The following is a 115,343-nucleotide window of genomic DNA, read 5'->3' on the forward strand; positions in this document are numbered from 1 at the left end:
GAGCGATTGCCATAACCGTTCTATTTTATTTAGCCACGGTGAATAGACCGGTAAAAACAACAGGGTAAATTTGGGATGTCGTGCCAGCCACTCCTTTACCTTCTGACTTTTATGAATACCGTAGTTATCTAAGATTAATGTGAGAGTTTCCGCATGGGGATATTGATGATTCAGTTCATCTAACATTTTGATAAATAAATCAGAGTTCTTTTTTATTCCTTTAACATAGGTGACTTGCCCTGTCTGGGCATTGAGGCAGCCCGCAAGGTAATGTTTTTCATTTTTTCCCGGGGTGATAACTCGTTTTTGTTGTCCTTTGAAACACCAGTCTGCGCCGATTTTCGGGTTGAAATCAATATCCACCTCATCTTCATAGAAAACGGGATGTTTTTCCGAAATATTCGCTTTGGCTTCTGCGATCTTTGCCATTTTCTCCTCATGTTCAGGATCAGGTTGTTTTACCGTAGGTGCCGCTCTGCGCCAGACAATCCCCACCTGAGCAAAGTAACGATAGAGGACACTTTGTGTCAGAGAAAGGTTGAGTCATTCATTAAGAGTATGAGTCATAAGCTCAAGGCTCCAACGAGAGCGAAGATAGCCGAACTCTTGGGGAGATTGTTGTAATAAGAAAAGCAACAGGCTATAGAGAGGGGTGAGATCCCAGACAACAGGTCGGCCAGCCGGTAAACTGTTGAGTCCTTCGAGTCCATATAATGTAAACCACTCAACCCAACGATTGATGGAAGAGCGTGCGGCATGAAGGGTTTTGGCGACATAAGTCACCGTCAATCCCTCATTGAGCATCAATAACGCCGTCAATCGACGGGAATAGTTCTTATCGCGGGTTTTATGGATAAGTTTTCTCATTTTCTGGCATTCATTTTGAGGTATGGGTGCTATGATAGGCATCACTCAGTCCGTGTTGAGGTTTGGGATTTTTGGCAATTGATCAGATCGCAAAAATCGGACTGAGTTCCCTTCAGTGATCTATTATTTTGAAAATTTATTTAACTCTTTTGTTTTTGGTAGTAGACGATTTATAGAAGCCTCAATGGTCGAACCCATTGAGGCTTCGCCATTTATGATAATAAAAATAAATAGAATTGGACCCGATTTACCTATTAAGTTTAGCTATTCCTCTATTGAATTAATAGTGAAAACGGTTAGATTGTAAAACCTTTAATATATTCTAAAATGGTTCAGGGAAAGTGATGGTCGATACCGATAAAAATGATAATAGAAAGAAAAGTCAAAAACAATCCAGTCATTTTATTCCTTACAAAACGACATATGATTTACGTTTAAATAAAAGAGAACTCAAATTAATCAACATATTGATGCAGGTCCAGGGCTATGAATATGGCTTTTTTACGGTGTTAGGAGTCCGCCCTTTATCACAACGGGGTAACCATAAAAACAGTGCCATCTATGTCGTGCGGTGCCGATGTGGTAAATACGCTGTCAGGACACTTAAGGCGATCAAAAATCCGGCTAATGTTACTGACATGTGTGAGCATTGTCTTCACCTGTACAACCTGAGGCGCAGAAAAATCTTTCACACTGAAGGAAAAGATGTCGATTTGTCAGAATTAACCGGCATTAAATATAAAAAACCTTTAGAAATTAAAGAATAAAGGAATAGTATTGCTCTTCAGTGTTAGATCCCAGGAGTGCGTGAAAGCGGCTGGTTAGATATCATAGCACTGACATTAGCCCCGCCTGAGACACACGCTACCATCTGAATGTGATTACCAGTGATATGATCGACCCATTAGATAGCGAAATAAAACGCCTATAGCCTGTAAGGGAGAGTATCACAATGCGGTACATCTGCGCACTTTTGGAAGCCGGTGTCGTCGGACAACAACCCACCGTCCGGCGATGAAGGTTACCCGGTGTTATTCACAACCGGCTTACCACGCAATACGGACAGAGCATTCTTTGCCTCGTTCTGAAAAACATTAACCTGCGTTTTGAACACTGACGATAAACATTCTGAATTCTGTACGGAAATTGTGCAATAGGATCAATGAATGTCAATGATTTCAGCGTCCACCGTTGTGCGGCGTCACTTGTGTAAAAGCAGAGCGATTACTAAGTGATGCTGCAAGCGTACAACATCCAAAACCACGTAATACAGGTTTTCCCCGTATCTTCCACTTTCTGACCAATACGGTAGTACCCTAGTCGGAGGGTTTAAAGATCGCAATCCACCTTAACGTCTTGAGTGAAAAACAATCATGTTGACGTTTTATATTCAGAAGAAGGAGAACAATCGACTCGGTATTGATCGGCGACGTCAGTGAAAATTGGCGTTGGAGGTAGTCTGACAACGGTCAGAACGGCGTAAACTGCGAACAGCTCAGAGAGCTGGGGTGCCTCGCAAGAACTCAACAATTTCCCCGCCCCGATGCACAGATATCAATCGAGCCGCAGGAAGCGCAAATCAAACATGCAACTTTCTCGTTATCTGGGACTGCTCTGGGGCTGCGAACGGAAGAAGCGGTTCAGGCGGCAAAGTCATTAAAAACGTGGGAAAAAGCCTTATTGCGTGGGGATAAAAGAGTGAGGGTGGTGTTTGGTACAAAAGGGGGACGTCCCCGTGACACGACGGTGGTTGATCGGGATAAAGTGATCCAGGCAGTCAGGGCGGCAATAAAGTATGCCAATAAAAATCAGGGGCGTTTGATTGATAAGCCGAATTTGCATTCAGCCATTGATCGTTACCGGAATATTGTCAGGGAAGCGGGGTTAACCGGAAAGTCTTCGCCACACAGTTTGCGTTATGCTTATGCTGTTGAGGCCATAAATTATCATTTGTCGAAAGGATTCAGTCGAAAAGAAGCGGAAGCGATGGTTTCAATGGATTTAGGGCATGGGGATGGACGCGGGCATTATGTTGCCCGTGTGTATAATAGACAGGGTGGCCATGATTAATCTGTTTTTGGATTTAGCTTGAATAAGAAAAGTATTCTGTTTAGCATAGATTGGCTTATTTGTTGTTTTTGAACAACTGTCAATGTTCTTGCAGTTTGAGAGGAACGCTTTCGGGTGACTGCTCTTAATGTCAGGGGGTCTGAGACTGACGCTTTCGAGTGACCTGTAATGCCACTGTAGCCTGCAAAGTGGCGCCTTTGGGCGGTACACCCGTTTATCCTTTGAAAACGGGTATCACTCATCAGTGATGAAGGTGCAATTTTACTGACCCAGTGGAGGCGTTTAGTTTCCCGATGGGTGACAATCTTCCTCAGTCATCAGGAGGATTGCTAATAGGAAATGTAAAATGCGGCTTTGAGACTCACGAGTCTGCCCGTACAAGCGAACCACGTATAGGAAACCTGTTTGACCCCTGTTGACAGCAGTGATGATAATGACTGCGGTGACTGGCGTCATGAGATTTTCTACCTGCCGGATAAGCGGTTAATACCGTGATACCCATTCTGACTACCACCCTGACGGGGAAGACTTTTCCCTGATACAGGGAGAGTGTTCCTCGTTTTTTTCATTCGAGGAAATATTATGCAAACTTTATCGTTATCAACGGAAATATCGGTGAAATCTGTCCGGTTTGAAGAACTGTTTTCGACACAAAGCTGGTTTGAGGCGTTGTTAAAGAAAATGTTTTTTCGCCGGGCCATTCGGTTATGTCCCGGGTATCAGGGCGATTTCTGGGAGGGCCGTGTTTTGTCAAATGGCATTTTTTATGCCGTTCCGACGTTTCAACAACAATACCGTGTGTTTGTTGAGGATAATGGTTTTGAGGGGATCATGTCAGCGGAGGCTTTTGGCATCACGGTGACGCTATTCTCTCTGTATGAACTGGCAGATTTCAGTGAGCAGGACGACGATATTAAAGCCTTTCATGCTTTGTATGGTTATGCTCGTGGGCATTCAGAAGCTGAAAAAATACTCGCGGCTATTGATTAAATATTATCTGCTTATTCGAACTGAATTTTTATTTAACCCAAGTGAGGCGTGTTTCCCGGGTTGGCGATAACAGGGCCAGTTCCCGTATCTTAAAGGCGTCCTGATAAGGATTGACCTGACGGATTTATTCACTTTGTATGATGTTCTTGACGGACATCTTTTTTCACTTCCCGGGGCTTGTCCCCGTCAAGGGCGGGTTTCCGGTAACAGGAGCTGTTAATGCCTGCTTTTCATTCACCTTCTGATCCGACAATCCTGCCGGCTTCAGAGACATTAACCCCGAAACAACGCTCACTTATCCGCGATTTGATCCGTGATGAGCGTGACTACCGAGATCGTGAAGCACTCCTTAAACTTTTGGGCATGATAACGCTGTTCAAAATTGCGGGGATCCTGACGTTAGGTGTGCTGTTGCTGGTTTTCCAGTTGTTATGGGGATAAAGGAGACGAACGATGTTAATGATCTTTGTGACAGTACTTTGGAGCGTTATTCGTTGGATTTCGCTGTCATTTTACCATGTTATGTCCCGGCTATTACGTCGAAGACAGGTGAGACTACCGGCAGCTCATACGCGAAGACACACGGTGTATGCCGGTAAATGGCAACTTTCTGATGACGCGAAGTCGTGCGGGAGACCGGTGGTGGTCAGAGATAGACACCGCTACAAACCGGGTGTGGAGTTGCTGTATTTCGGTGAGGAGAGTTCGGAGCCGTTTTATGGCGAGCGGTACCTTATCGACGAAACGGAAGCGGTGGATTCGGCGCAGCAGATGCTCACGCGTCTGTTGAGACAGCGTAGTTTGTCAAAGGTTTATGATGAGGCTGCATAATGGTCAATGAGACGTTGACTGCCGTTACCCGGTCGGTGATGCCGGCTGTGGCGATTGAAGAGCCAGTCTGGCTGCGAATGGTAAGTTATCCGTCTGCGCCGGAATATGAAACCGAACGGTTTCATCAACTGATTTACCAGGCGTTCAAAGCCTGGTCGGCAGCAAAGCCGGGAACGTGTGAGGTGACGTTTGGTTTTTTCTGTTTGCCGCATGACGGCGACATGAAGGCCCCCTTATGGCAAGCGCTGCGGTTTAAACATGAATCTGATCGGTTGCTGATTGCGTTGGACGCCTAATTTATTGACCACCCTGACGGGGAAACCCGTGAGGGTTAACTCCGTCAGTCATTTTTTTACAACAGGAGTTAACCCTATGAGTACAATGACGACGAAAGAACACATTCGGGAACCGTCCCAGTCCCTGTCAGTGCAGGCGCTGGCTGAACCGGAAATATTCAGAAAAACCCGTAGCCGGTTTAATCAGTGGCTGCAGGCGCAATTCGACAATCACTATCACACGCTGAGAAATCACGGTTATCGCTGTTTTCTTGCTCGTCATCATCCGACCGAGCTTGAGCGTTACGATGAGGCATGTGAAGCCTTACGGCGTGAGGAATTTCACCGGTTCAGTGAGTTGCAGACGCTGGGGCTGTTCCTGTATCAACAGGTTCAGCTAAAGGAGAAAAAACTCAGGCAGCGTCGTCGCTGGCTGTTGACCGGGATAGCATTAACGTCGCTGGTGACAGGCGTGTGTTTGATGCTTCACGCTTACGAGGTTGACTTGTCAGCAGTTTATCACTGGCTGACCGCGTTACCGGCCAAAATAGCGCATTATTTCATGCGCTAATTATTTATCCCCCGGGGAGAGACGACTCCCTGTGGAAGGGGCTCTTCCTTAATTTTAGACAGGAAAAATGATGACCCTTTCTTACCTACCGGATGATATCTGCCGGTTAATAACCCGACGTCTTACAGACAGCCTGGAAAGTGGATGGGCGCCCTGGCAAGCGGCCAGTGAGTACGGTTTGCCGCAGCATGCGCTGACCGGACAACCGTTTAGCGGTATCAATGTGCTGTTGCTCTGGCAAACTATGTTGCAGCGGCAGTTGATATCTAACCGCTGGTTAACCGGTGATGAGTTAAGAGCATTAGGCGGATGGGTGGTCAACGGTGAAAAACCGACAACCATCGTCCGTTACCGGCCTTCAATGTCGCTGATACGTGTCATTAATTTGGAACAATGTGAAGGACTGCCGACAGAACTTCAACCCGGTTTTCCTTTACCTCCGCGTCCGGCTCCCGGTTTTACCGCTGTTCAGCAACTGGTGACGGCCAGTGGGATCCCGGTGGTTCATCGGTCGGGCATCGTGCCCGTTTACCGACCATTTCATGACCGTATTGAGCTGCCTGTCCGGCGGGACTACGTTGAAGATTCACAATACTGGCATGACTTGTTGCATCAACTGGTTTATGCCACTGGCCATCCGTCCCGGTTAAACCGCTTTGGCCTGACAACCCAAAGTGAGTTAGATGAAGCTCGGGAACAATGGGTGACAGCATTGGGCGCGGCGTTTGTGGCGGCATTAACCGGTGTCCGGGGTAACCCGGTCTATCCTGATAATACAGTACCCTGGGAACACGCTTTGGGTTCAGATCCGTGGTGGTTATTTCAGGTGGCTAATGATGCCCGCCGTGCTATGGATTATTTGCAAGACCGCAGACAGCAGTTACCGACCCAGGTGGAATTGTGGCAGCAGATGGCTGCCGTGTTGCTCAGTGAGCACTATGGTCTGCCGCTGAATGACACCATGCTGGAATATGATGAGGTGGTTCAGCGCCATATTGATCAGGGTATTACGCCGCTGATGGCTGTCAGTGCTTTAGCCCGAATATATCACTGGGAACGGCATGACCAGCCAGAAGGCAGGTTGTTCCCGGAAGAGTTGGGGCAGGCCAGCGAGGCACTGGCGTTATTCTCCAGCCAGCCATCGTGTCTGAACTATGCTCGGATCCCGGTGGCAGAACCCGCGGATACTGGCGAGCCGGACAGATCATCACACGCTGAGGAGTTGTTGTTACCGCCGGTGGCGTCTGACCGTGGCTATGCGGATGAAGATAATGATCCGCCTGACGATAACGTTGTGGCGCTGCCATTAGCGGCAACTTACCGGGAACCGAATCCACATAAACAGGCTTTTATCAGACTGTTTAACCAGATTGCACCCCATGAAAACCGCTGGCAGGTGTTCTGTGATTTTGTGCATATGGCCGCCTGTTCATTGTATAACGCGCTGTTGCAAAATGAGGAATTTGAAGCTGACTATATGCAGCGGGTTAAACGTTATTCCCGTGAAGATGCATTCCGGCTGAGTCGTTTGCTGAGTGAAGTTATTATGGGTCTGGAGTATGAGGTCGGTGATTTTCTGGGGTCTATTTTCATGGCGCTGGAATTAGGTCATGACCAGGCCGGTCAGTATTTTACGCCGTTTCCTGTCAGCCATATGATGGCCAGAATGCAGTTCACTGAAGGCTTGACGAAGTTGGGATCCGGAGAGCATGAATATATCACGGTGTCTGACCCGGCTTGTGGCGCCGGCGGGATGATTATTGCGATGCATCAGACTCTGCTGGAAGCGGGGTTTAATCCTCAGCAGCAGATGTTGGCGTTTTGTGTCGATATCGACCCGGTTGCCGCGATGATGACATATATCCAACTGTCGTTGCTGGGTGTTCCGGCCGTGGTCACGGTAGGCAATTCACTCACTCATGTCATGTCTCAGCAAATGGTGACGCCAATGTACCATTTAGGCTTCTGGCAGTTTAAACGCCAGCGTCAGAAAGTTGAAGACGAAATAGTGATACGTAAGGCTGGCTGACATCACATCTTTAATTCAAAGTCACCATTGGGTGGCATCACATTAACCCGATAGGGGATATCCCCTACAGGGGGAACCCCGTCAATCACGAGATTTCCCTTATGTCTTTATTACGTTTTTATATCCGTCATCAATTCGCAGAGCGAATGGGGCTGGAGCTGGATGACGACGCTATTTTCTATCTGTTTCATGAGAGCCAGGGAGATTACGTCAATACCCATATAAAGTTTACCAAAGAGTTACTTTTGCCCATCATGACTCATCTTTTGGACAGTTTGTCTGAGGATCCGGCAAACCGGGCCAGATGCAGAAATAGTGAGCGTATCCTGACGTTATGGATACGGGGAATGGATGCGATATCTCATGTTTATCAGGATCCGATGCTGATGCCTTATACCCATCCGGAAAGCAGTGGTCGTGTGGATACCCTTATCAGACCCAACACAGCCGTTTTGCTGAATATGTCGGCGGAGGAGTTTCTCCGTCTGACGGCACAGGATAACTTGCCGGAGGAGGAACAAATCACGCTGGAACAGTTCAGTAAAACGCAACAGTACTGGACACGTTTTATGGACTATTTGGATAAGCAGTTGACAGAAACGTGTCTGTATTGTTTTGAACGTTTGGGTCAATTTCTGCGTTACTTACAGGTTGAACCCCGTTTAATACGGCGTTTTTCCTCCGCTATCGGTTACATCGATGTATTAATGGGGCCACAGGATTTGCACAATATTGATGCAGAGGAATTTGAGTCAGGGTATCTCGAAGACTATATCGATGCGGTCTCCGATGGATTTATGACGCCCGTCTAGTTTCGGGTTGATGTGGTATACAAAAATGATCGTGTGATAGAGAGTTTTCGATCAGATGTAGACATTGAAGATGTTAACAACCCAACAGTCAGAGATTATCGGGATGTGGTGGATGAGGCAATCACCTGGGTAGATGAGCAGTTTGTGCTGAAAACCCACCCGGAGAGTACCATTACCCCCATACGAAAGTTAGCAGCTTGATTGAAAGTTAATCCTAGCTGCGGGTACGCCGGTGGTTATTTTTCACCCTGACGGGCGTTATTTCCCGTCAGGGGATAACGCCCGTTTTTATTTCGGAGCGTTACTGATGAAAAAGATTAAGACCAAAACAGCCCCAAAAACTGTCCGTAAGAACAAAGTCGCCCGTCGTCATGGCTGGCGTTTCCGGCCTGATTTGTAACGGGTGATGACGGGCAGGATTATCGCGGCGCTTGGAAAAAGAAGGCGCCCTGATGGACAGGCCACAAAATTATGGAGACCGGCTGTCCGGCTATAAATAATTTGGACGGGGCTGTCCGAAAGTCAGATAGCCTTTTTTCACATTGCTGAACTTATCACTTGCCTGTGGGGGCATTACCTCCACAGGTAAGCCCTCTTTCAGGTAAAAAAAGAGGATTTTTTACTATGCCGAAGGGGTACGCTAATCGTTTGCATATCACGGGTCAACCTGACCAACTGGTTGCTCTGCAACAATGGGGATTGGGAGACGTCATTCCCTATTACGGGCAGGCTATCCATCAAAGTATTAAGCTGTTTGTCGCGGGCTGTGCCGGTCTCCTGCAACCCACTGAAACGACAGATTACCCACTTTATCCGGCGCTGGTAGCGACAGAAACAGGGGTAGACTCACCGGAAAACCGGGCGTTTGAGCACTGGCTGACCTTGTTAAAAGAGAATGTGGCGCTTGATGAAGTCACCAGCCAACAGATTGACAGGCTATACCAACAAAGTGGTCTGGCCGCGCGAAAATGGGAGACGTTGCTCCCGGCAGAGCGGGAAACCATCAGGGCTTTGTTTAACCAAAAATCCTGTGACTGGTTCGGTCTGTTGACCTGGAACGCAGAACGTGATGCTGAAATGCTGTGGTCTCATCTTGATGACCGGCTGACAGAAACGGTTCCTTGTGACTTGTTTCTGCTGATACCGACCCATCTTGCGAGTGAAATCAATGGATTTTGCGGTGGGTTGTTAAGGGATCACGAGACGACTCATGAGTTGTATATCCGATTGTACGGTATGACACGGCCGCGAGGTTATGACATAGCCTGGAAGCACAATGACGATGGCAGTCTGACCGGGAATTTTGATACAGCGCCCTGGGAGCCATGGTATGCAAAAATCATAGCACCTTTGTCCGGACAATATCACTGCCATATCACCCACTATTATGAGGATGTTTGTGACTTTTGTGGTTACGACAAATATCGGAATGGGCAGTGGGAAGAAGGTCGCATCGATGAGCTGGAATTTGGTGAGGAAGACGGTATCCGTAAAGTAATAGGGCCGGCCTACATTCTCGGCAATATTTCACATGACGGGTGTTAGTGCGCTGACAATGTTATCCCGCAGGGAAATTCCCTGGGGTGAATTGACATAAAAAAACAGGTTCAGGTTTGCCTGAGCATCTGATAACGCTACTGCCGGCGGATATAACGCCGGCGATTTACCCATTGGGGGAATATTTCCTCTGAAGGGGCGTATTCCCCCTTTTCTCAGGAACACGTTTTGTCTGTATTGATTAATCACAAAAAAGCGTTTATGGCTTTATTGAATGAGACAGCTTGTTATCATCATCGCTACCGGGTATTTGGTGATTTTGTGCAGTGTGCGGCAATCAGTTTGCATAATGCTGTTTGCCCGGACAGTGAGCTGGAGCAACAGTATTTGCAAATCATAAAACATTATGAACCGGAAGATGTGACCCGGCTGTCTCAACTGCTTGTGCATGTCATGAGGGGATTGGAACACGAACCCCACGATTTTCTTGGTGGCATTTTCATGGAGATGAATCTGGGTAGCAAGCACCTGAAGCAATTCTTCACACCCTGGCATATTAGCCGGGTGATGGCAAACATGCAGTTGAGTGACATGCGACAATTTTTAGAGAAACACCCCTTTTTCACCTTGTACGAGCCTGCCTGTGGCGCGGGTTGTATGGTTATTGCGGTGGCGGAAGAATTGAAAACCTCAGGCTATATCCCTGCCCGGCATATGTGGGTATCCTGCGTTGATATGGACGTCGTAGCCGCTTCCATGGCGTATATCCAGCTTTCTCTGTTGGGGATACCCGGGGAGGTGGTGGTAGGTAATGCGCTGACAAATGAACGTCATCGGGTCATGTATACCCCGGTACACTGGCTGGAAAACTGGCCTTGTCGTCTCAGGAAAAATCGTAAGCAGCATGAAGTTCAAACGGTTTGAGACACTGGATTAAGCAAATTCCGGCTCTTGGGCCGGAGTTTTATCCAACAGGACGGAGATGAGAAATAAATCGATTGAGGCTGTTTTGTTCATCTCTGACACGTTTTGGTCTGAATCGATAGTGCTTCCCAGATGCACTGGACACATTCTATTTCCCTTAATCCTTTCTTGCATGAGCCGCCATGTGCCTTTTGTACTTATCATGACTGATTCAACGAAATAACCGGATACACGCTTCGTTTACCCGTGACGGAATTGGGAACGTTTGAATCATTGCGTGCGGTTTTCATCGATTAATTTTTATTCCCGGAAAAGAGTTTTGCCTTGTCCCTGTTAGAGGATGTATTAGGGTTTTGGGAAAAAAGAGGAGATTAATCGTGTTGAAAAAAATTAAAATCCTGCTGGCGGGAACATCCGCAGGAAAAAAGTTACTTCCACAACCCACCGCCATCCCAGAAACGGTCAAAGCAGGCTACTTTTTGCCGTCTGAGTCCAGGCTCTTGCTGGATATTTCCCGGCGACGGCAGTGTTTACAGTGTCTGTGGGACAACAGTGCATTACCTAAAACACACTATCAGGCATTGTGGCTGGCCCCGTTACATGAGTGTGTTGCATTGATGCAACAACTTCCGGCGGCACCGCAGGGGCCTTATGCCCACCTGGGTGGCTTGATAGATGTGACTTTGCAATGTACTGCATTTGCGGTACGTCTGGCGAAAGGGCAGATGTTACCGCCGGGTGTAGCCCCTGAGACGCAGGCAGAACAAAGTGTGATATGGAGCACGGTGGTGTTTTACGCTGCGTTATTTCATTTTTTACCTGTTTTGGCCCAGTTTGACGGAGAACTGGATGAAGGCCAACCCTGGTACCCGGGATTGGTTGTGCCGCAGGGGCCGTATCGTTTCCGGTTCAAAACTCCTCCAGTGGAGACGAGGGTTGCCTGTCATTTCGGGGTGTTACTCGCCGGACGATTGCTGCCGGCTAAGGCGTTGACCTGGCTGGCGTCCATACCTGATGCCTTCTCTTCGCTATTTTGTATTCTCTCCCTCTCCGGTGAGATGAAGGAAGATGACGCAATAAATCAGATAATTACAGCAGCTTTGAATAAAGCAGGTGCGCCGGCAATATTCTCTGTCTCGGCGGCATCGCCGCAAATGATTGTTTCAGGAAACCTCGATGTTTCTGCTACGCCTTTATCAACAACAATGGACAGTGTTCTGCCTTCTCAGAGACGGCAGGAAGATAACCCGATGACTGAAATTGTTTCATCAGCCGTGAGGCCGGTTGATGAGATCTCTTCTGCCGTCATGACAGTCGCGCCGGAGAAGGGGATGCCGCCGGATGGGAGCACGCAACAGCTATTGTCGTTAATGGGGATAAATGTCGCGGGCACAGTGACAGAACAGGTTGTGGCCAGTGAAGCAGAAATCATACCGCCATACACGCCGGTGCCTTCACAACACGCGGTTCAGACAACATTGCAGCATGAAAATGTTATTGAGACATCCTGTATTGGAGAGCAATTCTGGGACTGGCTGTCCGCTGGGTTAAGGCATGGAGTGATGACCATTAATACGCCGCAAGCCCGGATACATCTGGTCAGTGGTTTTGTGTTTGTGAGTGCGCCGGCCATTTTCTTCCAGTTTCTCGGTGAGAAGAAACAGGCAGATGGCAAAGAGGTTAGCGAAAAATGGAAACGGGTACAAACCGCATTTGAGCGGCTGGGACGACATCGAGTCAGTGGTGGAAAGTGTTTTTGTTGCTGTCATCTTTATGATTCAGCTGATCGGACTGGTTCCTATCAACGTATTCATGGCTACTTAATCAAAAACACGTTGCTTTATCGTGACCGTTCTGTACCGGAAGATAGCCCTTTTATCATGATTTCATGAGAAAGCATCTTTAATAACAATATGTTATTTTTTGCGCCCCGCAATGGGTTTTTAAATTGATGAAGTGAGGAAGTAGAGATGGACAGTATGACCTGGGATAACCTGCTGGATGAGTATTTTTTTGCCAAAATATTGCGGCCGGATACGGAGTCAAGTTATCGCAAGGTGGTGAATACCTTCCAGGTGTTTGCAGGTGTGGACAATCGGCCTGCTCAAGTGACCCGACAGCAGGTCCTGGCATGGCGCAGATATGTGTTGCATCAGCGCGGACTGAAAGGTGTGACCTGGAACAGTAAGATTACGCATATGCAGGCGGTGTTTAATTTGGCGATAGAAGAAAAGATACTGGCCCAAACGGAAAACCCATTTAATGGTGTAAAGGTCAATGCGAACAAAAATAAAAAGAAAACATTGACCAAAAAACAACTGACAGCCTTGTATCTCACGATGGGGCAATTTGAAGAGCGGGAGCGACGGACAGGGGATAACCATCGTGCCCGCTGTGCATTATATCCGACCTGGTATTGGCTGACGGTACTGGATACGTTGCGTTATACCGGGATGTGGTAAAATCAGTTATTACATATCCGGCTTGGAGATATTGATCTGAAAGAACGTCGGATTATTCTTTGCTCCGAGGGGAGTAAGAACCATTATGAACACCAGGTGCCGGTGGTGAAATGGTTGTATCCGCGACTGGAAATTTTGCTGGAACGTGCTCAGGCCGCTGGGGCAAAACTGAATGATCCCCTGTTTTGTGTGGACTATTTTACCGCCAAAACAGACAGGGGAAACGAAACCGACCCGTTACAGACGATAAAATCATTCTTTCGGCGCTTGTCAAAGGAGTGTGGATTTGATGTGGGTCCACACCGTTTCCGGCATACATTGGCAACTGAACTGATGAAAGCGCCTGATCGTAATTTGCAAATGGTACGCGGATTATTGGGGCATCGCAGTATTACTACTACGATGGAATATATTGATATCAATCTGGATACTGCCGGGCGTACGCTGGAGCGTGAATTAATGCTGTATATCGATGCTGAGTCAGAGAGAGGCGAAATGTTAATCGGATAAAGCAGAATATGTCTGCTATTGATTGAACTTGTCTTAATCTATTACAAATTCCCTGTCGCAGGATAGGGAATTTTTTTGAACTGATACCATCACCCATAATTAACTTTCTTCTGATCAATGAGGAAAGTTGAGTAACCAACATACAACATCGTGTTAATTAATTCATTGATTTTAGTTTGGATGGCTTGACAGTTGCAATAGAACTTGTAAATATTGCGCTCGAGCGAAAAAAGGACACCTGATCTCTCAGATATCCTGAATCTAGAACCTTTATACTTTATATCGAAGCGACGCAAGATTAAGTCAACTGTAACGATGCACTTATGTCCCAGTATCGAACGCCCGTTAAGTTTTTATCTCCCAACAAGCGCATTTTGAATTGGTGCCCGGAGGCGGAATCGAACCACCGACACGAGGATTTTCAATCCTCTGCTCTACCGACTGAGCTATCCGGGCAACGGGGCGCATTAAACCGTATTCGGTAGAGCTCGTCAATAGATTTCTTTGGGAATAGTGATTTATGCTTTGAAATTATTCGATTAGCCAGAAATATAGGCAAAATAATAACGGAGAGTAGAAAAATTGCTCCCCGTTATTTTCTTAATATTTTAATGTCTTAATGATGATAGACTTTCTGGGCAGTATTGACTTTCATCAGGTAACGACGTGATTCTGCCGATGGATGTTTGGTCGTCAGGGTTTCATAAACATCACCCGGCACCATTTTATTTATAATTTGAGCCGCTTTTTTCTTATCGCTGGAAAATATCCGTAATACACTACCTGCGCCACCGTTGTAAGCCGTTATTACCGCGTAACGACGAGATGTTGCATTAGTGATGTCACCCAGATAACTGTTTTGTAATATCGATAAATATGCTGTGCCGGCATCGATATTATTTTCTGGATCAAATAGATAACTACGGCTTGGTTGCCCTGATTTACCTTTCATCTTAAAGACATCACGGCCAGCAGTGTGTTGTACAACTTGCATCAGCCCAAGTGCATCAGAACGGCTGACTGCATAGGGATTGAAGCTGGATTCTATTTGCATAATTGCCAAAATTAGGGATTCATCTATGCCATATTTAATGGAAGCTTGACGAATCAGTGGCAGATATTTATGAGCACGTTTGTCCAAATGGTTTGGAACCAGTTGTATAGTGACAGACCAAATGACATGTAAACCAGATTGGCGTTTTTGTAATTTGTTGGCAATCAGATAATCTGCAAAGTGTGTTGCTCGCCATTCCCAACGAATCGGTTGGCCGTTGTTGTCCATAACTTGTCCGTAAAGAAAGGGTTCTTTACTGATCTGAATATCGTTAGTATCAGAATAGAGATCAACGGAACCTGGATCGTCACCCATTAATAAGGTCGTGATAATGGCCTTGCGTAGATAGGTCGTAGGGTCAATTGGGGAAATTGTCTCAATCGTGATCGTTCCAGCTTCAAAATTGATATGGCTGCGAGTTTGGTATTGATCGGTATACTTTACGTAATCTTTTGGGCCTGCAATTAATACTTCATGCAACCCCCAAATGTTCTCAATGTTATGAGCAAACTGGCCCATCAAAATATCAAAACCATTGGTATCTTTTATATATTCTTCACGGTATTCACGATTTTTGTTGCTGGTACAGGAAACAAGAATTGGGGCAATAACAAACAGTGCTAACAGTTTTTTCATCTTACATTGCCATCTGGTATTGAATACAACATCAGAGCCGCTGGCTCTGATGAAAGCTAAATATTATTTTTCTGGTGGGGTATATCCATCAATTTGAATATCATGACCTTCGAACAGGAATTTAGCCATTTCCTGTTCAAGCAATTTACGATCTTCCGGATTCATGGTGTTGAGTTTTTTCTCATTGATCAGCATGGTTTGTTTGCTCATCCATTGTCCCCATGCTTCTTTGGAAATTTCATTGAAAATGCGTTTGCCCAATTCGCCCGGATAAAGCTGAAAATCCAGTCCTTCGGCTTCACGTTGTAAGAAAGTACAAAAAACAGTTCTGCTCATAATAAATCCTCAAAATAGTGGGTATGAGATTAGCTTAGTTGCTGTAATAGATATTCAACTGGTGCTGCCAGCCCAACAGTCGCGGGTTGCTGTAAGTTATACCAAAGTCCTTTATTTTCATCCATGCAGGTAGTAAAGGATAAAATATTTATTTTTATCGGCACAATATCTAGATGAAAATGGCTAAATGTGTGGCGGAATGCGGTGAGTTGTTCATATTTACTGTGAGAAATACCTGATTGCTCTAACCAGCCATTTAGCAAATCCATGCTCTCAAACTGAGGAAACGCAAACAAACCACCCCAGATCCCCGTTGGTGGGCGTTGTTCCAGCCAGACAGCATCATTATTCTGCATCAGCAGGAAATAAGCTGTTTTCTCAGGAATACTCTGTTTAGGTTTTTTACCTGGATATTTGGTCCAGCTATGGTTAGCGTAAGCGATACATCCTTGATTTAATGGGCAGATTTCACATTTCGGCTTGCTGCGAGTGCAAACCATTGCGCCTAAGTCCATCATCGCCTGATTAAAATATTCCACCTCTTGCGCCGGCGTTACATTGGTGCTGATTTGCCAAAGGTTGCTTTCAACCTCTTTTTTACCTGGCCAACCTTCCACGGCATAACAGCGGGCTAATACTCGTTTAACGTTGCCATCAAGAATTGGGAAATGTTTACCTTGAGAAAGTGAAAGGATTGCCCCCGCTGTTGAACGACCAACGCCAGGTAAGGCGACAACATCTTCAAAAGTTGTTGGGAATTGACCTTGGTGCAACTCCACAACCTGTTGTGCTGCTTTATGTAAATTACGAGCGCGAGCGTAGTAACCAAGGCCGGTCCACAAATGTAGGACTTCATCAAGGGGGGCTGCGGCAAGTGAAGTCACATCGGGAAAACGTGAAATAAAGCGCTGAAAATAGGGAATGACCGTCGCAACCTGAGTTTGTTGCAACATCACTTCTGAAAGCCAGACGTGATAAGAGGTCTTTTCCAATTGCCAGGGCAGGGTTTTACGACCGTAACGATGGTACCAATCCAGTACCACTGTGGAGAATTGCTTTGCTTCCATCATTGGGATAATTATCTTTAGGGAAAATCAGTGTTTCGTGAATAGGATTGCAACATAGTGTAACCTTGCTGTAAACCGGAACTTTGTTTTCGCAGCGCTACGCAATTTCGTATTAAATTTCGTATTAAAATTGTACTTGTCACGATCGGACTTGCTAAAATCGCCCATCTTTGGATAATGCGCTCTCTTTAGGTGGTTTGCTGGTAAAGCAGCCATGAACGGCTGAATAAATGCCTTTAAAACTGACAGAAATACCATGATAAATAACGTAATTTCGCCGGAATTTGATGAAAATGGCAGGGCGTTGCGCCGTGTTAGGAGTTTTGTTCGTCGTCAGGGCCGGTTAACTAATCGTCAGCAACAAGCACTTGATAATCTCTGGCCAAAAATAGGTGTTGAATATCAGGCAGAAAAGCTGGAGCTGGCAGCACTTTTTGGGCGAGAAGCCCCTGTGGTGCTGGAAATTGGCTTTGGTATGGGGACATCCCTTGTCACAATGGCAAGCCAGAATCCAGAAAAAGATTTTCTTGGGATTGAAGTTCATGCACCTGGCGTCGGCGCTTGTCTGGCTTCCGCAGAAGATGAAAATATCGGTAACTTGCGGGTGATGTGCCATGACGCGATTGAAGTGCTGGAAAACATGATCCCGGATAATAGTTTGGAAATGGTACAGCTTTTCTTTCCGGATCCGTGGCATAAAGCACGTCATAATAAACGCAGGATTGTACAGCCACCATTTGCTGAATTGATAAGAAGCAAGTTGAAAGTGGGTGGCGTATTCCATATGGCGACTGATTGGCAGCCATATGCTGAGCATATGTTGGAAGTGATGAATGGCGTAGATAATTACCTTAATTTGTCTGAGAATGGTGATTATGTACCGCGTCCATCTTCACGCCCGATAACGAAATTTGAATTGCGCGGTCAGCGGTTGGGGCATGGCGTGTGGGACATAATGTTTAAGAGGATTAAGTAATGGCTAAAAACCGCAGTCGTCGTTTGCGTAAGAAGATGCATATTGATGAATTTAAGGAATTAGGTTTTTCTGTTAAGTGGAGTTTCCCGTCTAATACACCTGTAGATGTTATCGATAGCACTGTTGATGCATTTATTGATGAGCTGATTGAATCTAATGGCTTAGCATTGGATGCCAGCGGTTATCTGCATTGGGAAGGTTTAATCTGTTTGCAAAAAATTGGTATGTGTACAGAAGAGCATCGCCAATTGGTTGAAAAGTGGTTGAAGGATCGCGGTATGGAAGATGTCATGACTTCCGAATTGTTTGATGTTTGGTGGGATTGATTAATCTATACCCTATGGATTTCAAGATGGATAGCGACGGCAAGGGAGCGAATCCCCGGGAGCATAGAGAACTATGTGACCGGGGTGAGTGAGTACAGCCAACAAAGAGGCAACTTGAAAGATAACGGGTATATCGCTATAAAATAGCTTGCATGAATTACAACAGGGGTCTCTGGTGATTAATGAGTGCCCCTGTCTGGAGTAAAATCAGTGAGTACAACGTTCTCTAATACGTTATTGTCGGATATTTTGCGACAAGTTCGTCCCCTGATTGGCCAAGGGAAAGTGGCAAATTATATTCCTGCATTGGCGGAAGTTCCTGCTGATAACCTGGCAATAGCCATCTGTACCATCGATGGGCAGATATTCCGTGCCGGAGATGCTGAGAAGCGTTTTTCGATTCAATCTATTTCTAAGGTATTAAGCCTGACTCTAGCCATGACGCGTTATCAGGAACAAGAGATCTGGCAACGGGTCGGGCAGGAACCCTCAGGTCAGCCATTTAACTCGTTAGTTCAATTGGAACTGGAAAAAGGCAAACCCCGTAACCCTTTTATTAACGCGGGTGCATTAATTGTCTGTGACATGTTGCAGTCGCGATTGAGTGCGCCTAAACAGCGTATGCTGGAAGTGGTGCGCAAACTTGCTGGTTGCCCTGATATTTGTTACGACAGCAAAGTTTCCCGTTCTGAAATGGAACATTCTCACCGCAATGCGGCGATTGCCTATCTGATGAAATCCTTCGGTAATTTCGATAATGATGTGCTCGCGGTACTGCAAACTTATTTTCATTATTGCGCTTTGAAAATGAACTGTATTGAGCTTGCTAAGTGTTTTATTTATTTGGCGAATCAGGGGAGTACGATAGGTGCTGAACAGCAAATCCTTAGTCCTCGTCAGGCCCGGCAGATTAATGCACTGATGATGACCTGTGGTATGTATGATGGTTCCGGCGAGTTTGCATTCAGGATTGGTATGCCAGGAAAATCGGGCGTTGGTGGTGGGATCGTATGTGTCGTGCCGGGAGAGTTTACTGTTGCTGTCTGGTCACCGGAATTGGATCGATCGGGGAACTCTTTGGCGGGTTGTGCTGCCCTAGAATTGTTAGCCGATCGTGTTGGGCGATCCGTTTTTTAACTCTCAATCCATTTTTTAATTCTCAGGTGATTTTCTTAGGAGAAAACATGTTACGCAAAATTATCACTGTTGCATCTTTGCTATTTGTTGCTCAGGCTCAGGCAGGTTATGAATGCCAGGTAAATCCACAGAATGACATTATTATTACTTCTCGATCAGTTCAGGTTGTGGGGGCAAGTAGCAATCTCCAGATTTCACCGGATGGTTCAGTAACTCGCGATGGTAAGAACTTAAGTTTAAATACTGAACAGCGTCAGAAAGCACAACGTTATCAGCAGGCTTTGCGGCAGGATTTGCCTTGGATTAAGCAAGAAACCGGAAAACATCTGATAACGGCTCGTAAGTCCTTGGATAAAGTGGTAGTGGATACTATCGGCAAGGATAGCAATGTGCGTAATCGGTTGTCTGAGCTTGAGTCAGGGCTTAACCAGCAAATAGACCGAATTATTGAAACTCGCTCTGATGGTATGGCATTCCACCATCAAGCAATTAAGCAGGTTGAAAAAGATAGCCGTAGCTTAATCGAGCAAAGTCTTGGTGGGGTGTTACAGGACAGTATTAATGAGATTGGCAATAAACAATTTAGCCTAAATGGTGATAACAATCAGGCATTACAATCGTTGCTTGGTAGTTTGGGTGGATTGCAGAATAATTTGAAAGCTGAATGGCGGACTCAGGAAGAAGATTTCCAGCGTTTTGGCAAAGAGGTTTGCGGTAAGGTCAGTGGCCTTGAGCAACAAAGAATTGAGTTACTGAATTCTATTAAATAATTGCTAATAATCACAAATAAGAATCAATTTGAAATTGATTCTTATTTAGATTGACATATTTTTTTCGCTACCTAGAATGCAAATGTTTACTAAATATCCTTTCTTGGAGTGCGATATATGAAAAAGATAATCCCTGTCGTTCTGGTATCGTTATTTGCTGTTGCAAGCCATTCCGCATTTAGTCAGGAATCTTCTGTAGTTACACCAAATATAGTTACCCCAAATGTAGTTACAGCTCAGACTAATGATAAGATCACAGTTAAGCACCTTTCCGGTGAAACTGAAGTCAAAAAAAAATCCTCAGAAAGTCGTTTCATTTGATTTCGGTATTTATGATTCATTAGTTAAATTAGGTTTATCAGATAGGGTTGTTGCATTACCTACTGGTAATACGCCTGAATATCTCCGTAATAGCTTACCTAAAGGGGTAGAAAATGCGGGGGGTATGAAAGAGCCAAATCTGGAAAAATTGGCGCAAATTAAACCTGATTTGATCGTTATTAGCGGGCGTCAAACTTCTTCCTATGAAAAGTTGTCAAAAATAGCACCGACAATTAATCTGGGAACTGATAGCAAAAATTATCTGGCTTCAGTTGAAAGTAACATAACGTTATTAGGTGAATTGTTTAATAAACAGAGTGAAGTAAAAGATCAGCTTGTTGAGCTGGAAAAAACCATTGCTAAAGCTCAGGATAAAGCTAAGTCTTCTGGCGCAAAAGTTTTAGTATTGCTGCATAACGCAGGTAAATTAGTGCTGAACAACCAGAGCGTAGTGTATGACGTGGTTAAGGCACAGAAAGCAGAATTATCTATTCCTGCTGGTGAAGATAAAAACAAATTCGTTGTAGTGACTTCTGATATGATTGCTAAAGCCAATCCTGATGTGATTCTCATTATTGACCGTAGTGAAGCAATTGGCGCAGGTAAGCTGAACAAAGAAAAATTTGAAGATGATAAAATAAAATCTACTTCGGCGTATAAGAATGGCAAAATCACTTACCTGAAATCTGATTTGTGGTATTTATCGGGTGGTGGTTTGGAAAGCTTAACTGCACAAGTTAATGCTGTAGCTGATGCCCTTTAATCAGGTTATGCGCCATTTTGAATTTGAATAGTGACAATGGATTGTTTTAGATTTGGTCTGACAGTTATCGGTTATTTTATGCTGGTGACTGTCAGGTTTTTGGTCTAAATCTTGCCCGACTGGGGCAATATTCTATGAGTAGTTGGCTTATTATTCGTATTTTCAGTATTAATAATTTAAAAGATAGACAAATCTTTTCTATTCAAAACAATGTCTTATCTATTCATAAAATAAAAATTTAATCTGTTATAATAATGGTGTGAAAACTAATGTTGTTATTAAGAAATAATAAATGTATTTCTGTTATATATAATTGGACAGAGAAATTATTTGTAGATATTAATGGTGATTATTATATTGAATTTACAAGGTGAAAACATTATTTGTTTTATATTTTAGCGTCTGATTTATTCGAGTTTATAATATGAAGGATGATATTTATATTGAAAGGAACTTATAATAAATAATAAGTTCCTTGATAATTAAATGAGATTACAGATAAAGGTTTTATGAACAAGTATTAACCGCGTCTACAGAGTCAAATACCAATCTGGCTATAGCAGGACCAGCCAGTGCTATTTCTACAATAAATGCAGCTCCATCTGTAGCAAACCATATAGTTAATTGTGCTATTGCAGTTATTCCAGTAATAACCCAGTCGTACCAATGCATTGACTCCTTTAAGCAATTAGTTATTCCAGAAATACCTATATCATCCTTAACTTTAGCAATTAATGACCAGGTATTCTTTGATTTATCAGTAATAGAATTCGAATTCTTAAGGTCATGAACTATAGTCAATAACTCATGTATAGCCTCATGACCTAATTTTTTCAATAATATCTGTGTGGCTGATTCTCTTTCGGGTTCATGTATGCCCATGAATTTAAATGCAAGTTTAAAAGCACCTGCGACAACTGTACCAATTGCAAGAGTACATGGAGATACACCTGCGTACTCTATTAATTTTGATCTTCCATCAGTGTCAGTTGGAGCTGAATTATTAAAATGCAATCTCTTGTAAGCATCATTTACAACCATGTCAAAACTAATATTTTCTTTTTGATGATCCGAAAGTTGATCATAAAAATCTTTATAATACGGCGTCAGTGCTGTAGCGAGGTCTTCTTTGGATAAAGTATATAACATTTCTTTATTTTCAATATTCATTTTTCACCCCAATCAAAGTGAAATTAAAAATGATTTTTTAAATGTTCGTGCTTATCAATAGAAATACAGCCAAGCACAAATTAAATATAGTCGTATTTGAGATGATTTAAGTGATATTATTGTGGCATAATTCACATATATTAAAATTAATCTTGTGTAAAATATGGTTTTATTAAATTTTAATTAATATTCTTATTGATGGTCGATATTAACTATTATCTACATGGATAAATATATTTTTAGGGTAGGTGGATTAATAAATTTTTATATTATTATTTTTATATTATATTTGTTGATTTATTTTTCTATATATCGAGTTTTTATCATTGAAAATTAAATTGTGGATTATTATTTCAATATTAATGCCTTGGTTAAGTTATAAATTAGATATTATTTAAATTTGGGAGGCAATTACTCCTCTGAAAGGAACAGAAATCCAACATGGGGCAATCAGTCGCCACCGTCTAATGGAGTCCCCACCGAAGTTCAGTGGGGGAAATGTATTATGAATAGAAACGAAACCAATGGCGGTATCAATTTTATGCAAAGATAATCTTTACGGAGCTGAATTTTCCAAAGGCAATTTCTGTACTAGAGAAATAGTTCCAATAATGAATTTAGGAACAGTTTCCCTTTCTGCGTAATTTGCCAATGTATTGCTGTTTCAGAGAGATAACCCGCGGCTAAGGCTTGTTCAATTTGAGGACGGATTGAGGTCTCAGATAACCCAGTGAAATCACTGAAATCTTGTTTTGACATCATTTCCAGTAAACGGAATCGGTTCATAAAAAATTCAAATGGCCGATCTTCATTTTCTACTTGATGTTGTTTATCCAGATAGCGTCCTTGCATATATCCACGGGGATGTTTGGTTTTCACTGTGCGCAGAATACGGCCATCTTCAAATGTGATTTTTCCATGAGCGCCACAGCCAATGCCAAGGTAATCTCCAAAGCGCCAGTAGTTGAGATTATGCTGGCATTGATAGCCTGGTTTAGCATAAGCAGAAGTTTCATATTGCTGATAACCTGCTGCTGTCAGCAATTGATGACCTTGTGAAAAGATATCCCATAAAGCGTCATCGTCGGGCAGAATAGGAGGGCGAGAGCCAAAGCTGGTATTAGGTTCAATAGTCAACTGATACCATGAAAGATGCGGTGGTGATAATGCGATTGCTTGACGTAAATCATCCAGCGCTTCATCAAGGCTTTGGTCCGGTAAACCATGCATCAAATCCAGATTAAAACTGCGTAGCCCCAGACTGGCGGCTAAACATGCCGCCCGTTTGGCTTCATCCGGCCCGTGAATACGGCCAAGGCGTGCCAGTTTATTCGGGCTGAAACTCTGCACGCCAATGGATATTCGGTTAATACCCGCTTGCTGATAACCACTAAAACGGTCAGCTTCCACAGTACCCGGATTGGCTTCCATAGTAATTTCAGCTTGCGGCGATACCGGTAGGAGAGCACGGACACCATCCAGCAATTGTTGCATTGCCTGTGAGCTAAGCAGGCTGGGGGTTCCACCACCAATAAATATAGTGGTAATTTCCCGTCCGTTGACCATTGGCAGATCCGTTTTCAGATCTGCTAATAAATGGTCAACATATTCCTGATGCGGAACATCACCTTTCAATGCATGAGAGTTGAAATCACAGTAAGGACACTTTTGTACACACCAGGGAATATGGATATAAAGACTGAGTGGTGGAAGCTTAAGCATTGCTGAGTGTATCCAACATCATCTTTAGTGCCTGACCACGGTGCGAAACGGCATTTTTTTGATCACCCGTTAATTCAGCGGCAGTACAGCCTAATTCCGGTATGTAGAAGATGGGATCATAACCAAACCCCCCATTACCGGCAGGTTGACGTGCGATAACTCCCGGCCAGCGGCCATGAAATACCAGCGGTGTTGGATCTTCGGCATGGCGCATATAAACCAGCACACAGTTAAACTGAGCTTGACGTTGATCATCAGGAACATCTTTCATCGTATCTAGCAGTTTTTCTAGATTTTGCTGATCGGTGCTGTTTTCACCTGCATAGCGGGCTGAATAGATACCTGGAGCACCGCCAAGGATGTCTACGGATAGACCAGAGTCATCCGCAATCGCCGGTAAGCCGGTAATTTGCGCGGCATGACGGGCTTTAAGAAGGGCATTTTCAATAAATGTCAGCCCGGTCTCTTCGGCTGAATCTACGCCTAATTCAGTTTGAGCAACAATATCCAGTCCAAAATCAGCCAGTAATTGTGCCAGTTCACGAACTTTTCCGGGGTTGCCGGTTGCCAGAACGACTTTTTGCATTATTTTGAATCCAATTTAATTCTTATTTACTGTATTAACCATGAGAGAACATCAGCACGAAGATAGTTCAGGGCGTAGAGGATCAAAATGACGATCATTGCTGAAAAATCAAGGCCGCCCATCGTTGGGATAATACGGCGGATAGGCGCCATCAACGGTTCTGTCAGTTGCATCAAAACATAGTCAATCGGATTGCGCCCCTGACTTATCCAGCTTAGTAAAGCACGCGCTAGCACTAACCAAAATACCAGTTTACCTGCTGCTGTCAGCAATTCGATTAACCCGACAGGAAGGAAAAGTGTGTGGAAAGCAAGCGAACCGGTATTGAACCAAAGTTGCATGATAAATTTAAATAATACCAGAACATAAGCGACAACAATGGAGGCAGTATCAAGCGAACCAATAGCCGGTATGACCCGGCGTAATGGCCGAACGATCGGTTGAGTTATTTTCACAATAAATTGGGCAAATGGGTTATAAAAATCACAACGAACCCATTGCATCCATACACGAAGTAATAAAACAGCGATGTATAAATCCAGAACTGTGGATAGAATAAAGTGTAAAAATTGCATTTAGCAGCCTTGATAAAATTAAAATTGTTTTTCCATTTCCTGCGCCCGGCGAATAGCCGCCTGCATAGCGTTGGATACAGTTTCCGGCAATTTGCCTTCATAAAATATACGTAATGCTTCCGCAGTAGTACCGCCTTTAGATGTTACCTGTTCACGCAGGGTTGCAAAAGGGAGATCTACATTTGATGCGGCCAGTGCCGCAGAACCTATTGCCGTTTGCAAAACAATTTCACGGGCTGTCTGGCTATCAAAACCTAAACGTTCTGCTTCCTGTTGCATTGACTCCATAAATAGGAAGAAATAAGCGGGCGCACTGCCTGCTACGGCGATAATGTCATTGATGCCGTTTTCATCTTTTACCCAGTAAGTTTTACCGACACTGTTCATTAATGCTTGAGTGAAATTACGGTCAGACTGGCTGACTTGTTCAGATGCGAATAATCCACTCAACCCTTGACCAATTAACGCCGGTGTGTTTGGCATGATACGGACAATATTGAGTTTGTCTTGTAATAAAGCATCAAAGCGTGCAACGGAAATACCTGAGGCGATAGATAGAACCAGCTTATTACTGAAATCTACCTTTTCTTGCAGAGTCTGACAAACATCTGCCATCATTTGCGGTTTTACCGCCAGAACAACAACGTCGGCTTCCTGTGCGTAGTGAATATTGTCACTACCGCTATTAACGCCATACTCTTTTGCTAGTGCATCACGGTGAGTATTACTTGGTGCGCAGACATTAATCAGCTCAGCAGGATACCCTCCTTTTACTAATCCGGCTATGATGGCGTGAGCCATATTACCTGCACCAATAAAGGTAATTTTACGTTTTTCCATTAAATACCTCGTAGCGTTGAAATGGTTAATTGTGATACTGACGTGCACCGAAAATTGCTGTTCCAATTCGTACTAATGTGGAACCACAATTAATCGCAGCAGCCATATCATCAGTCATCCCCATTGAGAGGGTATCTATTTGAGAATATTTAGTTTTCAGGTTAAGGAAGGCTTGCTCCATTCTCCTGAAAACCACCAATTGACGTTCATAGTCAGGTTCCGGCGCTGGGATTGCCATTAAACCCCGAAGCCTTACGTTTGGTAGTTTGTTCACTTCGGCAGCCAGAGTAGGTAGCTCATCAAGTTGAATACCTGATTTGCTCTGTTCATCACTGATATTTATTTGCATAAGAATATTCAGCGGTTCCATTCCCTTCGGACGTTGCTCGTTCAGGCGTTGTGCTATTTTTAAGCGGTCAATGGTATGGCACCAGTTAAAATTTTCTGCCACCAAACGGCTTTTATTAGACTGTAACGGACCGATAAAGTGCCATATCAAATCATTACGATTTGCAAAATAAGCAATTTTTTCTACACCTTCCTGCACATAATTTTCACCAAAATGGCGTTGCCCGGCAGCGATTGCTTTTTCGATATCTTCCACAGGTTTGGTTTTACTGACTGCAAGCAAGGTAATTTCTTCTGGAACGCGTTCGCATTTTTGTGCGGCAATGGCTATGTGGGTCCTGACATCTTGTAAATTTTGTTCAATATTGTTCATGGTGACTCAGGAGATTAAAAAATGAATATGGATAAGCTAGTAGCCCTTAGTGTAAAGCATAATGCTTCAGATCTGCATCTTTGTGTTGGACAAGTTCCCGTATTACGTATAGATGGAGTGCTTTGCCCGCAAACTCAACTGCCATCTGTAAATAATCTATTGTTGGAAGAGTGGAGTAGACAATTTTTATCAGAAAATCAGCGACAACAGCTATTAACTGGTGGACATGTGGATTTCGCGCTGGAGGTAGAAAATGGCCAACGATTGAGAGGCAATATCTTTCGTCAGCACTCCGGGTTGTCAGCCGTTTTGCGTTTAATTCACGCTCAGTGTTCAACTCTGGAACAGCTAAAAGCACCTGAAATTATCCGTGAAATGGCTTTGCGGGAAGAGAGTGGGTTGATTCTGGTGACTGGCGCAACAGGCAGCGGGAAGTCGACAACGTTAACTGCCATTGTGGATATGCTGAACAGCCACAGTTGTCAGCACATTATTACATTGGAAGATCCCGTTGAATTTATCCACCACAGCCGCAATTGTCTGATACAACAGCGACAAATTGGATTGGACTCGCCCAGTTATCAGGCAGCGCTAAAAGGGGCTCTCCGGCAAGATCCTGATGTATTGTTGTTGGGGGAGTTGCGGGATAAGGAGACAATACGCTTGGCGTTAACTGCGGCAGAGACTGGGCATCTGGTATTGTCGACTTTGCATACCAGAGGTGCTGTACAAGCAATTGACCGATTGGTAGATATTTTCTCTGCCGAAGAAAAAGGGTGGGTGCGTAGTCAGCTAGCAGGCAGTTTGAAAGCGGTGATAGCCCAGCAATTAGTTTCTGCTCAGGGAGGAGGGCGAGTCGCTATATATGAAATATTGGTAGTTAATCAGGCTGTGAGCCATTTGATACGAGAAGGAAAAAATCATCAAATAACAACGCTTATGCAGACGGGCGCTGCCAGTGGGATGCAAACCTACGAGCAAGGCTGGCAGCAGCGTAAATTGCAGGGATTACTGGCAGAGCAAACGGAGAGGAAGATTAAAGAAAATGCTATCAGTTAATCGCGAATCGCGGTTATACGATTGCTGTTAGTTGATCGCTATTAATAGCGTTTAGTAGTGCTGTTCAAACCAGCTCTCCAGAATAATAACAGCGGAAGTAGCGTCTACTTTTCCTTTATTTAAGGCTTTATAACCACCTCGATCAAACAGATGAGCGCGGGCTTCAACAGTTGTCAGGCGTTCATCTTGGAGTTGAACTTGTACTCCAAACCGGCCATGCAGCCGGTTTGCAAATTTACGTGCTTGCGCTGTGACTAATTGCTCAGTGCCATCCATATTAAGGGGAAGACCAACGATAACTAAATCGGGTTGCCACTCTTGAAGTAATTTTTCGATTTGTTGCCAATTGGGGATACCATCTGTGGCTTTAAACGAGGTTAATGCTCTAGCGGTACCCGTGATTTCTTGCCCGATGGCTGCGCCGATGCTGCGGGTGCCAAAATCGAAAGCCATTATTGTACGGTTACTCATCTACGCATGCCCTGCTTGTGGCGCAATATTGTAGATATTGATACCGAGTAAAGATGCAGCTTCACGCCAGCGGTCCGCAATGGGGGAGTTGAAAATAATATGTGGATCAGCGTTTGCTGTTAGCCAGCTATTCTCCATTATCTCTTTTTCAAGTTGGCCTTTTTCCCAACTGGCATACCCCAATGTGACCAATATCTGTTTTGGTTGGCGTGGTGTACCCAGGGTTTCAAGGACATCTTTGGATGTGGTGATCATTGTGTCATCGGAAATTTTGATACTTGAACTGAAACCTGGTCTTGGTGTGTGCAATATAAAACCATGATCTTCAGCCAGTGGGCCACCAGTCATGACAGGTTTGTTTAGACTGATGCTTTCATCCCGATCTTCTGGTGATATTTTCAGCTTTTGTAAAACTTTCCGAACGGAGATTTGCTCAATAGGTTTATTTATCACCAATCCCATAGCCCCATTTTCATTGTGTTCACAAATGTAAACAACTGAGCGTTTGAAATAGGGATCAGATAATGAGGGCATGGCGATAAGAAAATGGTGCTGTAGATTCATTTTGTTTCTAGTAATTAACCTTGCTATGTAAGGATTATTTAGCCCACAGTATGTGGGCTAAAAGTATAAATGACAAACCCTGACAGGCAAATTCGCAAAAAGAATTTTTTATTTCTCTAACCGTTCTTCAATCGCATTCATTAACATGCCGATGATTGAAATATCAGGGAAAGCGGCTTCTATCTCGCGTGCACAGGTCGGACTGGTGACATTAATTTCAGTCAGTTTGTCACCAATGATGTCCAGGCCAACAAAAATCAACCCCTTTTTTTGTAAAGTCGGAGCAACAGCTCTGGCGATAGCCCAGTCACTTTCTGAAAGCGGGCGAGCTTCACCACGGCCGCCCGCAGCAAGATTACCACGGGTTTCACCTTGGGCAGGGATACGAGCCAGACAATAAGGAACGGGTTCGCCGTCGACAATTAATACCCGTTTATCGCCTTCTTTGATGGCCGGTAAGAAATTTTGCGCCATGCAGAAACGATTGCCATGTTCCGTCAGGGTTTCAATGATAACCCCAACGTTTGGATCATCTTTTTTCAGGCGGAATATCGATGCACCGCCCATACCATCTAGTGGTTTAAAGATGACATCACCATGTTTCTGGTGGAATTCTCGCAACTGAACGGCATTGCGAGTCACTAATGTATCTGGTGTTAAATCAGGGAACCAAGCTGTGAACAGTTTTTCGTTACAATCGCGCAGGCTTTGTGGTTTATTGACAATGAGAGTGCCTTTCTCTTCCGCACGTTCCAAAATATAAGTGGCGTAAATGTATTCAGTATCAAATGGTGGATCTTTACGCATCAGGATGACATCCAATGTTTCCAGTGCCAGATCTTGTTCTCTATCGAACTGATGCCATTGCTGTGGGTTGTTTTCTACCTGCAATAGGCGGGTACGTGCGCGGGCTTCCCCTTGGTGTAGATAGAGATCACTCATCTCCATATAATGGAGCTCCCAGCCGCGGCGTTGCGCTTCCAATAGCATGGCAAAACTGGTGTCTTTCTTGATGTTGATGGATGAAATGGGGTCCATCACTATGCCGAGTTTGATCATTCTTTCTCCTTAACCCAAATCGCCGAAACGCACTTGTAATGCGGTAATTGCGGTGAGCGCTGTCGTTTCTGTTCTCAGCACTCGTGGTCCTAATAGGATATCAGTAAATTGGTAATTAGCTGTCATAGCAATTTCATCTATCGATAATCCACCTTCCGGGCCGATCAGTAAACGTACTTTTTCTACGGGTAAAGGCAGAGTATTGATGCTTTGGCTGGCTCGTGGATGTAGATTCAATTTCAAACTGCCATCATCTTCCGCACACCAGTGTTCGAGTTGCATCACTGGGCGAATTTCAGGTATACGGTTGCGACAGCATTGCTCACAGGCAGCAATAGCAATCTTCTGCCACTGTTGCAATTTTTTAGCCAGCCGTTCTCCATCCAGCTTTAAGCCACAGCGTTCAGAAATTAAAGGCGTAATAACATTGACCCCTAACTCTACAGATTTTTGAATGGTGAATTCCATTTTCTCACCGCGGGATATGACTTGGCCTAGATGGAGATTAAGTGGCGATTCATTATCGGCAAGTTCGCTATTGCTGATATGTACTTTGACAGATTTTTTGCTAGCTTCGGTGATCTGAGCGTTGAAGATCTGATTGCTGCCATCAAATAGTTGTAACGGTTGACCATTGCTCATTCTGAGTACCCGCCCGACATGGTTAGCCGCCTCATCACTCAGATAAATTTCAGTATTCGATGAGAGTAATTCCGGGTGATAGATGCGGGGTATGCGCATGTTTTTTTCCTTCCTGCGGGGTATAGATATACATAAGACAATAAATAATGGAGGGTATGATAAGGGAGGCTTAATCAAATTATCAAGCTATCTCGATACGGATTGTTATCTCTGAATAAATGTTGCGAGTCTGCTCGCATATTTATATTTAATTTGACTATTTTATATTTATTTTATTGTTTTAAAACGTCATTGTTTATTACTATATTTTTATGTCGAAAACATAATTGATATTTGTTTTTTTATTTAATTAAAATATTCATAATGGAATAATGTTGGAGGTGATCTGTTTAATGGATTTTAACATTAAAATCGTTATTTTGGCTATTTTTGTTGGGATAGTGGCAGGAATAAGTTTGAATAAAATGATATCGGTATTTCCTAAAATTATTTATGGATATGAAAAAATAGATTTCGGTTATTTTCAGGTTGAATTAGTAACACTGTTTATAACTGCTTTTTTTTATGATTTGTTTTCCATTGAATTTACATTTATATGCAGTTTTGATATTTATTTGGATGCTAATTATACTTTCTTTTATTGATGTAAAAATTAATTTATTGCCAGATATAATAAATTATCCACTTTTATGGTTAGGATTATTATTGAATTTGAATCAAACTTTCGTGCCTATTGAACAAGCTGTAGTTGGTGCTATTGCGGGTTATTTGATTTTATGGTCACTCCATTGGTTATTCAAAATAATTTGTCATAAAGAAGGGTTAGGATATGGTGATTTTAAGTTAATGGCAGCGGTTAGTGCTTGGTTGGGGATTGGTGCAATTCCTTTATTAATGTTTTTATCCTCACTGTTTGGTCTTATTGGGTACTTTTGGATGTGGAGAATACGAGAAAATTACCAAGAATCTGTTGCTTTTGGCCCCTATATAGCCATTTCTGCGCTCATCATGATCTATATGCACTTATTGGGAATGGATGGGTTATTGTGAATGGCGCCCGATAGTTGAAAATGTATGGGCGCCAGTAGTTAAAATTGTGGTATTAAAACGGTGGTATTAAAACTGATAGTGAATCAGCGCATCTTGCCAACGTTTGGGTTGTCCCAAGTATTTATCAAGAGAAATAATAGATAGCTCGTTTCTGTTATTTTCTAAAATAAACGTAGGGAAGCCTGAGCCGCCAACGGCTGCCAACAGTTCACGGCTTTTCCTAATATGTTGGAGACTTTCTGACTCATTATTCAGTGTCAGCTCTTGCTGAAACAGTTCTGAATCAAGCTGTAACTCATTTGCTAAATTCAATAATGTTTCAGTTTCGCTGATTTTTAATCCACGAACATAGTGCGCTTTTTGTACTGCCAGTAACATTTCAACACCTTTACCAGCCAACTCTTCTGCTGCAAGAATGGCTGATATTGGTGGTAATGAATCCATAATCAGTGATTTATCATTTAACAGTGTGGCATATTGCTCACTGAAAATTTGCCCGGTAAGGCTTGCGATCCGTTTATCCTGACTAAGGACATAATCACGCCATGTGCTGTCTATTTGGCGTCTGTTATCCCCTGTCAGCATTCCGCCGCCATGCAATTCAATTTTCACATTTGCGACCTCTTTTGCTGCTTGTATCAGAGAGGAAACGCCATAACACCAGCCACATAGTGGATCGTAGATATAATGCAGAGTCATTCCGGGCATATTACTTATTCCTGAAAAAGAGTTAATTTACTTATTGGGGCCACTTCATTTCGCCTTTCAGCACTTTGGCACTTAACTCGAGACTGGATTTGTCTGCAAGTTTTGGATAGTGCTTTTCCATTGCGGCTATTAGCGCTTTTGAATCTTTCGCTTTTGCCAGCTCTTTCTCAAAAATAGTCAGGTACTTTTGCGTGAAATGAACGGATTCCAACGTCATTGGCGTGTTACCAATGAAATGTCCTGGAACCACAATAGTTGGTTTCAGCTCTTTTATACGATCTAATGTCTGCATCCAGTTTTTACGGGACTCTTTAGTCTGTGTATCTGCTATCCAGACATGAATGTTGCCTGAAACGGTGACACCGCCTACTACCGCTTTTAATTTTGGTATCCAAACAAAAGTACGGTCAGCCGCGGGGCCATCAAGACCTTCGACGATTAACTTCTCACCGTCAACCGTAAAAGTGTTACCTTCCAACGGTTGCGGCACGATAACTTTTTTGGGGGCTTGTTCTTTCAGAACACCTCCCCAATAAGCCAGTTTGCCATCTTTGGTCTTTTTGATTTCTTTAATGGTTTCTGGTGATGCAATGACTTTTGCGTTAGGGAACGCTTTGGTCAGTACATCAAGGCCAAAATAGAAATCAGGATCAGACTGACTGATATAGATAGTTGTCAGTTTTCTGCCGGTATACTTAATTCTTCTGGCCAGTGCTTCAGCGTCATTTTTTTGGAACTGAGCATCGATCAATACAACTTCTCTATCACCGATGATGAGCTCAGAAGAGACGGGAAATACGCTTCTTTCACCTGGATTGAAAACATCCAGTTTTAGGTTAGTGGCTTGTGCCAGAGAAATGGTACCCAAGGAAAGGATACCTGCCAGCGCAATATTTAGTGTTGTTTTGCGAGTCATGATTGAATTCCTGATGTTGTGTCAATGAGGTTCATAATAAGTTGCGTTTTTCGATGAAAAAACCGCATAATTGGCAATTATTTGTTGCATAAATCGAGCTAATTGATGGATAGAGTCACTGCTGCGCAAGTGTTCACTATAATTGTAGAACAAGGCAGCATGATTGCCGCATCGGAACGGTTAGATATGTCGCGGGCAATGGTATCTCGCTATCTGGCTGAAATGGAAAAATGGGCGGGAGTACGTCTGTTACATCGTACAACGAGAAAGATCAGCCTGACATCGGCAGGAGAGATCGCCTATCAGCGCAGTCGTAAATTATTGCAATTGGCGGAAGAGATACCGGTTCATCAACCTGTAGAAGCACAGGAACTGAGTGGTCTTTTGCGGATAAGCAGTTCTCAATCTCTGGCGGTGAGCGCATTGTCTGTGGCGATTCCTGAGTTTATGCAGATTTACCCTCAGATAGCTATTGATATGCAAATGAGTAATAAGGCAATAAATTTGGTCGAGGAGAGGATAGATTTAGCGTTACGCATCACGAATAATCTGGAGCCGAATTTGATCGCCAGACCGTTATCAACATGCCATTCTGTAGTTTGTGCCGCTCCTTCTTATCTGGCAGGAAAAATGCTTCCGCAAAAGCCTGCTGATTTAGCTTTGCATAACTGTATGACTTATAACTTCTTTGGTAAAAGTCTTTGGTTATTTGAACGCCGAGGGGAAAAATATTCTGTTCCTGTTAGCGGTACTTTAAGTGCTAATGAATCGGTTGTATTAATGGAGGCAACGTTGCAAGGGGCGGGAATCGCCATGCAACCCTATTATTCTGTTGCTTCGCATTTGGCGTCAGGAAAATTGATTCAGTTGTTGCCAGACTATCGACCTCAGGCGATGGGAATTTATGGTATTTATGCCAGTCGTCAAAATATGCCAGCAACGTTGAGAGCATTACTGGATTTTCTGGTTCAGTGGTTTGCTTCTTCTCCGTACTGGCAAGCACTAATGCTGAAAAGCTGACTTTAGTTTTTGAGGAAACAGGGCAATTTGTGCTTTTAGGTGTTCAATAAAAGTATCTACTGGGGCAGAAGAAGGGCGATGAATGGGCTTTATCAGGCTGACAGTAAAAGGAATATCGATACTGAATGGGCGAGCGCATATTTCAGATTTGCCGTGGCTGTCCAGATAATCGAGTACGGTCAGTGGGTTGACAATAGAAACGCCAATGCCTTCGCGCACCATTGCACATACTGATGCAGCACTGTGAGTTTCCATAATCAGGCGGCGGCGAATATGGTGTTCTGCGAATATGCCATCAATGAGCTGCCGGTAGCTATCCGCTATTGAAAGACTGATAAAATTTTGCTCGCTGAAATCTTCGGGAGTCAATAGCGGTTTATGACTGAGAGGATGCTCGGCGGGCAATACGCAAATTTCATTCAGTGTGATCAATGTTTCTCTCTGTGTACCGGGTGGTGTCTGCAAATGTTCTGTCAAACCCAGATCATGGCGTTGAGCTGAGAGCCACTCTTCTAATAGCGGTGATTCCTGTGGAATGATGGTTAAATTAGTATCAGGGTATTGACGGGTGAAGTGGCGGCAAACTTTCGGTAACAGTGATTGAGAAAATACTGGCAAGCAAGCAATGGAAAGCTGAGCATGTTGAAATTTACGTATATTGTCAGCCGCATTCATTATTCTTTCGAGTCCGTAATAAGAGCGCTGAACTTCTTCAAAAAGGCGTAATCCTTGTGCTGTCGGATGCAGGCGGCCTTTTACTCGGTCAAATAGTTTGAATTTTATTAGGTGCTCAAATCGTGCTAATTCACGACTGACGGTTGGTTGTGATGTTTGTAATAAAATAGCCGCTTCTGTCAGGTTTTTTGTCGTCATTACCGCATGGAAGATTTCAATATGGCGCCATGAACAAGAAGACATAAATTGTTCCTTCAAATGATAATTCTATATCACAGATGAATAGACTATAACGAAATGGATATTTTTATTCCTGTTTTTTGCTGTCAATAATGGGTTATCTGCTGACTTTGTGAGAGAAACCCTGATGAGTACTTTTACCCCCGATTTTACCTGCAATAGTTGTCCTAATCTGATACCGGAGAATTTGAGTCGTCTGCCAGAAACGTACGGTACTCCATTATGGGTTTACGATAGTGAAACAATTATCCAAAGAATCAAATTATTATTTCAGTTTGATGTCGTCAGGTTTGCTCAGAAAGCTTGTTCTAATACTCATATTTTGCGCCTGATGCGTGAGTATGGTGTGAAAGTTGATGCTGTTTCGCTAGGGGAAATTGAGCGTGCTTTGCGGGCCGGATTTTGTCCAGGGCAAGAAGTGTCAGACATTGTTTTTACTGCTGATTTAATCGATGTGCCGACGTTGCAACAAGTGACCAAATTGGATATTCCGGTTAATGCGGGTTCTATCGATATGTTGGAACAGATTGGTCAATGTAAACAAGGGCATCCGGTATGGCTGCGGATTAATCCCGGGTTCGGTCATGGTCATAGCCAGAAGACGAACACGGGAGGGGAAAATAGCAAACATGGTATTTGGTATCAGGATCTTCCACGAGCGATTGAGAAAATACGCCACTATGGATTGAAATTGCTTGGTTTACATATGCATATTGGATCTGGTGTTGATTATCATCATCTTTCCAGTGTATGCAATGCGATGGTTGAACAGGTTATTCTTTGTGGTGAAGATATTCAGGCGATTTCAGCCGGCGGTGGTTTATCGACCCCTTATCATCAGGGAGATGAGCAAATCAATATCGCTCATTATTTTGGGTTGTGGGATGATGCGCGTAAAAGAATTGAGCAGCATTTAGGTCATAAAGTTGAGCTGGAAATTGAACCGGGACGTTTTTTGGTAGCGGAATCTGGCATTTTGATGACAGAAGTTCGGGCGGTTAAGCAGATGGGGAACCGTAATTATGTGCTGGTGGATGCGGGATTTAATGACTTAATGCGCCCGGTAATGTATGGCAGTTATCACCATATTTCAGTTTTGCCTGCTGATGGACGTAAGATTGAGCAATTTTCATTGCAAGAAACATTAGTTGCGGGGCCGTTATGTGAATCTGGCGATATCTTTACACAGATTGAGGGGGGAGGCATTGCGCCAAGAGCGTTGCCGCCGGTTCGGGTTGGTGACTATCTGGTTTTTCATGATACTGGTGCTTATGGTGCGTCAATGTCTTCCAATTACAACAGCCGCCCGCTGATCTCTGAGGTGTTATTTGTTAATGGTAGCCCCCAATTAATTCGCCGTCGCCAAACAATTGAAGAGTTATTAGCGTTGGAAGAAGTACCCTGTCCCTCTACACCATAAAAGATGGGGCGATACTTTAAGGTATCGTCCTGTCTGTTGATAAACCTATCCCTTAATCCTGTCAGTCCGACAGCATTTCCTTAAAAAGCATGTGATATATAAAACCGATACCACTATTGGTTGCAAATTTATTTGTATTCTAAAATATTAAATTAATGAATATAAATCGTTAAATTTCGGCGATAAAACACACTTATTTTTATAACTTTCGGAATATTCCTATATATTTTTAAATTAAATCTGTTGCACTATTAATCAGATATTAACTGGTTAGTAGTAAGGCCATCTCAGGTAGAACCGACACGATGGGCAGAACCCTGACCGGACAGAATGAGGCTGACGAAAATCTGCAACCGGGCCGGTGGTAACACGCTGGTAGAGTATTATGGGATTTATGGAGAAGTAAGTATGGCAATATCCAATAGCGGCAAAATGTGCCCGGCTGTCACATCAATCACCTGTACGATGGAAATAGGGGTCTTTCCCGCCGATGAAGACCCCTGTTATCTGGCGGAAAAAGCCGAATACGCTTTGCGTCTGCCGGCAATGATTATCACCAAACTGGGGGCTATTCGCTTTCTTAATCAGGTCATTATGAGTGGGTTGATTAAGGTTGAGGAACTCAAACATGACTTCCTGTGGCCCTATAAAGCGGAAGTGGTGTTTGCTATCCGAGGAGAGCAAGATGTCCCCTTACCCATGCTGGCGACCAGTCAAGACTCTAAGCAGCGTTATGGTGATAATTTACCGCAATCCAGTAATCCGTTTGCCCGACCTTCTGCCGAAGACGCGGAGAAATTTGGGGTTAAACGTATTCGGCGCCCCGATATTATTCTGGTTAAAAATGAGGCTCTTCGCTGGCCGGGCAGAAATGCCACCTACTTTGATGGTTCTGTGCACCCCGATAATCTGAAAATGTTGATTGAGGTGAAATTTCCGGGGGATGATCTCTCTGACGATCAAGAAATAGATTATATCCAGATTGCGACCGAAGACCGCTTTGGTGTGATGCGTATCATCGATAACCGTACAGAAGAGCAAAAACAGTATGATGAAGCGTGGCGAAAACATTATCAACCCGGTTCCCAACACTATAAAAATCCCATACCACTAGCCCCTCTACCACCGGGTTCACCTCCTGATGACGAAGATTTACCCACACCTCCCACAGAGGGCGTGCCGGGGACTATTCCGCAACCCCTGACAAAAAATCCACCGCTTCTCAGTACTTCCCACTGGTCGTTTTTACCCAGCTATGAAGACTGGGTTATCCTTGGGCAGGAAGTGGCTAGCCTAACAGAGCAGGGATTGGATTATATCCGTAACAGTACCCGCGAACTCCTTGCCCAGTTTGGTACCTGGTTCAATCAAGCCGGCAAGTGGGTGTGTGAAGAAATTATCGACCCGATAAGCCATCAGGTCAGTTACGCTTTTTCTTGGGTTAATGAACAAACGGGGAAAATCGTGACCTGGACGGAGAGTGAGATAAAAGCCCGGTGGCAGACGGTGCAACAGGGTTCAGATATCACCCTGGAAGAGCTAAAAAACATTAGCTGGATGCAGATATTGAAAGAGGTGGGTGAAGGCATGCTGGAAATGGTGGTGATTATTGCCGGTGTTGCCGTTGTTATTCTTGTCACCCTTGCTGTCGCTGCCGCATTGATTGCACTGGTGGAAATTTTAGCTGCCGCCACCGCAGTTAGCGCTGCGGCGTTAGCTGCTGTTCTGGCAATATTAGCGAGTGTGACACTCTCCACCGCTTCATAATTAACGGAGAAAATATGGATACTTCAGATTACTTTGCCCAGTTGAAATCACAACTGACCGCGTTTACCTTCCTCAATGGCGATGGGCTGACCGTTTCTCGTCTTGGGATTTCTATCACCCTGTTTTTTAAACAAGGCTACACCTCGGAGAAAAAACAGCGCATTCTGGCCTGCTACCGGCGCTTTCGCGAAGAATTTGGTACCTACCTGCGTTTTCATCGTCATTCGCTGGAGGGATTAAAAAAATATTCCCCAGAAAATATTGCCAAAGTTGAAGAAGGCATTCTTAATCGGAAAAAAAAACCAGCCCTCTAGTTGGGTAGTCAGTGATGCCAAAAATCTCTATGAAGCCCCTCGCTATCTGATGCGTTACCTTGATTCCGATGAAGCTGATGGTGACGATAGTAGCTCTTACCTAAGCCTGACATTTCCTTGGGATTACCTAAAAGAACAAGAGGGCATGGCTCGTTTTATGGCCTGGCTGGAGTTTCTATGTGAACAACTCGAACCGGACAGTGGGGATTGTGGCTACAGCCTGGTCATCCCCAGAGATTACCATGATTACTTTCCTTTAGAGTATCAACTGGCGCAACGTTACCCTTCCCTACAAGTGAACTCCGCAGTGCACACAGCTAAATTACAGTATGGACACTCTATCCGGGGCATTAACTGGATCACCCTGCTGTCCAAACGCTTTGTAAACCGACTGGGTGGGGAATACTGGATACGTCAGGTGCTGCGCCCCTACCGGGATGTGGTGATTAGTTCTTACCGTGATGGCCTGATAATCCGTGCCGGTGAATACCCGGACTTAACGCCACTGCCGGGCAGTGTCCCGGAGAGTTATTTTGCCATTAACCAGTTGATACGTCCGATACGGGTGATACCCCGTGAAGGCCATTCATTGCACTTCTATGGTGAGGGTCATTTTAATTCAACTTCCACCCTGGCCTGGTATGCCCGTTATGACCGGGGACCGCTGCAAGTGACTCCTCTGAGAGGCAACCACCCTGCACTGGTCAGCGGGATCTGGCAAACCGATAGCTTGCCGGGCAAACAGTACTTCTTTGCTCAGGGTACGATGTCTTTTGATGTTCCAGGTACAAAACCGGGCACAACCCTCTGGCATTTGATACGGGAAGCGGAAAATATGTGGGAATAACAGATTGTCCACTGCCTGATAATCATAGGTATTTACACAATTTTCATAAAAAATGGTTAAGGAAAGCCATTTTTCGTCTGTCAATATGGTTTTAAAATCTGGAAAACAAAACCAGAGTACCATGAGAAAACAGGTAAAAAATTTAATCATTAAAAGTAAAAAGCAGTGATTAAAGATTTTTTAAAGCGAGTAAAAGATTCGATGCTCTTCTGACATTGGAAGAAAAAACATCAAGAAAAACGGGTTTGAGATTGAATTAATAAGGTGACAAAATAATAACATTAACCCAATAACAAAAACGTGCGATTATATTAAAACATTTAACAGGATTAACCGTATTAAACGAATTATCAGTTAAAAAGCATAAAAACACTTAAAAAAATTAAAGATTATTAAAGAAGTTAACGTTGTTTTTAATACCATTGGTTTATCTGTTATCCTCGCTGGTTTTAAACCTAAAAAAATTACATACAGAAAGGAAAAATGAGAAAACTTAACTATCAGTTTACGGGCATTAAAAAGTTTTCTAGTCGTTATTTTACAAAGTAAGTCATAAAAAAATAGCGCAATAAAGAATAGGTAAAACGGTTAATTTACCCGGGTTTAAGCCCTGAAAAAGATCTGACTATTCGAAAAGATATAAGAGGGTATTTTTATATCATCAGGTTATTTACTGGCTGATTTATTCTCTTCATTCTTTAAATCACTGCTGCGTTGGTTGCTTTCACTTATATTAATCTGTCAGACCTTTCACCCTTGTTAATGCGATTAAAGCATCGGAGAAAGCCAATAAACGACAACACATTATCTGAAATTTTCGATGATGTGAAAACATCCCTTGTTTTTTTAAATGGGTTATCCAACAATCTGGGGCGATACTTTAAGATATCGCCCCATGATTAATTTAGCTCTTAATTCTCTTTAATCGTCAGTTTTAGGCCGCTTTTGTTCTCGGCTTTTCGACCGGGGCTGCGACAGCCAGTACTTCTGGTTCAAACTCATCAACGTTAATAGAACGTAGACGGCTTGCTTCGGCACGTTTCAGAATTTCGGCTTCGTCTGGCGTGATCTTACGTTCTGCGAGTGCGCGCTCTGCCAGTTTATCCAGGCGAGTAAAACCAAGGCGTTTACCTGCTTCGCGACTCAAACGGGCATGGATAGGTTCTGCGGCAATAATATCGTGCAGAGCTTCTTCCAGTAATCCGTGAGGATTGTGCTCGCTTGGTGTCAGATATTGACCTCGGCCAATGCGATCACGGGTAGCCGAAGGTTGTTGTAAGATCTGAGCTAGTTTGTGATCCAGATGGTCGGATGGTGCTGAATGTACACGCCCTAGAGGGAAGACGATAACACGCATCAGACCGGCAACCAGACGATTCGGGAAGTTGCTCAGTAAATTATCTATCGCCTGTTCTGCTTGATATAAGCTATCTTGAACGGCCCACTGAACGAGCGGTAAATCTTCTTTTTGACGACCTTCATCTTCATAGCGTTTTAACGTCGCGGAAGCCAGATAGGTTTGACTCAGAACATCGCCAAGACGGGCGGAGACACGTTCACGACGTTTCAGGCTACCACCTAATACCCCCATTGCCACATCTGATAATAGCGCAAGGTTGGCACTCAAGCGGTTTAGTTGCTGATAGTAACGGCGTGTTGCATCACTGACCGGTGTGCTGCTGGTGCGGCCATTGGTTAAGCCAAGCCAGAAGCTGCGTAACATGTTACTGGCAACGTGACCAAGGTGGCTAAACAGTGCCTTATCAAAGTCTTTGATACGATTATTTTCAGCCGCAGCCATTTCATCAAGAACATAAGGATGGCAGCGGATAGCTCCCTGACCGTAGATAATCATGTTACGGGTCAGAATATTGGCGCCTTCAACGGTAATGGCGATAGGTGCGCCTTGGTAAGCGCGAGCAAGGAAGTTGGATGGACCAAGGCAAATACCTTTACCACCGGCAATATCCATTGCATCAATAACAGATCTTTGGCCTCTGTGGGTGCAGTGATATTTGACGATAGCGGATAACACAGAGGGTTTTTCACCTAGCATGATACCGGTTGTTGCAAGCGTTGAAGCGGCATCCATCAAATAGGCGTTACCGGCAATGCGTGCCAGTGGTTCTTCAATCCCTTCCATTTTACCAATTGGCATTTTGAATTGGCGGCGGATATAAGAGTATGCGCCAATCGCCATAGCGACACTTTTCAGACCGCCGGTTGCATTTGACGGCAGAGTGATACCGCGGCCGACAGACAGACATTCAACCAGCATGCGCCAGCCTTGTCCGGCCATTTTTGGCCCGCCAATAATGTAGTCGATCGGAACAAAGATATCTTTACCGCGAGTTGGCCCATTCTGGAATGGAATATTCAGTGGGAAATGGCGATGACCAATTTCTACCCCCGGTACATTGGTCGGGATCAATGCACAGGTAATGCCCAATTCTTCTGTATCACCCAATAAATGGTCAGGGTCAGACAGTTTGAAAGCCAAACCGAGTACGGTAGCGATAGGTGCAAGTGTGATATAACGTTTGTTCCAGGTCAGGCGCATACCCAGAATTTGCTCGCCTTGCCATTCTCCCATACAGACTACGCCTGTATCTGGGATTGATCCGGCATCAGAGCCAGCTTCCGGGCTGGTCAATGCGAAACATGGGATCTCTTCGCCACGGGCAAGTCCGGGTAGATAGCGGTTCTTCTGCTCTTCGGTGCCATAATGCTGTAACAATTCCCCCGGGCCGAGAGAGTTAGGCACACCTACGGTGATTGCCAGAATGCCGGATGTCCCCGCCAATTTTTGCAGGACTCGCGCCTGTGCATAGGCTGAAAATTCCAGACCGCCATACTCTTTTTTAATGATCATGGCAAAGAAGCGCTGTTCTTTCAGGTAACGCCATAACTCAGGCGGCAAATCAGCAAGTTCATGGCTTATCTGGAAATCATTGGTCATACGGCAAGCTTCTTCTACCGGACCATCCAGAAATGCTTGTTCTTCAGCGGTTAACTGAGGTTTTGGGTAGTCATGTAATTTTTTCCAGTCGGGTTGACCGCGGAATAGTTCGCCTTCCCACCAGGTGGTACCTGCATCAAGAGCTTCTTTTTCCGTGCGAGATAGACTTGGCATTACTTTACGGAAGGCTTTTAAGGCCGGAACAGTCAATAAGGAGTGGCGCATTGGCGCAAAATTCAGTGGGAACAGAATAATGGCCGTTGGTAACAACATCCAGTAGCTCCATGCATCAATAGCGCCCATCAAGACGGTATAGACAAGGAGCAGTAGGCTGCTGAGACTGAGATTGACTTTGTGATAGCAAAGTATCCCAATCAATACTAAGAATAGAATAATACTCAATGTGGTCATAATAAAAGCTCCTGGTTAATCTCAGGGTCAGGTAAGTCATCAGAGGTCGGACCTGTTAGGGTGTTCTTCTCTTTTTAGACCATGAAATTGTTTTTAGCAATATCTTTACATCTTAATTACAATCTAGCTCACAAACTCGTGGTGATCGGCAGCGGATTAATTCTCCAGAAACGTGATGTTGTCTTCTTTCAATTCTCTTGATCCGGTAAACTGCCATCCGGCACAACATTAAAGATTACCTGACCGAAGTGAGGAGCCTATGTATCAAGACCTGATCCGTAGTGAATTGAACGAAGCCGCGGATACGCTGGCAAAGTTTTTAAGTGACGATGCAAATATTGAAGCAATTCAAAAAGCAGCGGTATTACTGGCTGATTCATTTAAAACGGGTGGCAAAGTACTGTCCTGTGGTAATGGGGGTTCGCATTGTGATGCGATGCATTTTGCCGAAGAATTGACCGGCCGTTACCGCGAAAATCGCCCTGGTTATCCGGCGATTGCGATTTCTGATGTCAGCCACCTTTCCTGCGTCAGTAATGATTTCGGGTATGAATTTGTTTTTTCTCGTTATGTGGAAGCGGTTGGAAAAGAGGGAGATGTGTTACTGGGTATCTCCACTTCCGGTAATTCCGGTAATATTATCAAAGCAGTTGAAGCTGCCCGCTTAAAAGGCATGAAAGTTATTACGCTGACAGGCAAGGATGGCGGTAAAATGGCGGGAACCGCTGATGTGGAAATTCGTGTCCCGCATTTTGGTTATGCAGATCGTATTCAGGAAATTCATATCAAAGTTATTCATATCCTGATTCAACTTATCGAAAAAGAGATGATTAAAGCCTGATTTTACAGGCTACAGAGGTGGGCAATGTGTGAGTTACTTGGCATGAGCGCAAATGTGCCAACAGATATCTGCTTTAGTTTAGGTGGTCTGATCCAACGGGGTGGTCATACCGGGCCCCATAAAGATGGTTGGGGGATCACATTTTATGAGGGGCGGGGCTGTCGCACATTTAAAGATCATCAACCAAGTTACAATTCGCCTGTTGCTCGCTTCGTACAAGAGTACCCGATTAAATCCAGAGTGGTGGTTTCTCATATCCGGCAGGCTAACCGCGGTAATGTCGCGTTGGAAAATACTCATCCTTTCATTCGTGAGATATGGGGACGCAACTGGACTTATGCCCATAATGGGCAGCTTCGGGGCTATCGGCAGCTTGAAACGGGTCAGTATCGTCCCGTTGGGCAAACGGATAGTGAACATGCTTTTTGCTGGATTTTGCATCAACTTTCACAAAAATATCCAAGAACCCCTTCCAATTGGCCTCAGGTTTTTCGTTTTATCGCTTCATTAGCGGACGAACTCAGCAAAAAAGGCGTATTCAATATGTTGCTGTCAGATGGGCGTTTTGTGATGGCATATTGCTCAACCAACCTCTATTGGATTACCCGTCGGGCGCCGTTTGGAAAAGCAAAACTTCTCGATCAGGATGTTGAAATTGATTTTCAACAGCATACACAGCCGGATGATGTTGTTTCTGTTATTGTTACCCAACCGTTAACCGGTAATGAAGACTGGAATCGTATTGATCCGGGTAGCTATGCATTATTTCATCTTGGTGAACGCGTATTGTGATTGATGCTGCAAAAGTGGCGATTTGTCAGGTGTAGGATTAACCGCATATTGACCGTTAATGACGCTGATTGTTGCCGGCTGGTGATTTTTTACAAAATACTCATAGGCCGGTTGCAACTGTAGCCAAAACATATAATGGGAGGATGAACGGTGGCGTAACATATTCTGAGGCGTCATTCTGAATGGATAAATACTGATATTAATTTCATATTGCCCGCGCAATAATGCACTTTCTACATAATCGTAGATTTCATCCATGTAACCGTTAGTCATAGCGTAACAACCGACAGATTTACACTCTCCGTGGATCATTAAATAGTTGCCGGAATAGCCTCTGAATTTATCGTATTCATTGGGAAAACCAAGGTTAATAGATCGGTAATACCGACTATTTGGATTGAGTTGATGGGTTTTTACACGATAGAATCCTTCCGGGCTTTTCAGATCGCCTTCTGTGGTTTTGGGACCAAGGCCGCCAGAGTAATTACAGATGGGGTAGCTTTTAGACAATTGGTAGCTTCCATGACTATTTTTAGTATAAAGCTCCAGTATCCGCTCTTCTTTGAAGATTTGGATAAAGACGGGAGCGCCGGTCTGCGCAGGGTAGTTTTGCTTTAATTGAACTAAAGTATCCTGAGAATAGACAGGAGCGAGTGAATTAGAAAACAACAATATTATTGCAGGAAAAACCGCAGTTTTTTTCATGTGACTACCATATAGCGACGTAGTGAGCTGACTAAAAATTTAGCTTAAGATTGCCATGAGTCATCGACTTTGTGAATAGAAAATGACGATGATAACTTTATCACTACAAAGTGATTGTTAGGTTAAAATACAATCAGGTGTCGGTAAAGATGATATAATAATTCGTTTTTTGCGAGTAATTAATCGTTCAGTGCCAAAATTATTCCTGTTTGCTTGAACTAAATCACTTGATTAGTCAGACAGGCCAAGAAGGGAGATGTTAAAATTACCGCCTGGAGATTAAAAGAAAATCGTAACAATTATCGGAGAATAATAACCTGGGCACGATTCGTGACTTAAGGGGTTTTTTATAGAGTGGCTATGTTACCACCAGGTAATCTGTAGCATATGATTTAATTGATAAACTTGTGCAAATCTTATGATTAAAATTAAAAAAGGACTCGACCTCCCGATTGCAGGAGCGCCTGCTCAAGTAATAGAAGACGGTCCGACGATTCGCCATGTAGCACTGTTGGGTGAAGAGTATGTTGGAATGCGTCCTTCTATGTTGGTTAAAGAAGGTGAGCATGTTAAGAAGGGCCAGATTCTTTTTGAAGATAAAAAGAATCCAGGTGTAGTTTTCACCAGTCCGGCCTGTGGACAGGTTGTGGCGATTAATCGTGGTGAACAACGTGTTTTGCAGTCAATCGTGATTGAGATAACGGGAGACGAACAGGTTGATTTTGACCGTTATGATCGTTCTCAACTTTTTCAGTTATCCCGAGAACAAGTGGAAAAGAATCTTATCGATTCCGGGTTATGGACCGCATTACGTACCCGTCCTTACAGCCGAAGTCCTGCTCCCGGCTCCTCGCCAAAAGCGATTTTTGTAACCGCTATGGATACTCAGCCTCTGGCTGCAAATCCACAGGTTATTATTGCTACCGATAAAGAGGCTTTTGTTGATGGTCTGAATGTGCTGACTAAACTGACCGAAGGTAAAGTCCATGTTTGCCATAGTGCAGGAAACTTGCCGGGTGTCAGTAATGATGCACAAATCACTTATAATCAGTTCTCAGGTCCGCATCCTGCGGGATTAGTTGGAACTCACATTCACTTTATTGAACCCGTCAGTGCGACTAAAACGGTATGGCACTTGGGATATCAGGATGTGATTGCTATCGGTAAATTATTCACTACCGGCACCCTTTATACTGATCGTGTCATCGCGCTGGCCGGTCCACAGGTTGAGAAACCACGTCTTATACGTACCTGCTTAGGGGCTGATCTGCTTGAGTTAACTCAGGATCAGCTTAAAGAGGGTGAAAACCGTATTATTTCAGGCTCCGTATTGTGCGGTACTCAGTCAGATGAAGTTCATCACTATCTTGGCCGTTTCCACACGTTAGTTTCTGTTTTGCGTGAAGGTCGTGAAAAAGAGCTATTTGGTTGGATCATTCCGGGCGCCGATAAATTTTCCATCACCCGCACCACCATTGGTCATTTCCTTAAAAATAAGCGTTTTGCTTTTTCAACCACAATGAATGGCGGCGAACGTTCTATGGTGCCAATCGGTAACTATGAGCGTGTTATGCCTTTGGATATTATGGCGACGCATTTGCTGCGGGATCTGCTGGTGGGCGATACCGATAGTGCTCAGGCACTGGGTTGTCTGGAGTTAGATGAGGAAGACTTGGCGCTTTGTACCTATGTCTGTCCTGGCAAATATGAATATGGTCCGGTACTGCGTGAAGTGCTGACTAAGATTGAGCAGGAAGGATGATTTCATGGGCCTGAAAAACTATTTTGAAAAAATTGAGCGCCACTTTGAGCCTGGGGGCAAATTAGAAAAATATTATCCGCTGTATGAAGCGGTAACGACGGTTTTCTATACACCAGGTACAGTAACTTCTGGTCGTGCTCATGTCCGTGATGCTATCGATCTAAAGCGTATGATGATCATGGTATGGCTGGCGGTATTCCCGGCAATGTTCTGGGGAATGTATAACGTTGGTCAGCAGGCGATCCCTGCGCTGTATCATTTGTACAGTGGCGCGGAATTACAGCAAATTCTGGCATCTGACTGGCACTATCGTGTTGCTCAGTTTTTTGGTGCGTCACTGACGCCAGGTGCTAGCTGGTGTAGCGAAATGTTGCTTGGCGCGACTTATTTTCTTCCTATTTACATCGTTGTATTCGTCGTTGGCGGCTTCTGGGAAGTACTGTTTGCCATCATCCGTAAACATGAAATTAACGAAGGATTTTTCGTTACTTCGATTTTATTTGCGTTGATTGTTCCGCCGACGATTCCTCTATGGCAAGCGGCGCTAGGTATTACATTCGGTGTTGTCGTTGCGAAAGAGGTTTTCGGTGGTACAGGCCGTAACTTCCTGAACCCGGCACTGGCTGGCCGCGCTTTTCTATTCTTTGCTTATCCGGCACAGATTTCGGGAGACTTGGTATGGACTGCGGTTGATGGTTTCTCTGGCGCGACCCCGTTATCTCAATGGGCGGCTGGTGGTAGTCAGAGATTAGTGAATACCGTGACCGGTCAACCTATCACCTGGATGGATGCTTTCATTGGTAATATCCCCGGCTCTATCGGTGAAGTGTCTACGCTGATGATTTTCATTGGCGGTGCGATGATTCTGTTTACCCGTATTGCTTCATGGCGCATTGTCGCCGGGGTGATGTTGGGTATGGTTGCGACTTCCTACCTATTTAACGCTATCGGTTCAGAGACTAACCCATTGTTTGCTATGCCGTGGTATTGGCATATGGTTCTGGGTGGCTTCGCCTTTGGTATGATCTTTATGGCAACCGATCCGGTATCCGCTTCATTTACCGATAAAGGTAAATGGTGGTACGGCATTCTGATTGGTGTGATGTGTGTTCTGATCAGGGTTGTCAACCCGGCATATCCAGAAGGTATGATGCTGGCGATTCTGTTCGCAAACCTGTTTGCGCCATTGTTTGATTATCTGGTAGTGCAAGCCAATATTAAGCGGAGAAAAGCCCGTGGCTAATGATAAACCTAAAAATAATGACAGCGTGGGCAGAACATTTATCGTTGTTTTTGTGCTATGCCTCGTTTGCTCAATTGTGGTGGCAGGTTCTGCGGTAGGGCTGAAATCTCAGCAACAGGAACAAAAATTGATGGATAAACAGCGTAATATCCTCGATGTTGCTGGATTACTCAAGCCTCAGATGAGTGCCGATGAAGTTAAAGAAACATTCAAAAGCCGTATTAAAACCGAGTTGTTGAATCTGGATACTGCAACATTTGAAAGCAGTCAGGGCAAGTTTAACCTGAACGATGCATTGCGCAGTGATGATACTAGTATTGCATTACCACCTGAAAAGGATTTGGCGAAAATCCGCCGTCGCGCCAATATGGCTGAAATCTATCTGGTGAAAAATGAGCAGGGTAAAACTCGCGAAATCGTTCTGCCTATTTATGGTTCTGGCCTGTGGTCTGTCATGTATGCTTTTATCTCCGTTGATGTGGACGGTAAAACGGCCCGCGGCATCACCTATTATTCGCACGGCGAAACGCCGGGATTGGGGGGAGAAGTGGATAACCCGCAATGGCGTAAAAAGTGGATAGGTAAAAAACTGTATAACGATGAGGGCAATCCGGCGATTAAAATTGTTCGTGGCGGTGCTGCCGCCGATGACTCTTATGGTGTTGACGGCTTGTCTGGTGCGACCCTCACCTCTGCCGGTGTCCAGAATATGTTTAATTTCTGGTTAGGGGATAACGGTTTTGGTCCGTTCCTGAAAAAAGTACGCGAAGGAGCGTTGAAAGATGGCTGATAGTAAAGAAATAAAACGAGTCCTTCTTGGGCCGCTCTTGGATAACAACCCGATTGCATTGCAGGTTCTGGGGATTTGCTCAGCGCTGGCGGTAACAACCAAGTTGGAAACGGCGTTGGTAATGACAATAGCGGTAACATTGGTTACTGCCTTTTCCAGCTTTTTTATCTCGTTGATCCGTCATTACATCCCTGGCAGTGTGCGAATCATTGTACAGATGGCGATTATTGCATCGCTGGTTATCGTGGTAGATCAGATTTTGCAGGCTTATGCTTATGAAATTTCCAAGCAGTTGTCTGTATTTGTTGGCCTTATCATTACTAACTGTATCGTGATGGGACGTGCGGAAGCTTATGCCATGAAGTCTCCACCTATTGAGAGCTTTATGGATGGTATCGGTAATGGTTTAGGTTACGGGGTTATTCTGGTACTGGTTGGTTTCCTGCGTGAGTTGTTTGGTTCCGGCAAACTGTTCGGGATTACCGTGATGGAATCGGTACAGAATGGGGGTTGGTATCAGCCTAATGGTTTGTTCCTGTTGGCACCTAGCGCGTTTTTCATTATTGGTATGCTGATTTGGGGTCTGAGGACTTTGAAACCGGCGCAGGTTGAGAAGGAGTAACTGACAACATGGAACATTTTATAAGCCTGTTTGTCCGCGCCGTCTTTATTGAGAATATGGCGTTGGCTTTCTTCCTCGGTATGTGTACTTTTTTGGCGGTATCGAAAAATGTCGCAACAGCGTTTGGTCTGGGTATTGCCGTCACGGTGGTTTTAGGGATCTCTGTTCCTGCTAATAATCTGGTGTATAACTTGGTATTGCGTGACGGCGCATTGGTTGAAGGGGTTGATCTCAGCTTCCTGAACTTTATTACGTTTATTGGCGTGATTGCTGCGTTAGTGCAGATTCTTGAAATGATCCTTGATCGTTATTTCCCTTCACTCTATAACGCGCTCGGCATTTTTCTGCCGCTGATTACCGTTAACTGTGCGATTTTTGGTGGTGTCTCTTTCATGGCGCAGCGTGACTATAACTTTTCTGAATCCATCGTGTATGGTTTTGGCTCAGGTATAGGTTGGATGTTGGCAATTGTTCTGCTGGCTTCTATCCGTGAAAAAATGAAATATGCTGATGTTCCGGCAGGTCTGAAAGGATTGGGGATCACCTTTGTCACTACGGGTTTGATGGCATTGGGTTTTATGTCCTTCTCTGGTGTGCAGTTATAAAGGCGAGAAGCATTCATGGATATAATAATTTTAGGCGTAGTGATGTTTACCCTAATTGTGTTAGTACTGACGGCACTGATTTTGTTCGCAAAATCAAAGTTAGTTAACACTGGGGATATTAGAGTTGAAGTTAATGGCGATCCGGAAAAGAGCTTTACCGCTCCAGCCGGGGATAAATTGCTAAATATGTTGTCAAGCCAGGGGATTTTTGTCTCTTCTGCTTGTGGCGGCGGTGGTTCTTGTGGTCAATGCCGGGTAAAGATTAAAGATGGCGGCGGTGACATTCTGCCGACAGAGCTTTCTCACATTAGCAAGCGTGAAGCGAAAGAGGGTTGTCGTCTGGCTTGTCAGGTCAATGTAAGACAGGACCTGAAAATTAAATTACCGGAAGAGATATTCGGTGTTAAGAAATGGGAATGTGAAGTTATCTCCAATGATAACAAAGCAACTTTCATTAAAGAGCTGAAATTGAAGATCCCTGATGGGGAAGTTGTGCCTTTCCGTGCTGGTGGCTATATTCAGATTGAAGCTCAACCACATATTGCTCGTTACTCCGATTACAATGTGCCGGAAGAATACCGAGAGGATTGGGATAAATTTAATTTATTCCGCTTTGTCTCTGAGGTGAAAGAGCCAACAATTCGTGCTTACTCAATGGCAAACTACCCGGAAGAGCACGGTATTATCATGCTTAACGTTCGTATTGCGACGCCGCCGCCAAGAAATTCGGAAGCGCCGCCGGGAATTATGTCTTCTTATATTTGGTCACTGAAACCTGGTGATAAAGTGACTATCTCTGGTCCGTTCGGTGAATTTTTCGCAAAAGATACTGATGCGGAAATGATCTTCATCGGTGGTGGCGCAGGTATGGCGCCAATGCGTTCTCATATTTTTGATCAGCTTAAGCGATTGAATTCCAAACGTAAGATTAGCTTCTGGTATGGCGCCCGTTCTAAACGTGAAATGTTCTATACAGAGGATTTTGATCAGCTAGCGGCGGAAAATGAAAACTTTACCTGGAATGTAGCTTTATCTGATGCACTGCCTGAGGACAACTGGGATGGTTACACCGGTTTTATCCATAATGTTCTGTATGAGAATTATTTGAGGGATCATCCGGCTCCTGAAGATTGTGAATTCTACATGTGTGGGCCTCCGGTTATGAATGCTGCGGTGATCAAGATGTTGAAAGATCTTGGTGTCGAGGATGAAAACATCATGTTGGATGATTTCGGTGGCTGATAAGCCATAAATAGTTTGATTTTAATGATTGGCGCCCACAATTTTGTGGGCGCTAACAATTCGGAAAGAGTAATTAACTGTGCGTAAAAAGATAAGTAGCTGGATAGCATTAATGTTTGCCGTATTGCTGCTGGCGGCATGTGATGGTCTGGAGCAGAAAAATATTCGTGGACAAACAATGGGGACTTACTATTCCATTAAATTTGTCACGGGTTCGTCGGCACCTTCGCCAGAAATGTTACAAAAAGAGATTGATCGTTTGCTGGAAGAAGTTAACGATCAGATGTCGACATATCGCCCTGATTCTGAATTGAGTCGTTTTAATCAAAGCCGTCAAATTGATCGGCCGTTCCCTGTATCGCCCGCGACAGCCAAAGTGGTTAAAGAGGCGATCTACATTAATAAATTGACGGATGGCGCATTGGATGTGACGGTTGGCCCATTGGTTAATTTATGGGGGTTTGGTCCTGAGGGGCACGTGACGAAAGCACCTTCTGCGAGTGAATTGGAAAAACGCCGTGAATGGATTGGGATAGATAAACTCGTGGTAGAAGGTAATAACCTGATTAAAACCGTTCCAGAGCTGTATATCGATTTATCATCTATTGCTAAAGGTTATGGCGTAGATGTTGTTGCTGAATATTTGGAATCGCAGAATATCAAAGATTATATGGTTGATATTGGTGGTGAAGTCCGTACATCAGGTCGTAATGGTAAAGATCTGCCGTGGCGGATTGCGATTGAAAAGCCATCTGACACCGGCATGGCTCAAAATGCTCAGGAAGTGATAATGCCTGGGAATATGTCGATAGCGACTTCTGGTGATTACCGTAATTACTTTGAACAAAATGGTGTGCGCTATTCTCATACGATTGATCCAAAAACGGGGAACCCTATTTCTCATAATTTAGTCTCTATTACGGTAATTGCTCCAGCTTGTATGAGTGCTGATGGCCTATCTACTGGACTGAATGTTTTAGGGCCGGAAAAAGGGATGGAAGTTGCAGAAAATCTGAGTATCCCGGTTTTTATGATCATAAAAACGAAAAATGGTTTTGAAGAGCGTTACAGTAAAGCCTTTGAGCCATACCTACAGAAAAATCAATGAGAAGGGGAAAGAAGTGCTGAAAGTATTTATTGCAGCCTTCGTCTTTTTCCTGCTGGCTTTTGCAGGAATGTCGTTGGGCTATATGATTAAACGTAAGAGCATACAAGGGAGCTGTGGCGGTTTAAGCAGTATTGGAGTGGAGAAAGTATGTGATTGTCCGGAACCTTGTGATGCTCGTAAGAGACGTATGGCTCGTGAGGCTGCGCGGCAGGTTCAATTAGAGAAACATCGGATTATCTGAGTTTAACCAATCTGCGTAATACTCCTTCCTGCTTTCACGTAGTTTGAGATAAAGTAAATAAAAAGCAGAAATACCAATTTGATAAAATCCCCTTCACATTAAGCGGTTTACTGTGAAGGGGTTTTTCTAGTACACACTTCGTTAATATAATCACTAAAGGTTTTAAGATAAAGCGCACAACCTGAATTCATATAAATATGAAATTCAGGTTATTTAATTGTACCTTTTGAAAACTATTTAATTGATAGAAGACCATTTATATTGTGTGAGGAGTTTTTTGTAAATAAGAAATTAAACTTCCAATTTAAAATGAAAAATATAAACAGCTTTTAAAGTTGTAATATAGGCTAATGATGATTTAGCATGAATTATTACATGTGATTTTATATTTCTCAGCAAATAATTTTCTATTTAATAAAATAAAATTCCAATATTTCCAGGGTTAAAATAAATATTTTTATAACCTCAGGATTTTGACAAAATTTATAAAAGCGATACACTTAAGGTGAAATTTATAAATTATGTAAGTTATAAAACTATTAAAGGAGAAACTTTTATGTTTAAGAAATTATTAGCAGTTGGGGCATTAGCGGCAGGTATTACATTAACCGGAGGAATTGGGGCTGCATCGGCAAGCGTATATATTCCTTGGGACAATTGTTATAGTTCAGGTATAACCCATAACAATGGCCTATATACTCAATATATTGCTAAAGATAATGGTACTTTTGCTAATGTATATGATTGGGCTGGAGTCAGATGGTATCTTAAAGGTTATAAATATTTAGATTATTGTGGAAAATATATCGCTTTATATGAAGGTAGAGGCTTGTAAAATTTTACCTAAAAATCCCAACAATCTGGGCCAAATATTATAAATGTTTGGCTCATTATATTGTGTCAGATACTTCTTCCTGCAAGGTGGTTAGTTTAAAAATCCTTGGGAAATATATGTCAAAGTTACCCCTGTTATGAATAAGTTAAGTAAGATAATATTAATCACATAGCTTAATATTTTTTACATAGGTATTCGGTGACATCCAGGATATTCTTTCACATACCAGATAATTCTCACTTTTTAATTTATAATCCACATAGAAAGATAGGGGTAAACTCAAAAAAATGAAATTATAGCTATAAATCCAAAACAGCTAATAAAATTATCGTGATATTTTGGACAACGGCCAGTTATATTAAAGAAAATCATAAAATACGAAAGTAGAGGAAAAGAATATTATAAAAACAGGGCTTGAGAATGTTATTTTATCTTTCATTTTAATTAAGGAAAATAAATTTTCCCCAGCCAAAAAGAAACCTGATAGCGCTAAAATAAAAATAGCAAGAGCACAGATTATTGGGGTAGACCCAACAGCCGTGTCACCAGCCGCCATTTCGATCATGGCTGCCCAAGCCATCACTCTTTGAGCCGGTCAGCCAGTCGTGTCATCAGGTTCATGCGTTCATGGAAAATAGCCACGATCAGAGCAGGCGCTCCCTCACGCGGTAGACAGAAGACGTAATGATGTTCGTACCGCCCCATCCGTAGGCCCAGAAAAAGCGCACTCATGTCTTTGAACACACCCCGGCCATCGGCGAGGTTGGCGATACCCTGTTCTAACATAGCAATGTAGCGGCGCACCTGAGCATCGCCCCATTGCTTGCGGGTGTAGCGGATGATGCCACGCAGGTCGGATTCAGCCGCCGCAGTGAGAACGTAGCCGGTCAAGCCCGGCCCTCGGTCAGTTCTTCATCGAGAATTTCGCTGATGCTCTTGGTAGACACATTGCCAGCAAGTCCCTCGTGGATGCGGGTGCCGAGCAGGGTTTTCAGCTCCTTCCATGCCTGATTGGCATCAACATCGCCGGGAAACAGCCTTTCCAGCGCGTATTGCTTGATGGTCTTGCCCTGCAAGGCAGCCAGCGCTTTCAAGCTTTGGTGCTGCTGGTCTGTTATGTCGATGGTTAGGCGACTCATGGGATAATCTCCAAAATCCAAAATTACACATTCCCACATTAGCACATATGTGGGAATGGAGCCAAACAGTTGTACATGACAACATTGGCGCAGGTAGCTGGTAAACAGGTGTTTTACGACACGGGCAAAAATGGTCTGGATGTCCTGTGTGCACATCGCCTAAAAACATGCGGAAAACTCTGTCGTTAGGTACAGCATACGAAAATTCAACGTGAGGGGTTTTTCATAGCTCCCCCAGTTATGGAGAAATTAAATAAGATAATATTAATCACATAGCTTAATATCTTTTACATAGGTATTCGGTGACGCCAAGGATATTCTTTTACATATTAAATAATTTTCACTTTTTAATTTATAATCCACATAAAAAGATAGGGGGAAACTTAAAAATAATGAAACAAAGGCTATCACCCCAAAACAGTTAATAAAACTATCGTGATGTTTTGGCCAGCGATTTTTTATATTAAGGAAAATAACAGAAACTATAAAGTATGAAAGGAAAGGAAAAGCAAAAAATAGCATAAAAACAGGGCCTGAGAATATTATTTTATCTTCCATTTTAACTAAGGAAATTAAATTTTCTCCGCTAGAAAGAAAAGTAAATAACGTTAGAATAATAAAAGAAAAAGCTCCTATAATATGCAAAATCTTTTTTTTATTTACCATAATTCCCCCAGTTATGAAGAAATTGATTGAAATTAGCTTCTGGCGTTCTTGGTTTTCTTTCTATTTCTTTTTTGATTAAATTAATCACAGTTTCACTAATTTTAAATTTTTTATCTAATGAATCAAGTATAGATACTGTTGCAATACCTACTAAAAGCATAATACCAGCCACAACAATTACGCTAGCACCAGTAGCAAATGCAGTTGCTGCAAAAGTCCCAATAACCCAAGAAGCAAAAGCCGCTACTGCTGCTTTAGCCATATCTACTGAAATATTGCCTAAGAAATCAGCCAATGTGTATTCATCCTTAAAGATGTATTCAACCGCTCGATAAGCTGAGGAAAATAGTATATTGAATTTAACTCCCTTAACTATGCTACTATTTATTCCCTGTTGCCCTATCCCCATAGAGATCATCTTCATGTTAGAAGCGCTGTATCTTGAAGCATTGATGATTTTTCTAAGCCCCGCATGACCTGAGATTTTAATATATCTTTGCCCATTTTTACCAACATACTCTGTGGCTTTAATCCCTAATCTTTTAAATTCTCCTACTACATTTATAAAGTCGAAAGCATCACGTATATTACCTGCATAGGGTGATATAGGATCGGTAACTGAAAATATGCTCTTTATAAATGGGCTTTTTGGTGTTGGCGAATCAATCTCTTCTAAAACATCTTTCGCTTCTTCTAAGGATAGCAGTGCAATATACGCTGTATTCTCGTTTAACTGTTTTTCAAGACCAATAGCATTAAAGGACTGAAATTGAGGTTTCAAGTGATTAATCCCAATATGACCTCTTAGAAAATCGCCCATATAGCCTTCCCAAGAGGGGTTGTATCTTTTATATGTCATCGTGAAATTTCCTTTAATATTCTTAAAATCAAAAGTCGCCACATCGATATTTAACGGACGGAGTTTACGATTTGAGTATAACATCGTTGTGTAAAAAAAACATATTGGTTACATAGTAGCAAAAAGTTGGATAAACGCAACGAGTCAGCCATTATATTCCTACTAAAATAATCCCTGATAAAATGGCGCCATAGACTTAAGCTTTTTAAAGATTCAGGTTTTTATAATGCTTAAAACTGAGTAATAGAACGAAGGCCCCACACCCAAATCTGATTTAACCTGAAAAGATGGGAGTGAATATAAGTGTGAAAATGATAAATAAATGCTTTAAATTCTGTTATCCCAACCATCCCCAATAACCGAAACTATTAACTCGAACAGGTAGACAAAAGCCTCTATGCTTTAGGAAAGAAACTCGGTATTAAAACCATTCACCTTTTTATTTGTCCTTTTTTTGGGGAAAAATACCTGTTTTTTTAAGTTTAATCATCATAGTTTTATCTTCATAAATCAGTGAGTAAATAGTCTGATGATATAAAGATACCCGTTTATGTTCTTTCAGATAATCCCTTATTTTTTTAGGGCTTATATCCTGCTAAATTAACCGTTTTACTATTTTTTTTCATGGTTTTCTTCGTAAAATAACAGCGAGAGAATACTTTAATATTAACTGGAATGCATTCATGGTTTTCAAGTATTACTAATTCATAAAACGACCATCGTTAGACATATCAAAGATTACCTAAAATATGAAAAATAAGCCTGATAAATAATGTCAGTAATAGTTTTTAAACCTATCCAACCATACAGCTTATTAACTATTTAACTGAATAATACTTACTCTTATAAAAAAATTCAGAATAAAGTATCTGAGACAAACGGCAATTTTATCCATCTCAATTCCGTGGGAGTATTGAGTCTTTCTGATTTATGTAATAAGATGTTCATAGCAGCAATAGATCAATTTATTAAATATAATTTTATCAGAGTGTTAGTGTTCACTAGCGTTTAGGATTACTAACCGTTTACAAATTCTAAAACCTACATGTCCAAGTTACTTGGACATGTAGGTTTTAAATATATTTTAAGGGTATTGAAATAGTGCCAGATATTTCGAATTCCTGCTGCTCTTTTTAGTTTTGGTAATTTACTTAATCAATAATTTTGGAAAATGAATGACGTAGGCAGTTTAGCTAATCCATTTTAAATAGGGTTAATATGATATGCTACCTTATACGATTTACTCTCCAAATAGTGGGATCACACTGTGTTCTTGGCTTAGTAATAACTGGAACGAATGTAAAAAAAAGCTTAATAATCATGGTGCCTTACTTTTTCGTGGATTCAACATTGAAGATGTTATTGCATTCAGAGAGGCAGTATTAAGTGCAACTCCTGAAATATTGGATTATGAAGAACCATCAACACCACGTACTAAAGTCAATGATCGGGTGTTCACTTCTACAGAGTACCCTGCTGATCAGCGAATACCTTTGCATAATGAAATGTCTTACCGGCGTACTTGGCCAAAATATTTATGGTTGTGGTCACAAAAAGCTGCTGATTCTGGTGGTCAGACAACATTGGCAGATTATCGAAGAGTGCTCCAACGCCTCTCGAATAAAACCCGTGAAGAATTTAAAAGTAAAGGTGTTTTATATGAACGACGTTATAACACTGGGTTTGACTTAACTTGGCAGCAAGTATTTCAAACTGAGGAACGGAGAATAGTTGAAGAAAAACTCAGATCTGAAAGTGTTGACTTTGAGTGGCTAGATGAAGAGCAGTTGATCACACGACAGGTTGTACAAGGTGTTATGACTCATCCTTACACTGGGGAAGAAAGCTGGTTTAATCAAGCGAATCTGTTCCATCCCTCCAGTTTGCCTGAAGAAGTTCAGCTTGCTTTGGAAGCTGCACTCGGTGTGGGGATATTTCCACGAATGGCGAAATATGGCGACGGTACTCTGATCAGCAAATCCACATTAATTGAGATTCGAGCCGCTATTGATGCGGAGACAGTGTACCCAGATTGGAAGAACGGTGATGTGGCGGTTGTTGACAACCTTGCAGTTGCCCACGGTAGGGAACCGTTTAGTGGAGCACGTAAAGTTTATGTGATCATGGCTTCACCAATGCATTGCAATTTTTCCCTGCCAAATGAGGACATGAGATGCAAACATGGAACACTTTGACAGAATCAAGAACTTGTGCAGATCTTTTTGCTAATTCAGTAGCCACTTCAGATTCATTATATGCTGTACGCCATGACAACATTGCGCTTACTTATAAGGAATTGGCAGGGAAGGCTGGTGCCATTGCTCAATTACTCATTTCACAAGGAGTGGTAAATGGTGATGTTGTGGCTATTTTTATGGAAAGATCTGCTACAAGTCTTGTAGCTGCATTGGCTATCTGGGCAGTTGGCGCTGCATATATTCAGTTAGAGGTCAGCGAACCCGATAGTAGAATTAATGAATTAATAGAGCGTTCAGGCGGGGTTAAAGTATTAACTGATGATTTGAACTGCCGACGTATTGAACACCATTCTTACATTAATCTTGATAGACAAATATTAGAGCCACAGGAATACATTCCGGTATCAGGTCGCAAAGCCGGTGATTTGGCTTATTTGGTATCAACTTCCGGCTCAACAGGAATTCCCAAACTTGTCGCAATTGAACACAGCAGTATCATGAATTACGTCTCGGCATTTGTTGAGCGCGTATCACCAATACCCTCCAGTTTGGCGAGTACAACAACTTTTGCTTCGGATCTTGGTAATACGTCTATTTTCGTCGCTCTGCTAACAGGTCGTACCCTTGAGCTTATCAATCGAGAAATGATGCTGGACTCAATCGCGCTTGCTAAACATATAAGTAAATTTTCAATTGGAATGTTGAAATGTACGCCTTCGCAATTAGAGATGTTATCCAGAGAAGGTAACCTTTCGGAATTATTACCTGAAAAAGTACTTATTATTGGTGGGGAAGAACTAACTTCGGCACTTGCTAAAACTTTATTTGCAGCAAACCCCAATCTGAGAATATTTAATCACTATGGCCCTTCGGAAACGACCATTGGTGTATTAATGCATCAGCTAAATGGAACACTCCTAGGCAATGACTCAATTCCAATCGGTAAGCCTTTAAAGGGCGTTGAAATGGCTGTACTGGACGACGCCAGGCGACCAGTTTCCTTCGGGGAAGTGGGGCAACTATATATAGGAGGGCTTGCGTTGGCCAGAGGCTATCATGGGGATCAAGATCTGACAGAAACTCACTTTGTTGATATCTTTGGAAGCAGGTTTTATGCCAGTGGTGATTTGGTTAAACAAAACGAACAAGGCAACTATTTATTTATCGGGCGCGTGGATCGCCAGCTCAAAATCCGTGGATATCGAATCCAACCTGAAGAGATTGAGAATGCCTTGCTTGCTGAACCTGGGATTAAGCAGGTTGTTGTTACCAGTGTAAAATCTGAGTTTCACCAGATTGATGAACTGGTTGCTTATGTTGTGGGTACTGTGAGAGAAAATGAACTACTTTCAAACTTAGCTACCCGATTACCGGCCAGTCATATTCCATCCAGAATCTACAGCATTGATGAAATCCTTGTTAATGCTAATGGAAAGCTTGATATAGCGCGTTTGCAGGCTTCTATTAATACTGTTGAATCTATTTCTTTTGATGTTACCGTTCCTCGTAATGACATAGAAAAGCTTATCTTAGATATTTGGCGTGAAGTGCTTAAGCGTGATGATATTGATATACAGGCTAAATTCCTGGAATCGGGAGGTGACTCATTCAAGTCGTTAGTGGTTTTTGGGCGATTACGTCGTCATTTTCCAAATCTCACTGTTGCCCAACTATTTAAATATCCATCCATTGAATCCTTAGCCAAAGAGCTTGGTGGCGAGAGCACAGCTCCTAATAAAACTAAGGTGGTACAGCTGTGACGACACTATATTCAGATGATGCGGTCGCCATAATTGGCGTCTCTTTTCGGTTACCACAATGTTCAAATTGGTGTGAATTGATTGATATTCTGGCTGACGGTCGGGACTGCATTCGTCCAATACCTGAAAGTCGGGTGGCTAATACGGGGCAGGTTCTTACAGGCAATGAAAAAGAGGGGGGATGGCTTGATGAAATTACAGGGTTCGATCATCGTTATTTTGGTATTGCACTAAGTGAAGCTGAATATATCGATCCCAGACAACGCATAGGGCTTCAACTGGCTACAGAAGCGATTGTCAATGCGGGATACACTCTGAAAGAGTTATCAAATGCGCGTACAGCAGTACTTGTTGCTGCGCATGGCGGGCCGCATCCAGATCTTTTTCAGTCGTTATCGGTACAGGGAAAAGCTAATCCGTTCGCTTTTATCGGCAGCTTGCATGCTTTTTCAGCGGGTCGCATTGCGTATCTGCTTGATCTGCGTGGCCCAGTTTATGCCATAGATACGGGATGTTCATCATTTTTGGTCGCACTTCACGAAGCACGGAACAAAATTCTGACAGGGGAGGCTGATTTTGCTCTGGTAGGAGGCTGTGAACTTGTTTTAGGCACCTTGCCTCAGCGTAGTGAGAACTCAAGTGGGTTAGGGGTTGAGTCAACGACAGATCGATGCCGTCCTTTCGATGCAATGGCTGATGGTGCTGGATTTGGGGAAGGAGGAGGTTTTGTCCTGCTTAAACGGTTGAGCCGTGCACATCAAGATAATGATGTTATCCATGCTGTCATACGAGGGAGTGCGATTAATCATGACGGTAGCCGTAGCAATGGTATCACTGCACCTAGCAGCATCGCACAAACCGAGGTGATTACGGCAGCATGGTATCAAGCAGGGGTCACAGCTACTGATATTGGTTATATAGAAGCTCATGGTACGGGTACTAAAATTGGTGATCCGATAGAAGTGCAAGGTTTAATCGATACATTTGCCGCTTATGACGTGCAACAGGAGCCTTGTGTTATCTCTTCTGTAAAAAGTAATTTTGGACATTTAAGTGGTATGGCTGGGTTGGCGGGGCTTGTTCGTATTATAGCTCAATTCCACACTGGTCAGATTTTCCCTACAGCTCACTTCCAACAGTTGAATCCATTGTGTAGATCTACAGAAGAGTTGCCGATACGAGTTTCTTCCTCTTGTGAGCCGTGGCCACGTCAAGGTCAGCGTCCTTACTGTGCGGGAATCAGTGGGTTTGGTCTAAGTGGTACTAATGTGCATTTAGTCGTTGAAGAGGCTCCCTCAACTTTAAGGCACAAAAAATACGAAACAAATGAGAGGTTGGTGCTGATATCGGCACAGACGACACAAGATCTTAGCACTTACCTAAGTGCTATAACTAATGCGTTATCCTCAACCGAAGCATCAATTGACGAGGTTGCCGATATATTAATGCTGGGACGGGAGCATTTCCCATATCGTTGGAGCTGCGTGGCTTCATCTGTTTCGCATTTAGTGCAGCAACTCACGAATCACGGTTCAATCTCACTATCTTCACCATTATCTTCGTTATCTGTTGGTCTTATTTTTGATGAATGTTCTCCAATAGATATTCAACTATTGATGAAACGAGGAGAAACATTTCCGGCTTTTCATCGTGTAATAAAACAAGCAGAGAACTTATGTTCAAGGAAAGCTTGGACGCTTCGGCAGCGCTGGATTATTTGGTTGTTGGGACATCACGCGATATTGACAGCGTTTGGGGTGACGATTGATTTGTTATTGGCCTACGGTGTGGGGAAATTGGCTGCACAGGTCGTCGATGGTGGTCTTGAATTTGTTGATGCATTGCGTCTTGCTGATGAACCGGCAACTGATTCAACATTTGATCTCCAGCGTTTGCAAACCTTGTTGCAAGAACAGGCTGAACTATGCTTGGTGAGATTCAGTCGTTGTGGTGAGCTTGCAACAGCCATTAACACGTTGGGTTATCAGTCATACGATAGTGAAAGATCTCTGTTGACATTGCTTGGAGATTGGTTTGTCAATGGCGCCAATCTGGATTGGCAGCAAGGGTGTGAACGCAAGATAAATCGTCGTCTTGAACTGCCATTTGCTCCTTTTGTTGCCACCTATTGCTGGCCAGAGACTATTGAGAACTCTGCTATGGTTTCTGATGTTGTACCGCACACTTCGATATCAAATTCAGGAGAAAATGTTGAAGAGATATTGTTGACTCAGGTCAGAGAAGTGCTGAAAGAACCGAAATTAACACTTGATGATGATTTTTTTGCGGCCGGAGGCAATTCACTTAATGGTGAGCAACTTGTGGTTCGGCTGAACGAGGCATTAGGTACGGATCTGAAATTGATGGATTTGTTGGATTGCCTGGATCTGAATGAGTTTTATCAATTGGTGAAAGACAGTGTTCAATTATCCTCCGTATCTACAACACCGGGGATGGAAACAAGGAACAATAAGAATGTACTTTCTGGTCAGCAATTAGCAATTTGGGCGGCAACAGAAATTGCTGGTGAATCTGGCGCTTATAATGTTCCCGCTGTTTTGCTTATCAATGCGGAGGCGGATGTTGCCTGGCTGGAAAAAACGCTAACTGAACTTGTCTTACAGCAGCTGATGCTGCGTTGTAGTCTGGAATACAACGAACAAGGCGTTAACCCGGTAATCCATCCTCCGATGCAGGTCAAACTGGTTCATAGTGAAGTCGATTTAACAAAATACACTATTGCAACGGGCATGCCCGTTCTGACTCAGCGTCTACAGCAGATGGTTGAAGCGCCGCTCTCACCTTATGGTATTCCTCCCACACGATTCGAGCTGTTGCAAGTGAATTTTAGCGATGGAGTACGTCAAGCACTATTGCTGAATTTTCATCACCTGTTTTTTGATGGCTGGTCATGGCGATTGGTATTGGCAGCTCTTAGTGGTGGCAAGATATCCCCGCCTGTGAACGACTATTTAAATTACGCGATGGAGCAATATACCTTACTTGAAAGTGAACAGGGTCGAAAACTGGAGGCTTTCTGGTACGAATATTTGGCAAACATCCCAATTCTGCTGTTGCCTTGTGATGGTGAGGGCGGGACAGCATCTAACCTCCAGGGTGCTAATTTACCTGTGATGATATCGAAGGATGTTACTGAGAGGTTGAGGCAGATGGCGATGAATTCTCGCGTAACAGTGCAAATGATAATGTTGACAACTTGGGTGGCATTACAATGGCAGATAAGTGCGCAGCATGATATTTGTGTTGCTATGCCGGTGGCTAACCGGCAACTGAAAGATGAAAACACCATTGGTTGTTATGTTAATACCGTGATTGTGCGTGCACGGCTTGATCCACACCAGCCATTTCACGTAGTGCTGAATGCGGTTAGGCAGGCATCACTCAGTGCGATTTTACATAGTGCATTTCCTGCTGATCGAATTCAGAAACTGATGGCAAATACTTCCTATCATCTCACAATGTTTGATTTTCAGAATGATGTTGATCCTATTAAGGTATTAGGGGGAAATGGAGCCGCTGTCGAATTGCTGGATGTCGATCCTAATGGCGCAAAATATCCACTCAATCTTACCTGTATTGAATATGGTGATGAACTTCAAGCGCGATTGGAATATTCCACTTCTCTTTTCTCACAAGACACGGTTTCTCGCTGGTTGAATATTTATATAGGTGCACTGACACAGCTAGTGACATTAGGCGAGGAAACCACTCTTTTCGCCTTATTTGATGGTCAAGACGATGTTTTTAGCGATATTCCAGATTTTCAGTTCTAGATGTGGATAAAAAAATGACAACTATGAAGCTGATTGATCGTGAATACTGGCTGATGCGGGTTGGTGATTTAACTAAGGCCGCTGCTGCAACCGCAGATATTTTTCCTCACCATGAGGGATCTTTGGTAAGTGCGCAATGTCCGCTTTCCTCCGTTGTTACTGACCGACTGAAACAAGTAGCGGGCAACTCTGAATTGCTGACATGGGCAATTTTGGCGGCAGTGACTAGTATCGTGTTGCGCCGTATTGGGGGAGTATCCTCTGTTGTGTTGCATATTAACACAGAACAAGGCAAGCGTTTGCCTGTCTTATTGACTGTACCTCCTGCTGTGACTTTTCGTGAATGGTTAAGCAATGTTCGCATGGCTGCTGTTGAGGTGATTAATCATGGATCGATAGACAAGGCGCTGTTGATGCCGTTCTTAGAGCATTTCATGCCTATTGTCGTTAATTGCGCTCAGACGGGAACTGGGATAGTTATCGAACTTATTGATGGTGTAGTTAGTGTTAGTGGAATTGTTGCTGAGGCTCAGACGCTTCATCATTTAGCGACAGGTATCGCTACACTGTTAAACAAGGGGCTTTTTGATCTCGACATCTGTCTGAATAATATGGCTATCGTCGATGACGCGATGCAAACAAAATTGCTAGCCAGATTCAATTCACAACCTGATTATAGCTCAGGAAAATCGTTTTATCGGCTAGTGTTGGAGCAAGCGGAAAGTAACCCCCATGCGATAGCTCTGCGTGATGAAACAGAATCGCTCACCTATCGGGAACTATTTCAGTTGGCGTTATCGGTAGCATTGAAGTTAAAAAATGCTGGCATTAGTGCCGATGATATTGTGGCGCTCTCAGCACCACGTAGTGCTCGGTTTATTGCTGTTGCTACCGGTATTTTATTCTCTGGTGGTGCTTACTTACCCGTTGATCCAACTTTACCGAAAGCCCGGCAACAGCATATGCTAAAACATGCGAAAGCATTGATTGCAGATCATGTTGTAGATATGCCGCAGATAGTTTGGTTCTCATTCAGTGAACTTAGTTTTCAAAGCCCGGTTTTAGTGGATGGTGATGAGATAAAGTTACTTAATCAGCAGGTAACTGAGCCATCACCAAGCGAATTAGCTTATGTAATCTTTACTTCAGGCTCGACAGGCTTTCCTAAAGGTGTAGGAATTGAACATCGTTCCTTCCTTAATTTACTGGCATTTCGGGTCCAAAACTGTGAATTGAAACCAGGAGTGGTATTACCGCAAACAGCACCCATTTCGTTTGATATCTCAGTTTGGCAAATGTTTACCGGATTAACCGCAGGTGCGACGGTTTCTATTGTCTCTGATGATGTTGTAAAAGATCCTCAAGAGTTAATTCAATACATTATTGAGCAGGAATTTGAATATATTGAACTGGTTCCTTCTCTCATCGCAGTCATCCTAGATATCCTTGAAAAATCAATTTCACTGAAGACGCTGGTTCAGCGACAGCTACGTGGGATGATCTCAACCGGAGAAGTGTTAAACACGGAACTGGCACGTCGTTGGCATCAGTGTATACCAACGGTGACACTGCTAAATGCTTATGGTCCCGCTGAGTGTACCGATGATGTGACTCAAGGAAGGGTCGAAGAACAGTTTGATGGGCTATATTGTCCAGTGGGTACACCTTTGCCAAACGTGACAATTTATGTATTAGATAAAGATTTTCAACTTGTTCCTCCAATGGTCGGTGGTGAAATTTTCATTGGTGGACCGAATGTCGGGCGGGGATATATCGGCAGTAATCGCTTCACGGCGGCAGCTTTTCTGCCTGACCCATTTCTGCCTGTCCTAGGTGCTCGTATGTATCGGACGGGCGATCGTGGTCGTTGGCGAGAGGATGGCATATTGGAGTGCTTTGGCAGGTCTGACAACCAAGTGAAGATTCGCGGCCGACGCGTCGAGCTTGGAGAAATTGAAGCAGTACTGGCAAGCTATCCAGATGTAGCGATGTGTACGGTTGAACTTGTTGATATGGGTGGCTTTGAGCAATTAAGCGCTTTCGTGACGCAACCGAGTGATGCCGTTGTGGATGCTAGCTCGTTGAGTAAATTTTTGGCTGAGCAATTGCCGGATTATATGGTGCCGAGCAGGTTTTATTTTCTTGATGCGCTGTTATGTAATGCCAATGGTAAAGTTGATCGTAAGCAATTAAAGGCACTGGCAAAACAACAATCTGAATCTGCTTCTTATATTGCACCTCGCACCAGGTTGGAGCAACAGCTTTGTGATTTATGGTGTAAATACCTCAAGCTAGCCAAAGTGGGCATCACGGATGATTTTTTCGCTTTGGGTGGGGATTCCATTATTGGTATCCGTCTGATACATGAGGCGGGCTCTTTGGGGATCAATTTGCGTCCTCGTCATGTGCTTGAACATCCAACTATTGCTTCACTTGCAAAACTGGCGAGTACCAAAGGCGAAATGGCAGCAAATTCAACTCCGCGTATAGAAAAAGCACCATTGACACCAATCCAACAATGGTTTTTCGAGCAGCGGTTTTCTGAACAGCACCATTGGAATCAGTCACATGTGATCAGTACAAAGGAGCAGTTAAATGCAGAAGCATTATCCCTAGCGATACAGTTACTAGTTGAGCACCATGAACAATTGCGAGTTTGTTTTCCCAAAGAGAGGGGGAAGCATTATCAAGCTTTGTGCTCGCCTTATGACAACTTACTTTGGTTTGCTGAACCAGATTGTTCGGAAGAAACCATCGCCAATGAGGCTCATGCATCATTATCAATCGAGGAAGGACCGTTACTACGAATTGTGATGTTGGATGATTTTCGAGTTTTGCTGACATTACATCACTTAATTGTGGATCAAGTTTCCTGGCAAATTTTGCTGGAAGATCTTGAAACTGCGTATCAGGCTATTATTCAAAAAGAAATGCCGAGGTTACCGAGGAAAAGCACGCAATATCTCTATTGGTCTCAACAACAAACAGCAACATCTCCCCAAATACTTCCTCCGATCCAGTTGACCACACCAATTGATGTGGTACAGGTGAATAGTCATGTAAGTAACCTTTATGGCAAACGCTCGGTTGCTGAAGTCAAGTTATCTGAGTCGGAAACACAATATATTCAGGAAATTTCGGCATTAGTGCCTAACGGAGGAATCCCTGCGGTTCTCTTGACGGGACTTGCAAATACCATTGCTGTTGAACAGGGTAACGGTCAACTCTTGATTGAGTTGGAAGGTTATGGCAGGCAAGAGGAAAACGAGTCTATTGACGTAATGAGAACTGTGGGGTGGTTTACAACAATAGGTCCCTTTGTGCTACCGGTCAATGCTATGGTTACGGTAGTCGAAGTTGCGACTGCAATGATTGAAGCTAATCCCTATATTAAGACCCATTTACAACAAACTTATGTTATGGAGCAGAATCCAAACATTGGATTCAACTACTTAGGGCGTTTCAATACGAAGCAGCCGAATGATGGCTTTTTCAGTGTAGAAGAAGATATTGGAATGCGGCGGGCAGCAACGGGGCACCGTCCTCTGGAATGGGAAATCAATGCGGCCATCGTTGATGGGAAACTGACTATTACCCTTGAATACATCCCTTTCCGTCATAATGAAGCTGCAATTAATGCATTATTAGCCAAGTGGAAGGGCGCACTAACCAAAGTCAGACATGCGCCGAATGAATTAAGTGATTTGGCCCCTTTGACACCAGCTCAGCATGCTTTTTTTGAGCGTGATAATCCAAATGAAAATCATTGTAATCATGGTGTGTTGTTTACACTGAGTCGCACTTTGTCATTGGAGACTGTTGAACAGGCAGCAGCAGCGCTATTGGCCCGATTCCCTATTTTGGGAGCCAGCTTTATGGTTACTACATTGGGGAGGTGGCAAGGAATTAACCCGCAAGCCCGTATCGCAATTGAACAATTTGAATTGCAGCAGATAGCCCCAAATAGCTTATCGCAGAAAATTACTGAGTTAGCGAATATAGGTCATAAGTCGTTAGATCTGCTGAATGGGCCAATTTGCCGCATACAACTTTATCGGACTGCTCATAATTTGCCGGACAAATTGTTGATTATAGTTCATCACTTGGTAGTCGATCCTTATTCCTGGGATTTACTTACAGAAGATTTAGCGGCGTTGCTTGGAGGAGCTGAAGCCCATGAATTAGATATTCCGACAACTTCGTATCTCGCTTGGGCCAGACGTTTACACCGATTGGTGCAGGATGATCCAGAGTTGTTTGGTGTTCGTTACTGGCTTTCACAACCTTATGAACAGGCACAGCAGTTAGTAAGTACGGATGCTATTGGCATTGAGGCGAATATGGTTGAGCAAACAACAGTATTTGATGAAGTACAGACTCAGCAGTTTTTAAAACCATCTGAGCACAGTCAACTTCCCGTACTTGCCCGATTACTGACTCTGCTTGCTCGGTCTTTAGAAAGCCATTTTCCTTCCAGTGCCAACAATATCCTTGTTGAGTTGGGAGGGCATGGTCGAGAAGACCTATTCGACGAAGTTGATTTAGGACGTACTATCGGCTGGTTTACATGTGGTTTTCCGTTCCTATTGCCCTTTTCGATGGGACGCAGTTTTGATGAACATGCAACTGATGTGGCGCGGTTGTTACGTGAGGTACCTGTTCGAGGGTTTGGCTTTGAAGCACTTCGCTATCTTTCTGTTAATCCTAAAATCACCGAAAAATTAAAGGCAATTCCTCGACCACAATTAAGACTGGATTTTGAAGGAGAGCTTTTATTTCTGAATACACCTGATGAGGAGAAAGTTAATCCGATCTTTATTGATATCACCACAGAGGGAACGGGTTACTGGAAGCCTCGGGTAACGCCGATGGATTATTTGCTTTGTTTTAACATCAGTGTGAATGATGGCCAGATGGAAATTCGTGCTCAATTTGCAGGTGATGTCATGCCAAAAGAGCAAATAAAAACGGTCCTATCTGAATTTAATGAACGGATAACTCATAAAAATTAATATGAAGATACAAACGAATATGCAAGGTATGAACTCTCCTAACCCATTAACAGGTTTTAAGTTGCTTTGGCAGAGCGCCCGGACAATGAAAAAAGCCATTATTGGCACTTTCCTAGCATTAATTGCCACACTTGTTTGCGATTTAGTGGGGCCATTTGTGATCCGTCATTACATCGATAAAGCTACCGCAGGTACTTTCGTTTATGAACTGGTCCTCTTGGCTTTGGGATACGCAATCATCTCTTTTGGCGGTGTTATCGCTGGTCTGGTTACCAGTTATTGCAGTACCAGTGCAGGTTGGGGTATTGCCGATGCACTTAGGCGTCAGCTATTTCATCATGTTGTGCACAATCGGTCTATCCTGCAAATTGAAAGTGAAGCTCAGGGTAAGCTCCTTGAAAAGATTGAGGGGAATGCGGACATCATTGGAAAAACTATTGCGGAATCTGGATTCCGGATTATAGGAAATATCGCATTAGCATTAGGTACTTTGGTGATTTTGTTTTCTATTATCCCAGAAGTTGGTATCGCAATTACCGTGTTGGTTCTCGTTGTGGCTTATGTTCTGGTGAAACTTACTAACCTTGCAGTAGTGCGATGGAAAAAAGCCCGTGAAGAGAGAGCCCACATATTTGGTTTTATCGGCGATACTCTTGCCGCGAAAGATGATTTGCATTCATTGGGAAGGAGCCGTTGGCCTGCTTTGCAACTACAGAAGATGCTTTCTGGCTTATTAAAAATAGAACGTAAAGCCTATGTCAGCGGACGCATATTTTGGCCGATTACCCAGCTATTTTTTGCCTTGAGTTTTGGCCTGGGTTTTGGATTTGGGCTGCAATTACTCGGTCATAACAGTATCAGTATTGGTACGTTAACCATGATTTATCTTTATGTTGACCGACTCAGAGAGCCAATGGAAGAGATGTCTTCGGAGGTAGATCAGGTACAACAATTGATGGCGACCTTATCACTGGTAGTCAAGATGTTGCGAGATGAGGAGAAAGTCAATCACAACAGTGTAGAGAATCAGCTACCTGAAGGCCCCCTGTCAGTTCAATTTGATCAGGTTGACTTTCGCTATGAAAGTCAGGGTAAGCAAGTCTTACATAACGTGAGCTTCAGTGTGGACGCTGGAAGCAAAGTAGGCATTGTTGGGCGCACGGGGGCAGGTAAAAGCACATTACTCAATCTCATGTGTGGGTTGGCTCAGCCTGATAGCGGACGGGTTACTCTTGCTGGTGTTGAGGTCACTTCCATTCATCCTGATGAATTTTCCAATCGTGTGGCAGTGTTAAGCCAAAAAGCGTATCTCTTTTCAGCAACACTACGCGAAAACTTAACTCTGTTCGATAACAGCATTTCAGATGATGCAATTTGGTGTGCGCTCGAAGAGTTAGAGATCCATAAATGGGCGAAGACATTACCAGAGGGGCTGGATACTTTGGGTGGGGGTTGGGGGGCGTTCATTGTCGGAAGGGGAAGTCCAAATGATTGCCGGGGTAAGAACCATGCTTCAAGACGCACAATTAATCATTATAGATGAAGGCACCTCGCTATTAGATCCTCGCACTGAGCAGAGTTGGATGAGATTACTGGAAAAAATTAGCGCTAATCGTACCGTGATCATCGTTGCCCATCGCCTGCATACATTATCCACTGCTGACCAAATCATTATCATGAATGAAGGCCGTGTCGAGGAAGTCCTTCATGGCGCAGGGATCAAAACGTTAACAAAACATAGGGAACTTATATCATGACGGGGTTAACCCACTTTTTCCCATCAAAAATGTTGCCTTCTTTACTGAGTTTAGTGCGCAGATTTTCCTTTCTTTACTTCATCAGCATGGTTATATGGACGCTGATCCACGGCTTACCTTTGGTCGTTGGTTTTGCCATCAGCCGGCTTCTTGATAGTGCTGTTGTCGATCCCGCAGGTTCAGCGGTTTGGTGGCTATTGATATTGGCGGTAGGCTCGATGGTATTACGCTCAGTGATACTGATTTTTGGCTTACAGATTGATTTTACCCTTATTTTTAAGGTCAGCGCATATCTTAAACAACGCATTCTGGAGGGAATAAATTGCAGTCACTCTGGCGCGGATATGCGTCTTTCTCAAGGGGATATGCTCAACCGTATTCGTAATGACAGTGATGAAGTAGCCTCTTTTCTCGGCTGGACAGCAGATTTCTTCTACCGGGCGGTACTATTGTTGATAGCACTTGTGGTGTTGCTGAGTACTGACATTGTGACGACATTGGCGCTTTTACCGATGGTTGGTGGTTTGTGGCTGGGTATAGCTCTCAAACATAAGGTCGGAGCATTACAGGAAGAGAAACGTCAATATCAAGGCCAAATTGCGGGTCGTATCACCGACATATTGGCAGGAATCCGTGACCTTCGCCTTGGTGGAAAGTTGGATCTGCATATTGAGCGACTTTCGGCAAGTTTTGAACGTCGTCGGGCGGTGCAGGCAAAGCATCAAATGTTCACTGATCTGCTGTCGGGGCTATTTCGTAACATCGTGATGCTAGGTACCTCTATTGTCTTGATTATTGTCAGTACCCGAATTGTCAGTGGTGATTTCACTATTGGTAAATTGGCTCTGTTTTTGACTTATATCGGTTGGGTCAGTGAGCAGATCTTCTTTTTTGGTCGCGCATTGGCTAACTATAAAAATGCCGATGTCTGCTACGAGCGAATTCAGCCACTGTTACAGACAGAGCAGCCTGTCAGCGAAGCCCCTATTGCTGATGACATACTGAAATCACTGACGGTGAGGGGGCTTTGTTGCAATAGCGATACGCAACCTATTTCGTTTGCAGCTACACCCAATCAACTCATTGTCGTTAATGGAGAAGTGGGTTCCGGTAAAAGTCGTATGCTTCGCGGTCTGCTAGCGCTGGAACGACACTTATCAGGAAGTGTGCTTTGGAATAACAAAGAAGTTTGTGGAGACGTTGATTGGTGGCAAAGCCCTAAAGTTACTTATGCCCGTCAGGGTGCTGGCTTTATTGGCGGTACTGTTCGAGATAACTTGGCACTGGGTAACGACGCTATCAGTGATGAAACTATGGAGTGGGCGTTAACGGCAGTATATCTGAAACCGGGTTCATCTGATCTTCCTGAAGGGCTTGATACTGTGCTGGGTTCCGGTAGTGTCAAACAGTTATCAGGAGGCCAGCGCCAACGTTTGGCATTGGCCCGTATGCTATGTCATTCAGCCGAAGTTTATGTCGTCGATGATTGCGATTCATCTCTGGATACTGATACAGCCAGAGCCATATGGTCAGCACTACCTAAAAAGTGGCCGGGGATCTGGATTGTAGCCTCGCAAAATATTGACCTGCTTGCTCAGGCGGATCAAGTGGTGACTATCAAACGGCGGAGCGAAACATCATGAATTACAGGGTGGTATGTAACAAAGAGGATAAGCACTCCATTTGGCCAGAAGGTCGGACATTACCGGTAGGGTGGCAAAATGTGGGTTTTTCGGGATCAGAACAAGAATGCCTGGATTGGATAGCTACATATTGGCGTGATCCCAAATTGAAAGTTTCCGGAGAGACGTTGGAATGAAACGTGTTCAACTGACGCCAGGATTATGGAATTACTGCGATCAAGAGAAAACGACAATGACTGTTGTGATTGCGCCTTTTGGCGGCGGCAGTGCTTATTCTATGACCGACTGGGTTCAGCAACTGCTGGCAGATAGTTATCGGGTACTGGTGCTTCAGTATCCGGGACGAGGTTCTCGAAGTATTGAACCACTCCCTTTATGTATAAGAGATTTAGCGGCTACAGCGGCAAAAGATGTATTGCTGCATACACAGGGTCCTCTTCTTCTTATTGGTCATAGTATGGGAGCATTGTTATGTCATGAATTGGCATTACTTTTAGAACAAGCTAACCGAACCGTTGAATATTTGGTCTTATCAGCAGCACGTCCACCACATTTGAATGGCATGGTGCCAGAAGAGATACTCCGCATGAGCCGGGAAGCCTGGATTGAAGAGCTAAAAACCAATATAGGAAATGAAGATAAGAAACTGCTTCATGAGGATGTGATTGATCTCATGTTGCCTGTATTGCGTGCTGATTATTTGTTGGTGGCTGAGCACAAACAAGCCAGTGGCAAGGTACATTGCCCTATTTTAGCCATTGGCGGTGATCGTGACCCGTGGGTGAGTCCATATCATTTACAAGAGTGGCAATCGCTGACACATGATTCTTGCCAATTAGTCATGTTCCCTGGAGATCACTTCTATTATCGAGATCAGCTTTACGACATTTATTTGTGTATCCGTCAAACTTGCTTAAAAAAGGAAGTCTGCGCTAATGAGTGATGAAAATACCCAAACACAAATGAAGTATTCATCCAGTTTTGAAGGTTTGACGGATGAATATTTGGTTGTAATAAATGATGAAGAGCAATATGCCTGTGTTCATTCCGAATGGCCTGTCGCTACCGGATGGCGAGCGACCGGTTTTAGTGGGACGCAAGAAACATGTAAAAAATGGATTGAAGAAGTTTGGACCGATATGCGCCCGGCTTCTCTGCGTAATGGCCCACAATCCTTTGATAATCAACCTCTGATAGTGATTTATGATGAAGGCGCAGCCCTTCCCAAAGATATTGTCACTGAATTGAATGGGGTTGCACCACTTGTACTTGTTATCAATTCAAACGAACACACAAGAGAGCGCATATCCTACTTCTCACGATTTTGTCACGTAGTTGATGGTTCTGATATTGCAAGGGCGGTATCAGAACTCGCTCTCCTTAATCCTGCGGGGATTGTGACATTTAGTGAGCGTGCCTTACGTCTTACAGCTACGCTGGCAAAACACTTGAATTTGCCTTTTCACGATCTCGAAACGGTCTATCGGCTTACTGACAAATATAAGCAGCGAGTGGCTTTACAAGAGGCTGGCATTGAGTCGATAAGATTCTACCTCATTAACACTGTGTCAGATTGGGAGCAAGCTGTTGAACAAGTTTGTCTTCCCGCAGTGTTAAAACCATCCTATGGTGGTGGCAGCATCGATACTTATCTTATTGAAGATCCGCAAACAGGAAAGAGACTGGTAGAAAAACTGCTTTCAAATAAGCAGATTGGATTTGATGGTGGTCGTTCACTGGTATTAGAGGAGTTCCTCCAGGGGCGGCCATCGTTGCCTTTTGGCGATTATGTCTCGGTTGAAAGCTTGGTGGTTAACGGAGAGATTAAGCATATAAATGTGACCGGCAAGATGCCACTTAGTCCCCCTTTTCGTGAATATGGTCATATCTGGCCATCAGTCTTAAGTGATAGTGAACAAAACCAAATCTATGCATTAACGTCAAGTGCCATCAAAGTGTTAGGAGTTAATCGGGGGATCACCCATACCGAACTGAAGTTGACTGAGCAGGGACCCAGGATCATTGAAGTAAATGGTCGAGTGGGCGGGGGTATCAACGAGATGGCCAAAATCAGCCTCAATATTAGCCTGCTTGAAATGGCTGCACGATTAGCGCTGGGAAAAATGATTGATTTCCCTGTGTTCAATCCTGAGCGCGTCTATTTCAATATCTGCCATATTGCGCCAACACGTCCATGTGAAATTCTCCGAATTAATGGGGAAGATGAACTTCTCTCTCTTGATGGTGTATCGTCATATCGCCCATATGTGTGGGCAGGAACTACTTTGCCGGGTGGCTCACAAACCAATGAAATTAACATGGTGTTGGGCAAAGTGGATAACCATAAGGCATTTCTGGATATTTATCAGCGTATGGGGCAGTGCTTGCGTTTTCATGTTCGATTTATGGACAGTGAAGAAGTTCAAATTCTTAATGCGCATGAATTGGGGGCGATATGAGTCTTATTTCAAATGTAGCTAAAGTGCCGGATAACATAAATCTCACTGACCCCCTGACTCATTTACGTCCTGATATAGATAACATCTGGCGGCAATTACGTAATGAGTCACCTGTTGCTTGGCATCCATCGGTCAATGGTCAATCAGGATTTTGGGTTGTCAGCACCCATGAGTTAACTATGCGGGTTTACCGTGATAGTCAAACCTTTACCTCTGTTCGTGGAAATGTCATGGCTACACTGTTACATGATGGAGACACAGCGGGTGGTCGCATGCTTGCAGTGTCTGATGGAGACAGACACCGTCAAATCCGCAAAGAGTTGTTAAAGTCTTTCAGCCCTAAGAACCTGATGTCGGTACAAAAAAGAATCAAAAATGCGATGCATGAGCTTGTACATAATGCGGTAGCATCCGGGCAATGTGACTTTGCCACTGATGTAGCTCCACATATTCCGTTAGCGGCTATATGTGATATTTTGAAAATTCCAGAATCTGATCGAGCAAAACTATTTGTCAATGCAAGTGCAGCACTGGCTTCGAACTCTTTGTCAGTTGATAAAGTAGATACCCGACTCGCCAGAAATGAAGTGTTGATGTATTTCTATAAATGTATTCAGACTCGCAAAATCGAGCCATTGGAAGATGATCTTGTCAGTAACCTGATAGCAATGACTCAAAATTCCTTGGCATTAACAGAAGAAGAAATAGTCTTCAATTGCTATAGCGTGTTACTGGGTGGCGATGAAACAACTCGGTTGGCATTGATAGGCATCATAAAAGCATTTGCCGAATATCCAGAATGCTGGGCTCAATTGCGACGTGGTGAAGCAGAAATTAGTAAGGCAGCAGAGGAGTTGTTGAGATGGACCACGCCGGCTTTACATGGTGGTCGGACCGCAACGGTAGATGCTGAATTAGGCGGTCAGCAGATTAGGGCTGGTGATGTTGTCATTGTTTGGAATCGGTCTGCTAACTTCGATGAAGCTGTCTTTACTAAACCTAATCAGCTTGATCTGAATCGGAGTGATAATCGGCATATTTCTTTTTCATATGGGGCTCATTTTTGCCTTGGTGCCGCTCTTGCCAGAATAGAAATTACTGCACTGCTGGAGGCGCTTGTGGAGCTTGTTGACGAGATCTCTTTGTGTGGAGAACCCAGCCCTATCTATTCGACTTTTCTATCTGGTTACCATCGCTTGCCAGTCAAATTGACTGCTGCACATTATTCATAGGAATAAATAATGAAAGAACGCATAGTGTTGCATGAACGAATAGTGTTGCATGAACAATTTGATGCGATGGTTGAGAATGCTCCTCACAAGATCGCCATTAGTGCACATCATGTAGAAATGACATACCAAAATGTGCAAGACCGTGCTACCCAACTTGCCTATCGACTAATGGAGTCGGGTATCGGGGCTGAAGATGTGGTTGGAATCTATATTGAGCGCTCTTCTGACATGATCATAGCGATGTTGGCTGCGCTTAAAGTTGGTGCTGCTTATTTAGCACTACCACCCGATTATCCGACTGAGCGACTTCGTTATATGATAACGGACTCGCGTGCAAGGTTGGTGTTGACTCGAACCATGATGAAAGATTCAACGGTCATTGAAAATGTTGCCACTGTTTATATCGATGAAATCCAGTCTGTAGTGCCAAAAATCCTGCCACAAGTTACCAGTCAACAGCTAGCTTATGTTATCTATACTTCGGGAAGTACAGGACGCCCCAAAGGAGTGGGAGTGACTCATCATGGTGTTGCCAACCTCGTTAGCCAGAAGCAGCAGTACGTTCATTTCGGACCTAATGAAAAAATATTGCAATTAGCGCCGGCGGCTTTTGATGCTTCTGCCTTTGAAATATGGGGAGCATTGACTAATGGAGCGGCATTGGTATTGGCTTCTCCTTCATATCAAGCCATTGATGAGCTGCCGAAATGCCTTGTTGAACATGGTATTACGATATTGCTACTGACACCTGCCTTATTCCACGTATTGGTAGATTATCGCGAAGAGGCTCTGGATAGCGTACCTCAATTGCTTGTTGGTGGCGATGCAATGTCAGTCACTCATGCGTTTAAGTATTTGTCCAGAAAGCAGAAACCAGACAAATACTTTTTATTTAATAACGTATATGGTCCGACTGAAGGAACGACTTTGGTGAGTAGTTACTCTATGTCATCATTAAGTATTGATGCGATAAAATCTCCCTTAGGTAAGCCTATCGTCAATGCGGAAATGTACTTATTGGATGAGATGTTAAGACCGGTCAGGCCAGGTGAGCGTGGTGAAATCTATATTGGGGGACAGTCTGTCGCACGGGGGTATTTATATCAACCTGGGCTAACTAGCCTGCGTTTTTTACCTGATCCTTTCTCCACTCAACCAGGAGCCAGAATGTTTGCTACTGGTGATGAAGGAGTATTGTCGAATGATGGACTGATTGAGTTTGTAGGCAGGCTTGATGATCAGGTCAAAGTGCGGGGTCATCGAGTTGAGCTGACAGAAGTAGAGCATGCAATAAAAAGTTGCCAGGATGTGAGCGCTGTTTGTGTTGTGCTGAACATTGACAGTGATCGCCATGTTGAACAACTAGTCGCCCATTATACAACTCACACTGATCATACAACTTATAAAAGCACTGATGTTGAGCAAGCTATCGTCACTCGGGTTCAAGCGTTGTTACCCAGCTATATGTGGCCTAGTCAGTTTATTCAGCATGAACAGCTACCTTTAACAAGCAGTGGTAAAGTGGATCGTCGATTTTTGATGGGTTGGAAAGAGGCTGAGAGATTAGAAGAGGTGGTATCTGGTGAACTCTCCATGACGGAAGCGCTGGTGGCAGAGATCTGGCAACAAATTTTAGGGCCATTTGACGTTGTGCCTGATGCTGATTTTTTTGCGTTGGGAGGCGATTCGTTATTGGCTATTCAGGTTATCGCGGAAGCCGAAAAACGAGGGCTTAATCTGACACTCTCTACCTTATTTCGTACCTCGACACTTAGGGAAATGTGTAAAGATTTGGTGCTCCCAGAACAAACAGATAATGGACTGACGGAAGATGAAGCACTGCTCGCAAAGATTTGGCAACAAGTATTGGGCCCGTTTGACGCAGTGCCTGAAGCCGATTTTTTTTCCCTAGGGGGCGATTCGATTCTGGCGATCCAGGTGATTGCAGAGGCTGAGAAACAGGGCTTGATGATTGAGCTGGGTACGTTATTTCGCAATCCGACATTGCGTGAGGTTTGCCGCGGTTTGGCACAAACAGAAGAAGCTCTCAGTCAGCAGAATGAGAACCCACTGATAAATGAAACGGATAAGCAAAGGTTGCCTGTTAATATCGAAACTGCTTATCCGGCGACGAGATTGCAGCTAGGGATGCTGTTTGAGGGATTATACAGTGGTAAAGCAATCTACCTTGATGTTATTGCTCGGGATGTCAACTTGCCACTGGATGAAAAAATATTTCACGACACGCTTCAGGCAATCGCCAAAAGGCACCCAGTTCTCAGAACAAGATTTGATTTGGCCTCTTTTAGTGAAGTGATGCAATTGGTTGAATCACTACCATCATTGCCACTTATAGTGGAAAACTACACAAATCTTGATGATGAACAGTTGGCTGCACGTCACGAAAAGGTAATGGTTGAGTTAAGCCGACCATTTGATCCTGAAGAGGCTCCTTTAATGAGGGTACATGCGGCGACATTGAATGAAGGGCAATTTCGGTTAGCTTATGCCTTTCATCATGCGATCCTTGATGGTTGGAGTGAGTCTGTTTTTATCCTTGAGCTTTTGAGATTGTATCAATCCAATTTAGCTGGCGAGTCTGTTTTATTGGAGCAACCAGCACCATTGTCAGAGTTTGTCAAACTTGAGCGTGAAGCGCTAAGTAACGACAAGGCGAAACAGTTTTTTAGTCAATATTTAGCTAAAGGAAAAACGGATAGATATCAAGATACTGATCATAGGAAAGCAGTATCGGTCTTGCCGGAACGAACAGTGAAGCAATTGCTAAAAAATGTATCAGATTGGGGCATTCCGTTAAAAAGTATGTTTTTTGCTAGTTTCTATCTGACAACAGCCCATCAGTTACAAGATATTGGTTTTGTCGCAGGGATGTCTGTTAACGGTAGACCTGAGAGGGAAGGCGCGGATTTGACTCTTGGACTGTTCCTTAATCATATTCCGATAAAGTTGAATCTTGACTTTGCCAATAACTGGCAGGTGCTGGCAAGACAGGCTTTCGATGCTGAAAAAGAAATATTGCCTTTTAGACGTTTTCCATATTCAGAAATACAAACTCTGTTAGGAGGGCCACCCTTCGAGGCTACGTTTAGCTACGTTCATTTTCATTCTCGCAATGAGTTATTAGAACGAGGGTTGGTGAATACTAATGAAGATGTGCGTGACCATACCAGCTTACCGATTAGGGTTGAGTTGATAAATGATTTGAAAGGAGAAGGTATTTTAATAAATGTGACAGCAGATGAAAGACGCTATGGCACGGGATTCGCTTTAGCGTTGGCCGAACGGCTTAGTGAAAAGATAGAAGACATGGCTTTTTTATCCGGGCAGATTATTTAATTATCGTTGGATAGTTAATTTTTTGGTACTTGATTCCACAGTTTTTAGTTGCTGTAAACGCAGAAGTCTAATCTACGAGTGACTTACATTAGCCTCATTCAGAAAACGTTTAGAGGAGAACTTAAACAGATGGCTCGCCATATCTTGATTTTCTCAGTTGTGCAGGGGCGTTGAATTATGGGCATAACCATTACGCACTAAAACTGGCTGTATTTCAGTACATCAATGAAGATGGTATTCAAGGTGCATTGGATTTGCACACTAAAGCGAAAAAAGACTTTATCACCGCTTTTCAAGAAAACATTCTGGTACCCAGAGAGTTGACCTATAAACTACAGTTTACTTCACCGACTGGTAGCAGTGTTGTTGAATCGGCGATTAAGCTTGCACGTAAAGTAACCCAACGCTGTCGAGTCGTTGCTTTTACCAATGGTTTTCACGGTATGACAGGAACCTCATTAAGTTTGACAGGTAATAAGGATCATCGTCAGCCTGTGATGGATGCTTATGTGGAGCGTTGATGAAGTCTTAGCTAAAGTAATAGATATTTTAGATCCTCGATTAAATTGATCGTCAAATTTGGGGGTTCTTCCACAGGAGAGCGTAAAAATGAGAGCATAAAAAAGTCTGGGGCACTTGAGTTATTTAGCGGTAAAGTGGGCAATTCAACCGGACTATTACCCATTATCGGCCCATGAATACTTATACGTTAAAGTGGCTTCTTTAGCTGCTTTACCACATAAATGCCCCAAGGTTTTTTATGCTCTCTATAACTTTCAATGTGTTTGGTCTTTACCCACCGCTAATCAGAGATGGGCAAATTTACCTTACCCGCTATGTGCCAAAATTAAATGCCCGGTTTGGGCAGTAGTCGGCTTGACAGTGATCTCGATGTCACACCCCAGCCGATTCAGACACTCCATCATCTTACGTTCTGACAGGTTGGAAAAATCGCCCCGGAACAGGTGGGATACTTTTGCCTGGCTGATCCCAATACGTTCGCCAGCAGTAGTTTGTGTCAGCCCCAGACGCTTGATAGATTTGATGATCTCAAAGGCCAAGCCGGATTTAATTTTGTGCTTTTCGGCATCACGGAAACCCAGATCGGCAAACACGTTGCCGGAGCTGATTTCAACCGCTACGCCATTAATGGTTTTCTCTTTCATTTTTCATCTCCTGGGCCATCACAGCGGCCACTTTCAGTCGATTACGGATGATGTCCATATCTTCTTTCGGCGTCGCTATGCCGTGCTTACTCTTCTTCTGAAAGGCATGTAGCACAAAGACCGCTTCGTCAAATTTCACCGTATACACCGCTCGGTAGGTACCACCTATGTCGTCCTCCAACACTTCCAGAACGCCGGCACCACCAAACCCTTTCATCACCTTCACAGCATCATGCTTTTCGCCACGCTGCGCGAAGTCTAGGGCAAAGCCAAAGAAGCGCTGCACGTCCTTCGGCAAGTTCAGCAAGTCCTTCTTGCTGCTGCCTATCCACACTAGCAGCTTTTCACTTTGTTGCTCCATCCTGTTTATACCTTTTCTGGTATTGTGTGAATTCAGTATACCAGAAATGGTATACTCAGCAACTAGGGGAGAGCATAAAAAAGTCTGGGGCACTTGAGTTATTTAGCGGTAAAGTGGGCAATTCAACCGGACTATTACCCATTATCGGCCCAATACTTATACGTTAAAGTGGCTTCTTTAGCTGCTTTACCACATAAATGCCCCAAGGTTTTTTATGCTCTCCGTAAAAATCTATGGTCACCCCCGTTTTTGCAACCAGACTCTTTATTAAAAAAATAAGCGTTTAAAAATATTCTGTCAGGCGAAGTTAGGAATTTCACATTTGAGATATTCTTTTATCTTTGATTGCAGATTTATCACCTTTAATTAAAGTAGATAACATATGCATATTTTGCTGACTTATTTGTTGCCCAATATGCTGTACCACATAGGCGGCATCCTGATCGATCCCGAGAAAACGTCCAGAACCCCATGTATATAACCACGGCAAACCAATAAATGTGACATCTGGATCGATGGTAATACCACGGTTATGTTTTGGATAACCATTGGCTTGAAAAATATCTAAATCAATCCATGAATAATCTGGTTTAAAACCAATACACCAAATCACTGAGGTGATATTTTCTTTTACTAAGTCAATGTGCGTGATTTCCTGCTCAGGCTGCCAAACAGGTTGATATACCGATGCTGGTTCGTCGGTTGCAATATTGTTTTTCTCCAAATACTCATCAATCGAGGCATTAATGCGATTATAAGTGGTATCGGCAAGGTTCAGGTTTTCCGATAAATTTGGTCTAAACCAGAATTGACCCTCTTTAAAGTCGTCAAAATGTCCGAACAGTTGCATACCTTCTAAGGCAAATTTACGCAGGTCAATGTCACGCCCGCCGTCACGCCCTGTGACATAGTGGTTGGTGCTGTTACGCACTTCTTCACTATAGCGATGATTTTCGACGGTAGTTTCGTAATACCCCATATCAAACAGCCATTTCACCACATCTTTACCGCGATAGAAGCGAGCGCAACGTGGTGCATTGCCGGTCGATAAATAGACTTTTTTGCCTGCCAGATGTAAATCTTCGGCAATCTGTGCACCGGATTGTCCTGACCCAACGACCAATACAGCACCTTCTGGCAGTTGGTCTGCATTTAAATATTCTTCCGAATGCATCACTTTCACATGTTTAGGCAAGGCAACGCTTAATTTTGGGTAAATCGGGGTGTGATATCCTCCTGCTGCGACGACAAGCTGTTTGGCTGTGGTTATACCGTGATTGGTTTTAATGACAAACTCATGTGCCGCCACTTTTTTCACATGTTCTACCTGAATATTTAAAATAGCGGGAGGATTAGTTTTTTCAATAAATTCGTCAAGATATGCCACAATTTCAGGCTTTTTCATAAAGCCGTCAGGATCTTTCCCTTGATAAGGATGTTCAGGCAATAGACACTGCCAGTTCGGTGTCACCAGGGTAAAATTGTCCCAACGTTTATGACGCCAGCTATGGGTTAATTCGGATTCTTTTTCCAATACCACATGGTTAATGCCTGCTTTTTGCAAATAGTGACTGATACATAAACCTGCCTGACCACCACCAACAATGACCACATCGTAATTTGGCTGTAACATTTGATTTTGGATACTTAACATGGGATATCCCTCTCATTGATTCGTCATTTCAATAACTTCAATTTGATCTTCTGGATTTAGCCCGAAGAATTTGGCTTGGCGTTTGATAATCGCCAGATTGTCCACGGCCGAACTACAGAAAAAGCCATAACGCGCCCGTACCCTTTCCGATGCGGCATGCAGACCATTTTCAACTTGATGTAAGAACTCCGTGCTTGGGTAACGTTGACCAATGGACAGGTATTCATAAATCACTGTTGAGGGTGAGTAATATTGAATCAGCTCCCCATTAGGCCATTTCACAGTAAAATTCACACTGGGCATAACATCGACTCCTGCTGACTTTTAGGTTTAATCTGTATGGATTGAGCCTGTAACTTTTTTAAAGCATCGGCATAACAAAAACCGGTGAATATTTGGCGGTTAAAATCCCAAAATATGCCGTGCCGCTTTTGTTGTTGCACGGCAACCACGCCACAGGCATTGGTTTCACCAATCACCGCGCAGGCAATGCCTTGACGGTGAAACAGTTCGATTATTGCTTCACATTCATTTGCATCGGCAGTCAGTAAAAAACCAAAACTGGGGAAGATTTGTAGCCATTTAAACCAGTCCACATCATCAGGTTTAGGAATGGCATCTAAGTTGATCTGCGCCCCCGATGCTGTCGCTTCGAGTAGCATCAACAAACTGCCTAGAATACCGGCATTGCTAATATCACGGGCGGCGTGAGCCAGATTTGTCTCCGCCAATTGCGGCAACAAGGCAATTTGTGACTGTAAAATGCGGTCAGGCACACGCTCAAAGCATTTCCAATAAGTGGTATTGGGGTGGAATTGCCCTTTTAGATTTAAAGCAATCAGAATTTTTTGTTGTGGTTTGACATGCAACACCGAGAGTAGTTTTCGCGCTATGCCTTGAATCGCAACTGATAAAGTGGGCTGATAAACTGCGCCAAGATTGGTATGCCCACCGACCAATAGCACACCATAAGCGTTACAAGCATCCTGTATACCTTGCATTAACAACTGGGCACTTTCGCTACTGGTATGCCAAAAGCTATTCACCACTGATAATGCCCGACCACCCATTGCGGCAATATCACTAATATTCGCCATGACCGCTGACCATCCGGCAAAATAAGGATGATCGGCAACAAAACTGGGTAACATGCCTTCACAGGCGTGTAATACATATTGACCATTTAGCGGCACTGCCGCCGTGTCATCTCCGGGATAGGCATATAAGCTATCCAATGAATCCACATGGCAAGTTGTGTTAATTGAAACATGGTGAGCAATCGCCTGTTTGGACTGCATAGCAGGCGTATGTTTTAACATTTCGAGTAATTGATTGAGTTCCATCATTGCGTCTCCTTTTGCATATAGGCTTGCATCGGGACATGCGGTAATGGATAGTTTTCAATCTGTGCCTGCATCAGCACATGTGGAATGTTGGCAATGGTCAACTGACGTAAACTATCCCAACACAACCTTTGGAAATAGTGTTCATTTTGACTTTGCACGGTGGCTAAAAAAGTACGGCATCCCAAGTTCTTGGCGGTCGATACCGCAGTATTGATTAACGCTTTACCAATGATATGGCGACGTCGATATAAAGGTTCTACGCATAAACGCCCGCCATACCATGTCTGTTCGCCATCCGGGAAAATCCGTACCGCGCCAATCACTCGATCATGCTCACCAAACATTTTCTCAATGGCAACAATGCCTAATGCTTTAACATCGTATTCGTCACGATCTTCTTGTAAGATTTTCTGTTCATCGCGAAAGGTCATTTCACGCAAACGATAATATTGGCGACGCTCCCAATCTTCCGACACAATTTTGATGGCAATGTCGTCGCTAACAAATTGTTTTAGCCCTTCATTCTGCTCAAGCAGCCAAGGATAGTGAGAAAGTTCCATATCACATTCTCCTTATTCATACGCTTTCAGCGAAGAGCAAGCGCCACATTTGGCACAGCCTGCTTGGGTATTTTCGGAGTTCAAACCATGTTGTTTGAGTTGTTGTCCGATTTTCGGATAGAGCGACTGCATAAAAGTTTGATCAGGTTTAGGGTGATGCTCTAATGGCGTGCCTCGAATCGGTACAAACGGTACCACGAATGGATATACCCCAATTTCAGTCAGTTTGGCGGTCATCTCCACGATTTCCCGTTCGGTATCGCCCAAACCTGCCAAAATGTAAGTACTGACCTGTCCTCGACCGAACACCTTAACGGCTGCCTCAAATGCCGCAAAATATTTTTCCAACGATACTTCGGCTTTGCCCGGCATAATTTTCTGTCGTACACGTTCGCTTACCGCCTCAAGGTGCATGCCGATCGACACCGCGCCTGCATCTTTTAGACGTTGAAACCAGACAAAATCATCGGGTGGTTCGCACTGTACCTGTATCGGCAAATCTACTTGCGCCTTAATCGCTTTAACTGAGTCATATAAAATTTTGGCGCCGCGATCTCCCGTGTTTGGCGTACCTGTGGTGATTACCATTTGCTTGACGCCATCCAGTTCAACGGCTGCTTTCGCCACCTCAGCCAATTGTTCCGGGCGTTTACGGGGCAAGGTTCGACCCTCTTTTAGAGACTGATCAATCGAGCAAAATTGGCAGGCAGTTGCCTTGTCCTTCATACGAATGCAATGCTGTAACACCGTTGTCGCCAATACATCACGGCTATGTAAGGTCGCAATTTGTTCGTAGGCAATGCCTTCGGCGGTTTTTAAATCATAAAAACGTGGTCGTGCAGGCGCAGTTAAGGTTGCTACAGGAATCCGGTTTTTAAAGACAATCACCTTGTCAGAGTGCGGTTCAGGCTTTGCGGTGTAGGGAGAATCCTGTGCTGCAAGGTTCAGCACAGGAATCATCATGGTCTGCCCGTCAAGGCTCAGTGCCTTATGATCGCTTGGCCCTGCGCCGCCTTTACGGGACAAGCCAAAATCGCCTTCCCAGTTCAGACCATTACATTGCAAGTCGGTTAATAATTGCAAATTGGTTAATAGTTGTGTTGCAGACATCTTTAACCCCCTATCGATCGGGTTTACATCAATACGGTTTCGGCATGTTCTTCATTAAACTTTGAGAGCTTTTCGAGATGACTTTGAGTTGATGTTTCAACTTTCAGTTCATGTAATACGTGTGTTGGACGACGATCAATCAATAAGCTGAGTAATTCAGGTCGGCTGTAATGTCCAATCGAATCCATCATGCGTTTGCGTTTATCAATAAGGCTAAAGTCCAGATCGGCAATGCAATAACCTTCACCTTGTGTGATCGGTTCAGCCAGGAGTTTGCCTTCGGGAGAAACGATGGCGGCAAAACATCCTCCTGAAATTGGACCGATATTACAGCCGGTATCCTGCATAATTTGCTGTTGTTGTTCGGGATGCAGCCATGCGGTGGCATTGACCACAAAGCAGCCAGACTCTAAAGCATGGTGTTGAATGGTTGCGCGGATTTGATCGGCAAAGACTTGCCCTACCAACGAACCGGGAAACATGGCCGCATGAATTTGCTCACCATCAGCCATCAAGGCAAAACGCGCCAATGGGTTGTAATGTTCCCAACATGCCAGCGAGCCAATACGCCCCACCGCAGAGTTAATGGCGCGTAAACCACTGCCGTCGCCTTGTCCCCACACCATTCGTTCATGGTAAGTTGGGGTAATTTTGCGGCGATGCTGAATGATTGAACCGTCGGCATTAAATAACAGTTGCGCGTTATAAATCGTACTGCCCGCGCGTTCATTAATGCCAATCGACACCACCATGTTGGCTTCAAGGCAGGCTTGACCAATCGCTAAAGTTGCTTCGGAAGGGACAACCACCGATTCATTCAACAGCTTTAAATGTTCTTTACCCATAGCAAATGGCGGTTGTACAAAGGAGAAATAAGGGTAATAAGGCACGACGGTTTCAGGAAAGACTGCAAATTGCACTCCTTGTTTTCCAAGCTCTAAAATAATGTCACAGATTTTTTTTACCGTTGCGGTTTGACTATAAAGCACTGGACTACATTGCACAGCGGCAGCTTTAATTATTCGGTTCATAACCTTATCCCCTTATAGTTTATGTTTACTTAGGCAGTCCAGGTATCAATGATTAAGGCATTGTCACGACGCATCAGCAGTCTTAAATCCATTACATCCAATGGATTAATTGGCCGAATGCCCGGAATAAGCGCTTTTTCGGTTTGCCCATATAACGCTTGCAACGCAAAGCGGCAGGCATAGACTTCGCCGCCTTCTGCCATAAAGGCTTTCAACTGATTATTGACGGCCAGATGACCCGGAAAAGCTTCTGCCCCTAAAGTTGGAAAACCGCGTTGTACACCCAATTGCACGCCTGGGCCGTAAAGCAAGATTTTGGTTTCAAAGCCTTTGCGCAACAGACGTTTTGCCTGTAACACATTGACCAAGCCAATTGATCCTTCAAATGCAACGGTATGGAAAGTCACCAATGCCTTTTCACTTGGCTGGGCTTTGACGTCCTCAAACACTTTTTCTTCATAATCGACAAGAAAATCGCCGTCTTTATATTGTTCGATATCAATGTTTGGCATAACCAACTCCTAGTTCAATGTTATTTGGGAATGAACCAACATGTAGTCTAGTCTGACTGTATTAATGCGAGAGCTGTGCCAAGTTATATTTTGGAGCGGAAGTTAATTCTTATCACATTGAAAAATATCATTTAATTTTTATAAAAATATTTTTCATGGAGATAATTCGAACTACTAGGGAATTAGGATTTTTCGTAGTATTATGAAATTTCATAGCTTAAATTATGAAACTTCATATACCCTATGGATTTAAAGATGCATCGCGACGGCAAGGGAGTGAATCCCCGGGAGCATAGCAAACTATGTGACCGGGGTGAGCGAGTGCAGCCAACAAAGAGGCAACTTGAAAGATGACGGGTATAGTATGAATACGACTGACTTTATCTCAGACTGGGTAGTTTATGAAGACTCGACTCGCCCGTTGGTATTTGAACACACGTCACAGGCATTAATTGTATTGGACCCACATCAAAACCAGTTTATTGATGTGAATATTAGCGCCACCCGATTATTACAATATGAACGTCATGAAATTATTCAAAAAACGGTGACTTCCATTTTTGGTCATTTCAGACAACTGCCGTATCTTGTGGCATTTACTGAAGGCGCTTTGGCGAAAGGGTGGGCTTGGAACAATGAGCTGTATATCTTTGATAAAAATGGTGAAAAAATCCAATTGGATATTACTTCTGTTTCATTGCCCTATAAAAATAAAACCTTGCTGATATGGTCGCTGGTGGATGTCAAAGATTTAGAACTGCGCCAACTCAATAAAAATACCAATAAAGCCATTTGTACAGGTTTAAAAGAATCGCAAGCCTTACAAGAGCTACTTATTGACTCCGACACAGGCAAGCATTTATTGCTGAGTTCAGTCGGTGACGGTATTTACAGTATTAACAAACAAGGCTTGTGTACTTTTATTAACCCTGTCGGGGCTAAAATGTTGGGGCTGCAACCTGAAGATGTATTGAATGATAATATCCATAAGATTCATCACCATACCCATGAAAATGGCGACCCCTATCCTGAAGAAGAGTGCCCGATTTATGCAGCGGTGCATGACGGTATTGTGCATGAGGGGGTTCAGGAAATTTTTTGGCGTCGTGACGGCAGTTGCTTTCCGGTGGAATTTACCAGTACTCCGGTGATTCGTGACAGTGAAATTATTGGCGCGGTAGTGGTGTTTCGCGATATTACCGATCGGCTGAATACCGAAAAGCAATTAACCCATGCTCTTGAAGAGTTACAAGATTTAAAAAGCCGGCTCGAACAGCAAAATGAATATCTGCAAGAGGAAATTTTACATGAAAATCAATATGATGAAATTATTGGCAGTAGTGCATCCATTTTACAGATTATTGAAAAAATCAAGGTGGTCGCCCCAACTGATGCCAATGTGATGATTTATGGTGAATCAGGTACAGGCAAAGAGCTGATTGCTCGTGCTATTCACCAATCCAGTCACCGTCAACAGCAACCACTTATTCGAGTCAATTGTGCCGCCATTCCTTCGGAACTGTTTGAAAGTGAATTTTTCGGACATGTCAAAGGTGCATTTACTGGGGCTGTGCGTGACCGTGCCGGACGTTTTGAATTGGCAGATCAGGGTACACTGTTTTTAGACGAAATTGGCGAAATTCCTATCGAGCTACAAAGTAAACTGCTGCGTGTATTGCAGGAAGGAACCTTTGAGCGGGTTGGCGAAGAAAAAACGCGACATGTGAATGTGCGGATTATTGCTGCCACCAACCGCAATTTAAAAGAAGAAGTTAAACACAAGCGCTTTCGTGAAGACCTCTATTTCCGTTTAAATGTATTCCCGATTTGTTCACCAGCTTTACGTGACCGTAAAGAAGATATTCCACTTTTGGTTACGCATTTTGCTAAGTTGATTTGTGACAAGCGTAAAATTAATTATCTGCCATTTTCACAAAGGCATATTTTAGAACTACAGCAATATGACTGGCCTGGCAATATTCGTGAATTGCAAAATGTCATTGAACGCGCGCTAATTATAGCGAAACAAGGCACTGTTTCCTTTAGATATTTGCTAGAACAAGATCAACAACAAAATGAAACTACGCATCAGAATATTCACAATAAACTTCAACAAATTGAAGTCGTGCTGACCATGCAGCAACTGAAAGATTTGGAGATTAAAAATCTCTCTCTTGCTGTTAAACAATGCAAAGGGAAAATTTTTGGTGATGATGGCGCAGCAAAATTATTGGGAATGAACCCAACGACATTGATCTCACGCTTAAAGAAATTGGAGATTGATTATTAAAAATCTTATCTTGGGCTTGGAAAATGCGATTCAGTGGAAAAAACCCGCATAAGAATGCGGGTTTTGCCTTGTTTTGTCTGTATGGGGGAAAGTGTTCCTCCAAAATGATTACTGAGGAGTCTTTTTCTGGGAACCCCCAATTTTTATTTTGCTTTGAAGGTACTGAACAGCTTGGGAGAATCCACCAGCACACCATCGGCGCCAAGCTCTTTAGCTTGTTTGAAATCTTCCTCAGTTTTAATGCCAAATAAAATGATGTTAGCTCCGCCATTAGCACGGAAACACTCCATTGCTTCCTTATCCCATGACAATACTGATTTGGAACGTGCTTCACCAAGAGTATATTTCTCAACAACTTCGACGTTACGACGCATTTCCAAACCATACCAGCGAGCGGTGTCGGTATTTGCAGGGATATCGCATTGGTGAGCCATTGTGATATTTGCCAGCATAGTGCGGGTTTTATCACGGCTTTCAAAACGCTGAATTGTTGCCGGTAATGCGTTCAGGTAAGTCTCGTTAGTGGAATAGAAGCGGGTACGGGCAAGCGCTTTTTGTTTGGTCAGTACTTTTTCAAGCGCTTTGGCTTGTTGTGCTGGATCTGCATCTGGCGATTTAAGATCAATATAGAAGAAAGTATCGGGATATTTTTTTAAGACTTGTTCTAATGTTGGAATACTTAATCCTTTATTACGGAATGGATGATGACCATCAGAGCCAAATTTGTAACCGGCATCAAACTTAGCCAATTGGCTTGCTTTATAAGCAGAAATGAGTCCACTTTTATTGGTCAAGCTATTCAGGTCTGATGGACGATAGAGTACTGGAATACCATCCTTTGAAAGCTGAACAGTGATCCAAATAGCATCTGCTTTATTCTCTAAGGATTTGGAAATGGCGTACTCGGTATTTTCAGGTGCATCACTGGTACCAGCACGATGAGCGATAATTTGTGGTGTTGTTGCGAAAGTGCTGGCAGAGCAGCAAAGTAGGATTGCAGCGGTAATTCCGTGTCGCATCGTTTTCTCCATAATATCCAAGTATAGTTAAATTGAAATTATTAACTTTATTAATGATTTCATTGTGAAATCAATTTTGAATGTAACACGGTTTTTTGGATTTTAAGTGAGAATTTGAATTTTTTTACATTTGTTATGTGTTCGTTGCAAATACTGCTTTCTGAGTTGGAAGAAACCTGAAGTTGATCAGCGATTTCGCTATAATGCAGACCCTGTAGCTGTGCCAGCAAAAAAGCGCTTTTTACTTGAACTGGCAATTTATCAAGAGTGATCTCAAGTTTTTCAAGCTGTTCAAATGTGGCGATTCTGCTTTCAGCAGAAGGCATAGTTATTTCTGGTGCCGAGTTCATGTATTCCAGATAGTTCTTTTCGGTCTTTCTTCGGCGGTAATAGTTAGCAACCAGGCTGCGAGCTACGGTCGCCAGAAAAGGCCGTGGTTGGCGGATATCTGACAAATTTGAACTTGATAGAACGTTCAGGAAAGTGTCCTGAGTGAGATCTTTCGTATGGCAGGGGCAAGGGACTTTTTGGCGTAGCCAGTTGTATAGCCAGTCATGGTGTTCAAAGTAAAATTGTTGAGCGGAACGATTAATTTTAGGTATGGCTTTCTGGGCTGCCATTATGATTTCCAATAACTTAGACAAATGATAATGATTGTTATTTTCATATGAGGGGCATCTGTCAAGCTGTTGATCTTAAGTGAGTTCCCTCATATATAGAGGGAACTTTTAAGTGGGATATTAGAACTTCTGCGAGACGCTGAATTTAATGTTACGCCCAATCCCGGAAACCGATTCACTGAGATATGGGTAATAATCCCGATTAAACAGGTTATTTACCGTGACACGAGCTTCAAAACCTTGCCAGAAAGTAGGTTGCCAACTGGCGAATAAGCCATGCAATGCGTAACCTTTGCTTTTGGGTATTGACCAGAGTGTTGCCATTGGATCTCCATCTTTAGGCGATCTGTCTTGTTTACGGACAAAATCTCCGGTCCAGCCTATTGCCATCTGCCATTGAGGGACTTTCGTGCCTAACATGGCGCGGGCGGAGGTTGGTGGAGTTTCCGCAATCCAAGTTTTATTGCCCCACGGATCGCGAGGTGAAGCATCTCTCTGACCACGGATAGTCGAATAAGAAAGTTTTCCGAATAAGGAATTGCTGTCGTAGAAAGTCTCGATTTCCAGTCCTTGAATGGTATATCCCGGTAAATTACGGTAGTTGGATAAAGGCTTTTCACAATCCGGTGATTTACACACTATTCCGCGACGGGTAAATATTTCATCCTTGCCTCTATTACGGAATAATGTCGTACGGATTTGTAAACTATCTTGGTCCGCCAGCAGGTTATTGAAATTCAGAATCGCACCGAAGCGTAAACCAGTTATTCTTTCTACATCCAAGTTACGGCTGGTGGCAGTGACACTTGCCTTGGCATATTGCATTTCATACTGTTCATCCACCAACGGAGCGCGCCATGTTCGGCTGATATCTGAGAATAGTGACAGGTTTTGTGTTGCTTTCCACATAATGCCAAAATGAGGAGACCAGCCGGTATAGGTGACATTGCGGTAATCATGACCTACATTTGGTGAGTTATCATTGTAGATTGCCGCGATATTGGGTTTGCCAATATTGGTGATATGGTCATAGCGAACACCGGGCGTCACAGTAACACTGCCTATAACTATTGTATCCTGCAAATAGAAACTATTCGTTTTTTGCTCGCCTGAAGGCATATAAGTTGGCTGAAAATAGCCATGATTATATTCAGGTTTTTTGTCTTTACTTCTATCATGGATAAGGGTATTACGTTGATTTTTATGCCAACGAACTCCAGCTAATAATGTGTGTTCTATCGGTCCGGTTATAAAAGTACTTTCATTATTTATATCTACTAGGTTATCCACATAGTCGATCCAGCTTTCATTTCCCAATGAGCCAAGAAAACCGCTGTGGGCTTTTTTAGAGCGTTTATCATGTTGTTCGGTTTTGGAATAAGCATAAGTTGCTGTCAGATTAAGTAATGGATTATCTTCCGGTGCAATATTCCATTTAGCTGTGTAATTTTGGTCTGTTTGATCACGATAAACCAACTTCCGGCGCCAGGCTTCATTCCAACCATATTTTTCAACGTCGGCTTCTGACGGAACGGCTATTTCATCACGTTTTGCTGCCCACGGCTGCCAGCCATCAGAATCAGAACGCATCGCAGAAAGTGTCAATGTATTAGCATCGTTCAGGTAAAAATTCGTTTTCAGTAAATAGGATGCCTGATCACTTTTAGAGAATGCAAAGCGGGTGCCATCCGGTCGTTTAATATTGCCGCCATCTCGTTTGCTCATATATAACAGGCCGTCAGCGAAGCCTTCTATTGTCCGGCCATAAACTGCGCTGCTATAAATATTTTGGCGGTCATTGGTGTGATAACTGTATTTCAGCAATCCGCCAAAATCTTCTCCCGGTTGTAATAAATCACTGGCATCTTTGGTGACAACTTTAACTGTTCCGCCAAATCCGCCATTACCATCAAGTAGATTATGTGGGCCTTTATCGACATCGACTCGTTTGATTAATTCGGGTTCAATAAAGATAGAGCCTTGCCGATATTTCTCGAAGCCTTTCGGTGCGTCATCTAAGGTGACTTTAACATCTTCGGTATCACCCATTCCCCAGATATTCAGAGTTTGGCCGCCCGGACGAGGCGATCCTGACATGGAAACGCCGGGAAGTTGATCGAGCAGCTCGGCAATATTATCTGCCTGGGTACGTTCAATATCCTCTTTTTTCAATACCGAGTTTCCAGCACTGACGCTGTTATTCAACCCGCCAATAACAGAAAGTGTAGAAAGTGTAATGACTTTCTCTGATTTTTCCGGTTTTTCTTTTGCTTTTTGCTCTTCATTTTCCTGCGCCGCCAGATAACCTGGCAGGCCAGTACTCAGCATAATTATGCTCGATAAAGCATAATGAAGGGTGCGATTAATTGGCTGTGTAGTCGCTGTAGCTGAGGTTTTTTGTGGTTTCCCGCTATTTTTCATTGTTATAAGCATCCTTGGAATGTCGTTAAATAGAAAAGTCGCACTTACAGGATAGGTCACTTAACGCAAGGAATCGGGCAGGGAAAAGTTAATAACGGTATTAATTAATTATTTTATTGCTCAAGATATTTTCAAAGTTGTTGCTAGATTGCTCTTGAGTCTATTTTTATGTATGTTTATACAGTTATTATTGATAGGCTAAAGCAGAATGCGAAAGATTGTTCATATTGATTTGGATTGTTTCTACGCAGCTATTGAAATGCGTGATGATCCGTCACTTCGCCATATTCCCATTGCTGTGGGCGGCAGCGCAGACAAGCGGGGTGTTATTAGTACCGCTAATTATCTTGCTCGTCGTTTTGGGGTACGTAGTGCAATGTCTACTGCAATGGCGCTGAAACTCTGTCCTCAGCTTAAAGTTCTTCCGGGGCGTATGGCGCTGTATAGGGAAGTTTCCCGGCATATCCATCAGATATTTTCTCGTTATACTGAGTGGATAGAGCCTCTGTCATTGGATGAAGCTTATTTGGATGTCACTGATAGTCATCATTGTTATGGGTCTGCTACTCTTATCGCACAGGAGATCCGTAAAGCCATTTTTGATGAATTACAATTGACGGCATCAGCCGGTATTGCATCGGTGAAATTTTTGGCAAAAATCGCTTCTGATATTAATAAACCGAATGGGCAGTATGTCATTCCTCCTGAACGAGTGGCTGATTTTGTTAAGGTTTTACCTTTGCGAAAAATTCCGGGGGTTGGCAAAGTCATGGTGCAACGGCTGGCTAATATGGGGCTGGAAACTTGTTCTGATGTACAAAAATATGACGTTATTGTTTTGGTAAAACAGTTGGGGAAATTTGGTCAGATACTTTGGGATCGTTGTCACGGTATTGATCAACGATTGGTGAATCCAGACCGTCTGCGAAAATCAATTGGTGTGGAGCGGACACTTGCGAGAGATATTCATCATTGGGAACAGTGCACTGAACTGATAGAAAGTTTATATCTCGAATTAGAAAAACGGTTGAGTAACGTTAAACCTGATCTGCGAATTGCCCGTCAGGGGATTAAACTGAAATTTGATGATTTTCAACTAACCACTCAGGAGCATGTTCATCCACTATTGGATAAGCAGGATTTACTGCAATTGGCTCAGAAAACATGGACATCTCGCCGGGAAGGGCGTGGCGTTCGTTTAGTGGGTTTGCACGTGACGTTGCAGGACCCAGAAATTGAGCGGCAACTTTTGCTTGAATGGTAATCCCCCTGCAATCATATCGAAGCAGGGGAGAGCTGATTAAGCCTTTTCAGGAATGGCTTTCAGAATTGCAGTGAGCAGTTGCCAATATTGCCCGACGCTCTTGATATGCACTTGTTCGTCAGGAGAGTGAGCGCCCGTAATGGTTGGCCCGATAGATACCATATCCATATCAGGATAAGGTTTCTTGAATAGACCACATTCCAACCCGGCGTGGATCACCATAATATTAGGTATTTTATCGAATAACTGTTGATAAGTTTCACGTACTAAGTGCATTACCGGAGAACTTGCATCTGGCTGCCAGCCGGGATAATCCCCTTTAGCGTAAATCTCAGCATTTGACAGTTTAGCCAGCGAAGAGAGCATTCCTATGATATAGGACTTGCCGCTGTCGATAAGCGAACGGATTAAGCAAATGATATTTACCTTATCTTGTTCCATCGCCACAACGCCCACGTTTAGCGAGGTTTCTACTACGCCTTTGATGACATCACTCATACGGATAACACCATTGGGAGTACTGTTTAGCAATGAGATAAAACGGTTTTGGCAATCATCAGTTAATGCCTGAATCTCGGTTTCGACCTCTTCCAGTAATACAGTCAGATTTTTCTCAACGATGGCATACTCATTTTTCAGTATATCCAAGTACTTATCTTTCAATTGGGTAAGCTGCGTTGCTTTATCGGCAGGGATAGCAACAATAACATGGCCTTCACGAGGAATGGCATTACGCAGCGTACCGCCCTGGAAGTCGAGCAGTTTTAGCCCCAATTCCTGAGTATGGGCGGCAAGGAAGCGTGCCAGTAGTTTGTTGGTATTACCTAGCCCTACATGAATATCACAACCGGAATGCCCGCCTTTTAAACCTTTGATGATCAGTTTTAGTGTTTTGTAGTGAGCCGGAACAGCTTCACGAGTTAATGCTAAAGTGGTGGTAAAATCGATACCTCCAGCACAACCCATGTAGATTTCCCCTTCTTCTTCTGAATCGGTATTGATTAAGATATCAGCTTGAAGCCAGCCCGGTTGCAGGCCAAAAGCGCCATCCATTCCGGCTTCTTCCGTCATGGTCAATAAAACTTCTAGCGGGCCATGTTTTACATTGTCATCAGCCAGTACAGCCAACGCTGATGCCAGGCCAATACCATTATCAGCCCCCAGTGTTGTTCCCTGGGCAGTAACCCATTCACCATCGATATAAGGACGGATAGGATCTTTAGTGAAATCGTGCACTGTATCGTTGTTTTTCTGCGGCACCATATCAAGATGTGCTTGCAGAACAACCGCTTTACGATTTTCCAACCCTTTACTGGCGGGCTTTCTGATCAGAATATTGCCGACTTGATCTCGTTCAACATGCAACTCTTTTTCTTGCGCCCATTGAACAATGTGGGTTGCCAGCGCTTCTTCATGGTAAGAAGGGTGAGGAATAGAGCAGATTTTGGCAAAGATGTCCCATAGAGGTTGAGGGGATAATTGTGATAGTTCTGACACGACGAATCTCCTATGACTGCATCTCAATTAAGATGGGATCTACATGAGAAATAGTTTCTATATGATGAGCGCTTAACGCCATGATGTTATTGGACTCAGAATACCACTTTACTTTTGTTAAGAATAATACGATTCATCGATTCCCTGTTTCCGCTAGTTTTTACCGACCTAAGTCACTATAATTCGCGCAACTTTTTTTGCGAGGTGCTTTTCTAAAGTATTCTTAAGTTGTCGGGATCAATTTTTATGAGCGAAAAATATGTCGTAACCTGGGATATGTTGCAAATACATGCCCGCAAATTGGCGCAACGTTTACTCCCAGTCGAACAGTGGAAAGGCATCATTGCCGTGAGTCGCGGTGGTCTTGTACCTGGCGCGCTTTTAGCGCGTGAATTGGGTATTCGTCATGTAGATACAGTTTGTATTTCCAGCTATGACCATAATAATCAACGTGAACTACATGTTCTGAAAAAAGCGGAAGGCGATGGTGAAGGTTTCATCGTTGTGGATGATTTGGTTGATACTGGAGGAACCGCTCAAGCCATCCGTGAAATGTATCCCAAAGCCCATTTTGTGACTATCTTTGCAAAGCCGGCAGGCCGACCTCTGGTTGATGATTATATTGTTGATATTCCTCAAGATACTTGGATAGAACAACCCTGGGATATGGGTGTGGCGTTCGTTCCGCCAATTTGTGAAGGTAAATAACGTCAGCATTTGTTATGGCAAACCAGAACCTTTCAGAATCACTTTTTAAGCCAAGACAAAAACATCAGGAAACTTCCACGCTGGTAAAGCATCGCCATCCTCGGTTAATTGCGGGTAATTACAGTACATTGGATGGTAATAGTCATGGTAGCTGGTATCGTATGATTAACCGGCTGATGTGGATTTGGCGAGGAATTGATCCGTTTGAAATAGAAGAAGTGTTGTGCCGGATTGCCATGACAAACGCGCAGCGCAGTGATGATAATTTACTGGATACTGTGATTGGTTATCGTAAAGGTAACTGGATTTTTGAGTGGTCACATCAGGCGATGTTGTGGCAACAGAAAGCGTTGCAGGCAGAGCAGATCCCGGAAGCCGGCAATTTCTGGTTGAAAGCGGCTAATTTGTATAGCATCGCCGGTTATCCCCATCTTAAGGGTGATGAGTTGTCTCAGCAGGCCGTTATTTTAGCCAATAAAGCCTATGAAAATGCGGCTCGTTGTTCTGACTATCAGTTGAGGAAAATCGAGTTCAAACTCAAGGAAGGTGGTTGTGTGACCGGTTTCCTTCATCTGCCTCAGCAACTGCAAAGACCTTCTCCAACTATTTTGGTTTGCGGCAGTTTGGATAATTTGCAAAGTGATTATTATCGGCTATTCCGTGATTATCTGGCGCCGCTTGGGTTTGCGATGTTAACTGTGGATATGCCCTCGATTGGTTACTCTTCACGTCTTAAGCTGACACAGGATACCTGTATTCTCCATCAACAAATAATCCATCAATTGGATGAAATTCCCTGGATTGACCACACCAGAATTGGCCTCTTTGGTTTTCGCTTTGGCGCCAATATTGCCGTCCGATTGGCCTATCTGGAATCTAAACGTATCAAGGGCGTTGCGACTCTTGGCGCTATTGTTCATGAGTGGTTCAATAGCGTTGAACGTCAACAAAATTCACCTTCGATGCACCTTGATATGTTTGCTAGCAGATTGGGTATCTATAATGTGGATGAAAATGCATTTCGCCTCGAACTCGGTTGTTACTCTCTTAAAAAACAAGGTTTGCTAGGTCGGCGTTGTTCCGTTCCTATGCTAGCGGGTTACTGGCAGAATGATATTTTCAGCCCGAAAGAAGAGTCTAAGTTGATAGCAATGTCATCAATGGATAGTAAATTACTGGCTATTCCGACAACGCCTGTTTATAACAGTTTCAATAAGGCGTTACGGGAGATTAGTCAATGGTTGAAAAATAAAATCTGTTAGTGAAATTCCCATTACTTGTTGATTGTTAACTGCTTTATTTTATAAAGATTTCATGTGTTTTCGGATGAAGTCTACTGCATAGATTTGTTCTAAGCTCCTATTTTTTCGATTTAGCATTATGCCTGTTGGCATAATGCTTCTCTCCTGTTAAAACTGAGCACTGTTTTTTTAATTTAAATCTAATGGCAAAAATATGATGAATAGCAGCCAAACATTGGTTGTGAAACTGGGGACGAGCGTACTGACAGGCGGCTCTCGTCGCCTGAATCGAGCTCATATTGTAGAACTGGTAAGGCAATGTGCTCAACAGCATGAAAAAGGTCATCGCATTATTATTGTGACTTCCGGTGCTATTGCGGCAGGGAGGGAACATTTGGGCTATCCGGATCTCCCGGCAACGATTGCGTCCAAGCAATTGCTGGCGGCGGTCGGGCAGAGCCGGTTGATTCAGTTATGGGAGCAGCTTTTTTCTATTTATGGTATTCATGTTGGGCAAATGTTACTGACCCGAGCAGATTTAGAAGATCGCGAACGTTTTTTAAATGCCAGAGATACCTTACAGGCTTTGCTCGATAATCGCATTGTGCCCGTAATTAATGAGAATGATGCGGTTGCGACGGCGGAAATTAAAGTGGGTGATAATGATAATTTATCTGCGCTGGCGGCAATTCTGGGGGGAGCGGATAAGTTGCTATTGCTGACGGATATTGAAGGGCTATATACCGCTGATCCGCGTAGCAATCCAGACGCAAAACTTATCCCGGAAGTTTATGACATCAGCGATGAATTACGTATGGTTGCCGGTGATAGCATTTCGGGTTTAGGGACGGGAGGAATGGCAACTAAACTTCAGGCGGCGGGGATTGCAGGTCGCGCGGGTATTGATGTCATTATTGCCGCTGGTAATAAACCTGATGTCATCTCTGATGTCATTGAAGGTAATTCAGTAGGTACTCGCTTTCATGGGTTGGAAAGCCCGATGGAAAATCGCAAGCGTTGGATTTTTGGCGCACCTCCGGCGGGTGAAATTATTGTAGATCATGGTGCTGAAACAGCAATCTGCGAAAAAGGCAGCTCTTTATTACCGAAAGGGATTAAAAATATTAAAGGTGATTTCTCCCGTGGAGAAGTTATCTGCATTCGTAGCCTGTCTGGTAAGGATTTGGCGCATGGTGTTTGCCGTTATAACAGTGATGCTCTACGTTTAATTGCAGGCCGCCATTCACAGCAGATAAGCCAGATCCTCGGTTATGAATATGGCGCTGTTGCGGTTCATCGTGACGACATGATTGTGAGTTAAGGATTCATAATGTTAGAACAAATAGGAAAGGCTGCCAGGGAAGCTGCATGGCAACTGGCACAGCTAAGTACAAAACAGAAAAATCAGGCATTAATCCGTATTGCAGATTTGCTAGAGCAGGAAAGCGCAATCATTCTTGCAGCTAATCAGCTTGATATAATTCAGGCCCGCGAACAGGGCATGAGCGAAGCATTGTTGGATCGTCTGTTATTGACGCCGGAGCGTTTGACGGCGATAGCTCACGATGTTCGTCAGGTGTGCGGTTTATCTGACCCGGTAGGGGAAGTCATTGATGGCAGTTTGCTTGACAGTGGCTTGAGGTTGGAGCGTCGCCGTGTACCGTTAGGCGTGGTTGGGGTGATTTATGAAGCACGTCCTAATGTCACCATCGATGTTGCATCTCTGTGTTTGAAAACCGGTAATGCGGTTATTTTGCGTGGTGGTAAAGAGACTCACAACACCAATCAAGCGACAGTGAAAGTCATTCAGCAGGCACTTGAACAGAGTGGATTACCTACCGCAGCCGTGCAGGCGATAGATAAACCGGACCGTGAGTTAGTCATTCAGCTACTGAAAATGGATCGCTATGTGGATATGTTGATTCCACGTGGTGGCGCAGGGTTGCATAAGCTGTGCCGCGAGCAATCGACTATTCCAGTTATTACGGGTGGAATTGGTGTTTGTCATACTTTTGTCGATGAAAGTGCTGATTTTGATAAGGCATTAACTGTAATCACTAACGCTAAAGTGCAACGTCCGAGTGCCTGTAATGCTTTGGAAACCTTGCTGGTACATCATAAGATTGCGGCTGATTTTCTGCCTGCATTGAGCAAGAACATGAAAGCGCAGGGAGTGACTCTGCATGCGAGTAAATCAGCAATGGCTTTTTTGAAGGATGGACCGGCTAAGGTCGTGGATGTTACGGAAGCAGATTACCGTGATGAGTGGTTATCTCTGGATATGAATGTGGAAATTGTCAGTGATATGGAGCAGGCAATTGATCATATTCGTACCTATGGTACGTCCCATTCTGATGCTATTTTGACTCAATCTTTGCACAATGCTGACTATTTTGTTCGTCAGGTTGATTCTGCCGCGGTTTATGTGAATGCTAGCACTCGCTTTACTGATGGCGGCCAGTTTGGTTTGGGAGCGGAAGTTGCCGTTAGTACGCAGAAACTGCATTCCCGCGGCCCAATGGGATTAGATGCGCTGACTACGTATAAATGGATTGGTTATGGGGATGATTTAATCCGTAAATAATGTGTTTACTGTTACCCCAGAAGCGTATCTGGTTATATTGAAGTTTCGATAAGATCATGCTTTGGGGTAGCTTTTACCGTATATATTAACTTTTGATTTTACGTTAGTGTAAAGTTCTGGTTACTATAGGCGTTAATATATTTTTAACGATGAAATTTACCAAGGATATCAGGCAGTGAACCAAATATTGTTTATTGTAGGTGCACGTGGGGCAGGAAAAACGACGGTTGGAAAATTATTAGCCAATGAATTATCGTACACATTTATTGACACTGATCACTATATCCAACAAACCAGCAACATGACCATTGCGGATATTGTTAACCAGCAAGGGTGGCAACAATTTCGGCAATTAGAAAGCCAAGCTTTACAACAAGTTAGTCAAAGCAATCGTGTTATTTCTACCGGTGGAGGGATCATTCTTTCCACTGCAAATCGCCAATATATGCGACAAAATGGCACGGTGATTTATCTTCAAGCTTCAGCGAGCATTTTGGCTGAACGATTAATGCAGCAACCAGAAAGTACCCAACGCCCTAGTTTGACGGGAAAATCTATTGTTGAAGAAATGGAAGAAGTGCTTGCCGCCAGAGAAAATCTCTACTGTGAATGTGCGAACCATATTATTAATGCGCAACTTTCACCGGAAAAAATTGCAACTTATGTGAAAGAAATTATGCTCTCTGGAATAGTCTCCTGACACTATTTTAGTATTTTTTTATAGAGAAATAAGACTATTACAGTGTCGAATAATAAATAGTATCTTCTATTTATTTTTTCAAATGGGTTGAGATACGAATATGTTGTTTAAATTTCTAAGGCTTGTTTTTCGTTTAATGTTTCGTTTAACAGTAGAAGGAGATATTAAACAATTTAACCACCCTAAATGCCTTATCACGCCTAATCATGTCTCTTTTCTTGATGGTGTTTTGCTGACGCTTTTCTTGCCGGTTAAGCCAGTATTTGCTGTCTATTCCAATATTGCAAATCGTGGTTTTATGAAACTGGTAAGTCGCTATGTTGAAATAGTCCCTTTGGACCCAATAAATCCAATGGCTGTCAGGGTGTTGGTTAAGGAAATAGAAAAGGGGCGGCCAATAGTTGTTTTTCCAGAGGGGAGAATTACTGTTACCGGTTCTTTGATGAAAATCTATGATGGGGCGGCTTTTATTGCGGCGATATCCGAAGCCGCTGTGGTTCCTGTTCGTTTTGAAGGATTAGAAAGAACCCTATTCAGCCGATTAAAAGGTATTTTCAAACTTCACCTTTTTCCGAAGGTGACAATGAAAATCCTGCCTGCGACACAATTGCCGATGCCGAATGCGTCTGGTTCGGAGCAACGACGTCGTTTAGCCGGTGAGCGTTTGCATGAAATAATGATGAGTGCACGAATGGCGACCCGACCGCAAGAAACAATATTTGAATCTTTACTGGTTGCACGAAAACAATTTGGTCGTTTTAAGCCCTGTATTGAAGATGTTTCTTTTAAAGAAGACAGTTATAACAGTCTGCTTAAAAAAGTACTGGGCGCCAGCCGTATTTTGCAGCGTTTTACCTGTCAGGGGGAACGGGTTGGTTTTCTTTTACCCAATGCCACTATTATGGTCGCTGCGATATTCGGGGCATCTTTGAGAGGAAGAATACCGGCTTTATTAAACTATACAACCGACAGTCATGGATTGAAGAATGCGGTAGAGATTGCCAGTATTAAAACTATTGTGACTTCCCGACAATTTCTGGAAAAGGAGCGATTAACTCATTTATCTGAGCAGGTTACCGAGGTTAATTGGGTTTATCTTGAGGATTTGGCAGGTACAGTGACTTTTCAGGATAAATTATGGATCTTGTGGCACCTCTTTTTTCCGAAGCGAGCGATGGTGGCGCAAAAACCAGATGATGATGCTTTGGTGCTATTTACGTCCGGTTCAGAAGTTGTATCAAAAGGTGTGGTTCACAGCCACGCTAGTTTGTTAGCCAATGTGGAACAGATAAAAACCATTACTGATTTTAATCCACTTGACCGTTTTATGTCTTCTTTACCGCTATTTCATGCATTTGGATTGACGGTTGGCTTATTCACTCCGTTGTTGTCTGGTAGCCGAATATTCCTCTACCCAAACCCATTGCATTACCGGATAGTGCCAGAACTGGTATATGAGCGTAACTGTACCGTATTATTGGGTACATCCACTTTCCTGGAGAATTATGCCTATTTCGCTCATTCATATGATTTTGCGCGTCTTCGTTGTGTTATAGCCGGTGTTGAGAAGCTCACTGAAAATACGAAACAGATTTGGCAAGACAAATTCGGTATTCGCATTTTAGAAGGATATGGCATGACAGAATGTGCGCCTGTCATTGCATTGAATGTGCCGATGATGGCTAAGGTCGGTACTGTTGGGCGGATTTTGCCGGCAATGGAATCCCGTTTGATTCCGGTAGCAGGAATTAAGGCGGGGGGGCGTTTGCAACTGCGTGGCCCGAATATGATGAAAGGGTATCTGAGAATTGAAGATCCAAATCATTTAGAACCACCAGCGGCAAAAGATGAGCATGGAAATATTCAGTTTGATTGGTTCGATACCGGAGACATTGTTTCAATTGATGAACAGGGATTCTGTACTATTCTCGGTCAGGGGAAACATTTTGCTAAACAGGAAAAAATCGTGTCATTGGAAAGTGAAGCTGAACAGGAATAATCATCGTGAATCCATCCGTCGTTGTTCAACCGTTATTAACCCGTGGCATGAAAGCCGTATTGGTGTCACAATTTTTTTCAGCTTTTGCCGATAATGCGCTGTTATTTGCGATTCTGGCACAGTTGAAAGCCCAGTTTTATCCTGACTGGAGCCAGCCGATATTACAGATAGTGTTTGTTTTGGCATATATCCTATTGGCGCCTTTTGTGGGGCAAACAGCCGATCGTTTCCCGAAAGATCGTGTGATGTTGTTTGCTAATAGCGTCAAGTTGTTGGGCGCATTTACTATTTGCTTGGGATATGATCCATTTCTGGGTTATGCCTTGGTGGGAGTAGGTGCTGCATCATATTCACCGGCTAAATACGGAATCTTGGTTGAACTGACCGATGGTGATCGTTTGGTAAAGGCTAATGGTTTGATGGAGGCTTCAACGATCATTGCCATTCTTACGGGTTCTGTTGCTGGCGGTTTGTTGTCTGATTGGAACCTGGCTATCGCACTGCTTGTTTGTGCGCTGATGTATGGTATCGCTGTTATCGCTAATTTCTTTCTCCCTCGATTATCGGCTGTACGTCAGGATAAGGGCTGGAATCTGAAAAAGATGCTGACAGACTTTGCTTCATCTTGTTGTATTCTTTGGCATAACAAAGGCGCTAGGTTTTCTTTAATTGGCACCAGTTTGTTCTGGGGGGCGGGTATAACAGTGAGATTCCTATTGGTCTTATGGGTACCTGTTGTGCTGGGAATTTCTGACAATAGCACGCCGACAATACTTAATGTGATGGTTGCTGTCGGCATTATTATTGGCGCAGGTGTTGCTGCCCGTTTTATTACCCTTAAAACGGTCCATCGTTGTATGCCTGCTGGTGTTTTAATCGGCGTGATGGTGGTCATTTTTGCTGTTCAGCAAAATATTTGGGCTTCCTACGTCTTATTAATCATACTCGGTATTTTTGGCGGTTTGTTTATTGTTCCACTGAATGCATTATTGCAGGAAAGCGGCAGACAAACGGTTGGGGCCGGTTATGCCATCGCAGTACAGAACTTGGGTGAGAATATCGCCATGTTATTGATGCTTGGCTTGTACTCATTGGTTATTAAAATAGGCGTCCCGGTTGTTACAACAGGGATAGGTTTTGGTACTCTGTTGGCGTTGACAATCATGAGTTTGTGGATTTGGAACCGGTTTCAAAGAAATTGATCTTTTACCGGATAAAGAGTGTGTTATGAGTGAAAAAATTCTGACTCAGCTTAGTATTGAACTGGGAGAGAAGTTGAGACAGCAAAAACTGTGGGTGACCTGCGCTGAATCTTGCACCGGTGGCTGGTTGGCGAAAACAATTTCAGATATTGCCGGTAGTTCTGCTTATTTTGACCGAAGCTTTGTGACATACAGTAATAAAGCTAAGCATCAAATGCTGGGCGTGTCAGAAGCTGTTTTACAGCAATATGGGGCTGTTAGTGAACAGGTGGTGAGAGAAATGGCCGCAGGAGCGCTGAAAGCTGCGCGGGCAGATCTGGCGGTTTCAGTCAGTGGCATTGCCGGGCCTGATGGCGGTAGCGAAGAAAAACCTGTTGGTACCGTGTGGTTTGGGTTTGCATATCTGACGGTAAATGGGGTAGAAGTTGTGTCCCGCAATTGTTGTTTTAACGGTGATCGAAATGAAGTACGCCTTCAAGCTGTCATTTATTCTCTGAAAACATTGTTATCAGAGATTATATACCCTATGGATTTCAAGATGGATCGCGACGGCAAGGGTGCGAATCCCCGGGAGCATAGGTAACTATGTGACCGGGGTGAGTGAGTGCCGCCAACAAAGAGGCGACTTGAAAGATGACGGGTATAAAAAATTAACTTGATGCTGTATGATTATACAGTATAATTGTAGGCAACATTTCAGTATTAAAAATTATTCATCGGCAGTGAGAGAGCCCTTTCATTGCTTACGAGGGAGTAAAAATGGCTATTGATGAAAATAAACAAAAAGCACTAGCGGCGGCACTAGGCCAAATTGAAAAACAGTTTGGTAAAGGTTCCATCATGCGTTTGGGCGAAGACCGTTCAATGGACGTTGAAACTATCTCCACGGGTTCATTGTCACTGGATATTGCATTAGGTGCTGGTGGCCTGCCGATGGGGCGTATTGTTGAAATTTATGGCCCGGAATCTTCTGGTAAGACAACGCTGACATTACAGGTTATCGCCGCGGCACAACGTGAAGGTAAAACCTGTGCGTTTATTGATGCTGAACACGCCCTTGATCCTATCTATGCTAAGAAGTTGGGCGTTGATATTGATAATCTGTTGTGCTCTCAACCCGATACCGGAGAACAGGCTCTTGAGATCTGCGATGCGTTGACACGTTCCGGCGCTGTTGATGTCATTATCGTAGACTCCGTAGCTGCCTTAACGCCAAAAGCCGAAATAGAAGGGGAAATTGGTGATTCTCATATGGGGCTGGCAGCTCGAATGATGAGTCAGGCAATGCGTAAACTGGCCGGTAATTTGAAAAGCTCCAATACGTTGTTGATCTTTATCAACCAGATCCGTATGAAAATTGGCGTCATGTTCGGTAACCCTGAAACCACAACCGGTGGTAACGCACTGAAATTCTATGCTTCTGTTCGTCTGGATATTCGCCGCATTGGTTCTGTGAAAAATGGCGAAGAGGTTGTTGGTAGCGAGACCCGTGTGAAGGTAGTAAAAAACAAAGTGGCAGCGCCATTTAAGCAAGCAGAATTCCAGATTATGTATGGCGAAGGCATTAACACTTATGGTGAATTAATCGATTTAGGCGTGAAGCATAAATTGGTGGAAAAAGCGGGCGCATGGTACAGCTATAATGGCGATAAAATTGGTCAGGGCAAAGCGAATGCTACCATCTACCTGAAAGAGCATCCTGAAATTTCTGCTGAACTGGATAAAAAATTACGTGAAATGCTGTTGCATAATGCCGGCGAATTCAGTAGTGCCGCTTCTGATTACGAAGGCGATGAAAATGAAGAGATGAATAACGAAGAATTCTAATCTGACTCATTATATCGGTAGTCTGTAATTCTCGGATTAAAACTGTAAAAGTTTTGTCATCAAACTTATACCGCGTTAATAATGACGCGGTTTCTCCTCTCAGAAAGCAAGTATTATCCATATTATGCGATCATGCTTTCAGAAAATACCCAGACGATTTACAATGCTGCCAGCGAATGGATGTGTCTGGGATTTTATACCTTATGGATTTCAAGATGCGTCGCGACGGCAAGGGAGTGAATCCCCGGGAGCATAGGTAACTATGTGACCGGGGTGAGCGAGTGCAGCCAACAAAGAGGCAACTTGAAAGATGACGGGTATACTTCTAATAGAAGAACTTTTATCTTATCCCCACTTTGTTTATTCGTGAGTTGAAAGTAGGTGATGGAATATCCCACCTAACCAATTCATAAATCTGTTTTTTCCAGCTTGATTTCGGGACAATTATGAGCAAAAGCACCGCTGAGATCCGTCAAGCGTTTCTCGACTTTTTTCATACTAAAGGGCATCAAATCGTACCAAGTAGTTCTTTGGTGCCAAATAATGACCCAACACTGCTATTTACCAACGCAGGGATGAACCAGTTTAAGGATCTATTTCTTGGACAGGACAAAAGATCTTATTCTCGAGCAACAACAGCTCAACGCTGTGTTCGTGCCGGTGGTAAACATAACGATTTAGAAAATGTAGGTTACACCGCACGCCATCATACTTTCTTTGAGATGCTTGGTAATTTCAGTTTTGGTGACTATTTCAAACATGATGCTATTAGCTATGCTTGGGAACTTCTGACGGGCAAAGATTGGTTCAATTTGCCTAAAGAAAAATTATGGGTAACTGTCTATCAGACAGATGATGAAGCCTATGATATTTGGCAGAACGAAGTCGGCATACCAGCGGAAAGAATTATCCGCATTGGCGATAACAAAGGTGCGCCTTATGCATCGGATAACTTCTGGCAAATGGGTGATACCGGTCCTTGCGGCCCTTGCACTGAAATTTTTTATGATCATGGTGAACATATCTGGGGTGGGCCGCCAGGAAGCCCGGAAGAAGACGGTGACAGATATATTGAAATCTGGAATATCGTCTTTATGCAGTTCAACCGTCATGCCGATGGTACGATGGAGCCGTTGCCAAAACCATCAGTAGATACAGGGATGGGGTTGGAGCGCGTCGCCGCTGTATTGCAGCACGTCAATTCTAACTATGAGATCGATCTGTTCCGTGATTTGATTACTGCTGTTGCTAATGTCACTGGTGCTACAGATGATCTGAGTAATAAATCTCTGCGGGTTATTGCTGATCACATTCGTTCATGTGCATTTTTGATTTGTGATGGTGTTGTTCCTTCTAATGAAAACCGTGGTTATGTTCTGCGTCGTATTATCCGCCGAGCTATCCGTCACGGTAACATGTTAGGGGCTAAAGATACCTTCTTCTACAAACTGGTTGCGCCATTGATAGACGTGATGGGTGCTGCGGGAGAAGAGCTTAAACGCCAGCAAACCATTGTTGAGCAGATCTTGAAAACAGAAGAAGAGCAGTTTGCTCGTACTCTGGAACGTGGCCTTCAGTTGCTAGATGATGAACTGGCAAAACTGTCCGGTGATATTCTGGATGGCGAAACGGCTTTCCGCCTGTATGATACCTATGGTTTCCCTGTGGATTTAACCGCTGATGTTTGCCGTGAGCGTAATATTAGCGTTGATGAAGCGGGATTTGCCGTGGCAATGGAAAATCAGCGTCGTCGTGCTCGTGAATCAAGTGGTTTCGGCACCGATTATAATGAATTGATCAAAGTTGATGAACGCAGTGATTTCTCTGGTTACGATCATAACGAACAGCAGGCAACAGTAACTGCTATCTTCCGTGATGGTGAATCAGTCGATCAAATTCAAGCGGGTGAAGAAGCGATTGTTATATTGGATAAGACCGCTTTTTATGCTGAATCTGGTGGACAAGTTGGTGACTCAGGCATTCTGAGTAATGCCGATTGTGCTTTTTGTGTTATTGATACACAAAAATATGGTCAGGCTATTGGTCATATTGGTAAGCTTGAAAAAGGTACCTTAAGTGTAAACCGTAACATCAATGCGGTTATTGATATTGAACGTCGTGATGCAATTCGTTTGAATCACTCAGCAACCCATCTGTTACATGCTGCGTTACGTCAAGTTTTGGGTGAGCACGTATCACAGAAAGGCTCTCTGGTTAACGATAAATACCTTCGCTTTGATTTTTCTCACTTTGAAGCGATGAAACCAGAACAGATCCGTCAGGTTGAGGATTTGGTTAATGCCGAAGTTCGTCAAAATTCACCTGTTGTTACTGAATTGATGGATCTGGAAACAGCAAAAGCCAAAGGTGCGATGGCACTGTTTGGTGAAAAATATGAAGAACAAGTTCGCGTACTGTCAATGGGGGATTTTTCCACTGAATTATGTGGAGGGACTCATGCAAATCGCACCGGTGATATTGGCTTGTTCCGTATTATTGCTGAATCTGGAACGGCTGCGGGTATCCGTAGGATCGAAGCGATTACAGGTAAAAAAGCGGTAGAATCTGTACATCAACAGGTTGATTTACTTCAAGATATTGCTCAATTAGTGAAAAGTGATATCCATAGCCTGAGTGAAAAAGTACGGGTGACGCTGGATAGAACCAAAGCGTTGGAAAAAGAGCTTCAACAGCTTAAAGATCAGCAGGCTGCACAAGAGAGCTCTTCTTTAGCAAGCAAAGCGAAAGAAGTGAAGGGTGTGAAGTTGCTGGTTAGTCAGTTAAGTAATACAGAACCTAAGATGTTGAGAACGATGGTTGATGATCTAAAAAATCAACTAGGTTCAGCGATTATTGTGCTTTCCACTACAAGTGATGATAAAGTCAGCTTAATTGTTGGTGTCACAAAGGATCTGACTGCTAAAATAAGAGCAGGTGAGTTGATTTCTTCTGTAGCTCAGCAAATCGGTGGTAAAGGCGGTGGTCGTCCTGATATGGCCCAGGCAGGTGGTTCTGATGTTGAAGCATTGCCTTCTGCTTTGGATAGCGTGGAAGAGTGGGTAGCATCGCGGCTATAAGCGGTATTACCTGAGTTTACGGGGCATCATAGCGTTGTTTTTGTGGTGCCTTGAAATCTTGTTGTGAAATTGTTAAAAGGTTAAGCGCATATTTATTTATTTTGGCTAAACTATATAGGTAGGAAATGCGCTTAAAATTGCTTATACTTTAAGCATATACCATTGTTTTACGTTTTCACGGTGTTTGATGGATAATAGCGGGGAAACCGAAAGACCCGACTCTTTTAAATTTTCAAGGAGCAAAGAATGCTTATTCTGACTCGTCGAGTTGGTGAAACGCTCATGATAGGCGATGAGGTAACAGTTACAGTACTGGGGGTTAAAGGTAACCAAGTTCGTATTGGTGTAAATGCCCCTAAAGAAGTTTCTGTTCACCGTGAAGAAATTTATCAGCGGATTCAGGCCGAAAAGTCTCAGCCAACAACTTACTGACTCTAAGTTGGCGTCCTATCTCTGTCAGAACCGGGCGCCATTTTTGAGGGATCTCACCTCTGTTGGTATTTTTAGGTCTTGCTAATTTCTTAAACTCTTGTCTATTTTCCCATCTTTTTTGTTTTTCTATCGTAAGAACAGCGTGTTCCTATCATGCTATTGTGGCGAATAACGATTTGTATGTACTTCAATTGAGGTTGTGATAATTTACTGCTGATAAAGCACACTTTTTGACGGCAAACTAAACATCTTGTGTGTGAAGTGTTCAAATAAACACAGGTTTAGAAAAATTGTTTGACTTATAAGTCTGGGAAAGTAATATGTGCGCCACGCAGTGACGAGGAGCTTAAATAAAAGTTCTGGGTCGCGATTCGAAAGAAAGCGTACGGTGAGATGGCCGAGAGGCTGAAGGCGCTCCCCTGCTAAGGGAGTATGCGGTTAAGAGCTGCATCGAGGGTTCGAATCCCTCTCTCACCGCCATTTAAACCACGCATCCATAGCTCAGCTGGATAGAGTACTCGGCTACGAACCGAGCGGTCGGAGGTTCGAATCCTTCTGGATGCGCCATATTTAGCCTCGAGATGAAATCATCTGGGGCGCCATTCAGGTAATAGAAGCAACTACTGCCTTTTACCAAGAGTGAAAAACTGAACACGCATCCATAGCTCAGCTGGATAGAGTACTCGGCTACGAACCGAGCGGTCGGAGGTTCGAATCCTTCTGGATGCGCCATATTTAGCCTTGAGATGAAATTATCTGAGGCGCCATTCAGGTAATAGAAGCAACTACTACCTTTTATCAAGAATGAAAAACTGAACACGCATCCATAGCTCAGCTGGATAGAGTACTCGGCTACGAACCGAGCGGTCGGAGGTTCGAATCCTTCTGGATGCGCCATAATTTAGCCTTGAGATGAAGTCGTCCGAGGCGCCACTCAGGTAATCGAAGCAACTACTGTCTTTTACTAAGAGTGAAAAACTGAACATGCATCCATAGCTCAGCTGGATAGAGTACTCGGCTACGAACCGAGCGGTCGGAGGTTCGAATCCTTCTGGATGCGCCATATCAAGCCCTGCTTCAACAGCAGGGCTTTTTCCTTTCTGGCTGTCTGTGTTGCCATAACCAACACGCTCTCTGTATGACGCTGAAATGTTTTTGCTGCTATATCTAATCAGCGACAATTTGACTTGTTTAAGATAAAGTAAACCCTTATAAAAATTCTTCTAAAACACTACGGGAGGTCGAATTGATCCCGGACGTATCAAAGGCTCTATCATGGCTAGAGGCGCATCCGACAATTTTAAATGGAATTCGTCGCGGTGTTGAACGTGAAACATTGCGTATTACTTCCGATGGTAGTTTAGCCATAACGGAACATCCTAAAGCACTTGGTGCAGCGCTTACGCATAAATGGATTACTACTGATTTTGCAGAGTCATTGTTGGAGTTCATAACACCAGTTAATGATGACATAAAATATACGATTTCTTTTCTTAGCGATATTCATCGTCACACGGCGCGTATGCTGGATAAAGAAAAAATGTGGCCATTGAGTATGCCATGCTTTATTGATGCGGAGGAGAACATTACTCTGGCTCAATATGGCACATCGAATGTTGGTCGCTATAAGACTTTATACCGTGAAGGGTTAAAAAATCGTTATGGCGCGTTAATGCAGACCATATCCGGGGTTCATTATAATTTTTCATTGCCAATTGAGTTCTGGCGCGCCTGGGCTGGTATTGAAGATGCAGAGAGTGGTAAAGAGCAGATCTCTAATGGCTATTTCCGCTTGATCCGTAACTATTACCGCTTTGGATGGGTGATCCCATACTTGTTTGGCGCTTCTCCGGCAATTTGTTCCTCGTTCTTACGTGGAAGAGAGACCTCTTTTCTTTTTGATCGGACAGAAGATGGAACTTGTTATCTGCCTTATGCGACTTCACTAAGAATGAGTAATCTGGGGTACACCAATAAATCACAAAGTGATCTGAATATTACGTTTAATAACCTACACACCTATATTGACGGGTTGAAAAAAGCGATTCGCAAACCGTCTGATGAGTTTGCTAAATTGGGTATTAAGCAAGGCGATAAACATATTCAGCTCAATACCAACGTCTTACAAATTGAAAATGAGTTGTATGCGCCAATCCGACCTAAACGTGTCACAAAAGGGAATGAATCGCCTTCTGATGCGTTGCTGCGTGGGGGAGTAGAATATATTGAAGTTCGTTCATTGGATATTAATCCATTTGCAGCGATTGGCGTCAATGAAACACAAATTCGTTTTCTTGACCTATTCTTAATATGGTGCGTGCTTGCCGAAGCGCCTGAGATGGGCAGTGATGAATTAGATTGTTGCCGTAAGAATTGGGATAGAGTGATCCTTGAAGGGCGTAAACCAGGGCAAATGATTGGTCTTGGTTGTGGAAGTGTGGAAGAGCCGTTAGCAAAAGTCGGCAAAAAGTTATTTAGTGACTTGAAACGGGTTGCCGCAATATTGGATAGTTGTTCTGGCACACAATATCAAAAAGTTTGCGAAGAATTAATTGCTATGTTTGATGATTCATCACTGACTTTATCGGCTCGCGTGCTGGAAAAAATGAAGGGCCAGGGCATTGGTGGCTTTGGACTGGAACTGGCAGATGAATACCATCAGCAACTGATCAATGAAAAATATGAGGTTATTAGCGACGAACAGTTTGCTATAGAACGCAGGGCCTCCGTAGAGCGACAAGACGCGTTGGAACGTGAGGATACGATGAGTTTTGATGAGTATCTGAAGCAACAGACGGGATGCTAGAAAAGAAAATGGCCACAAGTAAAAGTGGCCAAATGGGATTTTCTAGAGAATAGGGATAATAATAACGCTTCTTTCATTCTTTATGACCGGTGGCAGATGAAAAAGTTTCATTTGCTTGAAGAAAAATCTGAATTTTTTGTGGAGATGAAGAAATGCCTTTACTGGATAGTTTTACTGTTGACCATACTCGTATGAATGCGCCAGCCGTAAGAGTTGCTAAGACTATGAAAACGCCTCATGGCGACACCATCACAGTTTTCGACTTACGTTTCTGCGTACCTAATAAACAGGTTATGCCTGAAAAGGGTATTCATACACTTGAACATTTGTTTGCTGGTTTTATGCGCAACCACCTCAATGGCGAGGGGGTTGAAATTATTGATATATCGCCAATGGGATGTCGAACAGGTTTTTATATGAGCTTGATTGGCGCACCGGCGGAAATACGCGTTGCGGACGCATGGAAAGCGGCGATGGCTGATGTTTTGAAAGTGAAAGATCAGAGCCAGATCCCAGAGCTAAATATTTACCAATGTGGTACTTATCACATGCATTCACTGACAGAAGCCCAGGATATTGCACGTCATATTCTTGATTCAGACGTCCTCGTTAATAAGAATGACGAGTTGGCATTACCGGAAGAAAAACTGACCGAATTAAAAGTGTAGTTCCATAGCAGTGATAATATTAGCAGTGATGATATTTCAGGTTCCTGAGATGAAGTATTAACAGGAATTTGCCGTTGGAGGTTGGTGATATGCCTCCAGCGGTATTAATTTTTCGCAGCGATTTAAATAGCTTGTGCTTCTTGCTCAGGAAATTGGCTAATGGGAGTGACTCGAACTTGTTTAATGACATTATCGTTCACTGAAAGTACTTCAAAATTATATTTGCCGATTTGCACTTGTACATTAAGAGCAGGTATTTCCCCTAACTCTTCAAGCACCATACCATTAACCGTTCGTGGTCCATCAACAGGCAATGCCCAGTTAAAGGCTTTATTTAATTCGCGGATATTGGCTGTCCCGTCAACCAAAATAGTGCCGTCGCTTTGCGGTGAAACTTCTTCTGCCAGAGAAGGGGACATTGATGTTGTAAAATCACCGACGATCTCTTCAAGGATATCTTCAACAGTGACCAGTCCTTGAATATCACCGTATTCATCAACGATGAGCCCGGCTTTTTCCTTATTGCGTTGGAAATTCACTAACTGGATATTAAGTGGTGTGCTGACTGGGACATAATAGATTTTATCTGCTGCTTTAATCAGATTTCTTTTGGTGAACTCTTTTTTTTCTGTCATCAGTCGGTAAGCTTCACGTACACGAAGCATGCCGATAGCGTCATCAAGCGAATCACGATAAAGCACGATCCGGCCGTGAGGTGAATGAGTTAATTGCCGTATGATGGATTTCCAGTCATCATTAATATCAATGCCAATAATTTCATTACGGGGAACCATAATGTCGCCGATTGTGACTTTTTCCAGATCTAAAATTGAAATCAGCATATCCTGATGTTGCTGTGATAGCTTGGCATTTGATTCATTTACAATAGTGCGGAGCTCATCTTTGCTAATTGCGTGACTAGAGCCAGTAGGGTGTTTGATACCAAGGCAACGCATTAACAATAAAGTAATTTTATTTAGCGTCCAAACTAACGGCAGCATGATTTTCTGTAACGGGCGGAGCAAAAAACTGCTCGGAAAAGCGACTCTTTCAGGATAGAGGGCGGCTATCGTTTTTGGCATAACTTCAGAAAATATCAGTACGATAAACGTCAAAATACCGGTTGCGATAGCGACTCCGGCATCGCCATAAAGACGCATACCAATGATAGTAGCGAGTGCTGAGGCAAGAATATTAACCAGATTATTACCGATAAGAATCAGGCTGATAAGCTGCTCAGGATGACGAAGTAATGCTTCAACTCTGCGGGCAGAGCGATTCCCCTGCTTTGCCAGATGACGTAAGCGATAACGATTCATTGTCATCATACCTGTCTCGGAGGCGGAGAAATAAGCTGAGACAATGACCATGATGACTAAAATAATCAGTAATGTGCTTGTTGAAACATGCTCCAAAGCGGAATTCCTTCCAAGTATTGATTGGACATCATACTCCTAGTAAACCATGATTTCCTGTAATAATCGATTGCCGAAATAGGCGAGCGTCAGGGTCAACGCGCCGATCAGGTTAAACCAGATAACGCGTTTACCGCGCCATCCATCATGGTAGTGGCCCCATAATAAAACGATATAAACAAACCACGCGATGATGGACAAAATTGCTTTG

98 protein-coding genes, 6 tRNA genes and 8 pseudogenes (1 of these 112 running past the window's edge) are annotated in these 115,343 nt (G+C 43.5%); 71 read left to right on the forward strand and 41 right to left on the reverse strand.

Annotated elements, in window-relative coordinates:
* Window positions 1-909 (reverse strand): annotated as a pseudogene (locus tag C6H66_RS16225) (IS630 family transposase); the annotation flags it as partial.
* Between the two features lie 302 nt (window positions 910-1,211).
* Between C6H66_RS16225 and C6H66_RS16230 the strand changes: the two are divergent.
* The 12 genes and pseudogenes from C6H66_RS16230 to C6H66_RS16280 all read left to right on the forward strand — a co-directional run bounded on the left by C6H66_RS16230 (window position 1,212) and on the right by C6H66_RS16280 (window position 9,990).
* Window positions 1,212-1,634 carry a hypothetical protein gene (locus C6H66_RS16230; RefSeq protein ID WP_105396108.1) on the forward strand — a complete coding sequence of 141 codons (423 nt, stop codon included), beginning with the start codon at window positions 1,212-1,214 and terminating at the stop codon, window positions 1,632-1,634.
* Window positions 1,635-2,481: 847 nt separating this feature from the next.
* A pseudogene (locus C6H66_RS16235) lies at window positions 2,482-2,937 on the forward strand (integrase domain-containing protein); the annotation flags it as partial.
* Between the two features lie 582 nt (window positions 2,938-3,519).
* A complete protein-coding gene (locus C6H66_RS16240) occupies window positions 3,520-3,927 on the forward strand; it encodes an antirestriction protein (protein ID WP_105396110.1) in 408 nt (135 codons plus the stop codon).
* Between the two features lie 219 nt (window positions 3,928-4,146).
* Window positions 4,147-4,368, forward strand: a complete 222-nt coding sequence (locus tag C6H66_RS16245; RefSeq protein ID WP_036814765.1) for a hypothetical protein — start codon at window positions 4,147-4,149, stop codon at window positions 4,366-4,368.
* Window positions 4,369-4,380: 12 nt separating this feature from the next.
* Window positions 4,381-4,758 carry a hypothetical protein gene (locus tag C6H66_RS16250; RefSeq protein ID WP_036814764.1) on the forward strand — a complete coding sequence of 126 codons (378 nt, stop codon included), beginning with the start codon at window positions 4,381-4,383 and terminating at the stop codon, window positions 4,756-4,758.
* Window positions 4,758-5,054, forward strand: coding sequence for a hypothetical protein (locus tag C6H66_RS16255; RefSeq protein WP_105396111.1), 297 nt, complete (start codon window positions 4,758-4,760; stop codon window positions 5,052-5,054). The genes C6H66_RS16250 and C6H66_RS16255 overlap by 1 nt, the downstream gene beginning before the upstream one ends.
* Window positions 5,055-5,130: 76 nt before the next feature.
* Complete coding sequence (locus C6H66_RS16260; protein WP_036814762.1) at window positions 5,131-5,604, forward strand: hypothetical protein; 474 nt, start codon at window positions 5,131-5,133, stop codon at window positions 5,602-5,604.
* Window positions 5,605-5,674: 70 nt separating this feature from the next.
* On the forward strand, window positions 5,675-7,633 hold the full coding sequence (locus C6H66_RS16265; protein WP_248000694.1) for an ArdC-like ssDNA-binding domain-containing protein: 1,959 nt from the start codon (window positions 5,675-5,677) through the stop codon (window positions 7,631-7,633).
* Between the two features lie 101 nt (window positions 7,634-7,734).
* A complete protein-coding gene (locus C6H66_RS16270) occupies window positions 7,735-8,445 on the forward strand; it encodes a hypothetical protein (protein ID WP_248000695.1) in 711 nt (236 codons plus the stop codon).
* Between the two features lie 12 nt (window positions 8,446-8,457).
* Entirely contained in the window at window positions 8,458-8,646 is a 189-nt protein-coding gene (locus C6H66_RS26865; RefSeq protein ID WP_248000696.1) for a hypothetical protein, read from the forward strand.
* A 31-nt stretch (window positions 8,647-8,677) separates the two neighbouring features.
* Window positions 8,678-8,845, forward strand: a complete 168-nt coding sequence (locus C6H66_RS26870) for a hypothetical protein (RefSeq protein WP_248000697.1) — start codon at window positions 8,678-8,680, stop codon at window positions 8,843-8,845.
* 224 nt (window positions 8,846-9,069) lie between these two features.
* A complete protein-coding gene (locus tag C6H66_RS16280; RefSeq protein ID WP_105396113.1) occupies window positions 9,070-9,990 on the forward strand; it encodes a DUF1281 domain-containing protein in 921 nt (306 codons plus the stop codon).
* Here the strand turns inward: C6H66_RS16280 and C6H66_RS26035 are convergent.
* Window positions 9,973-10,116 (reverse strand): hypothetical protein, encoded by a 144-nt coding sequence (locus C6H66_RS26035; RefSeq protein WP_181150223.1) that lies wholly within the window; start codon window positions 10,114-10,116, stop codon window positions 9,973-9,975. The two genes, C6H66_RS16280 and C6H66_RS26035, sit on opposite strands and share 18 nt — an antisense overlap.
* 54 nt (window positions 10,117-10,170) lie before the next feature.
* On the opposite strand from C6H66_RS26035, the gene C6H66_RS16285 reads away from it, so the two are divergent.
* From C6H66_RS16285 to C6H66_RS16295, 3 genes and pseudogenes are all read left to right on the forward strand, one after another.
* Window positions 10,171-10,866 carry an N-6 DNA methylase gene (locus C6H66_RS16285; protein WP_246545368.1) on the forward strand — a complete coding sequence of 232 codons (696 nt, stop codon included), beginning with the start codon at window positions 10,171-10,173 and terminating at the stop codon, window positions 10,864-10,866.
* A gap of 377 nt (window positions 10,867-11,243) precedes the next feature.
* Window positions 11,244-12,758 carry a conjugal transfer nickase/helicase domain-containing protein gene (locus C6H66_RS16290; protein ID WP_248000698.1) on the forward strand — a complete coding sequence of 505 codons (1,515 nt, stop codon included), beginning with the start codon at window positions 11,244-11,246 and terminating at the stop codon, window positions 12,756-12,758.
* A gap of 78 nt (window positions 12,759-12,836) precedes the next feature.
* A pseudogene (locus C6H66_RS16295) lies at window positions 12,837-13,838 on the forward strand (tyrosine-type recombinase/integrase).
* A 380-nt stretch (window positions 13,839-14,218) separates the two neighbouring features.
* Here the strand turns inward: C6H66_RS16295 and C6H66_RS16300 are convergent.
* The 4 genes from C6H66_RS16300 to mutY form a co-directional block, all read right to left on the reverse strand.
* A tRNA-Phe gene (locus tag C6H66_RS16300) sits at window positions 14,219-14,294 on the reverse strand.
* A gap of 160 nt (window positions 14,295-14,454) precedes the next feature.
* Window positions 14,455-15,528 (reverse strand): membrane-bound lytic murein transglycosylase MltC, encoded by a 1,074-nt coding sequence (gene mltC, locus C6H66_RS16305; RefSeq protein WP_105396115.1) that lies wholly within the window; start codon window positions 15,526-15,528, stop codon window positions 14,455-14,457.
* 63 nt (window positions 15,529-15,591) lie between these two features.
* Entirely contained in the window at window positions 15,592-15,864 is a 273-nt protein-coding gene (locus C6H66_RS16310) for an oxidative damage protection protein (protein WP_036776906.1), read from the reverse strand.
* A gap of 29 nt (window positions 15,865-15,893) precedes the next feature.
* Window positions 15,894-16,934, reverse strand: a complete 1,041-nt coding sequence (mutY, locus tag C6H66_RS16315; protein ID WP_105396116.1) for an A/G-specific adenine glycosylase — start codon at window positions 16,932-16,934, stop codon at window positions 15,894-15,896.
* 253 nt (window positions 16,935-17,187) lie between these two features.
* Between mutY and trmB the strand changes: the two genes are divergently transcribed.
* The 5 genes and pseudogenes from trmB to C6H66_RS16345 all read left to right on the forward strand — a co-directional run bounded on the left by trmB (window position 17,188) and on the right by C6H66_RS16345 (window position 21,224).
* On the forward strand, window positions 17,188-17,907 hold the full coding sequence (gene trmB / locus C6H66_RS16325) for a tRNA (guanosine(46)-N7)-methyltransferase TrmB (RefSeq protein WP_105396118.1): 720 nt from the start codon (window positions 17,188-17,190) through the stop codon (window positions 17,905-17,907).
* Entirely contained in the window at window positions 17,907-18,233 is a 327-nt protein-coding gene (locus tag C6H66_RS16330; protein ID WP_036776901.1) for a YggL family protein, read from the forward strand. The genes trmB and C6H66_RS16330 overlap by 1 nt, the downstream gene beginning before the upstream one ends.
* A gap of 210 nt (window positions 18,234-18,443) precedes the next feature.
* Window positions 18,444-19,370: a glutaminase B gene (glsB, locus tag C6H66_RS16335; RefSeq protein ID WP_105396119.1), complete on the forward strand. Its 927-nt coding sequence runs from the start codon at window positions 18,444-18,446 to the stop codon at window positions 19,368-19,370.
* 47 nt (window positions 19,371-19,417) lie between these two features.
* Window positions 19,418-20,140, forward strand: coding sequence for a YggN family protein (locus tag C6H66_RS16340; protein ID WP_105396120.1), 723 nt, complete (start codon window positions 19,418-19,420; stop codon window positions 20,138-20,140).
* A gap of 117 nt (window positions 20,141-20,257) precedes the next feature.
* A pseudogene (locus C6H66_RS16345) lies at window positions 20,258-21,224 on the forward strand (siderophore ABC transporter substrate-binding protein).
* A 507-nt stretch (window positions 21,225-21,731) separates the two neighbouring features.
* Here the strand turns inward: C6H66_RS16345 and C6H66_RS16350 are convergent.
* The 6 genes from C6H66_RS16350 to C6H66_RS16375 all read right to left on the reverse strand — a co-directional run bounded on the left by C6H66_RS16350 (window position 21,732) and on the right by C6H66_RS16375 (window position 26,838).
* Window positions 21,732-22,394 carry a hypothetical protein gene (locus tag C6H66_RS16350; RefSeq protein ID WP_036814740.1) on the reverse strand — a complete coding sequence of 221 codons (663 nt, stop codon included), beginning with the start codon at window positions 22,392-22,394 and terminating at the stop codon, window positions 21,732-21,734.
* Window positions 22,395-22,985: 591 nt separating this feature from the next.
* Window positions 22,986-24,116 carry a radical SAM family heme chaperone HemW gene (hemW, locus tag C6H66_RS16355; RefSeq protein WP_105396121.1) on the reverse strand — a complete coding sequence of 377 codons (1,131 nt, stop codon included), beginning with the start codon at window positions 24,114-24,116 and terminating at the stop codon, window positions 22,986-22,988.
* A complete protein-coding gene (locus C6H66_RS16360; protein WP_046396569.1) occupies window positions 24,109-24,702 on the reverse strand; it encodes an XTP/dITP diphosphatase in 594 nt (197 codons plus the stop codon). Before C6H66_RS16360 ends, hemW begins: the two co-directional genes overlap by 8 nt.
* A 26-nt stretch (window positions 24,703-24,728) precedes the next feature.
* Window positions 24,729-25,277, reverse strand: a complete 549-nt coding sequence (locus C6H66_RS16365; RefSeq protein WP_046396568.1) for a YggT family protein — start codon at window positions 25,275-25,277, stop codon at window positions 24,729-24,731.
* A gap of 18 nt (window positions 25,278-25,295) precedes the next feature.
* Window positions 25,296-26,117 carry a pyrroline-5-carboxylate reductase gene (gene proC, locus C6H66_RS16370; protein WP_105396122.1) on the reverse strand — a complete coding sequence of 274 codons (822 nt, stop codon included), beginning with the start codon at window positions 26,115-26,117 and terminating at the stop codon, window positions 25,296-25,298.
* Between the two features lie 25 nt (window positions 26,118-26,142).
* Window positions 26,143-26,838 (reverse strand): YggS family pyridoxal phosphate-dependent enzyme, encoded by a 696-nt coding sequence (locus C6H66_RS16375; RefSeq protein ID WP_046396566.1) that lies wholly within the window; start codon window positions 26,836-26,838, stop codon window positions 26,143-26,145.
* Between the two features lie 21 nt (window positions 26,839-26,859).
* On the opposite strand from C6H66_RS16375, the gene C6H66_RS16380 reads away from it, so the two are divergent.
* Window positions 26,860-27,897 carry a type IV pilus twitching motility protein PilT gene (locus C6H66_RS16380; protein WP_105396123.1) on the forward strand — a complete coding sequence of 346 codons (1,038 nt, stop codon included), beginning with the start codon at window positions 26,860-26,862 and terminating at the stop codon, window positions 27,895-27,897.
* Window positions 27,898-27,948: 51 nt separating this feature from the next.
* Here C6H66_RS16380 and ruvX read toward each other — a convergent pair whose 3' ends face one another.
* The 4 genes from ruvX to rsmE form a co-directional block, all read right to left on the reverse strand.
* A complete protein-coding gene (gene ruvX, locus C6H66_RS16385) occupies window positions 27,949-28,368 on the reverse strand; it encodes a Holliday junction resolvase RuvX (RefSeq protein ID WP_046396564.1) in 420 nt (139 codons plus the stop codon).
* Window positions 28,369-28,932: a YqgE/AlgH family protein gene (locus C6H66_RS16390; RefSeq protein WP_036814730.1), complete on the reverse strand. Its 564-nt coding sequence runs from the start codon at window positions 28,930-28,932 to the stop codon at window positions 28,369-28,371. It lies immediately after the preceding gene.
* A gap of 108 nt (window positions 28,933-29,040) precedes the next feature.
* On the reverse strand, window positions 29,041-29,991 hold the full coding sequence (gene gshB / locus C6H66_RS16395) for a glutathione synthase (protein WP_105396124.1): 951 nt from the start codon (window positions 29,989-29,991) through the stop codon (window positions 29,041-29,043).
* Window positions 29,992-30,000: 9 nt separating this feature from the next.
* Window positions 30,001-30,732 (reverse strand): 16S rRNA (uracil(1498)-N(3))-methyltransferase, encoded by a 732-nt coding sequence (gene rsmE / locus C6H66_RS16400; protein WP_046396562.1) that lies wholly within the window; start codon window positions 30,730-30,732, stop codon window positions 30,001-30,003.
* Window positions 30,733-31,025: 293 nt separating this feature from the next.
* On the opposite strand from rsmE, the gene C6H66_RS26875 reads away from it, so the two are divergent.
* Both C6H66_RS26875 and C6H66_RS16405 read left to right on the forward strand, forming a co-directional pair.
* Window positions 31,026-31,277: a hypothetical protein gene (locus tag C6H66_RS26875; protein WP_248000699.1), complete on the forward strand. Its 252-nt coding sequence runs from the start codon at window positions 31,026-31,028 to the stop codon at window positions 31,275-31,277.
* Entirely contained in the window at window positions 31,252-31,683 is a 432-nt protein-coding gene (locus C6H66_RS16405) for a prepilin peptidase (protein ID WP_248000700.1), read from the forward strand. Before C6H66_RS26875 ends, C6H66_RS16405 begins: the two co-directional genes overlap by 26 nt.
* A gap of 66 nt (window positions 31,684-31,749) precedes the next feature.
* Here the strand turns inward: C6H66_RS16405 and C6H66_RS16410 are convergent, their stop codons facing one another.
* Together C6H66_RS16410 and C6H66_RS16415 are read right to left on the reverse strand one after the other, a co-directional pair.
* Window positions 31,750-32,391 (reverse strand): DsbA family protein, encoded by a 642-nt coding sequence (locus C6H66_RS16410; protein ID WP_105396125.1) that lies wholly within the window; start codon window positions 32,389-32,391, stop codon window positions 31,750-31,752.
* A gap of 31 nt (window positions 32,392-32,422) precedes the next feature.
* Complete coding sequence (locus C6H66_RS16415) at window positions 32,423-33,307, reverse strand: MBL fold metallo-hydrolase (protein WP_040152236.1); 885 nt, start codon at window positions 33,305-33,307, stop codon at window positions 32,423-32,425.
* A 105-nt stretch (window positions 33,308-33,412) separates the two neighbouring features.
* On the opposite strand from C6H66_RS16415, the gene C6H66_RS16420 reads away from it, so the two are divergent.
* A complete protein-coding gene (locus C6H66_RS16420; RefSeq protein ID WP_046396561.1) occupies window positions 33,413-34,327 on the forward strand; it encodes a LysR family transcriptional regulator in 915 nt (304 codons plus the stop codon).
* Here the strand turns inward: C6H66_RS16420 and C6H66_RS16425 are convergent.
* Window positions 34,310-35,245: a LysR family transcriptional regulator gene (locus C6H66_RS16425; protein WP_036776880.1), complete on the reverse strand. Its 936-nt coding sequence runs from the start codon at window positions 35,243-35,245 to the stop codon at window positions 34,310-34,312. The two genes, C6H66_RS16420 and C6H66_RS16425, sit on opposite strands and share 18 nt — an antisense overlap.
* Window positions 35,246-35,369: 124 nt before the next feature.
* Here C6H66_RS16425 and lysA point away from each other — a divergent pair, with 124 nt between their 5' ends.
* From lysA to C6H66_RS16440, 3 genes and pseudogenes are all read left to right on the forward strand, one after another.
* Window positions 35,370-36,662 (forward strand): diaminopimelate decarboxylase, encoded by a 1,293-nt coding sequence (lysA, locus tag C6H66_RS16430; protein WP_105396126.1) that lies wholly within the window; start codon window positions 35,370-35,372, stop codon window positions 36,660-36,662.
* A 408-nt stretch (window positions 36,663-37,070) separates the two neighbouring features.
* Window positions 37,071-38,429, forward strand: a complete 1,359-nt coding sequence (locus C6H66_RS16435) for a VRR-NUC domain-containing protein (RefSeq protein WP_105396127.1) — start codon at window positions 37,071-37,073, stop codon at window positions 38,427-38,429.
* A gap of 14 nt (window positions 38,430-38,443) precedes the next feature.
* Window positions 38,444-39,590: pseudogene (locus tag C6H66_RS16440) on the forward strand (DUF3396 domain-containing protein).
* Between the two features lie 934 nt (window positions 39,591-40,524).
* On the opposite strand, the gene fadE reads toward C6H66_RS16440, so the two are convergent.
* Window positions 40,525-42,960, reverse strand: a complete 2,436-nt coding sequence (gene fadE, locus C6H66_RS16445) for an acyl-CoA dehydrogenase FadE (RefSeq protein WP_065391149.1) — start codon at window positions 42,958-42,960, stop codon at window positions 40,525-40,527.
* 259 nt (window positions 42,961-43,219) lie between these two features.
* Between fadE and lpcA the strand changes: the two genes are divergently transcribed.
* Both lpcA and C6H66_RS16455 read left to right on the forward strand, forming a co-directional pair.
* Entirely contained in the window at window positions 43,220-43,801 is a 582-nt protein-coding gene (gene lpcA, locus C6H66_RS16450; RefSeq protein WP_046396936.1) for a D-sedoheptulose 7-phosphate isomerase, read from the forward strand.
* Between the two features lie 24 nt (window positions 43,802-43,825).
* The gene (locus tag C6H66_RS16455; protein ID WP_046396937.1) at window positions 43,826-44,593 is read left to right on the forward strand and encodes a class II glutamine amidotransferase; all 768 of its coding nucleotides are present in this window, start codon (window positions 43,826-43,828) and stop codon (window positions 44,591-44,593) included.
* On the opposite strand, the gene C6H66_RS16460 is transcribed toward C6H66_RS16455, so the two are convergent.
* The gene (locus C6H66_RS16460) at window positions 44,564-45,298 is read right to left on the reverse strand and encodes a L,D-transpeptidase family protein (protein WP_046396938.1); all 735 of its coding nucleotides are present in this window, start codon (window positions 45,296-45,298) and stop codon (window positions 44,564-44,566) included. The genes C6H66_RS16455 and C6H66_RS16460 overlap by 30 nt on opposite strands.
* Before the next feature lie 418 nt (window positions 45,299-45,716).
* Between C6H66_RS16460 and C6H66_RS16465 the strand changes: the two genes are divergently transcribed.
* The 9 genes from C6H66_RS16465 (at window position 45,717) to C6H66_RS16505 (ending at window position 53,746) form a co-directional block, all read left to right on the forward strand.
* The gene (locus C6H66_RS16465; RefSeq protein ID WP_105396128.1) at window positions 45,717-47,060 is read left to right on the forward strand and encodes a Na(+)-translocating NADH-quinone reductase subunit A; all 1,344 of its coding nucleotides are present in this window, start codon (window positions 45,717-45,719) and stop codon (window positions 47,058-47,060) included.
* Window positions 47,061-47,064: 4 nt separating this feature from the next.
* Window positions 47,065-48,303 carry an NADH:ubiquinone reductase (Na(+)-transporting) subunit B gene (locus C6H66_RS16470; protein WP_046396939.1) on the forward strand — a complete coding sequence of 413 codons (1,239 nt, stop codon included), beginning with the start codon at window positions 47,065-47,067 and terminating at the stop codon, window positions 48,301-48,303.
* Entirely contained in the window at window positions 48,296-49,093 is a 798-nt protein-coding gene (locus tag C6H66_RS16475) for a Na(+)-translocating NADH-quinone reductase subunit C (RefSeq protein WP_105396129.1), read from the forward strand. The genes C6H66_RS16470 and C6H66_RS16475 overlap by 8 nt, the downstream gene beginning before the upstream one ends.
* Complete coding sequence (locus C6H66_RS16480) at window positions 49,086-49,715, forward strand: NADH:ubiquinone reductase (Na(+)-transporting) subunit D (protein WP_011145526.1); 630 nt, start codon at window positions 49,086-49,088, stop codon at window positions 49,713-49,715. The genes C6H66_RS16475 and C6H66_RS16480 overlap by 8 nt, the downstream gene beginning before the upstream one ends.
* Window positions 49,716-49,723: 8 nt before the next feature.
* Window positions 49,724-50,320: an NADH:ubiquinone reductase (Na(+)-transporting) subunit E gene (nqrE, locus tag C6H66_RS16485; protein ID WP_046396941.1), complete on the forward strand. Its 597-nt coding sequence runs from the start codon at window positions 49,724-49,726 to the stop codon at window positions 50,318-50,320.
* A gap of 15 nt (window positions 50,321-50,335) precedes the next feature.
* Window positions 50,336-51,562 (forward strand): NADH:ubiquinone reductase (Na(+)-transporting) subunit F, encoded by a 1,227-nt coding sequence (nqrF, locus tag C6H66_RS16490; protein ID WP_036776865.1) that lies wholly within the window; start codon window positions 50,336-50,338, stop codon window positions 51,560-51,562.
* A gap of 112 nt (window positions 51,563-51,674) precedes the next feature.
* Window positions 51,675-52,670, forward strand: a complete 996-nt coding sequence (locus tag C6H66_RS16495) for an FAD:protein FMN transferase (protein ID WP_181150226.1) — start codon at window positions 51,675-51,677, stop codon at window positions 52,668-52,670.
* A 13-nt stretch (window positions 52,671-52,683) separates the two neighbouring features.
* Window positions 52,684-52,911, forward strand: coding sequence for a (Na+)-NQR maturation NqrM (gene nqrM / locus C6H66_RS16500; RefSeq protein WP_040152259.1), 228 nt, complete (start codon window positions 52,684-52,686; stop codon window positions 52,909-52,911).
* Window positions 52,912-53,467: 556 nt separating this feature from the next.
* Window positions 53,468-53,746 (forward strand): LCI fold-containing protein, encoded by a 279-nt coding sequence (locus tag C6H66_RS16505; RefSeq protein WP_036814172.1) that lies wholly within the window; start codon window positions 53,468-53,470, stop codon window positions 53,744-53,746.
* 160 nt (window positions 53,747-53,906) lie between these two features.
* Here the strand turns inward: C6H66_RS16505 and C6H66_RS16510 are convergent.
* The 5 genes and pseudogenes from C6H66_RS16510 to C6H66_RS16530 form a co-directional block, all read right to left on the reverse strand.
* Window positions 53,907-54,302 (reverse strand): annotated as a pseudogene (locus C6H66_RS16510) (DUF1240 domain-containing protein).
* A 23-nt stretch (window positions 54,303-54,325) separates the two neighbouring features.
* A complete protein-coding gene (locus tag C6H66_RS16515) occupies window positions 54,326-54,637 on the reverse strand; it encodes a type II toxin-antitoxin system RelE/ParE family toxin (protein ID WP_105396130.1) in 312 nt (103 codons plus the stop codon).
* The gene (locus C6H66_RS16520; RefSeq protein ID WP_021326740.1) at window positions 54,634-54,885 is read right to left on the reverse strand and encodes a plasmid stabilization protein; all 252 of its coding nucleotides are present in this window, start codon (window positions 54,883-54,885) and stop codon (window positions 54,634-54,636) included. The genes C6H66_RS16515 and C6H66_RS16520 overlap by 4 nt, the downstream gene beginning before the upstream one ends.
* Window positions 54,886-55,149: 264 nt before the next feature.
* On the reverse strand, window positions 55,150-55,551 hold the full coding sequence (locus tag C6H66_RS16525; RefSeq protein WP_105396131.1) for a DUF1240 domain-containing protein: 402 nt from the start codon (window positions 55,549-55,551) through the stop codon (window positions 55,150-55,152).
* The gene (locus C6H66_RS16530; protein ID WP_181150224.1) at window positions 55,541-56,410 is read right to left on the reverse strand and encodes a hypothetical protein; all 870 of its coding nucleotides are present in this window, start codon (window positions 56,408-56,410) and stop codon (window positions 55,541-55,543) included. The genes C6H66_RS16525 and C6H66_RS16530 overlap by 11 nt, the downstream gene beginning before the upstream one ends.
* A 1,223-nt stretch (window positions 56,411-57,633) precedes the next feature.
* Here C6H66_RS16530 and C6H66_RS16535 point away from each other — a divergent pair.
* The 13 genes and pseudogenes from C6H66_RS16535 to C6H66_RS16590 all read left to right on the forward strand — a co-directional run.
* Entirely contained in the window at window positions 57,634-58,605 is a 972-nt protein-coding gene (locus tag C6H66_RS16535; RefSeq protein WP_105396132.1) for a TauD/TfdA family dioxygenase, read from the forward strand.
* Window positions 58,584-60,368 carry a non-ribosomal peptide synthetase gene (locus tag C6H66_RS16540; protein ID WP_105396133.1) on the forward strand — a complete coding sequence of 595 codons (1,785 nt, stop codon included), beginning with the start codon at window positions 58,584-58,586 and terminating at the stop codon, window positions 60,366-60,368. The genes C6H66_RS16535 and C6H66_RS16540 overlap by 22 nt, the downstream gene beginning before the upstream one ends.
* Window positions 60,365-64,162 (forward strand): beta-ketoacyl synthase N-terminal-like domain-containing protein, encoded by a 3,798-nt coding sequence (locus C6H66_RS16545; protein ID WP_105396134.1) that lies wholly within the window; start codon window positions 60,365-60,367, stop codon window positions 64,160-64,162. Before C6H66_RS16540 ends, C6H66_RS16545 begins: the two co-directional genes overlap by 4 nt.
* A gap of 14 nt (window positions 64,163-64,176) precedes the next feature.
* Window positions 64,177-69,174 carry a non-ribosomal peptide synthetase gene (locus tag C6H66_RS16550; RefSeq protein ID WP_105396135.1) on the forward strand — a complete coding sequence of 1,666 codons (4,998 nt, stop codon included), beginning with the start codon at window positions 64,177-64,179 and terminating at the stop codon, window positions 69,172-69,174.
* Between the two features lie 19 nt (window positions 69,175-69,193).
* Window positions 69,194-70,717, forward strand: coding sequence for an ABC transporter ATP-binding protein (locus C6H66_RS16555; protein WP_248000701.1), 1,524 nt, complete (start codon window positions 69,194-69,196; stop codon window positions 70,715-70,717).
* Window positions 70,683-70,931 carry a P-loop NTPase family protein gene (locus C6H66_RS26880; protein WP_248000702.1) on the forward strand — a complete coding sequence of 83 codons (249 nt, stop codon included), beginning with the start codon at window positions 70,683-70,685 and terminating at the stop codon, window positions 70,929-70,931. Before C6H66_RS16555 ends, C6H66_RS26880 begins: the two co-directional genes overlap by 35 nt.
* Window positions 70,928-72,574: an ATP-binding cassette domain-containing protein gene (locus tag C6H66_RS16560; RefSeq protein ID WP_105396136.1), complete on the forward strand. Its 1,647-nt coding sequence runs from the start codon at window positions 70,928-70,930 to the stop codon at window positions 72,572-72,574. The genes C6H66_RS26880 and C6H66_RS16560 overlap by 4 nt, the downstream gene beginning before the upstream one ends.
* The gene (locus C6H66_RS16565) at window positions 72,571-72,750 is read left to right on the forward strand and encodes an MbtH family NRPS accessory protein (protein WP_036814158.1); all 180 of its coding nucleotides are present in this window, start codon (window positions 72,571-72,573) and stop codon (window positions 72,748-72,750) included. Before C6H66_RS16560 ends, C6H66_RS16565 begins: the two co-directional genes overlap by 4 nt.
* On the forward strand, window positions 72,747-73,517 hold the full coding sequence (locus C6H66_RS16570) for a thioesterase II family protein (RefSeq protein ID WP_105396137.1): 771 nt from the start codon (window positions 72,747-72,749) through the stop codon (window positions 73,515-73,517). The genes C6H66_RS16565 and C6H66_RS16570 overlap by 4 nt, the downstream gene beginning before the upstream one ends.
* Window positions 73,510-75,033, forward strand: coding sequence for an MbtH family NRPS accessory protein (locus C6H66_RS16575; protein ID WP_052739384.1), 1,524 nt, complete (start codon window positions 73,510-73,512; stop codon window positions 75,031-75,033). The genes C6H66_RS16570 and C6H66_RS16575 overlap by 8 nt, the downstream gene beginning before the upstream one ends.
* The gene (locus C6H66_RS16580; protein ID WP_105396138.1) at window positions 75,030-76,265 is read left to right on the forward strand and encodes a cytochrome P450; all 1,236 of its coding nucleotides are present in this window, start codon (window positions 75,030-75,032) and stop codon (window positions 76,263-76,265) included. The genes C6H66_RS16575 and C6H66_RS16580 overlap by 4 nt, the downstream gene beginning before the upstream one ends.
* 9 nt (window positions 76,266-76,274) lie before the next feature.
* Window positions 76,275-79,622 carry a non-ribosomal peptide synthetase gene (locus C6H66_RS16585; RefSeq protein WP_105396139.1) on the forward strand — a complete coding sequence of 1,116 codons (3,348 nt, stop codon included), beginning with the start codon at window positions 76,275-76,277 and terminating at the stop codon, window positions 79,620-79,622.
* Between the two features lie 140 nt (window positions 79,623-79,762).
* Window positions 79,763-80,143 (forward strand): annotated as a pseudogene (locus tag C6H66_RS16590) (aminotransferase class III-fold pyridoxal phosphate-dependent enzyme); the annotation flags it as partial.
* Window positions 80,144-80,449: 306 nt separating this feature from the next.
* Here C6H66_RS16590 and C6H66_RS16595 read toward each other — a convergent pair.
* The 9 genes from C6H66_RS16595 to C6H66_RS16635 form a co-directional block, all read right to left on the reverse strand.
* Window positions 80,450-80,788, reverse strand: a complete 339-nt coding sequence (locus C6H66_RS16595) for a helix-turn-helix domain-containing protein (RefSeq protein ID WP_011145549.1) — start codon at window positions 80,786-80,788, stop codon at window positions 80,450-80,452.
* Window positions 80,769-81,149, reverse strand: coding sequence for a type II toxin-antitoxin system RelE/ParE family toxin (locus tag C6H66_RS16600; RefSeq protein WP_011145550.1), 381 nt, complete (start codon window positions 81,147-81,149; stop codon window positions 80,769-80,771). The genes C6H66_RS16595 and C6H66_RS16600 overlap by 20 nt, the downstream gene beginning before the upstream one ends.
* A 316-nt stretch (window positions 81,150-81,465) precedes the next feature.
* Complete coding sequence (locus tag C6H66_RS16605) at window positions 81,466-82,803, reverse strand: MSMEG_0569 family flavin-dependent oxidoreductase (protein ID WP_105396140.1); 1,338 nt, start codon at window positions 82,801-82,803, stop codon at window positions 81,466-81,468.
* Between the two features lie 12 nt (window positions 82,804-82,815).
* Entirely contained in the window at window positions 82,816-83,106 is a 291-nt protein-coding gene (locus C6H66_RS16610; RefSeq protein WP_036814154.1) for an MSMEG_0570 family nitrogen starvation response protein, read from the reverse strand.
* A complete protein-coding gene (locus C6H66_RS16615; RefSeq protein ID WP_105396141.1) occupies window positions 83,094-84,149 on the reverse strand; it encodes a sll0787 family AIR synthase-like protein in 1,056 nt (351 codons plus the stop codon). The genes C6H66_RS16610 and C6H66_RS16615 overlap by 13 nt, the downstream gene beginning before the upstream one ends.
* Window positions 84,146-84,709, reverse strand: a complete 564-nt coding sequence (locus tag C6H66_RS16620) for an MSMEG_0567/Sll0786 family nitrogen starvation N-acetyltransferase (RefSeq protein WP_046397779.1) — start codon at window positions 84,707-84,709, stop codon at window positions 84,146-84,148. The genes C6H66_RS16615 and C6H66_RS16620 overlap by 4 nt, the downstream gene beginning before the upstream one ends.
* A 12-nt stretch (window positions 84,710-84,721) precedes the next feature.
* Window positions 84,722-85,819, reverse strand: coding sequence for an MSMEG_0568 family radical SAM protein (locus tag C6H66_RS16625; protein WP_105396142.1), 1,098 nt, complete (start codon window positions 85,817-85,819; stop codon window positions 84,722-84,724).
* Between the two features lie 23 nt (window positions 85,820-85,842).
* Window positions 85,843-86,850: a Nit6803 family nitrilase gene (locus C6H66_RS16630; RefSeq protein WP_105396143.1), complete on the reverse strand. Its 1,008-nt coding sequence runs from the start codon at window positions 86,848-86,850 to the stop codon at window positions 85,843-85,845.
* A 29-nt stretch (window positions 86,851-86,879) separates the two neighbouring features.
* Entirely contained in the window at window positions 86,880-87,362 is a 483-nt protein-coding gene (locus C6H66_RS16635) for an MSMEG_0572/Sll0783 family nitrogen starvation response protein (RefSeq protein WP_105396144.1), read from the reverse strand.
* A 364-nt stretch (window positions 87,363-87,726) separates the two neighbouring features.
* Here C6H66_RS16635 and C6H66_RS16640 point away from each other — a divergent pair, with 364 nt between their 5' ends.
* Entirely contained in the window at window positions 87,727-89,652 is a 1,926-nt protein-coding gene (locus C6H66_RS16640; RefSeq protein WP_105396145.1) for a sigma 54-interacting transcriptional regulator, read from the forward strand.
* A 143-nt stretch (window positions 89,653-89,795) separates the two neighbouring features.
* Here the strand turns inward: C6H66_RS16640 and C6H66_RS16645 are convergent, their stop codons facing one another.
* From C6H66_RS16645 to C6H66_RS16655, 3 genes are all read right to left on the reverse strand, one after another.
* Window positions 89,796-90,671: a glycerophosphodiester phosphodiesterase family protein gene (locus tag C6H66_RS16645; RefSeq protein WP_181150225.1), complete on the reverse strand. Its 876-nt coding sequence runs from the start codon at window positions 90,669-90,671 to the stop codon at window positions 89,796-89,798.
* 59 nt (window positions 90,672-90,730) lie between these two features.
* Window positions 90,731-91,291 (reverse strand): sigma-70 family RNA polymerase sigma factor, encoded by a 561-nt coding sequence (locus tag C6H66_RS16650; protein WP_248000703.1) that lies wholly within the window; start codon window positions 91,289-91,291, stop codon window positions 90,731-90,733.
* Between the two features lie 120 nt (window positions 91,292-91,411).
* Window positions 91,412-93,712 carry a TonB-dependent hemoglobin/transferrin/lactoferrin family receptor gene (locus C6H66_RS16655; RefSeq protein ID WP_248000704.1) on the reverse strand — a complete coding sequence of 767 codons (2,301 nt, stop codon included), beginning with the start codon at window positions 93,710-93,712 and terminating at the stop codon, window positions 91,412-91,414.
* A 208-nt stretch (window positions 93,713-93,920) separates the two neighbouring features.
* Between C6H66_RS16655 and dinB the strand changes: the two genes are divergently transcribed.
* Complete coding sequence (gene dinB, locus C6H66_RS16660; RefSeq protein ID WP_105396148.1) at window positions 93,921-94,976, forward strand: DNA polymerase IV; 1,056 nt, start codon at window positions 93,921-93,923, stop codon at window positions 94,974-94,976.
* A gap of 36 nt (window positions 94,977-95,012) precedes the next feature.
* Here the strand turns inward: dinB and pepD are convergent, their stop codons facing one another.
* Window positions 95,013-96,473: a beta-Ala-His dipeptidase gene (gene pepD / locus C6H66_RS16665; RefSeq protein WP_105396149.1), complete on the reverse strand. Its 1,461-nt coding sequence runs from the start codon at window positions 96,471-96,473 to the stop codon at window positions 95,013-95,015.
* Between the two features lie 246 nt (window positions 96,474-96,719).
* Between pepD and gpt the strand changes: the two genes are divergently transcribed.
* The 18 genes and pseudogenes from gpt (at window position 96,720) to luxS (ending at window position 113,717) form a co-directional block, all read left to right on the forward strand.
* Entirely contained in the window at window positions 96,720-97,181 is a 462-nt protein-coding gene (gene gpt, locus C6H66_RS16670; RefSeq protein WP_036776832.1) for a xanthine phosphoribosyltransferase, read from the forward strand.
* A 14-nt stretch (window positions 97,182-97,195) separates the two neighbouring features.
* On the forward strand, window positions 97,196-98,443 hold the full coding sequence (gene frsA / locus C6H66_RS16675) for an esterase FrsA (protein ID WP_105396150.1): 1,248 nt from the start codon (window positions 97,196-97,198) through the stop codon (window positions 98,441-98,443).
* 196 nt (window positions 98,444-98,639) lie between these two features.
* Window positions 98,640-99,743 carry a glutamate 5-kinase gene (gene proB, locus C6H66_RS16680; RefSeq protein ID WP_105396167.1) on the forward strand — a complete coding sequence of 368 codons (1,104 nt, stop codon included), beginning with the start codon at window positions 98,640-98,642 and terminating at the stop codon, window positions 99,741-99,743.
* Between the two features lie 9 nt (window positions 99,744-99,752).
* Window positions 99,753-101,006: a glutamate-5-semialdehyde dehydrogenase gene (proA, locus tag C6H66_RS16685; protein ID WP_105396151.1), complete on the forward strand. Its 1,254-nt coding sequence runs from the start codon at window positions 99,753-99,755 to the stop codon at window positions 101,004-101,006.
* Between the two features lie 175 nt (window positions 101,007-101,181).
* Window positions 101,182-101,706, forward strand: a complete 525-nt coding sequence (gene aroL / locus C6H66_RS16690; protein ID WP_105396152.1) for a shikimate kinase AroL — start codon at window positions 101,182-101,184, stop codon at window positions 101,704-101,706.
* A 100-nt stretch (window positions 101,707-101,806) separates the two neighbouring features.
* Window positions 101,807-103,684: pseudogene (gene aas, locus C6H66_RS16695) on the forward strand (bifunctional acyl-ACP--phospholipid O-acyltransferase/long-chain-fatty-acid--ACP ligase); the annotation flags it as partial.
* 26 nt (window positions 103,685-103,710) lie between these two features.
* Complete coding sequence (lplT, locus tag C6H66_RS16700; RefSeq protein ID WP_105396154.1) at window positions 103,711-104,907, forward strand: lysophospholipid transporter LplT; 1,197 nt, start codon at window positions 103,711-103,713, stop codon at window positions 104,905-104,907.
* 25 nt (window positions 104,908-104,932) lie between these two features.
* Window positions 104,933-105,490 carry a nicotinamide-nucleotide amidase gene (gene pncC, locus C6H66_RS16705; protein ID WP_105396155.1) on the forward strand — a complete coding sequence of 186 codons (558 nt, stop codon included), beginning with the start codon at window positions 104,933-104,935 and terminating at the stop codon, window positions 105,488-105,490.
* A 176-nt stretch (window positions 105,491-105,666) separates the two neighbouring features.
* Complete coding sequence (gene recA, locus C6H66_RS16710) at window positions 105,667-106,734, forward strand: recombinase RecA (RefSeq protein ID WP_046394746.1); 1,068 nt, start codon at window positions 105,667-105,669, stop codon at window positions 106,732-106,734.
* Window positions 106,735-107,180: 446 nt separating this feature from the next.
* Entirely contained in the window at window positions 107,181-109,811 is a 2,631-nt protein-coding gene (alaS, locus tag C6H66_RS16715) for an alanine--tRNA ligase (protein WP_105396156.1), read from the forward strand.
* Between the two features lie 246 nt (window positions 109,812-110,057).
* Complete coding sequence (gene csrA, locus C6H66_RS16720) at window positions 110,058-110,243, forward strand: carbon storage regulator CsrA (protein WP_002209449.1); 186 nt, start codon at window positions 110,058-110,060, stop codon at window positions 110,241-110,243.
* A 387-nt stretch (window positions 110,244-110,630) separates the two neighbouring features.
* Window positions 110,631-110,723, forward strand: a tRNA-Ser gene (locus tag C6H66_RS16725).
* A gap of 10 nt (window positions 110,724-110,733) precedes the next feature.
* A tRNA-Arg gene (locus C6H66_RS16730) sits at window positions 110,734-110,810 on the forward strand.
* 88 nt (window positions 110,811-110,898) lie between these two features.
* Window positions 110,899-110,975: transfer RNA gene (locus C6H66_RS16735), tRNA-Arg, on the forward strand.
* A gap of 88 nt (window positions 110,976-111,063) precedes the next feature.
* A tRNA-Arg gene (locus C6H66_RS16740) sits at window positions 111,064-111,140 on the forward strand.
* Window positions 111,141-111,229: 89 nt separating this feature from the next.
* Window positions 111,230-111,306, forward strand: a tRNA-Arg gene (locus C6H66_RS16745).
* 183 nt (window positions 111,307-111,489) lie between these two features.
* Entirely contained in the window at window positions 111,490-113,049 is a 1,560-nt protein-coding gene (gene gshA, locus C6H66_RS16750) for a glutamate--cysteine ligase (RefSeq protein ID WP_105396157.1), read from the forward strand.
* A gap of 152 nt (window positions 113,050-113,201) precedes the next feature.
* Window positions 113,202-113,717, forward strand: coding sequence for an S-ribosylhomocysteine lyase (luxS, locus tag C6H66_RS16755; RefSeq protein ID WP_036782343.1), 516 nt, complete (start codon window positions 113,202-113,204; stop codon window positions 113,715-113,717).
* 122 nt (window positions 113,718-113,839) lie between these two features.
* Here luxS and C6H66_RS16760 read toward each other — a convergent pair whose 3' ends face one another.
* Together C6H66_RS16760 and C6H66_RS16765 are read right to left on the reverse strand one after the other, a co-directional pair.
* Complete coding sequence (locus tag C6H66_RS16760) at window positions 113,840-115,132, reverse strand: HlyC/CorC family transporter (RefSeq protein WP_146111060.1); 1,293 nt, start codon at window positions 115,130-115,132, stop codon at window positions 113,840-113,842.
* 39 nt (window positions 115,133-115,171) lie between these two features.
* Window positions 115,172-115,343, reverse strand: partial view of a cytochrome C assembly family protein gene (locus tag C6H66_RS16765; protein WP_046397147.1) — the end only. It continues 620 nt past the right edge of the window; only the last 172 of its 792 coding nucleotides appear in the window; its start codon lies off the right edge, out of view — the gene reads right to left on this strand; it ends in the stop codon at window positions 115,172-115,174.

Origin of the sequence: Photorhabdus hindustanensis, assembly GCF_002968995.1 — a bacterium.
Classification (GTDB): domain Bacteria; phylum Pseudomonadota; class Gammaproteobacteria; order Enterobacterales; family Enterobacteriaceae; genus Photorhabdus; species Photorhabdus akhurstii.

Coding starts and splice junctions, on each gene's coding strand:
- C6H66_RS16230 (WP_105396108.1), top strand. CDS start 1,212: ATGGTCGATACCGATAAAAATGATAATAGAAAGAAAAGTCAAAAACAA.
- C6H66_RS16240 (WP_105396110.1), top strand. CDS start 3,520: ATGCAAACTTTATCGTTATCAACGGAAATATCGGTGAAATCTGTCCGG.
- C6H66_RS16245 (WP_036814765.1), top strand. CDS start 4,147: ATGCCTGCTTTTCATTCACCTTCTGATCCGACAATCCTGCCGGCTTCA.
- C6H66_RS16250 (WP_036814764.1), top strand. CDS start 4,381: ATGTTAATGATCTTTGTGACAGTACTTTGGAGCGTTATTCGTTGGATT.
- C6H66_RS16255 (WP_105396111.1), top strand. CDS start 4,758: ATGGTCAATGAGACGTTGACTGCCGTTACCCGGTCGGTGATGCCGGCT.
- C6H66_RS16260 (WP_036814762.1), top strand. CDS start 5,131: ATGAGTACAATGACGACGAAAGAACACATTCGGGAACCGTCCCAGTCC.
- C6H66_RS16265 (WP_248000694.1), top strand. CDS start 5,675: ATGACCCTTTCTTACCTACCGGATGATATCTGCCGGTTAATAACCCGA.
- C6H66_RS16270 (WP_248000695.1), top strand. CDS start 7,735: ATGTCTTTATTACGTTTTTATATCCGTCATCAATTCGCAGAGCGAATG.
- C6H66_RS16280 (WP_105396113.1), top strand. CDS start 9,070: ATGCCGAAGGGGTACGCTAATCGTTTGCATATCACGGGTCAACCTGAC.
- C6H66_RS26035 (WP_181150223.1), bottom strand. CDS start 10,116: ATGGGTAAATCGCCGGCGTTATATCCGCCGGCAGTAGCGTTATCAGAT.
- mltC (WP_105396115.1), bottom strand. CDS start 15,528: ATGAAAAAACTGTTAGCACTGTTTGTTATTGCCCCAATTCTTGTTTCC.
- C6H66_RS16310 (WP_036776906.1), bottom strand. CDS start 15,864: ATGAGCAGAACTGTTTTTTGTACTTTCTTACAACGTGAAGCCGAAGGA.
- mutY (WP_105396116.1), bottom strand. CDS start 16,934: ATGATGGAAGCAAAGCAATTCTCCACAGTGGTACTGGATTGGTACCAT.
- trmB (WP_105396118.1), top strand. CDS start 17,188: ATGATAAATAACGTAATTTCGCCGGAATTTGATGAAAATGGCAGGGCG.
- C6H66_RS16330 (WP_036776901.1), top strand. CDS start 17,907: ATGGCTAAAAACCGCAGTCGTCGTTTGCGTAAGAAGATGCATATTGAT.
- C6H66_RS16340 (WP_105396120.1), top strand. CDS start 19,418: ATGTTACGCAAAATTATCACTGTTGCATCTTTGCTATTTGTTGCTCAG.
- C6H66_RS16350 (WP_036814740.1), bottom strand. CDS start 22,394: ATGAATATTGAAAATAAAGAAATGTTATATACTTTATCCAAAGAAGAC.
- hemW (WP_105396121.1), bottom strand. CDS start 24,116: ATGCTTAAGCTTCCACCACTCAGTCTTTATATCCATATTCCCTGGTGT.
- C6H66_RS16360 (WP_046396569.1), bottom strand. CDS start 24,702: ATGCAAAAAGTCGTTCTGGCAACCGGCAACCCCGGAAAAGTTCGTGAA.
- C6H66_RS16365 (WP_046396568.1), bottom strand. CDS start 25,277: ATGCAATTTTTACACTTTATTCTATCCACAGTTCTGGATTTATACATC.
- proC (WP_105396122.1), bottom strand. CDS start 26,117: ATGGAAAAACGTAAAATTACCTTTATTGGTGCAGGTAATATGGCTCAC.
- C6H66_RS16375 (WP_046396566.1), bottom strand. CDS start 26,838: ATGAACAATATTGAACAAAATTTACAAGATGTCAGGACCCACATAGCC.
- C6H66_RS16380 (WP_105396123.1), top strand. CDS start 26,860: ATGAATATGGATAAGCTAGTAGCCCTTAGTGTAAAGCATAATGCTTCA.
- ruvX (WP_046396564.1), bottom strand. CDS start 28,368: ATGAGTAACCGTACAATAATGGCTTTCGATTTTGGCACCCGCAGCATC.
- C6H66_RS16390 (WP_036814730.1), bottom strand. CDS start 28,932: ATGAATCTACAGCACCATTTTCTTATCGCCATGCCCTCATTATCTGAT.
- gshB (WP_105396124.1), bottom strand. CDS start 29,991: ATGATCAAACTCGGCATAGTGATGGACCCCATTTCATCCATCAACATC.
- rsmE (WP_046396562.1), bottom strand. CDS start 30,732: ATGCGCATACCCCGCATCTATCACCCGGAATTACTCTCATCGAATACT.
- C6H66_RS26875 (WP_248000699.1), top strand. CDS start 31,026: ATGGATTTTAACATTAAAATCGTTATTTTGGCTATTTTTGTTGGGATA.
- C6H66_RS16405 (WP_248000700.1), top strand. CDS start 31,252: ATGCTAATTATACTTTCTTTTATTGATGTAAAAATTAATTTATTGCCA.
- C6H66_RS16410 (WP_105396125.1), bottom strand. CDS start 32,391: ATGCCCGGAATGACTCTGCATTATATCTACGATCCACTATGTGGCTGG.
- C6H66_RS16415 (WP_040152236.1), bottom strand. CDS start 33,307: ATGACTCGCAAAACAACACTAAATATTGCGCTGGCAGGTATCCTTTCC.
- C6H66_RS16420 (WP_046396561.1), top strand. CDS start 33,413: ATGGATAGAGTCACTGCTGCGCAAGTGTTCACTATAATTGTAGAACAA.
- C6H66_RS16425 (WP_036776880.1), bottom strand. CDS start 35,245: ATGTCTTCTTGTTCATGGCGCCATATTGAAATCTTCCATGCGGTAATG.
- lysA (WP_105396126.1), top strand. CDS start 35,370: ATGAGTACTTTTACCCCCGATTTTACCTGCAATAGTTGTCCTAATCTG.
- C6H66_RS16435 (WP_105396127.1), top strand. CDS start 37,071: ATGGCAATATCCAATAGCGGCAAAATGTGCCCGGCTGTCACATCAATC.
- fadE (WP_065391149.1), bottom strand. CDS start 42,960: ATGACCACATTGAGTATTATTCTATTCTTAGTATTGATTGGGATACTT.
- lpcA (WP_046396936.1), top strand. CDS start 43,220: ATGTATCAAGACCTGATCCGTAGTGAATTGAACGAAGCCGCGGATACG.
- C6H66_RS16455 (WP_046396937.1), top strand. CDS start 43,826: ATGTGTGAGTTACTTGGCATGAGCGCAAATGTGCCAACAGATATCTGC.
- C6H66_RS16460 (WP_046396938.1), bottom strand. CDS start 45,298: ATGAAAAAAACTGCGGTTTTTCCTGCAATAATATTGTTGTTTTCTAAT.
- C6H66_RS16465 (WP_105396128.1), top strand. CDS start 45,717: ATGATTAAAATTAAAAAAGGACTCGACCTCCCGATTGCAGGAGCGCCT.
- C6H66_RS16470 (WP_046396939.1), top strand. CDS start 47,065: ATGGGCCTGAAAAACTATTTTGAAAAAATTGAGCGCCACTTTGAGCCT.
- C6H66_RS16480 (WP_011145526.1), top strand. CDS start 49,086: ATGGCTGATAGTAAAGAAATAAAACGAGTCCTTCTTGGGCCGCTCTTG.
- nqrE (WP_046396941.1), top strand. CDS start 49,724: ATGGAACATTTTATAAGCCTGTTTGTCCGCGCCGTCTTTATTGAGAAT.
- nqrF (WP_036776865.1), top strand. CDS start 50,336: ATGGATATAATAATTTTAGGCGTAGTGATGTTTACCCTAATTGTGTTA.
- C6H66_RS16495 (WP_181150226.1), top strand. CDS start 51,675: ATGTTTGCCGTATTGCTGCTGGCGGCATGTGATGGTCTGGAGCAGAAA.
- C6H66_RS16505 (WP_036814172.1), top strand. CDS start 53,468: ATGTTTAAGAAATTATTAGCAGTTGGGGCATTAGCGGCAGGTATTACA.
- C6H66_RS16520 (WP_021326740.1), bottom strand. CDS start 54,885: ATGAGTCGCCTAACCATCGACATAACAGACCAGCAGCACCAAAGCTTG.
- C6H66_RS16525 (WP_105396131.1), bottom strand. CDS start 55,551: ATGGTAAATAAAAAAAAGATTTTGCATATTATAGGAGCTTTTTCTTTT.
- C6H66_RS16530 (WP_181150224.1), bottom strand. CDS start 56,410: ATGACATATAAAAGATACAACCCCTCTTGGGAAGGCTATATGGGCGAT.
- C6H66_RS16535 (WP_105396132.1), top strand. CDS start 57,634: ATGCTACCTTATACGATTTACTCTCCAAATAGTGGGATCACACTGTGT.
- C6H66_RS16540 (WP_105396133.1), top strand. CDS start 58,584: ATGCAAACATGGAACACTTTGACAGAATCAAGAACTTGTGCAGATCTT.
- C6H66_RS16550 (WP_105396135.1), top strand. CDS start 64,177: ATGACAACTATGAAGCTGATTGATCGTGAATACTGGCTGATGCGGGTT.
- C6H66_RS16555 (WP_248000701.1), top strand. CDS start 69,194: ATGCAAGGTATGAACTCTCCTAACCCATTAACAGGTTTTAAGTTGCTT.
- C6H66_RS26880 (WP_248000702.1), top strand. CDS start 70,683: ATGCTTCAAGACGCACAATTAATCATTATAGATGAAGGCACCTCGCTA.
- C6H66_RS16560 (WP_105396136.1), top strand. CDS start 70,928: ATGACGGGGTTAACCCACTTTTTCCCATCAAAAATGTTGCCTTCTTTA.
- C6H66_RS16565 (WP_036814158.1), top strand. CDS start 72,571: ATGAATTACAGGGTGGTATGTAACAAAGAGGATAAGCACTCCATTTGG.
- C6H66_RS16570 (WP_105396137.1), top strand. CDS start 72,747: ATGAAACGTGTTCAACTGACGCCAGGATTATGGAATTACTGCGATCAA.
- C6H66_RS16575 (WP_052739384.1), top strand. CDS start 73,510: ATGAGTGATGAAAATACCCAAACACAAATGAAGTATTCATCCAGTTTT.
- C6H66_RS16580 (WP_105396138.1), top strand. CDS start 75,030: ATGAGTCTTATTTCAAATGTAGCTAAAGTGCCGGATAACATAAATCTC.
- C6H66_RS16585 (WP_105396139.1), top strand. CDS start 76,275: ATGAAAGAACGCATAGTGTTGCATGAACGAATAGTGTTGCATGAACAA.
- C6H66_RS16595 (WP_011145549.1), bottom strand. CDS start 80,788: ATGAAAGAGAAAACCATTAATGGCGTAGCGGTTGAAATCAGCTCCGGC.
- C6H66_RS16600 (WP_011145550.1), bottom strand. CDS start 81,149: ATGGAGCAACAAAGTGAAAAGCTGCTAGTGTGGATAGGCAGCAGCAAG.
- C6H66_RS16605 (WP_105396140.1), bottom strand. CDS start 82,803: ATGTTAAGTATCCAAAATCAAATGTTACAGCCAAATTACGATGTGGTC.
- C6H66_RS16610 (WP_036814154.1), bottom strand. CDS start 83,106: ATGCCCAGTGTGAATTTTACTGTGAAATGGCCTAATGGGGAGCTGATT.
- C6H66_RS16615 (WP_105396141.1), bottom strand. CDS start 84,149: ATGATGGAACTCAATCAATTACTCGAAATGTTAAAACATACGCCTGCT.
- C6H66_RS16620 (WP_046397779.1), bottom strand. CDS start 84,709: ATGGAACTTTCTCACTATCCTTGGCTGCTTGAGCAGAATGAAGGGCTA.
- C6H66_RS16625 (WP_105396142.1), bottom strand. CDS start 85,819: ATGTCTGCAACACAACTATTAACCAATTTGCAATTATTAACCGACTTG.
- C6H66_RS16630 (WP_105396143.1), bottom strand. CDS start 86,850: ATGAACCGAATAATTAAAGCTGCCGCTGTGCAATGTAGTCCAGTGCTT.
- C6H66_RS16635 (WP_105396144.1), bottom strand. CDS start 87,362: ATGCCAAACATTGATATCGAACAATATAAAGACGGCGATTTTCTTGTC.
- C6H66_RS16640 (WP_105396145.1), top strand. CDS start 87,727: ATGAATACGACTGACTTTATCTCAGACTGGGTAGTTTATGAAGACTCG.
- C6H66_RS16645 (WP_181150225.1), bottom strand. CDS start 90,671: ATGCGACACGGAATTACCGCTGCAATCCTACTTTGCTGCTCTGCCAGC.
- C6H66_RS16650 (WP_248000703.1), bottom strand. CDS start 91,291: ATGGCAGCCCAGAAAGCCATACCTAAAATTAATCGTTCCGCTCAACAA.
- C6H66_RS16655 (WP_248000704.1), bottom strand. CDS start 93,712: ATGAAAAATAGCGGGAAACCACAAAAAACCTCAGCTACAGCGACTACA.
- dinB (WP_105396148.1), top strand. CDS start 93,921: ATGCGAAAGATTGTTCATATTGATTTGGATTGTTTCTACGCAGCTATT.
- gpt (WP_036776832.1), top strand. CDS start 96,720: ATGAGCGAAAAATATGTCGTAACCTGGGATATGTTGCAAATACATGCC.
- frsA (WP_105396150.1), top strand. CDS start 97,196: ATGGCAAACCAGAACCTTTCAGAATCACTTTTTAAGCCAAGACAAAAA.
- proB (WP_105396167.1), top strand. CDS start 98,640: ATGAATAGCAGCCAAACATTGGTTGTGAAACTGGGGACGAGCGTACTG.
- proA (WP_105396151.1), top strand. CDS start 99,753: ATGTTAGAACAAATAGGAAAGGCTGCCAGGGAAGCTGCATGGCAACTG.
- pncC (WP_105396155.1), top strand. CDS start 104,933: ATGAGTGAAAAAATTCTGACTCAGCTTAGTATTGAACTGGGAGAGAAG.
- recA (WP_046394746.1), top strand. CDS start 105,667: ATGGCTATTGATGAAAATAAACAAAAAGCACTAGCGGCGGCACTAGGC.
- alaS (WP_105396156.1), top strand. CDS start 107,181: ATGAGCAAAAGCACCGCTGAGATCCGTCAAGCGTTTCTCGACTTTTTT.
- csrA (WP_002209449.1), top strand. CDS start 110,058: ATGCTTATTCTGACTCGTCGAGTTGGTGAAACGCTCATGATAGGCGAT.
- luxS (WP_036782343.1), top strand. CDS start 113,202: ATGCCTTTACTGGATAGTTTTACTGTTGACCATACTCGTATGAATGCG.